The sequence below is a fragment of the Phyllobacterium sp. MT110 genome, from assembly GCF_058792715.1.
In genome coordinates, this window is the sequence record NZ_JBXAFE010000001.1 from 1,887,073 (window position 1) to 1,976,398 (window position 89,326).

Consider the following 89,326-nt stretch of genomic DNA (forward strand, 5'->3'; position numbering starts at 1 on the left):
GTGCGCCCGATGATCTTCGTCAGCGCGGCTTCCACCGCGCCATCCGGCACATGCAGCGAACGGATAGCGTCCCAGCTGGTGGCATTGGCACTGAAATAGGCGGCGGCCCGCTCGCGGCGCTGCAGCTTCACCGAGCCGAGCCGCTCGATATCGCGCTCCAGCAATGGATCGGACACATCAAGACGATCGAGCAGGATCCGGGCGATATCGCCAACCACCAGGGATTCAGCGAGGCGGAAATAGGCCCAGGAGCCCTCCTGATAACGGTTGATCAGATTGGCTTCGAACAGCAGCTTGAGATGGCGGGAGACGCGTGGCTGCGACTGCCCGAGGATGGAGGTCAGATCGGAAACCGTCAGATCCCCCCGGGACAACAGCGCCAGAATGCGCAGGCGGCTGGGTTCCGCCGCTGCCTTCAGCGTATCGACCATCAGGTCAAGATTGAGATCACGTTTGTCCATCAAGGTATCCTCAAAAGATATAAAGATATGTTTATGTGAGAAATACAGATTTGGCAAGTTTTGTTTTTCCGTTGACGGCAAATTTTGTCGCGTTTGAAATAGGCTGGTATATCGATCAGCGAATCGGCGGGAAGACAGTGCAATGAGTTCAGGAACCAACCGCCAAAGGGCCATCGGCAAGGCGCTGACACTGCTTTTGCCGGCCGTACCCTACTCGGATTCCGAGCCCATACGCGCCGCCGCCACGGCACCGCACATGAAAAGCCTGCCACCACCCATTGCGGTGTGGCTGGCCACAGTCGCCCATGTCCGCCATCAGCACACGGACTACGATGCGCTGCGCGACGAGGGCTATGACAAGGAGTCGGCCCGTTTCTTCGTGCTCGAGGCCATCAACCGGAAATTGACGGAATGGCGGGCGACGCGGCTGCTGGATCCGGACGAGGACGATCCGAGCTGAAATCAGCGCCTGTATCCCACTGATCTTCATAGATGAGCTGGTCCAGCGGCAACCGTTCGCGCCAGCCGCGCTTTTGCAGCTCCGGCTGATCGTAGAGCTGGTCGACATAGCCGATGCAGAGATAGGCGATGATCTCGACATGATCGGGGATGGCCAGAATGCGGCGCATGTCCCGGTCATGGTAGATGCTGACCCAGCCGACGCCGATGCCTTCCGCCCGCGCCGCCAGCCACAGGTTCTGCACGGCACAGACGGTGCTGTAGACATCCATCTGCCGGTTATGGGTGCGCCCCAGAACGACATCGCCGCCGCGTGTCCGGTCGCAGGTGATGCACAGATTGACCGGCGCCTTCACGATGCCCTCAAGCTTCAGCGAGGCGTAGAGCGCCTGGCGCTCGTCGGTGAACATGGCCTTTGCTTCTGCATTGGCGCGGGTAAAGGCCTGATGCACCTCGGCCTTGCGTGCCGCGTCGCGGATGAGAATGAAATTCCACGGCTGCATGAACCCCACCGACGGCGCGTGATGGGCGGCATCGAGCAGCCGCAGCAGCACTTCGTCGTCGACGGGCCTTGGCAGGAACTGGTCGCGCACATCGCGGCGGGTATGGATGGCTTTGTAGACGGCGGCGCGCTCGTCCGCGGAAAAATCGGCGGCGGCCACGGGACCACAGGCAGAGTCGTGCATCGTTTGCTCCCAACAATGCGAGGGTCAGATTGATCTGACCCCAGACACCTCCCCGCTGTCCGTGCGGTTTCGGCTATCCGGTCCGGCCGGTCTTCTGACTGAGGTTCACCTGAACCGCGCGCCTTCCGGGTTTCCCCGTGGCAATCTGCGCGGCCCATCCCCTATACAGCGTTGGGCACGTGCCGGATTTGCACCGGCTTCCCGATTCTCCTGCATGCAGGCACCGGACCTGCATTCCATTCGCCACAGATCGGCGAAGGACGCAAGCGTCAGCCCGGATAAATCCATTGCTCCGGCAGGCGCGCATCGATTTTTTCACCGGAATGGATGATTCCCGGCACTTCAACCCAGACGACGATGCCACGCAGCCGCTTCGACGCTTTGACGAAGTCGAGCGCCGTCGCGGTGTGATCGGGGGTTTGCGCCCGCTCGGCGATGGAGCGTCCGGCGACCTTGCACGGCGCGTTCTGCCCGTCGACCTTCAGCGTCACGCCGCCTTCGAAGAACAGCAGCGTGCGCGGCGGCAGCATGGAAAGCGAGGGAATGCCATCGACAACCATGTTGGCGCCGATCCATTCGGGTTTGACTTCCGCAAGGCCCATGGCGCCGGCAATCATTGCAAGCTCGTCGGCCGCCAGAACGGAAATATGCCGTTCGTTGCGCATCTCCGTTCCGCGCGGGTACCAGGGCTCGCGCCCGCCGGACCGGCGCGTCAGGCCGGCATGATAATCGCCGCGGATGCCTTCAAAGGTGAGATCGAGCGTGTCCGTGGCAGCGGTGACAAAACTGTCTTTCGGCGCCTGGAACAGGCCGCTCACCCGCCCGACAATCTTGCGGGCCGGAAGGATGTCCGTTCTGGTTGCGAAAAGATCTGTCATGACGGCACTCCGGTGAAATCAGCCGCATCTTAGGAAAATTGCTTGTTAAAACCAGCCAATATCACTGATGGAAACGTCAAAATTGGTGATGGGAGGGCGTTGCCGCCCTCCCGGTCGCATCAGCGTGTCAGAGGCTTGTAGCTCGGACGCTTCGGATTGACGCTGTCCGGTCCGAGACGACGGATCTTGTCGTTCTCATAGTCCTGGAAGTTGCCTTCGAACCATTCGACGTGGCTGTCGCCTTCGAAGGCCAGGATGTGCGTCGCCAGCCGGTCAAGGAACATGCGGTCGTGGCTGATGATAACGGCGCAGCCGGCGTATTTTTCCAGCGCGTCTTCCAGTGCCGCCAGCGTTTCGGTGTCAAGATCGTTGGTCGGTTCGTCGAGCAGCAGGACATTGCCGCCGGACTGCAGCATCTTGGCAAGATGCACGCGGTTGCGCTGACCGCCGGAGAGATTGCCGACCTTCTGCTGCTGGTCGCCGCCCTTGAAGTTGAACGCCGAGACATAGGCGCGCGAATTCATCTCGTTCTTGCCGATCTTGATGATTTCATTGCCGCCGGAGATTTCTTCCCAGACATTCTTCTCCGCCGCGAGATGATCGCGGCTCTGGTCGACATAACCGAGATGAACCGTTTCACCGACGCGGATCGAGCCGGAATCCGGCTTTTCCTGTCCGGTGATCATCTTGAACAGCGTGGTCTTACCCGCACCGTTCGGACCGATGATGCCGACAATGCCGCCGGGCGGCAGCTTGAAGGTCAGGTTTTCGATGAGAACGCGGTCGCCGAAGGATTTGGTGAGGTTTTCCGCCTCGATAACCACCTGGCCGAGACGCTCGCCTGCCGGAATGATGATCTGCGCATCGCCGGGACGCTGCTCATTGGCGGCATCGACCAGCGCGTCATAGGCCTTGATACGGGCTTTCGACTTGGCCTGACGTGCCTTGGGGCTGGCGGAAATCCACTCGCGCTCGCGCTCCAGAGCCTTCTGGCGCGAGTCGTCCTCGCGGCCTTCCTGCTGCATGCGCTTGGCCTTCGCACCGAGATAGGCGGAGTAATTGCCTTCGTAGGGGATGCCGCGGCCGCGGTCGAGCTCGAGAATCCAGCCGGTCACATTGTCGAGGAAGTAGCGATCGTGCGTGATCAGCAGGACGGAGCCGGCATATTCGCGCAGGTGCTTTTCCAGCCAGGCGGTGGTTTCGGCGTCAAGGTGGTTGGTCGGCTCGTCGAGGAGCAGAAGATCGGGCTGCGAGAGCAGCAGGCGGCACAGTGCCACACGGCGACGCTCACCGCCGGACAGCTTTTCCACGCCGGAATCACCGGGCGGGCAGCGCAGCGCTTCCATGGCCATTTCCACCTGGGATTCCAGATCCCAGAGGTTCTTGGCGTCGATGATGTCCTGCAGTTTGGCGCCTTCATCGGCGGTTTCGTCGGAATAGTTCATCATCAGTTCGTTGTAGCGGTCGAGAACGGCCTTCTTGTCCGCGACGCCGTCCATGACGTTGCCCATCACGTCCTTGGTGGGATCGAGATAGGGTTCCTGCGCGAGGTAGCCGACCGTGGCGCCGTCAGCCAGCCAGGCTTCGCCGGTATATTCCTTGTCCATGCCGGCCATGATCTTGAGGATCGTCGACTTACCCGCACCGTTCGGTCCGAGAATACCGATCTTGGCATCGGGGTAGAAGGAAAGATGGATGTTTTCGAGAACCTTCTTGGTTCCGTATGCCTTGTTCAGGCCGGCCATATGGTAAATGAATTGGCGTGCCATAACGCGCGTCACTCCGATGTTCGGGATTTTTGGGACATGAATTTGCGCCGTATGTAGGCGAAAGGGGCGCGGGTGGCAATGCACGCGCTGTTTATTTCGGGATGACCGGGCGTTTTGCAGGATGTTTGCATTCCTGTCGTGCGTGGTTCGACAAGCTCACCATGAGGGAGAGTGAGAATTGCAGGGAGCCATATCCTGCAATGTTTCCGATTAGCGTTGCAGCTACCACTTCCCTCATGGTGAGCTTGTCGAACCACGCACAACGGAAATGAAAACCGTCCTCCAGAACGAGCGAAACCGGGTGCGGATATTTCCGTCACCCGGTTTCCCCTCTGGTGCCGCATTTGGGGAGCGTCCTCTTCCCCCCGGAACGGCCATGTAACTGGCAAGCGCCTGGATATCCCGGTCCGGACAATCATCCCCCGACGCCGCAAATCAGCGTTCTGTCAGCCGCGAAAGCCGGGGACGATCGAGAGAAGACACAGGATCCAATCTCTTTCGGAAAGAAGTTTTGCGGCAAGTTTTTGTCGTTTGCAAGAGGTCTTGCAAAATAAAATTGCAGTGCACAATGCATGATTATTTATTGTGCAAAAACCCGTGGAGATACCCGAATTTACGCAGAATTTATTGTGGATTGACTAATCACGCGCCACCCTTTCAATTGATCGCGGGAGGCATGAATGGGTTTTGCAGACATCGAAACGGTCCGGTCGCCGACGGGTGCAGCGCTTGCCATGCGCTTTTCACCCGCCGCAGGCAGCGGCATAGCCATTGTCCAGATCAGCCACGGCCTTGCCGAACACTGCCTGCGCTATGGCCGTTTTGCCGAGCATCTCAACAGGCACGGTTTTCATGTCTACGCTCACGACCATCGCGGCCACGGCTATACCAAAGCCGATGGTGCGCCGCCCGGCCGTTTCGCCGAGCGGGACGGCATGCGCCTGGTGCTCGAAGACATGGACGCGCTCAACGCCGCGGCCCGCGCCCGCCATCCCGGTCTGCCGCTGCTTCTCTTCGGCCATTCCATGGGCGGCCTGATCGGCCTCAATTACGTGCTGGGCTATCAGCAGAAGGTCGATGCCGCCGCCATCTGGAACGCCAATTTCTCGGTCGGCCTCGCCGGACGGCTGGCGCAGGGCATCCTGCGGGCCGAACGCATGCTGCTTGGCTCCGATGTGCCGAGCATGCTTCTGCCGAAACTGACCTTTCAGACCTGGGCGCGCGGCATCAGGGATGCCCGCACCCCGTTTGACTGGCTGTCACGCGACCCTGACGAAGTGGACGCCTATATCGCCGATCCTCTGTGCGGCTGGGATGCCTCGGTCGGCATGTGGCGCGATGTCTTCGGCTTCACCTTTGCCGGAGCCGACAACAGCCGCCTTGCCAAGGTACGGCGCACCCTGCCCTTCAATCTCGCCGGCGGGGCGGAAGATCCCGCCACGGCCGGGGGCAGCGCCGTGACGCATCTCGGCAGGCGGATGCAACGGCTCGGCTTCCGCGATGTCACGACCAAAGTTTATGCCGATACCCGCCACGAAGGCTTGAACGAAATCAACCGCGACGTAATCATGCGAGACTTCACCGATTGGGCGGTTCGAGTCGTTCAGCAACAAGCCCCGAAACAAACACTGAATTTGGAGCCACTTTAACAACCATGACTGAAGCTCCCCTCAAAGGCGTGCGTGTCATCGAACTCGCCCGCGTCCTCGCCGGACCATGGGCCGGACAGATTCTGGCCGATCTTGGTGCCGATGTGATCAAGGTGGAGAATCCCGCCGGCGGCGACGAAACCCGTGGGTGGGGCCCGCCCTTCATCACCAGCAAGGAAGGAGAAAACCTCTCTGCCGCCTATTTTCATTCCTGCAACCGCGGCAAGCGCTCGATCACCGTCGATTTCACCTCGCCCGAAGGCCAGGAAACGGTGCGGGCACTCTGCCGCACGGCGGATGTCGTCCTGGAGAACTTCAAGGTCGGCGGCCTGAAGAAGTATGGTCTCGACTATGAAACATTGAGTGCCGACAATCCGCGCCTCGTCTACTGCTCCATCACCGGTTTCGGCCAGACCGGCCCCTATGCCAGCCAGGCCGGCTATGACTTCATCATTCAGGGCATGTCCGGGCTGATGTCGGTCACCGGCGAGCCGGACCGCGAGCCGCAGAAAGTCGGCCTTGCCGTCGCCGATGTGTTCACCGGGCTTTACTCGGTCATTGCCATTCAGGCGGCACTGGCCCACGCGGAGAAGACCGGCGAAGGCCAGCTGGTGGATATGGCATTGTTCGATGTGCAGTCCGCCGTCATGGCCAATCAGGCGATGAATTATCTCGCCACCGGCAACAGCCCGAACCGCATGGGCAACGCCCATCCCAACATTTCGCCCTACGAGGTCGTGCCCACCTCCGACGGCCATCTCATTCTTGCCGTCGGCAATGACGGGCAGTTCGCTCGCTTCTGCGCGATCATGGGGCTGGACGGTCTCAGCGCCGATCCGCGCTTTCTCACCAACCGGGCGCGGCTGGAAAACCGGACCGCGCTGAGCGCAATCATCCGGGCCGAAACGCAGAAACGCACACGCGCCGACCTGCTCGCCGCCTGCGCACAGAATGCCGTGCCTGCCGGGCCGATCAACCGCATCGGCGAGATGTTCGACGATCCGCAGATCGTCTCCCGGCAGTTGCGTCTCGACCTTGACGATGCCCATGGCAGCAGCATCCCCTCGGTGCGCACGCCGATCGTCATGTCGAAGACACCTCTGACCTACAACAGACCCTCGCCACGCCTCGGCGAACACAGTGCAGACATTCTCCAGGAATTGAAGGACGCATCCGATGAAAACCGGCGGTGAATTGATCGTAGAAGCCCTGAAAGCCAATGGCGCGGAACAGCTGTTCTGCGTTCCCGGCGAAAGCTATCTTGCCGTGCTGGACGCGCTGGTGGATGCCGATGTGGGCGTGACCGTCTGCCGGGCCGAAGGCGGCGCGGCGATGATGGCCGAAGCCTGGGGCAAACTGACCGGCAAGCCCGGCATCTGCTTCGTCACCCGCGGCCCCGGCGCAACCAACGCCTCGCCCGGCATCCACATCGCCATGCAGGATTCGACCCCGCTGATCCTGTTCATCGGCCAGGTCCAGCGCGACGCGCGCGAGCGCGAAGCCTTCCAGGAAGTGGAATACCGCCGCTTCTTTGCCGACACTGCCAAATGGGTAGCCGAAATCGACGATGCCCGCCGTATCCCGGAGTTCGTCACCCGCGCCTTCTCCGTCGCCACCTCGGGCCGCCCCGGTCCCGTCGTGCTCGCCTTGCCGGAAGACATGCTGACCGACAAGGTCGAGGCGGTGGCCGCACAGGGCTGGCAGCCGGTAGAGACAGGCCCGTCGCCCGCCAGCATCGAGAAACTCGCCGACCTTTTACAGGGCGCCAAAAAACCGTTCATGATCCTCGGCGGCTCGCGCTGGGACGAAGCGGCCGTGCGCTCCATCACCCGCTTTGCCGAGAAGTGGCACCTGCCGGTTGGCTGTTCCTTCCGCCGCCAGATGCTGTTCGATCACCTGCATCCGAATTATGCCGGCGACGTCGGCATCGGCATCAACCCGGCACTTGCCACACGCGTCAAGGAGGCTGACGTGCTGCTGCTCGTCGGCGGGCGTTTCGGCGAAATGCCGTCCTCGGGCTATACGCTGATGGACAGCCCCTACCCCAGGCAGACACTGATCCACGTGCATCCCGATGCCGATGAGCTTGGCCGCGTCTATCGCCCCGCCCTTGCCATCAACGCCGCACCGGATGCCTTCGCCGCGGCAGTCGACCATCTGGCGCCGCCGTCGCACATCAACTGGCCCGGCGAGGCGGAGGTTGCGCACGCCGCCTACCTCAAGTGGTCGACCCCGCCGCAGACCGGACCCGGCAATGTCGCCATGGGCCCGATCATGACCTATCTGGAAAGCGTGCTGCCGGAAGACGCCATCATGACCAATGGCGCGGGCAATTACGCCACCTGGCTGCACCGTTTCCATCGCTTTCGCCGGTTCGGCACACAGGCCGCGCCGACATCGGGCTCGATGGGTTACGGCCTTCCCGCCGCTGTCGCGGCGAAACGGCTTTATCCCGAGCGAACCGTGGTCTGCTTTGCCGGTGACGGCTGCTTCCTGATGAACGGTCAGGATTTTGCGACCGCGGTGAAATACGGGTTGCCGATCATCGTGCTCGTCATCAACAACAATATCTACGGTACCATCCGCATGCATCAGGAGCGGGAATATCCGGGCCGTGTGTCGGCAACGGACCTGACCAACCCTGATTTTGCCATGCTGGCCCGCGCCTATGGCGGACATGGAGAGACGGTCGAGAAGACGGCTGATTTCGAAGGTGCATGGCAACGCGCGGTGCAAAGCGGCAAACCGTCGATCATTGAAATCCGGCTCGACCCCGAAGCAATCACGCCGGCGAAAACCTTGACGGACATCCGCAATAAGCGTTGATCATTCCCTGTTGAATGATTTGAGGATGGAAAGGCGGCTCTTTCAGTGTTAAGGAGCGCGCCTGACCAGACAATATGAAAGCCTGCACATTGAGCAATCCGGCAATCACAATCGTAATTCCATGCCGAAACGAGGCCGCAAACCTGGCCTTCCTTCTCGATGAAGTGGATGCAGCCATGGAAGGCCGCAGCTACGAAGTGGTGGTGGTCGATGACGGTTCGACCGATGGAACGGGCGACGCCCTCGCCGAACGCATCCGCGCCGGCAAGCCGCTGCGCCATGTCCGGCATGATAAATCCGCCGGCCAGAGCGCTGCGGTCCGTTCCGGCGTTTTCGCCGCGAGGGGCAAAGTCGTCGTGACGATGGATGGCGATGGCCAGAACGATCCGGCCTATCTGCCCAAGCTCGCCGATGCGCTCATCCAGGCGGGCCCCGCCGTGGGCATTGCCGCCGGCCAGCGGCTGAAGCGCACCGACACCAAGCTGAAGCAGATCTCATCAAAACTCGCCAACAAGCTGCGCGGCGCCATCCTGAAGGACAACACGCGCGATTCCGGCTGCGGGTTGAAGGCGGTGCACACCCAGCTTTTCCGCGAACTGCCGTTCTTCGACGGCTGGCACCGCTACCTCCCCGCGCTGGTGATCCGCGAGGGTTACGGCGTCGTGCATGTGGATGTGGTGGACCGCGAACGCCGCCACGGCAAATCCAATTACGGTATTCTCGACCGCGGCCTGCGCGGTATTCTCGATCTTTACGGTGTGTGGTGGCTGAGAAAGCGCCGCAAGACCGTTCCAACCATCACGGAGATCAGCCATGGCTGACGCATTTAGCAATTGGCTGCACACGGTCTTTGTCGCCCAGTTTGACGCCTGGATCCTTCTCGGTTTCTTCGCGCAGGGCTGCTTCACCATGCGTTTCGTCGTGCAGTGGATCGCTTCGGAAAAGGCCAAGCGCAGCGTTGTCCCGGTAACGTTCTGGTTCTTCTCGCTGTTTGGCGGCGTTCTGCTCTTCATCTACGCGATCGTGCGCAAGGATCCGGTGTTCATCGCCGGCCAGGGTTTGGGCCTTGTCGTCTACATCCGCAATCTGTGGCTGATCGCCAATGAGAAAAAGGCAATGACGCAGGACAGCTGAGCCGAAGGCACCGCAAGGCACGATCATGACCCATTCTGACCCTGCGTCTGCGGGCACCGCAAAACTCCGCTTCAGCCACTACCTGCTGCTCATTTTCATCTGCCTTGTGTCGTTCGTGCCCGGAATCGTCGCGATTCCGCCGCTCGACCGGGATGAAGCGCGTTATATCCAGGCCACGCACCAGATGGCGGAAACCGGCGATTACGTCGACATCCGCTTTCAGGATGCCTCGCGCTACAAGAAACCCGTCGGCATCTACTGGCTCCAGAGCGCCGTGCTGAAGGTCACCGGCTATGACCAGACGGCACCGGTCTGGGTCTACCGGCTCGTCTCGGTCGGCGGCGCAACGCTGGCGGTGCTCGCCACGGCGGCGCTGGGTGCATTCCTGTTCGGCCAGAGCGCAGGACTGCTCGCAGGCATGGCGCTTGCGGCCATTGTCATGCTCGGCTTCGAAGCCCGCGTGGCAAAAACCGATGCCACCCTGCTCGCCACCGTGGTGTTTGCCCAGGGCGCGCTGGCATGGATATGGATGGCCAGCCGCAACAACACCCCGGCAAAATGGGCGCCCGCCCTTGTCTTCTGGATCGCAACGGCCGTAGGCGTCTTGATCAAAGGGCCGATCACGCCCTTCGTCAGCGTGCTCACCGCCGCCGCGCTCTGTCTCTTCTACCGTGAATGGCAATGGCTGAAGCGGCTGAAACCCCTGAGCGGTATCGCCATTCTGCTGGTCATTGTCTTGCCCTGGCTCGTCCTGATCACACTGAAGAGCGGCGGCGCCTTCTTCAACGAATCCGTCGGCAATGACCTGTTGTCCAAGGTGGGCGACGGGCAGGAAAGCCATGGTGCACCGCCCGGCTATTTCGCCCTGATTTTCGTGCTGTTCCTCTGGCCCTTCGGCGTCATGGCCATACGCGGCGGCCTGCAGGCACTCGGCCGTTTCCGCACCGATCCGCGTCTCGCCTTCCTGACCGCCTGGTACATTCCCTACTGGCTGGTGACGGAGATGATCCCGACCAAGCTGCCGCACTATATCCTGCCCGCCTATCCCGCGCTTCTGCTGATGATGGCCTGGGCTGTGGACAGCGGCATTGCCAGCCAGCCCTATCGGGGGCGCTGGCAGATATGGCTTGAACGGCTGACGCTGCTGGGTCTGGCCATAGCCACGCTGGCGCTGATGGGCGCAGGCACCGTCCTGCCCTGGGTCATGGCCCACACGCTTCCCGTTCCTGGGATCATCGCTTTCTTCACCGCAGCGGCGGCGGGCATCTTTGCCAGCGGCCTCGTGCTCAGGGATAATCTGACGCGTGCCATACAGGTGACCGCAACCCTTGCCATTGCCACGCTGGCTCTGCTCACATGGGGCGTGGCTCCGGCCATCACGCCGATCTGGATGAGCCCGGCCATCAACAATGCCTTCAACGCGGCAAAACCCTGCGCCAACAGCGTGCTGGCATCGGCGGGCTATGCCGAGCCAAGCCTGGTTTTTCTGGCGGGTACAAAGACCATCCTGACCAGTGGTGCGGGCGCGGCAAAATATCTGCTCGACAATCCCGCCTGCGCGATTTCCGCCGTCGACGAGGGCAGCCGGGCGGAATTTCTGCAAAACCTGCCGCAGGGCGAAAAATCCGTCGTCGTGGCCGGCAGTGTTTCAGGCATCAACTACAGCAAGGGCCGCAAGACAACCATAACGCTGTACAGGGCTGCGCAGTAATCCAACGATTGCATGTCCATTGTGCGTGGTTCGACAAGCTCACCATGAGGGAAGCTTGCGGGCTGCAATCAAACCACGGTCCTCATGGTGATAGACCACCGCCCTCATGGTGAGCTTGTCGAACCACGCACCACCACGATGCAAATGTTGTTTTAAACGCCCTGCCCCAGGCCCGGGCGGCCGATGGAGTGGTACTCCAGCCCCGTGCCGTCGATATCCTGCTCGCCGTAGACGTTGCGCAGATCGAACAGGAGATTGCCCTTCATCAGGCTGGCAACCTTCTTCAGATCGAGCGCGCGATAGGCGTTCCATTCGGTCAGGAGCACGGTGATTCCGGCACCTTCGACGGCCTCGTAGGCCGACTTGCACCAGACGACGCCCGGCAGCACCGGTTCGGCAGCCGAGCGCGCTTCCGGATCATGCGCGCGCACCGTCAGGCCGGCCTTCTGCAGGGCCGGGATGATATCGAGCGCCGGTGACTCGCGAATATCGTCGGTGTTCGGTTTGAAAGCGATGCCAAGCGCCGCAACGGTTTTTGCGCCGCTCCTGGCAGCCGCGGCGATGACCCGTGCGGCCATGGAGTGCTTGCGCTGCTCGTTGACCACGACGACCTGCTCGATCAGGGTCTGCGGTGCATTCATCTTGCGCCCGGTCGCCGCATAGGCGCGGGTATCCTTGGGGAAGCAGGAGCCGCCGAAACCGGGGCCCGCATGCAGGAATTTCGAGCCGATGCGGTTGTCCATGCCGATGGCGCGCGCCACGTCCTGCACATTGCCGCCGGTCTTTTCGCACAGGTCAGCCACCTCGTTGATGAAGGTGACCTTCATCGCCAGAAAGGCATTGGCGGCATATTTGATGATCTCGGCATTTTCCAATGTGGTCACGATCATCGGCGTTTCGCGCAGGTAAAGCGGCCGGTAGACGCGCTTCATGGCATTGGAACCGGGCTCGTCATGCACGCCGACCACAACGCGGTCGGGCCGCAGGAAATCCTCGACGGCCGAGCCCTCACGCAGGAATTCCGGATTGGATACCATCGAGAACGGCACATCCGGCCGCGCCTTAGCAATATGCGCGCGCACATCGGCATTGGTGCCGACCACGACCGTCGACTTGATCACGATCACCGCGCCCGGCTTCATGGCGGCGGCAATCTCATCCGCGGCGGCATAGATATATTGCAGGTCGGCTTCCCCGTCGCCGCGCCGTGACGGCGTGCCGACGGCGATGAAAATCACATCCGCATCGGCGACCGTCGATGCCAGCTCCGTCGTAAAGATCAGGCGCCCGTCACGGGCATTGCGGGTCAGGAGTTCGTCCAGACCGGGTTCGTAGATTGTCACTTCCCCAGCCTGCAGGCGCTCGATAATGGCCGGGTTCTTGTCGACGCAGGTGACCTGAAAACCGAATTCGGCAAAGCACACACCAGAAACCAGACCGACATAGCCAGTCCCGATCATTGCAATCTTCATCGCACTATCCCATTCGTGACGTCAATTTCGCGCAGACATGTCGCATATTCGCGCGGCGCTGCCAATTGCGGGTTGCATCCCATTCGAAAAACGCCAGCCACGGGATCGCAGCCGGCGTTTTCGATGTCTTTTATCTAAAGCGTTTCAACGCGGGTTCAAGCCGGTTTTGGCGGGGTACGCTCCGGTCCCCGGCGCTCGGCCGACGCTGCCCAGAGATTGATGTTCGCATCATTGGCATAAACGTCGATTTCGGCAAGCTCCGCATCGGTAAAATCGAGATTTTCCAGAGACTTGACGCAATCGATGACCTGCTGCGGCTTACTCGCGCCGATGAGCGCGGTGGTGATCCGGCCGCGCCGCAGCACCCAGGCAAGCGCCATCTGCGCCAGAGTCTGGCCGCGCTTTGCCGCAATCGCGTTCAATGCCCGGATATTGGCAAGGTTCTGTTCGCTGAGGAAGGCCGGATTGAGCGACTTGCCCTGCGCGGCGCGGCTTTCTTCCGGCACGCCCTTGAGATATTTGTCGGTCAGCATGCCCTGTGACAGCGGCGAGAACACGATGGAGCCGATGCCGAGCTCTTCCAGCGTGTCGACAAGACCGTCATCCTCGATCCAGCGGTTGATCATGGAATAGCTTGGCTGATGAATGAGGCACGGCGTGCCGAGTTCTTCCAGTATGGCCGCCGCTTCGCGGGTGCGATGCGAGTTGTAGGACGAGATGCCGACATATTGCGCGCGCCCGGAACGGACGATGTGGTCGAGCGCCATCATGGTCTCTTCCAGCGGTGTATCCGGATCGAAGCGGTGCGAATAGAAGATGTCGACATAGTCGAGACCGAGCCGCTTCAGGCTCTGGTCGCAGCTGGCGATGACGTATTTGCGGCTGCCCCACTCCCCGTAAGGGCCGGGCCACATGCCGTAACCCGCCTTGGAGGAAATGATCAGCTCATCACGATAGCCCTGGAAATCCGTGCGCAGGATTTCGCCGAATGCTTCTTCGGCGGAACCGGGCGGCGGGCCGTAATTGTTGGCGAGATCGAAATGGGTGATGCCGAGATCAAAGGCCTGGCGGCAGATGGCCTGCTTGGTCTGGTGCGGCGTGTCGTGTCCGAAATTGTGCCACAACCCCAGGGAAATCGCCGGCAGCTTGAGGCCGCTCTTGCCGCAGCGATTGTACTTCATCGTGTCGTAGCGTTTGGAGTCCGCAGTCCATTTCATGATCGATCTCTTCCCTGTCGTCTTGCCTCGGCGCCGAGCCGGACGATTCCCGTTTCAGCGCGCCGGACTATGAACGAAAGTCATGGGGATGTCATGACGGGAAATGCGTAAGTCGCTTTGGCAAAATACGTACTCTACGTAAAATACGTATTTTGCACTCCACCCGCATCACGCCTTGATGATCTGGTCCTTGTCGTCGAAACGGTAGGTTCGTCCGGCATCCGGCGTTGCATAGAGCACCTGATCGACCTCGTACTGGTGTTCGCCGAAGAGGCGGACCGTCAGCGGGCCGAAATCCGTCTGCAGATAGATGATCGTATCGGCTCCCAGATGCTCCACGTGGATGACCGATCCCTTCCAGGTGCCTGATGTATTGCTGACCTGGATGTGCTCCGGGCGAATCCCGACGGTCTTTGCCGCGGGGTCGCCGAGCTTTGCGCCCTCGACGAGGTTCATCTGCGGCGAGCCGATGAAGCCCGCGACGAACAGCGTCTGCGGTGAATTATAGAGTTCCATCGGCGAGCCGACCTGCTCGATCCTGCCCTTGTTCATGACGACGATCTTGTCGGCAAGCGTCATGGCTTCCACCTGATCGTGCGTCACGTAGATCATCGTCGCCTTCAGCTGCCGGTGCAGGCGGGCAATCTCCAGCCGCGTGTTGACACGCAGCGCCGCATCGAGGTTCGACAAGGGTTCGTCGAACAGGAAGAGCTGCGGCTCGCGCACGATCGCGCGGCCGATGGCGACGCGCTGGCGCTGGCCGCCGGACAGTTCGGCCGGGCGTCGCTCCAGATAATCATCGAGCGAGAGCATGGCCGAAGCGATCTTCGTGCGCTCCTTGATTTCCTCGGCGGGCTTGCCTGCCTGCTTCAGGCCAAGGCCCATATTGTCGCGCACCGACAGGTGCGGATAAAGCGCGTAGGTCTGGAACACCATGGCGATGCCGCGTTTTGCCGGCGGCGTATTGTTGACCTTTTTGCCGTCGATCAGGATCTCGCCCGAGGTCGCATCCTCCAGACCGGCGATCACGCGCAGCAAGGTCGACTTGCCGCAGCCGGACGGCCCGACAAAAATCACGAACTCGCCATCCCGCACCTCGAGATCGATGCCTTTCAGCACGTCCACCTGGCCGAAAGACTTGCGAATATTTTCTATCTTCAAAGAACCCAATGTCTTGTTCCCGTCTTCAAACTTTTAATTACAGGTCTACCGGCTTGCCGGTGCGCACGCTTTCATCCGCCGCAAGGCAGACACTGAGCGACCGCACGGCATCCTGCATGTGGCGGCCCAGGTCGAGATCCTCGCGGATGGCTTTGAGAACAAAGGCCTGCTCCAGGTCACAAAGCTCCTGATGGCCGGGTTCGCCCGCCATGCTGAGCAGCTCGTCCGGCTTGGCAAAACGCCCGTCCGCGCCTGTCCTGGCCGAATGCAGCCGGATGGTCGATGTCTTGGTGTGCGAGTCGATATCATCCGACTTGGCGTTCTGGTCCATGACGATGGACACACAGCCATTGGGCGAGATCACGTCCTTCACGAAGAAAGCCGTTTCCGAAATCATCGGACCCCAGCCCGCCTCGTACCAGCCGACAGAATTGTCGTCGAAGAGAACCTGCAGATGACCGTAATTGTACATCTTCGCATCGATCTCGTCGGAAAGCCGCACGCCCATGCCGCGCACCTGAACCGGCGTGGCGTCGGTGATCTGCAACATCACATCGAGATAATGCACGCCGCAATCGACGATAGGCGACGTGGTCTGCATCAGCGCCTTGTGGGTTTCCCATGTCGCGCCGCTCGACTGCTGATTGAGGTTCATGCGGAAGACATAGGGGCCGCCAAGCTTGCGGGCTTCCTCGATCAGCCGCACCCATGACGGATGGTGGCGCAGGATATAGCCGATCACCAGCTTGCGGCCATACTGTTTGGCCGCAGCGACCACACGCTGCGCATCGGCGACGGTGGTGGCCAGCGGCTTCTCGACAAAGACGTCGGCACCCGCCGCCATGGCGGCAACGGCATAGTCCGCATGGCTGTCGGAATAGGTGTTGATCGAAACCAGCTCCGGCTTGAGGTCGGCCAGCGCCTGTTCGAAAGAGGGATGGATCGTGTAGCCCTGCAATTCCCTAGCCAGCGGCACGACGGAGCGGTTGACCAGCCCGACAATCTCGAAGCCAGGATTGTTGTGATAGGCGAGCGCGTGGCTCCGGCCCATATTGCCAAGCCCGGCAACCAGAACCCGCACGGGCTTTTGCGTATTGGCGGTCATTTGACTGCTCCCGATGTAATACCGCGGATCAGTTGCCGCGAGAACAAGAAATAAAGGACGAGTACCGGCAGGATGGCGAGGGTCAGCGCCGCCAGAACGGCATTCCAGTTGGTGACGAACTGGCCGATGAACACCTGTGAGCCGAGCGTGACAGTTTTGGTGGCATCGCTCGGTGCAAGGATCAGCGGGAACCACAGATCGTTCCAGATCGGGATCATCGTGAACACGGCGACCGTCGCCATGGCAGGCTTGACCAGCGGCAGCACCAGCCGGAAAAAGATCGAATATTCCGTCAGACCGTCGATGCGGCCGGCATTCTTCAGGTCATCCGACACGGTGCGCATGAATTCGGTGAGAATGAACACGGCAAGCGGCAGACCTTGCGCGGTGTAGACGAGGATCAGCGCGGTCAAGGTGTTGACGAGCCCCGTCGCAACCATGCCCTGCAGAATCGCGACCGTTCCAAGGCGGATCGGGATCATGATGCCGAGGGCGAGGTAGAGCCCCATCAGCGAATTGCCGCGGAAGCGGTATTCCGACAGCGCGAAAGCGGCCATGGCGCCGAACAGCAGCACGAAGAAGATCGACACGGAGGTGACGATCAGGCTGTTCTGGAAATACAGGGTGAAATCACCCTGTGTCAGCACCGAGTTGTAACCGACCAGACTGAAGCTGGATGCATTCGGCAGGCCAAGCGGGTTGCGGAAGATCGACGCCCGGTCCTTGAACGAGTTGATGATGATCAGGAACACCGGAAACAGCGCGATCAGCGTGTAGATGATCAGGGCGACGTGAACGAAGCCGGAGCGGAGGGGTGATGTACGGGCTTTTGCCATGACGGGACCTTCCTAGAACTGGTACCGGCGCATGCGCCGCTGGATGGCAAAGAGATAGATGCACACACCCGTGAGGATGATCAGGAACATCACCGTGGCAATGGTCGCACCCATGGATTTGTCGCCGATCTGCAGCTGGAAACCGAAGAAGGTGCGGTACAGCAGCGTTCCCAGAATATCGGTCGACCCGTCGGGGCCGGCAAGCGCGCCCTGCACCGTATAGACAAGGTCGAAGGCGTTGAAATTGCCGACAAAGGTCAGGATGGAAATGATGCCGATGGAGGGCAGGATCAGCGGCAGCTTGATCTTCCAGAACTGGCTCCAGCCGGTAATGCCGTCGCATTCCGCCGCTTCGAGAACTTCTTCGGGAATGCTCAGCATCGATGCGTAGATCAGCATCGTCGGAATGCCGACATTCTGCCAGACCGAGATAAGCGATACGGTGATCAGCGCCGTGTCCGGCCGGCCGAGCCAGGGTGCGAACAGTGATTTCAGGCCGACGAGATCAAGCAGGTAGGGCGATACGCCCCAGATCGGCGACAGGATCAGCTTCCAGATGAAACCGACGATCACGAAGGACAACAGGGTCGGCAGGAACAGCGCCGTGCGGTAAAACGCGCCAAAGCGCAGCTTGGGCACCGACAACAGCGCAGCCAGGGCGACGCCGATCGGGTTCTGCACCAGCATGTGGATCAGGAAGAACACGAAATTGTTGCGCAGCGCGTTCCAGAAACTCGCCGACCAGCGTGGTTCGCCGAACAGGGTCTGGAAATTGCCGAAACCGACAAACACACTCTGCCCGTCAACCACATTGAACAGCGACAGGCGCAGGGTTTCGATCAAAGGCAGGATCATGATCGCCGTATAGACGATCACCGCCGGCAGCAGGAACACAAGGATGTGCCAGCGCCGTGCGCGTTTGTCCTGACCGCTGTCAGACTGGGAATAGTCGGCCGTGCTCATTAATTCGCAAACCCCTGCTTATTGATTTGTTGGTCATGGAAAACCGGTCCACGACTGCCGTTCGTCAAACGAATGCAGCGGCAATGATTGCCACTTCTGAGCACGTTTTGTTTGGGCCCAAATACATCGGCCTTGGTTTCGCATAAACAAAATTTGCTCGGAATAAGCGAAATGCCGGAGCGGCACGAACCGCCCCGGCATTCGATTGCTTACTTCGCAGGCTTGTACCAGCTGTCGAGACCGTCCTGCAGCTTCTTGGCTGCAACTTCGGGCGTATCGGTGCCGTTGATCACATTGGCCGATTCAACCCAGGTTTCGTTTTCCAGGTTCGGCTTGCCGCGCGACAGGATCTGATAGGTCGAACGGATCGTCGGCTTGCACTTTTCGCGCCAGGACACGAATTCCTGCGCCAGCGGGTCCTTCATCTTGACCGGTGTCGACGACAGGCTGAAGAAGCCCGGCAGCGCATTGGCATAGATGTCGGCGAATTCTGGCGAAGCAACCCAGCTCAGGAACTTCTTGGCCGCTTCCGGATTCTTGCTCTTGGCATTCATCGCTGCGCCAAGATCGGCATGGTCGGAGATGTAGCAGGTGTCGCCGGCCTTCTGCACCGGCGGCAGGAACGCGCCCATCTTGAACTGTGCCTGCGTGTTGAACAGCGAGATTTCCCACGAACCGGCGGGATAGATCGCCGCACGGCCGAGCGTGAACAGGTTCTGGCTGTCCGGATAGGTCTGGGCTTCGAAACCGTCGCCGAGATAATCCTTCCACTTGGCAAGCGTCTTGTAAGGCGCAACCCAATCGGCATCGGTAAGCTTCTGCGTACCCTTGATCAGCGCGGTACGGCCTTCTTCACCCTTCCAGTAGTTCGGTCCGATGTTCTGGTAGCCCATGGTTGCGGCTTCCCAGAGATCCTTCGTGCCCATGGCGAGCGGAATGTAGGTGCCGTCCTTCTTGATCTTGTCGAGAGCGGCGAAGAACTCGGCTTCGGTCGTTGGAACCGCAATGCCCAGCTTGTCGAAGGCATCCTTGTTGTAGATGAAGCCGTGAATGACCGATGCCATCGGCACGCAGAACGTGTCGGAACCGTCATCGGTGCTCCATGCCGCCTTGGCAACAGGCGTGAAGTTTTCCATGCCCGGAAGGCTCTTCAGGCTCGACAGGTTGCCGCGCTTGAACTGTTCCAGCGACTTGTCGAACGGACGGCAGGTGATGATGTCACCGGCGCTGCCGGCATCGAAGCGGGCGCCAAGAGCGGCATCATATTCGGTCGGCGGCGTCGGAGCGAACTTGACCTTGATCCCAGGATTCTTCGCTTCAAAGGCCGGAATGAGCTTTTCCTGCCAGATGGCAAGATCGTCCGTACGCCAGCTTTCGATTGTCAGCGTTGTATCGGCGGCATGAGCAAAGCCGGCCGAAGCCAGGATGCTCGTTGCCATGAGCAGTGATTTTAAAGTCGTGCTTCCCATTTTAGTCTCCTGTTGCACCCTTTGAGCAGTGCCGTTAACGAGAGCCGAGGCTCCCTTTCAGTGTCGAAAGCGACGGGCGTAGCCTCTGTTGATTGCTTTCGAGAATGTGTGATGCCTGTTTTGCGTCGGCTGCACCCGCTGCCAGCAGGATTGCGCGCTTTACTGAGCCATCGGTTGAAGCCAGATGCTGTTTCGCATCGGCGATGTCGCAGGCGGCGATGGCCGAAACGATGAGAGCGGCGCGTTCGCGCAGCTTTTCATTGTCGGCAACAAGATTGACCATGTAGCCGTCATGCACGTGCCCCAGATGCACGGCCATGAGCGTGGAGAGAAGATTGAGCGCAATTTTCTGCGCGGTCCCTGCCCCCATGCGTGTCGAACCGGCGACGATTTCCGGCGGTGTTTCCAGCGTGATCGCCACGTCGGCATGCCTGAACAGCGGCACAGCCGGATTGTTGGCAATTGCGATGATCTTCAGCCCGCGCCGCCTGGCTTCATCGATGGCCGCCACCGCATAGGGCGTCGTGCCGCTGGCCGAAATGGCAATCAGGCAATCGCCCTGCCCAAGGCCGGCGCCGGCGATATCGCGGGCGGCCTGCGCCACATCGTCCTCATAACCGCCGGCAAGGCGCACAAGACTTTCAACACCACCCGCCAGAAGGATCACCACGCGGTCCGGCGCGATGCCATAGGTGCCGGGCAGTTCGAGTGCATCGGCAAGTGCCATCAGGCCGGAACTGCCGGCGGCGGCATAGGCGATACGCCCGCCCGCGGCCAGGGTTTCGGCGGCGAGCAGCGCGGCCTCTGCAATGGAATCCGTCGCCCGCGCCACCGAAGCCGCTGCCTCGATCTGCGCCTCGTGCAGCAAACGCAAAACATCGGCTGGCGATCGCTCGTCCAATCCGGATGCCTTGTCGTTGCGTTGCTCGGTACGGGTTACCACCACTCGCCTCTCCTCGTTGCGATAATTAATGCCAAAAAAATACCACTTGTCCAGAGGTTCTTAAAAAAATCATGCACTGTTTTTCATACAAGTTAAATTATTCAATAAAATCAGCATGATGAATAAAAGTCGAAAAAACCTGGAATTAACGCTTGGCTATTGGTATTTTATTGGTATTCTATTTTCGGAGGGCAATGAGTGTGACATATCTCCTGGGAATTGATGGTGGTGGAACGGGCTGCAGGGCAGCCGTGGCCGATATGACAGGCCATGTTCTGGGCATCGGCAAAAGCGGTTCGGCCAACATCATGACCGACATGGAAAACGCGCGCCTGAATATTCTCGGCGCGACAAATGCAGCCTTTGCCGAAGCCGGGATCGATGCCGCAATGATTCCCGCGACCGCGGCGGTTCTTGGGCTCGCTGGCGCCATGGTCGGCGGCAATGGCGAGAAGCTGCGGACGACCCTGCCCTTTCAGTATTCCCTGGTAACATCCGATGGCACGATCGCCCTGCAGGGTGCGCTCGGCGACAATGACGGAACCGTGGTCATCATCGGCACAGGCACTCTGTTCGTCACGCGCGAAGGCGATGACATCCGGTTTGCCGGCGGCTGGGGCTTCAAGGTGGGTGATCTTGGCGGCGGCGCGCGAATCGGCCGCGATCTCCTGGAAGAGGCCCTGCTGGCCCATGACCGGTTTCACCCTTCGTCACCCCTGACAGAGGCCGTCCTCCAACGCTTTGAAAACAATCCTCACCGGATCGTCGAGTTTGCCCATGCGGCACGCCCCAGCGATTTCGGTACGCTTACGCCGCTGGTTTTTGAGTATGCTGCCCGCAACGATGCCGTGGCACTGGCGATTGTGAACAGGGCGGCGACACAGATCGAAGAGGGGCTCGATGCCATCATGCCATCCGCACAGGAACGCCTGTCATTGATCGGCGGACTGGGGCCGCTGTTCGAACAGCGTCTTTCGCCCCCGTATCGGGCAAAGCTGCAAAAGCCGCTGCATGACGCGCTGACGGGCGCGGTGCAACTGGCGGTGAAAAACTTCGCGCCGGCGCGCAAGGAGGCCGTGCATGGCTGACGGGTTGATCGATATCCTGCCTTCCCTGAACGACGGTTCTGCCAGCGGCGGCCCGCTCTACGTCAAACTGCAGCGGCTGATCGAAACGGCTGTCCGCGACGGCATGCTGCAGCCGGGCGATGCCTTGCCGCCCGAACGGGAACTTGCCACCATCGCCGATATTTCGCGTGTCACCGTGCGCAAGGCGGTTCAGGGGCTGGTCAACACCGGCCTGCTCGTGCAGCGGCATGGCTCCGGCACCTTTGTCGCGCCCCGTTCGGAACGGGTCGAGCAATCGCTGTCGCATCTGACCTCGTTCACCGAGGACATGGCGCGGCGCGGCATGATCGTGCGTTCCACATGGCTCGATCGCGGCATCTACCCGCCCTCGCCGGAAGAAATGGTCACACTCGGTCTTTCCTCGGGCGAGAAAGTTGCCCGCATCAGCCGCTTGCGCGTTGCCAATGACACGCCCATGGCGATTGAACGCGCCGCCCTGTCCATTCAGGTGCTGCCCAATCCGGAACTGGTCACGCTGTCGCTCTATGCGGTGCTGGCGGAGGGCGGCAATCGCCCGGCCCGCGCCATTCAGCGCATTTCGGCGGCAATCCTGAAGGAGGCCGATGCCAAATTGCTCGAGGTGCCCGCGGGTTCCGCCAGCCTCAACATCGAGCGCATATCCTATCTCGAATCGGGAAAAGTGATCGAATTTACCCGGTCGATCTATCGGGCGGATGCCTATGAATTTGTCGCGGAGCTGAAGCTCGGCGACTCCTCGGAAATTTCAGGAGCAGTACTTTGACCACCAACGGAACTCTCATGCGCGAAGAAATTCGCTCCATCCCCGATGTAACCGCGCGGTTTCTCGACGCTTCCCGCGATACGCTGGCCAATGCCGGAGCAAGACTGCGCGAGAAGAACCCGCCCTTCCTGGCCTCCATTGCCCGCGGTTCATCGGACCATGTGACAGCCTATCTGAAATACGCGACGGAACTGACCGCAGGCATTCCCGTCGCCTCGCTCGGACCGTCCGTCGCGTCGATCTATGGCATCACCCTGAAACTCGAGAGCGCCGCAACGCTCTCCATTTCCCAGTCCGGCAAGAGCCCCGACATTGTCAGCATGACCAAGGCGGCACGCGAAAGCGGCGCGCTGACGCTCGCCATCACCAATGAAATCAATTCCGATCTCGCCTATGCCAGCGATCTCGCCATCGATATCCTGGCGGGACAGGAACGCAGCGTCGCCGCCACCAAGACCTTTGTCAGCTCGGCGGTCGCCGGTCTCGCCATGATCGGCCACTGGACGCAGAACAAGGAACTGCTTGCCGCCATCGATGAACTGCCCAAGGCCCTTGCCGCGGCCATCCGCTGCGACTGGTCGCCGTTCGGCGCCGCCATGAAGGGCGAAAACTCGCTTTTCGTGCTCGGGCGCGGACCATCCCTTGCCATTGCCAACGAAGTGGCGCTGAAATTCAAGGAAACCAGCGCCATGCACGCGGAATCCTACAGCGCCGCCGAAGTCATGCACGGACCCAAGGCCATCGTCGGCAAGGATTTCCCCGTATTGGTGCTTGCAGCACGCGATGCGGCCGAGGATTCAATCGTGCAGGCTGCCGATCGCCTTGCCGAACAGGAAGCCGCCGTCTTCCTGACATCGGCGAAGCCGTCGAAAGCCACCGCATTGCCGTTCATCGCGACGTCGCACCCATTGACGGACCCGCTCACACTGCTGGTATCATTCTATGCTTTCGTGGAAGATTTCGCCCGCAGCCGCGGATTGAATCCGGACGAGCCACCGCATTTGAGAAAAGTGACTGAAACAATATGAGCACTGTCTATGCACTGACCGGCGCCGACATTTTTGACGGCGAAACCTGGCATGCCGGTTCGGCGATTCTTGTCGATGCGGGCGCCATCACCGGTATCGTTGCCCAGGCGGACATCCCTGCGGATGTTCGCCGGGTCGCGCTCAACGGCGGCAAGCTTGTGCCCGGTTTCATCGACGTGCAGGTGAATGGCGGCGGCGGCGTTCTTCTGAACGACGGCCCGAGCGTCGAGGCGATCAGGACCATCTGCCAGGCGCATTTCGCCTTCGGCACGACGGCCCTCCTGCCAACCCTGATCACCGACACCCCCGCCATCACCAATGCGGCGATTGCCGCCGGCAAGGCGGCCGCGCTGGAGAAAGTCACCGGATTTATCGGCCTGCATCTGGAAGGGCCGCACCTTTCCGTCTCGCACAAGGGCACGCACGATCCCGCGCTTATCCGCCCGATGGAGGACAGCGATCTCGTGGCGATCGTGGAAGCCGTGCAGGCACTGCCGGTACTGCTCACCACTGTCGCCCCGGAGACCGTCCCCGTCGACAAGATCAAGGCCATGGTCGATGCGGGCGTCATCGTCAGCATCGGCCATAGCGGCGCAACTTATGAAACGGCTGTCGCGGCCAAGGATGCCGGCGCGTCCATGGCAACCCATCTTTTCAATGCCATGAGCCAGCTCGGAAACCGCAGCCCGGGCGTTGTCGGCGCCATCCTTGAAACCGGCGAACTGTCGGCAGGGCTGATTGCCGACGGTTTCCACGTCAGCAAGGCCTCGATGGCGATTGCCCTGCGTGCCAAGCAGGGTCCGGCCAGGATTTTTCTCGTGACCGACGCCATGTCCACCATCGGCACGGATATCACCACCTTCACGCTGAACGGACGGACGATCCGGCGGCATGACGGCCGCCTGACGCTCGAAGACGGCACGCTGGCGGGAGCCGATCTCGACATGATTTCGGCAGTCCGCTTCGTCCATCGCGAGCTTGGGCTGGACCTGGAGGAAGCCCTGCGGATGGCCTCGCTCTATCCCGCCGAGAGCATCCGGATCGATCATCGCTACGGGCGCATCGGCACCGGATATGTTGCCAATATCGTGCATCTCGATGATGCGCTTGAGGTCGATCACGTCTGGATCGACGGCGATCTGCATTACGCCCGAAACCCGAGTTGACGACTTTCTCCGATTGTCCATACTGCCATCCCTAGTGGAACGAATTTGACATTCGGACCACCGGACAATCGGAGAAATGAAATGGCTGGGGATGCGCTTGTCGTCATCGATGTGCAGAACGATTTTTGCCCGGGCGGTACACTGGCCGTGGATGGCGGAAGTGAAATCGTCCCGATCATCAACAAACTGATCATCCGGTTCGATCACGTCATCCTGACGCAGGACTGGCACCCGGCCGGCCATTCGAGCTTCGCTTTCTCCCATCCCGGCAAGGCGCCCTTCGACACGGTGAAAATGCCCTACGGCGACCAGACGCTGTGGCCGGACCATTGCATTCAGGGCACGCCGGGCGCCGATTTCCATGCGGATCTGCAGTGGACCAAGGCCGAACTGATCATCCGCAAGGGCTTCCGTCCCCACATCGACAGCTACTCGGCGTTTTTCGAGAACGACCGCAAGACCCCGACCGGCCTTGCCGGCTACCTGCGCGAGCGCGGCATCACCAATGTGACCTTTGTCGGGCTGGCGACAGATTATTGCGTCGCCTACTCCGCGCTGGATGCGGTGGCGCACGGTTTTACCGCCGATGTGCTGCTGGATGCCTGCCGCGCCATCGACATGGGCGGATCACTGGCCGCCATGGTCGCGAATATGCGCAAGGCCGGCGTCACCCTCATCTGACCGGCATAAAAGTGAACAGCTGAGCATTTTTTCCACAGGCGTTAACCCAGACATTCGACCAAAGTCATAAAACTGTTGTTTCTCTGTCACATAATGAGGATAGTGCCCATAAGCGCATCCAATAAGCGTGTTCCTAACGACGCCTCATTATGGGAGACATACATGACATTTCGCGGCACTTCGCTCAGCCTTGCGCTTGGACTTATCCTAGCATCGTCCACTTCATCCTTTGCCGTCACCGAAATCAGCTGGTGGCACGCCATGACCGGTGCCAACAACGAGGTTGTTGAAACCCTGTCGAAGGAATTCAACGAAAGCCAGAGCGACTACAAGGTCGTTCCAGTGTTCAAGGGCACCTATCCGGAAACGTTGAACGCCGGCATTGCCGCGTTCCGTGCCAAGCAGGCCCCGCATATCATGCAGGTATTCGACGCCGGAACCGGCGTCATGATGGGCGCCGAGGGCGCCATCAAACCGGTGGCCGACATTCTCTCGATGGGCGGCGCAAAGTTCGACAAGAGCCTCTATCTGCCGGGCATTGTCGCCTATTATTCCAAGCCGGACGGCACGATGCTGTCCTTCCCCTACAACAGCTCCTCGCCAATCCTTTACTACAACAAGGATATCTTCAAGAAGGCGGGCCTCGATGAAAACAACCCGCCAAAAACCTGGCCGGAAGTCTGGGAAGCCGCCAAGAAGATCAAGACCAGCGGCGCGGCCAAATGCGGCTACACCTCGACATGGCTGACATGGATCCACACGGAAAACTTTGCCGCCTGGAACAATGTTTCCTACGGCACCAATGAAAACGGCATTGCCGGAACCGATGTCGAACTGAAGATCAACGCGCCGATCTATGTCAAACACTTCCAGGAACTGGCCGACCTCGCCAAGGACGGCACGTTCCGCTACGGCGGGCGCACATCCGAAGCCAAGCCGCTGTTCCTGTCGGGCGAATGCGGCATCTTCACCGAATCCTCCGGCGGACTGGGCGACGTGGTCAAGTCGGGCATGAACTACGGCACCGGCCAGCTTCCCTATGACCCCGATGCCAAGGGTGCACCGCAGAACACGACACCGGGCGGCGCCAGCCTCTGGGTGTTCGCCGGCAAGTCCGACGCGGAATACAAGGGCGTTGCCGCCTTCTTCACCTTCCTGTCGCGCACCGACATCCAGGCCCGCCTGCACCAGGTATCCGGCTATCTGCCGGTCACCCTTGCCGCCTATGAGGACACCAAGAAGTCCGGTTTCTACGACAAGAACCCCGCCCGCGAAATTCCGATCAAGCAGATGATGGGCAAGGCGCCGACGGAAAACTCCAAGGGCGTCCGCCTGCCGAACCTGCCGCAGGTGCGTGATATCGAGAACGAAGAGTTCGAGAACATGCTCTCCGGCAAGCAGACCGCCCAGCAGGCGCTCGACAATGCCGTCAAGCGCGGCAATGCAGCCATCAAACAGGCGAACGGCCAGTAAGAGCCGGTTCATGAACGCCCCGTCCGCATGTCTTGCGGACGGGGCTCTTTTCAAGAGGGGCAATCATGGCATCGTCAACGCGTGTCACTTTTCCGAACAAGGTCCTGCCATATCTGCTGCTGGCGCCGCAGCTTGCCATCACGATTGTCTTTTTCTACTGGCCCGCGTCCCAGGCCATCCGCCAGTCGGTGCTGCGCGAGGATCCGTTCGGCCTGTCGACCCAGTTCGTCGGCCTCGGCAATTTCAAGCGCATCCTGAGTGACCCGAACTACCTGAACTCGCTGCAGGTCACGGTTATCTTCTCCATCGCCACGGCAGTCATTGCCATGGGCTTCGCGCTGCTGTTCGCCGTCATGGCCGACAAGGTCATCCGCGGCAAAGGTGTCTACCGCACCCTGATGATCTGGCCCTACGCCGTGGCCCCGGCCATTGCCGGCATGCTCTGGCTGTTCCTGTTCAATCCCTCAATGGGCACATTCGCCTATATGATCCGCTCCGCCGGCTACAATTGGGACCCGCTGCTCAACAGCAACCAGGCCATGCTCCTGGTGGTTGCCGCCGCCGCATGGAAGCAGATCAGCTACAATTTCCTGTTCTTCGTTGCCGGGCTGCAGTCCATTCCCAAATCGCTGATCGAAGCCGCTGCCATTGATGGTGCCGGCGAAACCAAGCGCTTCTGGACCATCATTTTCCCGCTGCTTGCCCCGACGACGTTCTTCCTGCTGGTCGTCAACACCGTCTACGCCTTCTTCGACACGTTCGGCATCATTCATGCCGTCACCGGCGGCGGCCCGGGCAAGGCGACGGAAACATTGGTCTACAAGGTTTACAATGATGGCTTCGTCAACCTGATCCTTGGCGACTCCGCGGCACAATCGGTGATCCTCATGGTCATCGTCATCGGCCTGACGGCGATCCAGTTCCGTTATGTCGAGCGCAAAGTGCATTACGGCTGAGGAACGCAGAGATGATCCAGAACAATCCCATCGGCCGTCTCGTCGCCCACATCATCCTGATTGTCGGCATCCTGATCGTGGCCTTCCCGATCTACTACGCCTTCATCGCGTCAACCCAGTCGCTGCAGGATATCATGCGGCCGCCGCTGTCCCTGCTGCCGGGCGGGCATTTCTGGGAAAACTACACGACGGCGCTTTTCGGCGGCATCGGCCGCATCGGCGGCGTGAGTGTCGGCCGCCTGCTCATCAACAGCACGATCATGGCGCTGGCGATTGCCGTCGGCAAGATCATCATTTCGATCCTGTCGGCCTATGCCATCGTCTTCTTCCGCTTTCCCGGCCGCATGGTCTTCTTCTGGCTGATCTTCATCACCCTGATGCTGCCGGTCGAAGTCCGCATCCTGCCGACCTACAAGGTCATGGTCGATCTCGGCCTCATCGATACCTATACGGGCCTGACGGTTCCCCTCATGGCGTCGGCTACCGCAACCCTCCTGTTCCGGCAGTTCTTCATGACCATACCGGGCGAGCTGGTGGAAGCGGCACGCGTCGACGGTGCAGGCCCATGGCGCTTCTTCAAGGACATCCTGCTGCCCCTGTCCAAAACCAACATCGCAGCGCTGTTCGTCATCCTCTTTATCTACGGCTGGACCCAGTATCTCTGGCCGCTGCTGATGACAAACCGCAATGACATGACGACCATCGTCATCGGTCTGCGCAAAATGATTTCCTTCGCCGATGCCGACACCGAATGGCATCTGGTGATGGTGACCTGCATTCTGGCCATCCTCCCCCCGATCCTCGTCGTTGTGCTGATGCAACGCTGGTTCGTGCGCGGTCTGGTCGAAACGGAGAAATGATCCCATATGGCAAGTGTTGAACTCACCAATGTCCGCAAGGTCTATGCCGGCGGCGTCGAGGCGGTCAAAGGTGTCGATATCGACATCAAGGACGGCGCCTTATGCGTGCTTGTCGGCCCGTCGGGCTGCGGAAAATCGACCCTCCTGCGCATGATCGCGGGGCTGGAATCCATTACCGACGGCACGGTCAAGATCGACGACAAGGTTGTCAACGATCTCGGCCCCGCCGAACGCGACATCGCCATGGTCTTCCAGAATTATGCGCTCTATCCGCATATGAAGGTCTATGACAACATGGCCTACGGCCTGCGCAACCGCGGCATGCCGAAGGACCAGATCGACAAGCGCGTGCGCGAGGCAGCGGCAACGCTGGAGCTGGCACATCTGCTCGAACGCCGCCCGCGCGAGCTTTCAGGCGGCCAGCGGCAGCGCGTCGCCATGGGCCGCGCCATCGTGCGCAACCCGAAAGTGTTCCTCTTCGACGAGCCGCTGTCCAACCTTGACGCCAAGCTGCGCGGCCAGATGCGGGTAGAAATCAAGAACCTGCAGCGCCAGCTCGGCGTGACCAGCGTTTACGTCACCCACGACCAGCTGGAGGCCATGACGCTCGCCGATATTCTCGTGGTGATGAATGCCGGTGCGGTTGAACAAATCGGCGCACCGCTGGATATCTACGAAAAGCCCGCCAGCACATTCGTCGCCAGCTTCATCGGCGCACCGCCGATGAACCTCATTCCGATAACGGCGGATGAATCCGGCCTGATCCTGAAGGACGGCACGCGGATCGGGGCTCAAGGCATTACCGTATCCGACAAGGACGCGATCATCGGGTTCCGTCCGGAAGATCTGGAAGTTGCCACCGGGACAGAGAGCCACATCGGCGGCCTGCTGCTCGACCTCAAAGTGCTCGGTGTCGAGCCGGTCGGCGCGGAAAGTTATGTGTATGGCATCATTGGCGGCGAACGGGTGGTCGTGCGGGTTGCCGGCCGCTCCGTATCACAGCCTGACGATCATCTCAGGGTGATCATCCCCAAGGAAAAGCTGCATCTTTTCGGCGGCAACGGCAAACGCATCTGAAGATATGGAAGCAAACCACTCCCCTCCACCCATCGGCGAAGGGGAGTGAAACCGTCGATTACCAGGCTGGAACAGCCGCACCCTTGTACTTGTCGAGGATGAACTGCTTGACCGGATCGGAATGGTAGGATTCGATCAGCGCCTTGACCCAGGGCTTGTCCTTGTCGGCCTTGCGCACGGCGATCAGGTTGACGTAAGGCGCCTTTTCGCCTTCCTTCAGAATCGGGTCCTTCATCGGATCAAGGCCGGCCTCAAGCGCGTAATTGGTGTTGATGGCAGCGGCATCCACATCGTCGATGGAACGCGGCAGTTGGGCAGCATCCAGTTCGACGAACTTGAAGTTCTTCTTGTTCTCGGTGATATCGGCGAGCGTCACCTTGAGGCCTGAACCTTCCTTCAGCTTGATCACGCCCTTGTCGGCAAGGATCAGCAGCGCGCGGCCGCCATTGGTCGGATCGTTCGGAATGGCAACCGTCGCGCCATCGGCCAGTGCATCGAAGCTCTTCACCTTCTTCGAATAGACGCCCATGGGGAAATTTACGGTGTTGGCGACATCAACGAGATCGAACTTGCGGTCGGCAATCTGGTTGTCGAGATAAGGCTTGTGCTGGAACGAGTTGGCATCAAGCTCACCGTCGTTCAGCGCCTGGTTCGGCACGACATAGTCGGAAAATTCGAAGATCTCGATGTCGAGGCCCTTTGGCTTGGCGATTTCCTTGACCTTCTCCATGATCTGCGCGTGTTCGCCCGGCGTCACGCCGATCTTGATCGTTTCGGCCAGAGCGCCCGTCGCGCTGAGCATTGCCGCCACCGCAGCGGTGACGAGGATTTTCTTCAACATTGTACTCTCCTGTTTTAACGTAAACGTGTTTTCAGCGGGGGCGGATGCGCTTGTCGAACCGCCGTGCCAGCCGGTCACCGGCGCTCTGCACAAGCTGAACCAGCACGATCAGCACCAGAACCACGATGGCCATCACATCCGGCATGAAGCGCTGATAGCCGTAGCGAATGCCGAGATCGCCGAGCCCGCCGCCGCCGACGGCACCAACCATGGCGGAATAGCCGATCAGGCTGACGATGGTGAGTGTCAGGGCCGATGTGATGCCGGGACGCGCTTCGGCCAGCAGAACATTGAACACGATCTGGGCGGGACTTGCACCCATCGCACGGGCAGCCTCGGTCAGCCCCGGATCGACCTCGCGGATTGCCGATTCAACCAGCCGCGCGATGAAGGGAATGGTTGCAATGGTCAGCGGCACGATCGCGGCGGTGGTTCCGATGGAGGTTCCGGCAATCATGCGGGTGAAGGGAATGATGGCGACGACCAGAATGATGAAGGGCGTCGAGCGGGCCGCATTGACGACAAGCCCGAGCACTTTGTTGACCGAAGGCGCAGCAAAAAGCTCGCCGCGGCCGCTGGTCGCCAGAAAAACACCGAGCGGAATGCCGAACAAGGAGCCGATCAGGCCCGCCACGGCGACCATGTACAGCGTCTGGCCGGTGGATTTCACCAGCAGTGCAAAAATATCAGCGGACATAGCCGACAACCTCCGATGACAGACCGTGATCGGCAAGAAAGCTTCGGGCTTGGACTATCTTTGCCTCATCGGCGAGCAGCGAAACAACCAGCATGCCGAAGGGGCGCCCGGCAATCTCGTCGACCGCACCGGCCATGATATTGACCTCGATACCGAGATCGCTGCCGAGCCGCGCCAGCATGGGCTCCGTCGCATTCTCGCCCTTGAAGATGATGCGCAGGATCGTCCGCAAGCCCGGCTCCGGCTTCTCGACCATCTGCCGCGTCAAAAACTCCGGCAGATGCAGCCCTGCCAATCCACCCAGCAGTGACCGGGTTGTCGCATGGGTATGACCGGTGAACACATCGAAAGTCGGGCCCTGTTCGACGATGCGCCCGCCATCGATAACCGCCACATGATCGGCAATGGTCTTGATCACTTCCATCTCGTGGGTGATCAAGAGAACAGTGAGGCCAAGCTCCTTGTTGATGGTCTTGAGCAGGACAAGAATCGACCGGGTTGTTTCAGGATCAAGTGCCGATGTCGCTTCGTCCGAGAGGAGCAGTTTTGGTTCCGTTGCCAGAGCCCGTGCGATGCCGATGCGCTGCTTCTGCCCGCCGGACAGTTCGGAGGGATAGCGATTACGCTTGTCCGACAGCCCCACCAGATCGAGCAGCGGTGTCACCCGCTTTTCGATGGTCTGTCTGTCGACACCGGCGATTTCAAGCGGCAGGGCGATATTGTCGAAAGCCGTGCGCGACGAGAGCAGATTGAAATGCTGGAAGATCATGCCGATGGAGCGGCGCACGTCGCGCAGCCTCTTTTCGTCAAGCTCGGCAATATTCACTCCGTCGACAACGACGCGGCCGCTTGTCGGCTTTTCCAGCCCGTTGACCAGGCGGATCAGGGTGGACTTGCCGGCGCCGGAACGGCCGATAATACCGGTGACGGAACCGCGCGGGACAATCAGATCGACACCGTCGAGCGCGGCCACTTCCGCACTGGTGCGTCCTGCTGCAAAGCGCTTGGAAACGCCTTCAAACGCCACCATCGGATCAGCCGCCGCGGTCAATCCATCACCCGCAGCCGTTCCCGCCGCTTCTCCCGTCTTCCGTGTCACAACCGTCATCATCATTTGCGCTGCCTGTGCAGCCGCCCTGTTGTCTGTTTGCGACCGTCTATACCGATCCGGTCGACTTTTCGATAGGGCTTACGGGCAAGCATGAACTTTTTCGATACTGGAAATCGTGGATTCATCGGCCCGCGGCCGGAACTATGCGCCAAGATCACGCCAGGCGCATTCGGCTATAGTTGAAAATTCCTATTCAAAACAACCGCTTACCTCAAATGATTCAACTCTGCATTTCTAGCGAGGCTTTGTGAAAACGGGCAATGGATTGACAGGCGTTTTACACGCGATCCATTTGAGGGCGAAGCAGCAAGCACCGATCCAGCCGGTGTATCGGGGAGATGGGCCTCCCCGACCACGGCAATGGCCTTGCTCTCAAAACTGGAGGTGATCTATGCGGAAATTGCCGTTTGGTATCACACTAGTCGTGAAATGAACCCGGACCGGCTGGACGCTGATAGTCCGGATTCAATTCTCGAACTAGACCATGAGAGGTGGGTGAAAGCCCGCCTCTCACTCCAGAACTTACAACATTTGATCGATGTTTCCAACCAACCAGAGGTTTCAAGCGGCGAGTGCAAGTTTCGATGCGTTCAGGCTGCGCTCCAGATCATCGGGAAATTCTGCTTTCATAGGCCAATGGCCAGAACCATTCTTCGGAGAGAACGCGAGGATCATTCAACAATAGTTCTAAATATCCATCAAAAACAACCGCTTACCTCAAATGATTCAACTGTGAATTTCTAGCGATGCTCTGTGAAAACGGGCAATGGATTGAACAGGCGTTTTACACGCGATCCATTTGAGGGCGAAGCAGACACACCGAGCCAGCCGGTGCATCGGGAAGACGGGCCTCCCGACCACAGCAATGGCCTTGCTCTCAAAACTGGAGGTGATCTATGCGGAAATTACCGTTTAGCGTCACGCTAGAGGTGAAAAGAACCCGGACCGGCTGGATGCTGATAGTCCGGGTTCGATTTACACTCTAGAAGGGAGGGGTGGGTGAAAGCCCATCCCTCACTCCAGAACATTACAATATCCTGTCCGTAATTCCAACCAACCCTGGGTTTCAAGCGGCGAGTGCAAGTTTCGATGCGTTCAGGCCGCGTTCCAAATCGCCAAGAATATCATCGATATGCTCAATGCCGACCGAGAGCCGGATGTAGCCTTCGGAAACGCCGCTCGCGCGCTGCTCTTCCGGTGAAAGCTGAGAGTGCGTTGTCGTTGCCGGATGGATGGCGAGGCTGCGGACATCGCCGATGTTGGCCACGTGATAGAAGAGTTCGAGCGCTTCGATGAATTTGCGCCCTGCCTGCAGGCCACCCTTGAGCTCGAAGCCGACCAGCCCCCCGAAACTGCCAGAGAGATATTTCTCCGCCCGCTCGCGATCGAGACCGCTCTGCTGCGATGGATGGATGACCTTGGCGATCTCCTGCCGCTTGGCCAGGAACTCGGCGACCTTCTGCGCATTCTCGACGTGGCGCTCGAGACGCAGCGACAGCGTCTCGATGCCCTGGATGGTCTGGAACGCATTGAAGGGAGATAGCGCCGCGCCAAGATCGCGCAAAAGCGTGACCCGCGCCTTGATGATATACGCGACGGGTCCGATGGGTTTGACCGCCTCCGTCCAGACCGCGCCGTGATAGCTTGGATCGGGTGTGTTCAGCGCTGGCTGCCGCTCCGGGAATTTCTCCCAGTCGAACTGGCCGCCATCGACAATGATGCCGCCGATGGAGGTACCGTGCCCGCCAAGATATTTGGTGGTCGAGTAGACGACAATGGCGGCGCCGTGCTGCAGGGGCCGCGCGATCAGCGGCGCCGCCGTATTGTCGACGATCAGCGGAATGCCATATTCGCGCCCGATGGCGGCGACTTCGGCAATCGGAAATACGGTGAGTTTCGGATTGGGCAGTGTTTCTGCGTAATAGGCACGGGTTCGCTCATCCGTAGCCCGGCGAAACGCTTCGGGGTCCCGGGGATCGACAAAGCGCACCTCGATGCCCTGATCCTTCAGCGTATTGGCAAACAGGTTCCAGGTGCCGCCATAGAGATCGGTGGAACTGACGATATTATCACCGGCCCGCGCAAGGTTCTGCACGGCCAGGGCTGACGCCGCCTGCCCCGAAGAAACCGCGAGCGCAGCAATACCGCCGTCAAGTGCGGCAACGCGCTTCTCCAGGACATCGGTGGTCGGGTTGCCGATACGCGTATAGATATTGCCGAGTTCCTTCAACGCGAAGAGATTGGCCGCGTGCTCCGTGTCACGGAACTGGTACGAGGTCGTCTGATAGATCGGCACGGCCACGGCGCCGGTAGCGGGATCAGCCCGCCAGCCGGCATGCAGGGCGATGGTCTCGGGATGCAAATGGACTGCCATGGTTTTCGTCCTCGTGTTGGTGCGGAATGATCACCCGAAACACTAGGAGAAGTTGCAATGGGGGAATACGCAGGCCGTTGCTTATTTCAGCGCGTTCGGGAAATCCCATACTAAAAGCGGGGCGCAACGCCCCACTTTATGCCAATCGCGCATCCGCGAAACCGGGTATGGAGAATTCCATTCCCGGCTCCATGCTATCTACCCGTAGGGCTCAAGCAGCCCGATAACGTTCCAGCCAATGGGCGTAGGGTGAAGGCAGAACCCAGGCCGCCTTCTCGACGCCCAGTTCCTTGGCGGCGCGGAACGGCCAGTGCGGATCAGTCAGCAGCGGACGCGCCAACATGACAAGATCGACCTTTTCATCACGGATAAGACCGTCGGCTTCCTGCGGCGTGCTGATGTACCAGGATGTCGAGGCTGGCAGACCGGTTTCGCGGCGGACACGCTCCGCAACGGACCCAAGGAATGCCGGGCCCCACGGAATATTGGTCTTGCCCAGCGAGAAGCCCATGCTGACATCGATGAAGTCGAGGCCATTGGCCTTCAGCTGTTTGACAAGTTCTATGGCTTCGCTGAGGGTTTTTTCGTCCTGCCCGTCATACTCGATGACACCGAGACGCGCTGTCAGCGGCAGGTTGTCCGGCCAGACGGCCCGCACGGCCTGCACCGTTTCGATGAGGAAGCGGCTGCGGTTCTCAAAACTGCCGCCATAGTCGTCGGTGCGCGTGTTGGAATGCTCGGACAGAAAACTCTGCGCGAGATAGCCATGGGCGAAATGCAGTTCGAGCCATTCGAAGCCGGCGGAAAGTGCCCGTTTGGCGCTGTCGACGAATGCCTGCTTCACCCGCTCGATATCGGCCTTGGTCATTGCGCGCGGAACCTTCGACAGCCCGCCGCCATAGGCAATGGCCGAAGGGGCAATCGTTTCCCAGCCGCGCGGATCGTCGTCCGCAATATGATCATCGCCTTCCCACGGCCGGTTCGCGCTGGCCTTGCGCCCCGCATGGCCAATCTGGATGCCGGGAACAGCGCCCGCATCCTTGATGGTCTGAACCGCCGGTGCGAATGCCTTCGCCTGTTCATCATTCCACAACCCAGCGCAACCCGGCGTGATCCGGCCTTCCGGCGACACAGCGGTTGCCTCGACAATCACCAGTCCGGAACCGCCACGCGCCAATCCGCCGAGATGAACGTGATGCCAGTCATTGATCACGCCGTCATTTGCCGAATACTGACACATGGGGGAAACGGCGATTCGGTTGCGCAATGTCACATCCTTCAAGGTGAAGGGGTCGAAAAGAGAAGCCATATGTTTACTCCAAGGTGGGGTGCTGCAGACATTCGGGTCCGCTTATATTTCCATAGTTCGATATTATTCGAACAATAGCAATACACAAAATTTTGTGCTAGGATATGTGCATGAGAGAATATCGCCATCCCCAGATCACCGAAGTGCAGCTCGAATCCGTGCTTTACGCGCTGAGCGACCCCATCCGCCTGTCGATTGTCCGGCAGTTGGCCCGTGAAGGTGAGGCAACCTGCGCCGCGCTTGAGAACGGACGCCCGAAATCCAGTGTGTCACATCATTTCCGCGTGCTGCGGGAGGCCGGGATCATCAAGACCCGCAACGACGGCACCTCGCGGATCAACGAATTGCGCGACAATGAACTGGCCGAGATTTTTCCGGGCCTGCTGCCGGCAATTCTCGCTGTCCGGGGCTAGGGTCCGGACCCTAGAACAACGTGGCAAGGCGGACCGCTTGAATGATCCGCCGCGCAGGCGGTGAACGCGCCCGCCTTATACATGGACGCGACTTTGATTTTTACATGAATTTAATACTACAAGACATCGATATTCTCTTTTATATTTGAATATTCATATTCAATTCGCATTGCCAGCGGAGAAATTATAAAACTTCTTGCAAATAACCTCATATTACTCAGGCATAAACCATACAACCATAAAGACATTGGTAACTATTATAAAAAATGGTAAGCAAATTAACCAATGCCGAACGTAATAAAAATAGCATAGGGAAATATGAACTCGCCTTTCTGAGGTCCGTGAGTGCAACTGTCGAATTTCCATACGCCTGACGCTATCCGTTCCATGTTCGGCATGCGGGGAACGATAAATCCTGCCGTCAAGCGGCGGGTCTACGCTGAACAGATGGATGTGGCGCTGCGACTGGCGCCCTTTACCGTCATCGTGGCCATGAGCGTCGTGTTCGTGGTGGCGTTTGTCTTCTGGGATCAGGGACATAGCCTGTATCTGGGCAGCTTGGCGACCATCGTCACCGTCATGACCGCCGCATCGCTGTTTGCCTGCTGGCAATGGTACAAGGTGCCAAAGGTCAAGGAACTTGGCTTCGCCGGCATCAAATACCTGATCATCATATCCGCATGTTACGGCCTGTGCCTGGCCAGCATTCCGCTCATGCTTTTTCTGGAAGCTGACGCCTACCACAGGCTGCTGATCGCCTGCACGGCGGCCGGTCTCATGGCGACCGGCATCGGCGTGGCCGTGGTTCCGCTTGCAGCCATTGCCTTTTCAGGCGCGATCATCACCGGCTCGTTCTTTGCCCTCGCCTCAACCGGCGAGGACTTCTTTCTTTTCATTGCGATCTTGCTGGCCATCTATGCGCTGTTCATCCTGTTCACCATCGTGCACATGAGCAACCTGATCGTCATGCGCACGCTCGACCAGATCAAGGTCGAGCAGCAGAAGGAGGTTATCAGCCTGCTTCTCTATGATTTCGAAGAGAATGCCAGCGACTGGATCTGGGAAACCGACGCCGACCTGAAGCTCCAGCACACCTCGCCGCGCCTGGCACAGATCGCCGAGAAAACCACCAAGCAATTGCAGGGCATGCCCTTCGCGCAACTGTTCAAGGTCGACCAGTCACACGCTGAAGAGGCGGTGAAAGTGGGGTCGATCTGGCAGGCCATTGAAAACCGCACGACCTTCCGCAACCATATATTGCCGATCAACATAAAGGGCGAAACCCGCTGGTGGTCACTGACCGGCAAGGCCATCTTTGACAATGCCGGGCAGTTCTGCGGTTATCGCGGGGTTGGATCCGACGTGACAGCGGCAAAGCAGTCGGAAGACAAGCTGTCCTATCTCGCCCGCTACGACGTGCTCACCGATCTGCCGAACAGAACCCTGTTCACCGATCAGCTCGCCGAAGCAACCAAGGAACTGGAAACCGGCCTTGCCGGCTTTGCCGTGTTCTGCATCGATCTCGACGAATTCAAGACGGTCAATGACAGCTTCGGCCACGGCATCGGCGACCAGTTGCTGAAGCAGGTCGCCGAACGTTTGCGCGGCACATCCCCTGCCCGCTACATCGTGGCGCGTCTGTCCGGCGACGAATTTGCGATCCTGGCCCCCGGCGCCGGCCAGCCCGAAGCGACGGCACTGGCGGAAGATCTCGTGCGGCGCATCTCACAGCCATTCTGGATCGATGGCATCCAGATCAACATCCATATCAGCATCGGCATCGCGCTTGCCCCCATGGACAGCGTCAGCGACATCATGCGCTGCGCCGATCTTGCGCTGTACCGCACCAAGAACGAGGGCCGGAACAGCTATCGCTTCTACGAAGTCGAAATGGATGCGCGGATCGAGGCCAAGCGCGCCCTGGCCATGGATTTGCGCGGCGCTCTGGCGCGGCAGGAGTTCATCCTGCATTTCCAGCCGATCGTGTCGGCCATCACGCTCAAGACCGTCGGGTTTGAAACCCTCCTGCGCTGGAAGCATCCGGTGCACGGGTATATTTCTCCGGCCATCTTCATTCCGATTGCGGAAGAGACCGGCAATATCATCCCCCTCGGCGAATGGATCATCCAGGAGGCTTGCAAGACGGCGGTGTCCTGGCCCGACGACATCCATGTGGCGATCAATATTTCCGCGATCCAGTTCCGTCATTCGGATCTCGCCTCCATCGTTCGCGATGCGCTGACAACCAACAAGCTGAAGCCCAACCGCCTGGAACTCGAAATCACCGAATCGGTGTTCCTCGAAGCCAATGTCGCGGCGATTTCCCTGCTGCGGCAGTTCCGGGCAATGGGTGTAAGCATTGCGCTTGACGATTTCGGCACCGGCTATTCCAGCCTGAGCTATCTGCGCAAGATGCCATTCGACAAGATCAAGATCGATCAGTCCTTTGTGCGCGACCTCCCGCACAACAGGGGAAGCCTTGCCATTATCCGTGCGGTGATGGGCCTTGGTGCGAGCATGGGCATGAAGATCACCGCGGAAGGCGTTGAAACCCGAGAACAGCTGGCCTGCCTGCAAAAGGAAGGCTGTGATCAGGTGCAGGGCTTCCTGTTCAGCCCGGCGGAGCCGTTTGACAAGACAGCCGACCTCATGTCCTTCGACCGCGACCGCTACGAAGTCGCCAGCTGAGGCGCGTTCTCAACCCCGATGAAGAGAGAGGAAGCAGCCCGGCGGCTCACGCCTGCCGCTTCGTCTTGTCCTGAACAGTTGGACGATAGCTGGGTGACAGCCGCGAATCCTTTGGCCAGTAGGCCAGGAAGCCCTTGATGACTTCGCCGGGAATATCGAGCGGATTGTACTGATCCCTGTCCACGAACATCAAGGACTGTTCGCCGTGGCCGAGCAGACCTTGCGCCGCGCTGTGGATTTCGTGCTGCAGCGTGACGAATTTGCGGTTGTGCCGGGCGATCTTGATACGAACGCTGATCTGCTCGAACTCTTTCGATTCCCGCCGGTAATCATGGGTGAAGGAACGTGTAAGGATGTAGAACCGCGTCGTCGCCAGATCGAAATCCGGCATGCAGACATTGAAAAACAATTCGCGCGCCTTGCCCACCCAGCGCACATAATTGGCGAAGTAGACGTTCCCGACCGAATTGGTATCGTCGTAGGTCGGGGTGAGATGCATGACGAACCACTCGCCATCGAAACCATGCGATTGCGATATTTCCTCGCCGCCCGACGTGTTTGTCAGCGGGGCAGTGCTCATCATCCGAATGGGCTGGTCGACGATTTCAACCGGGATCGCCTTCGAGCGGGGTCCCACCAGTTCGATGATGACCGGCAAAGCGCCGATCAAGCCGATGAACGGCGACAGGAACAGGAAGCCGGGTACCGGCTGGATATAGCCGAGAACGAAGATCAGCGACGATCCGCAGCCGATCAGGAAGCTCAGCACGGGATCGAATTTCGGTTTCGCGCCCAATGCCTCGCAAACCAGATTGGCGGACGCACTGACGAACAGCGTGGCGAAAGGCATCATGAAATACATGAGCGAAAAGTTTGCCGGCACGGCGGCATAGGCAACCCAGGTCGCGCCGATCAGCAGCCACAGCGGCGACGAGGCGATGCCATCGGGAATAAGCGCCAGCAGCGGACTGTTGCTGCGCATATTCTTGCCGCGCAGATACCAGTTCGTCGCGCAATAAAAACTGTCGACCGTCGATGTGAGCGCCGCAATCGTCCAGATCGCAAAGGCAATCGCCAGGTAGGGTGCACCATTTTCCGCGGCCAGGACAACCGCTGCGGAAACCGACCCTTGCGCGCTCGGCAGGCCGTCAATGGAAATGATGCTGCCGATGGGGCCGACCGTCGACGCGATGGAAGCATTGAGCAGGAGAAAACCGAAGAACAGCAAGGCACCGGCGCCATAGGCGATCCCGACCGACCCGCCCTCGCGCTTGATATAGACCGCCCGCTGCCAATGCTGGATATCGAGCCACGGGCCGAGCAGGAAGCCGATCACCGTCGGCATGACAAGGCCGTAAAACCGTGCATCGAACTGCTGGAGCGGGACACCGGGATAATCCGACGTCTGCCGCAGGCCGGAAAGCAGCACGAGCCCTGCGGCAACGCCGATCACCGTATAGAGGATATGCAGCTTCTTGATCTGCTCCAGTGAAAGCGCATGGCCGATGGCACAGGAAGCCAGAAGCAGGAAAGCAACGCCTATTGTTGCGCCCTCGCCCACAATCGGCTGCCACAAATAGGCAACGAAGCCGAAAACCGTCACCACGAGCGCCGCCATCTGGAACAGCAGAAAGACGCCGACATAGCGGTTTTCGATGTCCTTCATGATCTGGTCCGGCGTCCGCTTGCTGCGGCCGAGAATGAAGCCGAACAACCAGAGACCGCCAACGTTCGAGATCGCGAAACCGAAGAAACCAAGCCAGCCATAGGTCAGCGTGACGTGGATGGAATAGAAAAAACCCAGACCCCACAGCCAGGATAGGCCAATTGTAGGCGCCCACATAAGATTTCGCACGAACGTCATGTCTATCCAGCTTTACGAGAGTCGGTGATCGACAACACCAACTTTAATCCACGTTATTCGCTGTAATAAGTCAATGATCTGCTCTTAGCAGTTGCGGAAAGTTTCAAGATTTTTGCTTTCTTTCCCGTTGCGAATGCAAGCAGCCTTTATCGGGATTTTTACCCAGCGAAGCATACGAAATACTGCGGGAACGAGGTCGTACACTCATAAAATCTGGTTGAAATGGTATCAAGGCCGCCAGCGCAGATGCGCCGGCGGCGCGCAGGCGGGATCAGAGGCCCGCGATCTTTCTCAGGTCGTCCACTGCACCCGTACCGGCGGCAAGAACCGGTGCGCCCCGGGTCAACGCCTCGCCCTTTGCCGGGAATGGATGGTGCCAGCCGCCTGCTTCCTTGACGAGGCAGTAACCGGCCATGCAGTCCCACGCATGCATATAGGGCTCGTAATAACCGACAAGACGGCCAGCCGCGACATAGGCCAGCATAAGCGCGCCCGATCCGTTGCGGATGAAATTGCCGCCGGCTTCCAGCAGCTTTTCCACCAGTGATGCGACCACTGCCGGGGTGACATGGTGATTGGCGCCGATACCCGTCACCGCATTGCGAATGGTCTTGCTCGGATCGATGGAGAGTGCCTTGCCGTTCAGGGTCGCGCCCATTCCGAGCGCCGACGCATAAAGCTCCTCATTGCACGGGACGTAGATAACCCCCACGACGATCTCCTCGCCGCGCAGTGCCGCAATGGAGATGCACCAGGTCGGCATGCCATTGACGAACGGGCTGGTGCCGTCGATCGGATCGATCACCCAGGTGAACTCGGAGGTTCCCGCGCTGACACCATATTCTTCGCCAAGCACCGCATCGCCGGGAAAGGCCGCCGCGATGCGGGCGCGGATCAGTTCTTCCACTTCCCGGTCGGCAATCGAGACTACATCCTGCGGATCGGCTTTGGTCTCGATGACCAGCCGCTCGCGCGCATTGAAATGCGCCAGCGCCACGGCGCCGGCTTCGACAGCCATTTTCTGGGCAAGAGCGAAACGGCCCTGCAACTCGGCTTCGGCATGCGATGTCATGATAGTCCTTTGAAAATGCAGTTTCAGTTGTTGATGATGGCGATGCCGCGATGGTGGAAACCGATGCTGACACTGGTTGCGGGAGGTAGATTGCGGTCTACGGCCGGATCGACCACGAAGAGCGTTCCGGACGCGGTTTCCACTTCATATTCGACGTGATCGCCGAGATAGGCGGCGTGCCGGATGCTACCGGCGAAGGCGCCATTGCCGCCCGCTTCCAGCGTGATCGCATTGGGCCGCACGGCGAGCTTCGCCGGTCCCGGCCGGGCGTTGCGGCCCGGCACGGCGTGTTCCAGCGTGCCGACACGGATGATGGCGTTGCCGCCGTCGCTGCGCAGCACTTCACACGGCACCACATTGGCCTCACCGATGAAATCCGCGATGAAGGATGAAGCCGGTGCTTCGTAAAGCTCGCGCGGCGAGCCCTGCTGGGCGATGACCCCGTCCTGCATGACGATGATCTGATCGGATACCGCAAGCGCCTCTTCCTGATCATGCGTGACATAAACCGCTGTGAATCCCAGCCGCTGCTGCAGCTCGCGGATTTCGGTGCGCACGCGGCGGCGCAGCCGTGCATCGAGATTGGACAGAGGTTCGTCCAGCAGCAGCACCTGCGGCTCCAGAACCAGCGCCCGCGCGACGGCAACACGCTGCTGCTGGCCGCCGGACAATTCCGCCGGAAGGCGCTGGCCATAGCCGGAAAGGCCAACCTGCTTGAGCCCTTCTTCCGCCTTTTCCCGCGCATCGGATTTCCTCATGCCCGAGGATTCAAGGCCATAGGCGACATTTTCCGCCACCGACATATGCGGAAACAGCGCATAGGACTGGAAGACCATCGAGACATCGCGCTCATTGGCGGGCAGCATGGTGACATCCTTGCCGCCGATCAGGATACGGCCGGCGGAGGGATGCTCCAACCCCGCCAGCATGCGCAGGGTCGTGGTCTTGCCGCAGCCGGACGGGCCGAGCAGCGTGACCAGCGTGCCGGGCTCGATCGTGAGCGAGAGATCGTGAATGGCCGTGAAATTGCCGAACTGCTTTTTGACATTGGAGAAGACGACGGAGCCGGTGCGATGGGTGGTCATGATGCGGCCTTTTCTTGTGGAGCGGCGGAGGGAACGAAAGCTGTCGCAACGCGGTTTTCGCGGCGCAGTTTTCGTTCGCCCACCAGAAGCTGGAAACAGGTGATGATGACGATCATGACGACGATCAGCATCGAGGAGTAGGCCACCGCCACGCCGTACTCGCCGTTTTCGACGAGCCCGACAATATAGGAAGTCGCCATATTATATTCGGCACTTACAAGGAATATGACAGCGCTGATCGAGGTGATGGCGCGCACGAAGGAATAGACCAGCGCGGCCACGATGGCCGGGCGCAGCAGCGGCAGGATCACCTTGCGGATGGTGCGGAAACTCGTCGCCCGCAGCGTCAGCGAGGCTTCGTCGAGACTCTTGTCGAGCTGGCTCATCGCCGCCACGCCGCCGCGCACGCCAACCGGCATGTTGCGGAAGACGAAACAGGCGATGAGAATGAGTGCGGTCCCGGTCATTTCAAGCGGCGGCAGGTTGAAGGCCATGATGTAGCTGATGCCGATGACCGTGCCGGGAATGGCAAAACTCATCATCAGGGCAAACTCGAAGACATTGCGGCCGACAAAGCGCTGGCGCACGATCAGATAGGCCGTGAGCAGGCCGACGGCTGCGGTCAGCGGCGCTGAAATCAGCGCGATCTTGATTGTCGTCCAGAACGAGTTCCAGGCAACGCCGGTCCAGGCAATGGCGCCATTGCTGAAGCTGAAGGAGAATGCCCGCTGGTAATGTTCCAGCGTTAGGGTGTTGTCGAGACCCCAGGTGCGCACGAAGCCACCGAACAGGATCATGCCGTAGATGACGAGCGTGAACAGGATCCACGGAATGACGATCGCATGGACGCCGATCGACAGGGAGCGCGGCAGGGCGATATGCGCGCCGGAATCGCCCTTGCCGGTGACTGTGGCAAAGCTTTTGCCTGCCAGCCAGACGCGCTGGGCCAGAAATGCGGACAATGTGAAGAACAGGAGGATGATCGCAAGCACCGCTGCCCGCGACGGATCGTTCTGCGAACCGACGACGGCGAAGAAGATTTCCGTCGACAAAACGCCGTGGCTGCCGCCGAGCACCAGCGGGTTGCCGAAATCCGCCATGCTTTCGATGAAGCCGATGAGAAACGCGTTGGCGAGACCGGGTTTCATCAAAGGCAGGGAAACCCGCCAGAAGGTGCGCCAGCGGTCGGCGCGCAAAGTCTGCGATGCCTCTTCCATCGACGGGCTGACGCCCTCGACGACGCCAATCAGGACGAGGAACGATATCGGCGTGAATGACAGGACCTGCGCGATCCATATGCCGGTCAGGCCGTAGAGCCAGCGGCCGGGCTCAATGCCGAAAAGCTCGGACAATTGCTGCGTCACCACGCCGGCGCGGCCGAACAAAAGGATCAGCGCCAGACCGATGACGAAGGGCGGCGTGATGATCGGCAGGATCGTCAGAAGACGCAGGCCCTTCTTGAACGGGAACCGGGTGCGGGTGGCGACCAGCGCAAAGCACAGGCCAAGGAGGGTGGAACCCGACGCGGCGAGAATGGCGAGGAACAGCGTGCGCCAGGCAATGCCGCAGCGGTTGCCGCCGACCACGCAATCGAGACTCCAGATCGACGGGTCCTGGATATTGCGCACGAACCCGGAAGGGTCGAACGAACCGTCAACGCCCTGGACCGAGCCGATGAGCATGCTGCCGACGGGATAGAACACGAAGATGGCAACGAGGAAGATGAGGAGCGCAATTGACGCGACGACAAAGGCGTCGCCGCGCAGCACGCCGCGTTCGGCCAGCCCGAAGGAAAACATCAGGACGAAGGACAGCGCAACCAGCCCGGCGCCCGCCCCCATGGACGGCTGCCCGTCGGCGAGCGGCCCGAACAGGCTTTCGCTGATCGCCCAGCTCCAGCCGGTGAAACCGATGGCAAGCCCCTGCAGAACCAGAAAGACAATGCCGGCAGCCCCTGCCCCGATGAGCAGGTTGGCCCGCAGCGGCGACACCTTGAACGCCCGTGCAGCCAGTCCCAGCGCGAACAACAGGGCGATGATGGCCAGCGACCAGCGGCCATGGCTGGCGATCTGCACAAGGCCGGGCGCTTCCGCCGCACCGGACGGGAATTTGCCCAGCCAGCCAAGGCCGTAGAATCCGCTTTCGATCCTGTACCACGGCACAAGGGCAAACCCGGCAAGGCCTATGCCGAGAGCAATGTTCAATCTCCGGTCGCTACGTTCCATTGTGCTACCCAATACTGTCTTCAATGATGGAAATGGCTGGCGTGCCCGCATGGAAATAGCGGGCACGCGAAACTGCGAAACTCAGATCAATTGGCGCTTGCGCCGATTTCCTTGTCCCAGCGGTCAAGCAGTTCCTTGCGCTTGGCCGGATCGCCATAGGTCTTGAAGTCATAATCGATGAGCTTGATGTCTTCGAACTTCGGCGCTTCCGGCGGAACGACCGCCGCCTTGTTCGATGGCAGCTGGAAGGATTTCGCTTCCTTCATGTGCGACTGCACCTCGGCAGACAGCGCCCAGTCATACCATTTCTTCGCCGCATCGAGATTGCGCGCGCCCTTGACGATCGACATGGAGCCGATCTCGTAGCCCGTGCCTTCGCATGGCGCGACGGTTTTCACCGGGAAGCCTTCGACGGTCTGGGCCACCGAGTCATGCATGAAGACGATACCGAGCGCCGTTTCACCGCGCGCCGCGGCCTTCACCGGAGCGGAACCGGATTTCGTATATTGCGAGACATTGGCATTGAGCTTCTTCAGATAGTCATAGGCCTTGTCCTCGCCCATGATCTGCACCAGCGATGCGAGCGCCGTATAGGCTGTTCCCGACGAGTTCGGGTTGGCCATCTGGATCTCGCCCTTGAAGGACGGATCGAGCAGATCGGCCCAGCACTTGGCTTCCTTCATGCCCTTTTTCTTGACGATATCGGTATTGTAGCCCCATCCCAGCGCCCCGGCATAGACGCCGACGGTCTTGTAGCCGGAACTTTCCGCCTGCTTCCTGGCCCAATCCTGCAATTGGTCGAGCAGCGGCGATTTGTATTCCTGTGTCAGGCCCTCGGATGCCGCCTGCAGATGCGGATCGCCCGTGCCCGCCCACCAGATATCGGTCTTGGGGTTGCGCGCCTCAGCGCGGATTTTTGCATAGGTTTCGCCCGACGACAGGCGCACCATGTTGACCTGAATGCCCGTATCCTTCTCAAACATGCCCTTCATCAGCTCGCAGATGACGACATCGGCCGAGCAGATCAGATTGAGATTGTCCGCCGCACGCGCCTCCATCGGCATCATCTGGATACCGGCGGCAAAAGCAGCAGCAATGGCAAAGACTGAACGCATGAATTTCTCCTCCCTGAAAAAACGGCACCTCCATGCCGCTGCTTGTTTTGCAAGCGTGTGCAAAAGTTTCACATGCGAACAGTTCATGTCAAGCCGGCTTATTGATTTTGTCCGATTAAATTTGAATATGCTTGCCTTGCGGACAAGAGCAATCGTGTGCAATCTATGGAAAACCGAATGTTGCCCGGGTGGAAATCTCGTTGAACAAGTCATTCATCAGCGCCGAAGACGTTGCAAAAAGAGCCGGTGTGTCGCGCTCGGCGGTTTCACGCACATTCACCCCCGGCGCCAGCGTGTCCGACGAGACGCGCCGGCGCGTCATCGAAGCGGCGGACGCTCTCGGCTATCACGTCAACCAGCTTGCCCGCGGCCTGATGCGCAGCGAAAGCGGCATCGTCTGTCTCGTTGCTTCGGAAATGGACACGCCCTATCGCGCCCGGCTGGTGCGGGAACTGTCCCATGCGCTGCAGAAGGCCGGCAAGGTGTGCATGATCATCAACACCGACCGTTCGGACGGCAGCGTCGATGCCGCCCTGCGGCAGACGCTCAATTACCGGGCGGACGCGTCGATCCTGCTCTCCGGCCTCCCCGACAAGGCGATCACCAAACTCTGCCTCGACAGCGGGCAGCGCATTGTCCTGATCAACCGGGATGACGAGATCGAAGGGCCGTTCCGCATCAATCTCGATGACAGCCGCGCCGCGCGGGCGGCCGTCAATGCCTTCCTGCGTGCCGGCTGCCGCCGTCTGGCCTTTGCCAATTCGGCCGTCGGCACGCCAAGCCTGATGGCGCGCGAACATGGTTTCATTGCCGCCGCCGCCGAATTCGGGCTGGAGGTGACGGTGATCCGCCATGGCAACACGGTCTATGAGAGCGGGCAGCACATTGCCCGGATGCTGTTCACCCAGCCGACCCGGCCCGATGCGGTGTTCTGCGTCAACGATCTCATGGCGTTCGGGCTGATGGACAGCGCACGCCACGATTTCGGCCTGCGCATTCCGGACGAGCTTTGCATCACCGGTTTCGACGACATTCCCCAGGCCGACTGGTCGTCCTACGCGCTGACAACATTTGCCCAGCCGGTCGAGGACATCGTCAGAACCAGCGTGGAGTGGCTGACCAATGACGCCGACGAGTCCGGATTGGACAACCGCTCCGTCAGCCTGCACGCATCGATGGTCTGGCGCAAAACCATCCGCACACCGGGCCGATAGAACCGGCCTAGTCCGTGGAAAAACTGCCCCAGACACGCACCCTGCCGCGTCCGGCGCGCTTTGCTTCGTAGAGAGCCCGGTCTGCCAGGTTCACCAATGCATCCGCGCCGTCCTGCGTGGCGGCGGGCAACTGTGCCAGCGCGCTGATGCCGATACTGACCGATGTCCGGCCAGCCGGAACATCCTCTTGATCCAGATGCAGGCCGGCGACGGCCTCCAGCAAGGTCGTGGCAATGTCCGCCGCCTCATCGATGCTGGCGCCCGGCAGCAGCGCCGCAAACTCTTCCCCGCCGAAACGCGCGACAACACCGGTGCCCTTCCCGATCACCTTGCTGAGGACACGGCCCACCTGCACGAGGCACCGGTCCCCGGCCAGATGGCCATACACATCGTTATAGGCCTTGAAGTAGTCGATATCGATCATCAGCAAGGCCAGCGGCTGCCCGTGATCACTCGCCCGCTCATATTCCCGCTTGAGCAGGCGGCTGAATTTGCGCCGGTTCGGCAGGCTGGTCAGATGATCGCTTTCCGACAGCTTTTTCAGTTTCCGGTTGGCTTCGAGCAGCTTCTGCTCCAGCTCCATCCGCAACCGCACGGTTGAGGACAGCTCTTCTTCAATCTGTTTCTGGCTGCTGATGTCGACGCTGGTTGCCAGCAGCCGCAGCGGCGATCCGTCGGGACCATATTCGACGATCTTGCCGCGGCTGAGTATCCACGCTTCACCGCCATTGCCGCGCGGCACCCGGTAGACCGCTTCGAAATGCGGTTTCCGGCCGCTGACAACATCTTCGAATGCCTGGATCGTGCGGGCCTTGTCATCGGGATGCACGATGTCCCAGGCCACGTTCTCCGCCGCCGGGCTGGCCGGGTCCAGCCCGAGCAGGGTCCGGTATTGCGGCGAACGCCAGACCCGGTTCGTCGCAATATTCATATCCCATATCCATTGCCCGGCACTCTCGAGCGCATAGGTCGTGCGCTGCTCGATTTCGGCCAATCGCTCGGAAATCTTGGTCATGGTGGTGATATTGGTGTAGGCCACCGAAATTCCCGCCACTTCCCCAAGATCATTGGTCACCGGAGCGGCGGAAATCATCAGTGTTTCAGCCCCCCGCTGCATCGTGTGATCGGGAATGGGCTTTTCCTTCAGGGCAGCGACCAGGCTGGCGCGCAGCAAGGCGGCGTGGTCGGGCACCACATCCTCCACCGACCGGCCAACCGCATGATCGCTGCTGACATCAAGCATCCGGGAAAGCTGATCGTTGACCGTGACAAAGATGCCGTCGCGATTGAGATAGCAAAGCCCGACCGGGACCTTGTCATAGACGGCTTCAATCTGGAGCAAGCGGTCGCCACCACGCTCATTCTGGGTGTCGAACGGTGAGTTTCGCGACTTACTCGATGGCATTACGCAATCTTCGCTCCTCTGCAGTCACCCACCGCAGTATGTCTACTTTGGCGACGGGAGAGCCGGAGCGTCAAGTTAAATACTGCAATCTAAGGTTAATTATCATTCACCTGTTCAACCCAGTGATAGGCCGGGAAAGCAGTAGGCTAAGCGATCTGGATGCGCTGCTGCTTCTCGAAGCGCTTGATCAACCGGTCGCGCTTGAGCCTCGACAGCCGGTACAGCCAGAAAATGCCGTCGAGCTGATCGATCTCGTGCTGCAGGCAAACCGCAAGCAGCCCGTCCGCTTCCTGCGTCTGCGCCGTGCCGGATATATCCTGATAGCGGATGCGGATTGCCGCCGGACGTTCAACCTCGTCATTCATGCCGGGCATGGACACGCTGCCCTCCATGTTCCTGACCAGCACATCCGATGACCATTCGATCACCGGATTGATGTAGGACCGCACGCCCTGACCATCTGCAAGCTCGATGACAACGACACGTTTGAGAACACCGATATGCGGCGCGGTTATACCGATGCCCGGCGCGTCGCGCATCGTGTCGAGAAGATCGGCAACGAGGTGCTGCAAACCGTCATCGAATAGGGTGACAATGTCTGCCCTCGCCCGCAGATCGGGATGGGGGAATTTCAGAATCCTGCGGATCGTCATATCGATACTCCAGCCGGGCCGCGTGGCAGATCAGCAACGCACCGGCTTCCTGTTGCCTCAAACCGGTGCCTGAATGCAAGCTTGCTTTACAAGCGGCACCCCGCCCGATAATCCACAGGGGAATACTGCGGTCTTCGTTATCCGACGGACTGACCCAACGAGGCTGATGCATGTCCTCCAGCGAAACCGAGATCAAGCAACAGGTTCTGCCCAAGGGCGCGCTGTATATGACGCTGCTGGCTTTGGCCACGACGATTGCCTCGTTCATCGTCATGATGGGCATCACCAGCATCTCGCCGACGAAAGAGATAACCCAGCTCATCATCGCGGCCAACACCGTTTCGATCCTGCTGCTGGTCTATCTGTCCTATGCGACAGTGCGCAAACTCTTCCTGTTCAAGAACAAGGAAAAGCACAATGACCTGCACACCAACATCGCCTTCATCTTTGCACTCATCGCATCGATTCCGTCGATCATCGTGGCCTGTTTTTCCCTGATCATCCTCGACAACCGGCTGAACTCATGGATCAACGTCGACAACAACAAGATCATCGACATGTCCATCAAGGCCGCGCAGTCCTATACCGAGGACAATGCGCAGAACCTTTTGACCACGACCCTGTCCATGGTCATCGAGCTCGACCAGCGGCGCATGCTTTTCAGCCTGGATCGCGGCGCCTTTTCCGACTGGCTGACCTATGATGCCGGCCGCAACAACCTTTTGGGCGCATCCCTGGTCGATTCGAGCGGCACGCCCGTCGTCAGCGCCAGCCTCATCAACGACCATACCTTGCCGCCGGTGCCCCTGTCGGCCCTGCGCGGCGCCGCCGGCGACCGGCCGGTGCTGATCCCGCCGGGCGCCACCAATCTCGTCGGTGCGGTGATCAAGACGCAGGCCCTGCCCGATCTCTATCTCTACACCGTGCGCACGATCGATCCCTCGGCCCTCAACAACATGCGGATCATGACCGACAACAACAGCGAGTACCAGTCGCTGGCCAGCAACCGCAAGAACACGCAGATCGCCTATGCGCTGCTTTACATCGAACTGACGCTCCTGCTGCTGCTCACCGCCGTCTGGACGGGCATCGCGGTAGCCAACCGCGTGGTCCAGCCGATCCGCCTGCTGATCGGCGCGGCGGAAGAAGTGGCAACCGGCGATTTCGACGTCTCGGTTCCCGTGCGCGGCTCCGATGGCGACATCGGCTCGCTCTCCCTCACCTTCAACAATATGGTGCAGCAGCTGAAGACCCAGCACACCGACCTGATTTCCGCCAAGGAGCAGATCGACGAGCGCCGGCGTTTTACCGAAGCCGTGCTTTCGGGGGTGACCGCCGGGGTGATCAGCGTCAACACGGAAGGTGACATTGCTGTCATCAACCGGCCGGCGGAAACCATGCTGCTGGGTGATCACGTCTCCACCATCGGCAGCAACCTGACGGAACTCCTGCCGGAATTCGGCGAAGTGTTCACCACGGCGCGTGACAGCGGCCGCTCCTCGAGCCGCAAGCAGATCGCCATGACCCGCAACGGCGTCGCCCGCTCCTTCAACGTCCAGATCACCCGGGAAGATGCGGACACGCACAACACGTCCTACGTGGTGACCGTCGACGACATCACCGATCTGGTGGCCGCGCACCGCTCCTCCGCCTGGGCTGACGTGGCCCGGCGCATTGCCCATGAGATCAAGAATCCGCTGACGCCCATTCAGCTTTCCGCCGAACGGCTGCGCCGCCGCTATGGCAAGGTGATCACCGAGGACCGCGAGGTTTTCGACCAGTGCACCGAGACCATCATCCGGCAGGTCGGGGATATCGGCCGCATGGTGGACGAGTTTTCCGAATTCGCCCGCATGCCCAAGCCGCAACTGGCGGCGACCGACATCCGCGATGTGCTGCGCGATGCATCGTTCCTTGTCGAAATCAGCAACAGCCAGATCAAGTTTGCCCACGAATTCGCCGACGAACCGCTGATCGGCAATTTCGACAGCCGCCTTTTGGGGCAGGCATTCGGCAACATCATCAAGAACGCGTCGGAATCCATCGATGCGGTGCTGCAGTCGGGCGTCATCAGCGAAGGCCATATATTGGTGCGGGCCATGGCAGCCGGTCCTTCCATCGTTGCCGAGGTGCTGGACAACGGCAAGGGCCTGCCGGCTGAGAACCGTCACCAGCTGCTGGAGCCCTACGTGACCACCCGCGAAAAGGGAACGGGACTTGGCCTGGCCATCGTCAAGAAGATTGTCGAGGATCACGGCGGGCAACTGGAAATGCACGACGCACCGGCCAGTTTCCATGCGGGGCGCGGTGCCCTTGTCCGAATGGTCTTTCCAAGAGTGGTCGTTTAACGAAAAGTTAACGCAATTTCACGGCTCCGATATCAAATGTGATGATTCTGTGGCGGACAACAAATTGAGCGGCACATCCAAAAGTGCTATTGTCGGCTTGCTGTTATCCGGATGGCTGAACACCCGTTCCGCACGCTCCGGCAGCAGGACATGAATCACTCCGAGCAAAAACGATCGTTGGCCATCAGAGTCAGCGGCGGGTGTTCGTGATCCTTGAGAACGCGCCGGATTATCCGGCTACGCTCAACAGGAGGCAGGCGATGCGACACGTTAAGGAAAATGGCGATTTATCCAATTGGATGACGTGCTCGGTCATTTTGTTCGGCGCACTGATGGTGACTGCGGTTATCCTTGCAATCTGATCATCCGATAAACATCGCAGATCAATCTCCGGCGATACGCGAGCGAGCGTATCGCCTTTGCTTGCTGTTTTGCCGGCGCACCCTTCCACCCCGTGACATCGCACCTGCGGCCGGTGCGATCACCTTCCCGTTACTACCTCTGGTAAGCACCGCTTTTCTGTGCCAACAATCGCCTATGCTGCGTTGACTTTGACACCTGTCCCACGGGATGCGGATAACCGAGGAGCGGCCGAATGATAGCCCTGAATATAAACGGCGAAGAGCGCAATGTGGACGTGCCGGAGGATATGCCTCTGCTCTGGGTGCTGCGTGACGTGATCGGCCTGACCGGCACCAAGTTCGGCTGCGGCATTGCCCAGTGCGGCGCCTGCACCGTGCAGCTGGACGGGCGGCCCGTGCGCTCCTGCGTCCTGCCTGTCGCCTCCGTCGGCGCCCGCAAGGTCACGACGATCGAGGCCATCGGCGCCACGCCCGCCGGCAAGAAGATTCAGGACGCCTGGCTTGATCTGGAGGTCATCCAGTGCGGCTACTGCCAGTCCGGGCAGATCATGTCTGCCTCGGCCCTGCTCGATCGCAATCCTGACCCCAGCGACCGGGATATCGATGCGGCCATGTCCGGCAATATCTGCCGGTGCGGCACCTATACCCGGATACGAGCGGCGATAAAACAGGCCGCGAAGGCCTGAGGAAATGGAGATAGCCAGCATGAGCAAGCCATCCTCCTCCCCCTCCCCGAAAACAGCCACCTCGCGCCGCGCCTTCCTGCAGGGCGGCGGACTGCTGCTGGGATTTGCATTGTTCGGCGCAGGCATCAAACCGGTGCTTGCGGCGAGCACCGCACAGCCGGTTGACGGCGATGTCACCGCCGCCTTTGCGCCCGATGCCTTCATCCGCATCGGCACGGACGGGCTGATCACCCTCGTCCTTCCCAATATCGAAATGGGCCAGGGCACCCATACCGGCGAAGCGACGCTGATTGCCGAGGAACTGGAAGTCAGCCTCGATCAGGTGAAGGCCGTCGATGCGCCGCCGAACGACAAGCTCTACGCGACGGCAGCCTTGGGCGGGCAGGCGACCGGCGGCTCCACCTCCATGCGTGCCACGTGGGAACCCCTGCGCAAGGCCGGCGCAACCGCACGGATGATGCTGGTTGCCGCAGCCGCCGCGGAATGGTCAGTGCCCGTGAGCGAATGCGTGGCCAGGCTTGGCGTGGTGACCCACCAGCCAACCGGACGCCAGCTTGCCTATGGCGCGCTTGCCGACGCGGCAGCCAGGCAGCCGGTGCCGGCCGAGGTAAAACTGAAGGACCAGAAGGATTTCCAGCTGATCGGCAAGTCGAGCCGCAGGCTGGACACGCCGGGCAAGGTCAACGGCGCCGTGAAATACGGGATCGATATCCGCGTGCCTGACATGAAGGTGGCAACCGTCGCCGCCTGCCCTGTCCTCGGCGGCAAGCTCGGCGATGTCGACGACAAGGCCGCGCGCGCCATTCCCGGCGTGCGCGATGTCGTCCGGCTGGACAACGCCGTCGCCGTGATCGGCGATCATTTCTGGGCGGCGAAAAAGGGCCTGGAAGCCCTCGACATCACCTGGGTCGAAGGGGCGAATGCCAACCTTGCCAGTGCCAACATCATGGCGGCGCTGAAAGCCGCATCCGAGCGCAAGAAGCCGATCATGGCGCGCCAGGAAGGCGATGTGGACGGCAGGATGAAAGCCGCCGCCACGAAGGTCGAGGCGACCTACGAACTGCCATTCCTTGCCCATGCCCCGATGGAGCCGATCAACTGTGTCGTGCATGTGCGGCCCGACGAGTGCGAAATCTGGGTCGGCACGCAGGTCCCGGCTATCGCACAAGGGCTCGCTGCGAAAGTAACCGGCTTTCCCCTGGAGAAAGTCATCCTGCACAATCAGCTCATCGGCGGCGGCTTTGGCCGGCGTCTCGTGGCGGAATCCGTGGCGCAGGCTGTCGCCATCGCCAGGCAGGTGAGCTATCCCGTCAAAATCATCTGGACCCGGGAAGAGGATATCCAGCACGACCTCTACCGCCCTGCCTATTACGACCGCATAGCCGCCGGGCTGGGTGCCGACGGATTGCCGACCGTCTGGGTCGACCATGTGGCCGGCGGTTCGGTGCTCGGAAACTACATCCCGGGCGGCTGGCCCGAGGACAAGCTTGACGATGACGCGGTCGAAGGCGCGGCCAAGCCGCCCTACGACCTGCCGGTCATCCAGGTCGACTGGGTGCGCGAGGACCCACCCGTTCCCATCACCTGGTGGCGCGGGGTCGGCCCCACGCACAATGTCTTCGTGGTTGAAAGCTTCATGGATGAACTCGCCCATGCGGCGGGCAAGGACCCGGTGGAATACCGCCGCGCCCTGACCAGGAACCAGCCGCGTGCGGCGGGCGTTCTTGAACTTGTCGCCGAGAAATCCGGCTGGGGAACGCCGCTTGCCGCCGGCATGGGCCGGGGCATCTCCCTGCACGATGCCTTTGGCAGCTACATGGCCGCGGTGCTGGAAATCTCGGTTTCTCCGGCGGGCGAAATCACGCTGCACCGCGCCGTTGTGGCCGTCGATTGCGGCATCACCATCAACCCCAACACGGTGGAAGCCCAGATCGAAGGCGGGCTGATCTTCGGTCTTTCCGCCGCGCTCTACAGCGGCATCACCTTCACCGATGGCCGCGTCGACCAGAGCAATTTCCACGACTACCGCATCCTGCGCAACAATGAAGCGCCGAAGATCGAAATCCACCACGTCAAGAGCAGCGAATCCCCGGGCGGTATCGGCGAGACCGCAACGGTTTCGGCAGCGCCCGCCCTTGCCAATGCCATCTTCGCGGCCACCGGCAAGCGCCTGCGCACGCTTCCCTTCAACCGCGACGCGTTGAAAACCGACGGCACCGACAAGAAAAGCGTGTCGATGATTCCTCCGCTTGCGGCCCCTCTGGCGGCAGCATTGGCGAGCGCAAAACCGGCCGATACCGAACTCGAAAAGCTGTGAGACCCTGAATCATGAAAAGACTCGGCCTCCTCCTGCTCGCCGCCGTGGTTGTCATTGCGGCAGGCGTCGCGATCTTCCTGTTCAAGCCGGCCTCCTTGCCGGATGTTTCCGCGGCACAAGCGAAGCTGCCGACAGGACAGGCGCTGATCGATCGCGGCGAATATCTCACCCGCGCCGCCGATTGCGTTGCCTGCCACACCACCGCCGGCGGCAAGCCCTATGCCGGAGGGCTCGCCTTCAAACTGCCGTTCGGCACGATCTATTCGCCCAACATCACGGCGGACAAGGATACCGGCATCGGCAATTGGAGCGATGCGGAATTCGTGCGCGCCCTGCATCAGGGCATCGACAAGGACGGGCAGAATCTCTACCCCGCCTTTTCCTATGCCGCCTATGCCCAGATGACGACGGAAGATGCACTGGCGATCAAAGCCTATCTCTTCAGCCTGCCGCCGATCAAGGCCGACGCGCCGAAGAACGAACTGGGTTTCCCCTTCAACCAGCGCTATGTCATGCGCTTCTGGAACCTGCTTTTCGTGCCGAGCGGCCCGCTGCAGCCTGACCCGGTACAGACAGCTGAATGGAATCGCGGCGCCTATCTGGTCGAAGCCATGGCCCATTGCGGCGAGTGCCACACCCCGCGCAACGTGTTTTACGCCGTCGATAATGGCAGAAAATTCGCCGGGGCCGAACTGCAGGGCTGGAAAGCCTACAATATCAGCTCGGACAAGCGCACCGGCATCGGCGGCTGGAGCGACCAGCAGCTTTTCGACTACCTCTCGAAAGGCCATGCGGAGGGGCGCGGCGCCGCCACCGGCAGCATGGGGGAAGCCGTCGACTTCAGCCTGCGCCATCTGACGCCGGAAGACATCAAGGCCATCGTCACCTATGTGAAATCGGTACCGCCGCAGACGTCCACCGACAAGGCTGTGGTCGAAGCGGAACCCGCTGCTCTCACCGCATCCACCGCCTATGCCCCCGCTGCGGACGCGCAGGATGGGCTTGGGCTCAAGCTTTTCCAGGGCGCCTGCGCCAGCTGTCATGGTTGGAACGGCGAGGGTCTGCAAACACCCTATGCCGCGCTGAAAGGCAGCCGGACCGTCAACGATCCCGACGGTACCAACCTGATCCAGGTTATCCTCAAGGGCGCACATATGACCACGCCGCAAGGCAGGCAGTCCATGCCGGCCTTCGCCAATGCCTATTCGGATGTCGAGATCGCCGCGCTCAGCAACTACGTGCTGGGTCATTTCGGTGGCAAGCAATCGGCCATTACCCCCGCGGATGTGGCCAAGGCGCGCACGCAATAGACGGTAGGGCAGCATGGTCGAGATATTACTTGATTTAGGGAATGATCTTTCCCTATATTGGGGCATGACCGAAACCACAGCATCAGACACCATGCGCGGCCGTGGCCGCCCCCGCGAATTCGATATGAACGAAGCGCTCGACAAGGCTTTGCGCGTCTTCAGCGAACGCGGCTACCACGCCACCTCGATCGGCAATCTGACCGACGCCATGCAATTGGCTTCAGGCAGCGTCTACAAGGCGTTCAAGGACAAGCGCGGCGTGTTTCTGGCCGCCTTTGACCGGTACCGGACCGTGCGCAGCGGCAAGCTGCGCGCCGTCGTCGATACGGACAAGACGGGCTATGAACGCATCCGCGACGCCTTGACCCTCTATGCCGATGTCTCGCATGGCCAGACGGGGAAATTGGGCTGCCTTGTCGTCAGTTGCGCCAGCGAGTTGGCAACCTTCGATCCGGAGGTCGCGAAAAAAGTCGCGGCTGCCATGGATAGCAATGAAGCCGTGCTGCGGGACCTGATCGAGCTGGGCCGGAATGACGGCTCGGTGCCCGCGCATGTCGATGGCAAGGCGACGGCGCGGCTGCTGCTCTGTCTGGTCCAGGGCATGCGCGTTGTCGGAAAAACCGGCCGTACACGCGAAGAAATGATGGCCGCCGTGACCGTGGCCATGAAGACCCTGACCTGATCGCATCCATCAATAAACGCTCAATTCCCTCCCAAGGAGTTACCCATGTCCTCCCCCCATTCAGACACCCCGTCTGATCATCCGGCCATTTCCCCGTGGCTGACCCTGCTGCTGGCGACCGCCTGCGGGCTGATTGCCGCCAATCTCTATTACGGCCAGCCGCTGGCCGGGCCCATCAGCGCGGAACTTGGCATGTCGCCGGCAGCCGCCGGCCTCATCGTCACGCTGACGCAGATCGGCTACGGCCTTGGCCTGCTGCTGATCGTGCCGCTGGGCGATCTCTTCGAAAACCGCGGCCTGATCCTGACCGTCATTTTCGCCGGTGCCGCCGCGCTGCTCGCTGCCGGACTGGTCACCCATCCCCTGCCGTTCCTCGCCGCCGCCCTGTTTATCGGGCTCGGCTCGGTCGCCGTACAGATCCTCGTCCCCTATGCCGCCCACATGGCTCCGGAAGCCGCACGCGGCAAGGTTGTCGGCAATGTCGTCAGCGGCCTGATGTTGGGCATCATGCTGGCGCGCCCCGCCTCCAGCTTCATCGCGCAGTTTTCCTCGTGGCACGTGGTGTTCTACCTTTCCTCCGCCGCGATGATCGTCCTGATGATCGTGCTGGCATTGGCCCTGCCGAAGCGGGTTCCCGCCTCGAAACTCGCCTACCGCCACCTGCTGTCGTCCATGGGCCGTCTGGCGGTGACAACGCCGATCCTGCAACGCCGCGCGCTGTATCAGGCCTGCATGTTCGGAGCCTTCAGCGTGTTCTGGACCACGACACCGCTGCTGCTGGCCGGACCGGAGTTCGGCCTGTCGCAGGGTGGCATTGCCCTGTTTGCGCTCGCCGGGGTTGCCGGCGCCATTGCGGCCCCCATTGCCGGACGCTGGGCCGATCGCGGCCTGACGCGCCCGGCAACGATCTTTGCCTTGCTGCTGGTATCGGCATCGTTTCTGATGACGCATCTGGCGCCGCATGGCTCGACACTGGCGCTCGGCCTGCTCACGGCAGCCGCCATCCTGCTCGACTTTGGCGTCACCACCAATCTCGTGCTGGGACAGCGGGCGATCTTCTCGCTCGGACCGGAATACCGCAACCGCCTGAACGGGCTTTACATGGCGACGTTCTTTGCCGGCGGCGCCATCGGTTCGGCCGTCGGCGGCTGGGCCTTTGCCCATGGCGGCTGGTGGCTGACCTCCTGGATCGGCTTTGCCCTTCCGGTGCTGGCGCTTCTCTATTTCACCACGGAAAAGCGCGCCGTGCTGGTGCCCGCCACATGAAAATCAATGCGGGGCCGCCAAAGCCCCGCAGCCCGGCACGTCCTCCAGCCGGTAATAGACCGGGATACCCCGCTCATTGGCAAGGCGGACATCATTGTCCGCCCCCTTTGAATCGCCGGGCAGGCGCAGGATCGCATCGCACAGCGCGATCAGCCGCCCGGCAGCCGGATGGAATATCTGGTCGTAGAGCGCATCGCCGATCGTCTTGCCGCCCGCCGCATGCCATACGGGCAAGGCCACCCATTCGCCGATCATCGGCAGATGTCCGGCCTGAAACAGCGGCCAGGACACCTCCTCCAGCCGCTTGAGATTGTCAGCCATCTTGCCGGCATCGTCATTGGTTCCGGACCGGTATGGCCCGGCGATCAGAATAAGCATGTTCTTCTCCGTGTGTTTTGTGAGGATCAAGCGAAAATGTGCAGGGCGGCGTGCTGCAGCAGCATGATTGTCTTGCCGTCCTGAATGGCGCCGCTGCCGATCATGGCCAGCGCCTGGGCAAAGGGCAGTTCGAGGACATCGATATCCTCGCCCTCGGCTGCTTCGCCGCCGCCATCCGAAACCTGGTCCGACGAAGCGTATTCCCCGATAAAGAAATAGAGCTTTTCGGTCACCGATCCCGGACTCATGAAGGCTTCGAAGACTTTGCGCACATGCTGCACGCGATAGCCGGTCTCCTCCTCCGCTTCCTTGCGGATGCGCTCCTCCGGCGAGATATTGTCGAGCAGCCCGGCGGGTGCCTCGATCAACAGCTCGCTGCAGCCATTGACGAAGGCGGGGTAGCGGAACTGGCGCGTCAGGATGACCGTGCGCCGCGCCCTGTCATAGAGCAGGATCACCGCGCCATTGCCGCGATCATAGGTTTCCCGGTTCTGCGTCTGCCAGGTGCCGTCGCGGCGCAGATAATCGAATGTCGTCTTTTTCAGCACGAACCAGTCATCGGCAAGAATTTTCACGGTCCGGACACGGACACGGTCGGCAAGCTTGGTCATTGGGCACCACCATGGGATAGGATTAACTTGATAAAACGTGCAACTTCGTGCAGAGTCAAGAAATATCGTGCAATATTTTGAGGACCACATGCTGACGCAACAGCGCAAGGCGCATATTCTCGCGGTTCTGAAGGATACAGGACAGGTCGTCGCCAAGACCCTGAGCGAGCAACTCAACCTGTCGGAAGATACGATCCGCCGGGATTTGCGCGAGCTGGCGGCGGAGGGACTGCTGCAGAGGGTGCATGGCGGCGCTCTGCCCGCCTCGCCTGCCCTTGCCGACTTTTCGGGACGCCAGGCCATTGCCACCGATGGAAAGAAAGCCATCGGCCGCGCCGCGGCAGCCATGATCCGGCCCGGACAGGTGGTGTTTGTCGACGGCGGCACGACGGCCGTGCAGCTCGTCCGCCATTTGCCGCCGGGGCTCGAGGCAACCATCGTCACCCATAGCCCCAGCATCGCCGTCGAGCTCGTTGCGCATCCCGGCATGACGGTGGAGATGATCGGCGGGCGGCTGTTCAAGCATTCTGTCGTCGCCGTGGGTGCATCGGCCATCGAATCCATCGCCCGATTCCGTGCGGACATCTATTTCATGGGCGTCACCGGCATTCACCCGGAAATCGGCCTGACGACAGGCGATTCCGAAGAAGCTGTCATCAAGCGGGCACTATCCCGCCATGCGGCGGAAACCATCGTTCTCGCCTCCTCCGAAAAACTGGGAGCCGCATCGCCTTACGTGGTGGTGCCGCTGAACGGCGTTCAGGGATTGATCATCGAACGCGGCACACGGGACGAAACCATGGCGGCCTATCGTTCGGCCGGGGTGAGCGTGACGGTGGCCTAGAACGGCCAACCGGACGCTATTCCTCGTTCAAGGCAATGACGTTCATCACCTGGTCAAACGGCTCGCGTGAGCGCAGCATCCGCGCCAGTATCCAGGCACCTTCCAGCGACACCAGAATTTTCATGGCGAATGCCCGCGCGTCCTTGTCAGGGTGAAACCGCGCGATCTGTTCGGCGAAACTGCTGATCCAGCCTTCCATCACCTCCTTGATCGCCAGCGACAACCGCTCGGATTTTGGCGTGGTATCCAGAAGCACGCTTGTGATGGGACAGCCAAGGGTCCAGCCGGAGGCCTCGAATGAATCGTAGAGACGCGCGATCATCAGTTCCGCCCCGGCCCGGAACGTCGGCGCATCGCGAAAACTCTTGTTCAGGACGTGAATGATGTAACCGCCGGCACTGCGCACCGCGTGCTCGGCCAGTTCTTCCTTGCCGCCGGGAAAGTGGAAATAGAAGGATCCCTTCGGCGCCTTTGCCTTGGCGATGATCTCGGTCAATCCCACACCGTGATAGCCGTGCGCCTGGAACAGGACGACGGCAGTATCGATAAAGCGGGTCTTTGCATCTGATGGACGTGGCATGGGCCGTATTATGCATGTTGTATGGCGATCGGTCTAGTGCTACGTTCTATGGCGATTGCCATAGAACGTATGGCACAATCCGGGAGAATGCCGATGCCTGACCAGCGCGAACTCAAATTGACCGGGAGTGAAGCGGCCTTCACACCTTCTGCTGCTCCCCGGTTGTGGCAACGATTGCTTGATCTCAGCGGTTATTCCGCCCTGCGCAGCCTTGGCGGGCGCAAGCCGGAGACGAGGATGCCGCAAGGCTGGGACGGCCTGGAACCATTCGATCTCTTGCGGGGATGGCAGTGCGGCGAGGACTGAGTAGCAAGAAGAAACCAGAATTGTCCGGAAAGGCCACAAGCCAAACCGCAAAGCCTCACTCCTCAAGCATTTCCGGAATTTATACCGGGTAAAATACCATGACAAAGTATATTCTTAGTTTTATACGCCATTATAAGTTGTAATATGAAACCGAATATATCGTGATTCGGTCAGATATATCGGTGATAAGCGATGGTTTTGACGGAATCGCCAAATACAACCAATTATTTCCATTTATTTTACAATGGTTTAATGTTGCAACCTATGAATTGACGTCAAATTTGTGACATAATTGCAACGACGCGAGTCCAACCGTTATACAACTTGGAGTTGGCAGTTGCTGTCCTCGGTAAAACTGCACTAAGCAGTATAGGTCAATCAAGACCTTTTGGGGGACCAATATGACTATCAGAAGTATTCTACTGGGCTCAGCTGCAGCTCTCGTTGCAGTATCCGGCGCCCGCGCTGCTGACGCAGTTGTTGTCGCCGAGCCGGAAGCTGTCGAATATGTTCGCGTTTGCGATGCATACGGCAAAGGCTTCTTCTACATTCCAGGCACCGAGACCTGCCTGAAGATCGGCGGCTATGTCCGTTACGACGCCAAGGGCGGCGATAACGTGTACTCCGGCGGTCACGTCAATCAGGGCAGCGATCTTAACGGCGACGGCACCTATTTCAAGCGCGCACGCGCTGTCGTCCGCTTCGATGCCCGTTCGGAAACTGAATTGGGCACCCTGCGTTCGTACATTGAAACACAGTTCAATTACGATAACGGCGTGAACAAAGGCGCGTCCATTCCGCACGCCTATATCGAACTTGGCGGTTTCCGCATCGGTACCACGGATGAGATCTTTGGTTCATTCGTCGGCTATGCTGGTAACGTCATGAACGACGACGTGATCAACTACAACTCCGATCAGACCAATCAGGTGAGCTATACCTATAAGGCTGGCAATGGCTTCTCCGCTATTATTGCTGCTGAACAGGGCGACGGCACATACGTCATCGACGATTACATGCCGCACGTTTTGGCCGGTGCAAAATATGAACAGGCTTGGGGTGCGATTTCCGGTATTGCCGGCTACGATTCCAAGGTTGAAGAATGGGGCATCAAAGGTCGTTTGGACGTCAAGTTCACCGACACTGTTTCTGCCTTCGTCATGGCTGCTTACCAGTCTGACTACAATGGCAAGCTCGATAACTACTTCGGCACCTGGTATGGCGATTACGCCATCTGGGGTGGTTTGTCCGCCAAAGTCACGGACAAGGCAACTGTCAACGCACAGCTCGCCTATGAAGGCGACGGCACGATTGCTGGTGCTTTGAACGTCGCTTACGAACTCGTTCCAGGCTTCACGATCACACCAGAAATCAACTACACGAAGTTTGATGGCGATCGTAAGCTTGCAAACGGCAACGTCAAAGACGATGCATTCGGCGGCATGATCCGCTTCCAGCGCAACTTCTAATCCGCTGGGATTTGGAGAGATCCCCGGGGGCTCGCCCCCGGGTTATACGGCCACGGCCCAAAAAGCATTTATCAATTGTACCTGGCCATGTAGAAGGACTGCATGTCCGGGTCTCGATGATGAGATCTCCAGTCACGTCATTACCTTGGAACGGTGGGCCGCAAGCCCGCCGTTTTTTGGCGTTTGGCGGAGATTACCGTCATCTCTTGCGCGCTACGATATAGGGCCGGTTGTCGTTGCCTCCCGTTGCGTGGTTTTCGGCGGCGAGAATGTCGAAGCCCGCGGCAGATATGAGCTCACCCAGCTCCGCCGCGCGGAACACGCCCGCATAGGGTGCCAGCCGCAACGCACGCATTGCGGGCAACAAGGCAAGCCGGATGAGCGGATTCATCTCACCGACGCAGGGTGTCTTGGAAATGAACAGGCCCTCCGCTGCAAGCAGGGCATGGATGCGGCGCAGCGTACCGGGCAGATCGCGGACCAGATGCAGATAGTTGAATCCGAGGATCGCGTCGAATTCCTCCACGCCGGGCACCAAATCCTCGGCGGTCGCCGTGCGGAAGGCAAGCGCCGGGATGGCAGGGCCGGCGGTCTGTTTCTCGCCGGCAATGGCGATCATGCCCGCGGAGATATCCACGGCAAGATAGCTTTGCACATCGCCCGCCAGCCGGAGCGCCGTTGTTCCCGTTCCGCAGCCGAGTTCGAGCACCCGGTCGTGCGGTGCCAACAGCGCGCGGGTCTGCTCCAGCGTGCGCGCATAGCCGGCCGGGTCAGCAATCGCACCCCTGGCATATTTGCGCGACGTCCGGTCCCAGAAACGGGCATCCCTGGCTGTGCTCATGGCGGATTCTTCTGCCTTTCACATGCGGGAACGGGTCGATAGCAGGTTCAATTCAGTCCATTCCGGGTTTGATCCGAACGCAATAGCCGGCGTTTCTCCTGACGTCTTCAGTTCTAACGCACATTTGCCGTTGTTCAAGGCACGCGTCATTGATTGAACGCGGCGGGAATGGCACAAAAAGTTTGCAACAGTGTCGGAACGTGGCCATGCCATTCGTCCTGTGGCTATATCCATGACAGGCGAACAGGGAGATCACGTGATGACTGGAGACAACACGGTAAAAGGGCCCGCGTCCTACGTTCCATCCATCGAAAAGATCTATGGCAAACCCATCGACCACTGGTTGACGGTTTTGGCAGGCGTGCCGGATCAGAAACATATGGCAATGGTCGCCGTCCTGAAAACCCAGCACAATATGGGGCACGGGCACGCCAACGCCCTGGTTGCGCATTTTCGGGCCCAGACCGGAAGCTGATTGCGCCATTGCCCGGCCGGCCTATCGAAGCGCCTCCACCCGAAGGGCAGAGAGGCGCTTGCGATCCGGGCGGCGATTGCTGCGCTCTATTTATCCGGGCCTTTGCGCGGCCAGCGCCTATCGTCGCGTTCCAGTTTCTTCACCGTCAAGACCAGACCCGTCGTCAGAACGGCGGCCAGAATGACAATAATCAGAATCCAGCTTTCTTCCAATATTTGCACCATTCCGCCAGCGCCTCCTCGTTGCCGTCAAAGCCCGGCCCGGGCCATGATAGCAGCGATGCCGGCCAAAATCATGACTGCAACAAAGAGTGATGGCCAACCGCCAGGCCAATCGAAGCGCGCGGCAGCATCAACATATTGATTTTGTTGCATGATTTGGAAGAATGGTGGGCCCGGAGGGAGCGTCCACCACGCTAGTCAAAGCCCAGCCCCAAGCTTGATTTGACTGGATGGTGGAACATCATGCCCCACCTGAATGTCGGTTAAGTAAACTAGGGATCGCTAAAACACAATCCACCGGTTCCCTACCGTCGCGGTCCGTCCTCTGACCTTTGTATCGTTAAGCCCATACGTTTACCGATGTGATCAATATCCAAAACTGTAACCTTCACACTGTTACCGACATTGAACTCAGGCAGTTTGAGATGGTTCCCTTCAATATTTGATGAATGGATCAAGCCCGTTACACCCTGCTCTAGATCAACGAATATGCCGTAGTTGGTTCGATTTACAATGCGGCCTTCGTGCGATGAACCAGCAGGGTATCTGTGGTCTGCACCTGCCCATGGCCCAGACACGAGAGATCGTTCAAATGCATTCAGTGACGACGTCGCTTTCGCAAGATCGGTTAAATGTTCAAACCTATTATCATCAAACACGGCTCGGTAAGCACTAGCGTCCTTTTCTCTTACCTTAGACAACTCACCTAGGCAGGCACGTGCATTGAGCAGCACTGTTCGTGGAAGATAATGCTGCGAACCGTCTTTGATCCGCTCCGATATCGCCACTGCCAAAGCTTGGTCCTGAAACCAAGTGTCCTCCGATACAGCGGCCAAGTAGTAAGTATCAGCACTTATTTGAAGGTGTACACGGCCAGCAGGGGCAAGTGATACGAGGTCGTCGTCTGTCAACTCTGTGGTTCTGAAGTCTTCAGACAAGACGCAGAAGCCGCGAGCAAGGCTCTCAAGCTCACGGAAAAAAACTTCCTGCTCGACCCCATAGCGGGATAGCTCTGCACGCATCTGTCGTACGTGAACATAGCCCTTCAATCGTTGCGGTCCGAATGTGTTGGACTTCTCATCGAGCCATTTCAAAATCAGAAGCCTCGTGAAATATGAAGGCCTTTCATCAAGCTCGCTCGCGGCATAAAGGTTTTTCAGATATGCGCGGTCACTATCGTAGAAGCGAAGGTTTGTGCGGAGGAGCACAGTCGTCACTAGGCTAAGAGGCAGTACGTATTGCCCTTTGCTTTGAACCATTTTCAGTATGTGGTCTTCGCCGATATGCCCACTGTTGCAAAACTCTAAGAAAATTTCCATCGCTCGTCGCATGTTGCGCCCCGCAAGACCAACGATAAGTCTTCGGACGTGCATGTCGTGCTCAAAAACAGATCGAAGAATAGAGGATAAGTAGTACCCCTGATCAGATGCAGGATAGTCCACATGCATTCCATTGGGCAGTTCATAGCGTAGGGTCTTCTTTCCCTCTGACCCTGCTGCTTTGATTGCTAACTGCACTCGGCTCTGTAGTATTTTCTGAAACAATGGAGGCTCAATGCGAAACACAAGGTCTTTCAAAGCTGTATCAAGCGGAGGCTCGCTGTGATGATTATCGTAAGTTTCCTCCCGTAGAGGCAGGACAACAAGCCCTTTAAACTCTCTTTGTATCCATTGCGCAGCTTCAAACATCAGTAGTTGCTCGTCACGAAGTCGCTTGTCGCAATTGTCTAAGACAATTATAAGCAACTTACCTCTGTTTGATGAGCAGTAATTTGCATGGTTTTGCGCTACGATATGCTTGTCTTTGAGCGTCGTCTCAAGGTGCTCTCCAAGTTTTGTATTCCATACATCTTTGTTACTCTCATACAACCTTCCAGTTCCTTTTCTGTACTGCAGTATCTGTACAGCGTGGACAACCTTCAGCGTGTCGAGTTCATCGAAGTCTGTGCTTGGTTCGGATTGTTTGCACTTTTCAATAATTTGCCCCCGCAGCCAGTCATATATTTCTGCCCGCGATATCGGTGCGGGGTTCATATCGATATGCAGCCACAGGGTTTTCTTCTTGATATCAGAAGGAAGTGCCGTTTCGCGCAGATGATCAATAAAGCTTGTTTTACCCGCCCCTGCGCTACCAACAATAAGCATCACCTGATGTTCGAGTTGCCTAGGGCCACGCAGCACTTTTACGATCTCAGATGGTGACGCTGTATCTTCTAGCGTTTTCGATCTCGTTTCTGATACAGGCGTAGAGGCGCGAATAACTCTGTCGATTGGCTCAACATATCGCTCCCGCCGCTTAGAGGAGATATAGCCATTCTTCGCGATAAAATTGCGATCTTCGAGGGTGAGCGGGTTAAATATATTTGAAAAATCAGCCGAAATCGTTGCTCCAAAAGAGTTCATTCCGACTTCTTCTCGTTGAAATGCAACTCCTCCGACGAGCTTACGCGGCTTCCAGAAACGCTTAGGGCGGATGCGCGGCATTAGAATTGAGAATGTTGCATCCGCAGCAGAAGCATTAAACTCAGCGGAGAAGCTCGAGAACTCACCGTTGTATACGTCTATTGAAGAGTGTGGAATGATGAATTTTGGTTGAGCGTGATCTGCAGAGCCTGCGTACAAAAAACGGCCATCTGTAGCGATTACTTTGTTCACCGGCTGAAGGCCCGTTGCGAATTGAGCGTTGAGTTCAGCGGCGTAAAGACGCGCTTCCCGAAACGCTTCGTTAAGGTCGGCTCCTGGTGTTTTCGCTTCCACAACAACTATAGGCAACCCACCTCGCGAAATGATGTAGTCGGGAAAGTAGCTTTTCTGATCTGACCCTTTACCGACAACAAATTTTCGAAGATTTGTTTTCGTATGAATATCAGCCGGATCGTACCCAAGCCCTGCCGGAGTGTCCGCTATTAGCAAAGGGTACAGCAACTTCTGCTCAACATCACTTTCATTGAGCAAGGCTGTTACGTCTGGCTTATTGAATATCATTGCAGATACGATCCTTGACTATTGTACGGAAACCACGCGCCGCGACGAATAGATTACATGTTCATGCCATCAAGAAAACCCTCCGACCTCCAACGGTCGAACTGGATACGTATACAGCCCAAAACTTTCACCGATCTTGCTTTTTGAGCGAGCGGCACGGGCCCTGTGAGCTCATTACAAACCTCCTACGTAATGTCGCTACGTATGATGGGAGAGTTTCTGTTGCCAGTCGCGACGGTTGAAGATGTGATTAAAGTGTTGCGGTCAGCCCCAATTGGCTTAGCTCGCTCAAGGCTATGACGAGTAGCACTCCCACCACCATGAAAATTACTCGCTTGGTGAAGGCTAAAGGAGGGGCTACGACCACCACAATCAAGCCGCAGGTAACCGCAAATGCACTGGCGACCACCACTGATGCTGTCTCCGATACATCGGCTAGCTCTGGCGAGCGCACCGAATATCCAAATATGTAGCTGAATACTACCATGCATATTGCTACGACAAGGGAACACCACAACGGCCATCCTCGTAGACCAACCACAATGGCCCCGCAGTACATTGCAAAACCGAGAAGGATAAACGCGTATGGAAAACGTATGGCTATGCTAGCTATCATTGGCGTAGAGAAGGCAAGAACTACCAGAATTACTTCTGAGACATAAAGGACAAATGCCAAAAGCACCCGCTTGTTAATGATATTGCTCCAGCGAATTGGCCATTCCTCGTAAACATTTTGTCTGAACTCGTTTTCTATCCTCGCGCCGATGGCGATCGCGCTTACAAATATCGCCATTGCTATCATCGCTGTTGCTGACGACGTAACTCGGATACCGAAAAGCCCTATCAATTCCGATACGACCGGTGTTGCAAACTCGCTCCACTTCACGGTGAGCCAATTGGCCCACTTAGCTAGATCTAAAATTCCCTGAAGATTTGACAGTAGCGTCAAAGCGCCACCGAAAACTCCCAACCACGTCAAGACAGAATGTCTAAGAGCTTGAAACACTCATCCCCCCAATTATCATCGCCCGACTTGTTTAGCCTTGGTCATTATTGCTATTGCATGCCACGGCCCAGCCGTGAAGCTCGGCGATTGAGCGTTGAGTGGACATTCAAGCGTAAGAATTGGAAAATTTTTGTGCGAGGGTATTTAAGCGCAACAGGACACAGCTTCCCCCCATACCATGGCGCCGTTGCCGTGTGCTGTGTTCGGCATAGGGTTTAAAACGAATGCGGCATGCCGGACTTCTTAGCTCGCAATCGCAAAGGTAATAGGGGCCGGGGTACGGTCTCCGTACACAAAGGTATACCTTTTTAGCACACGCCTCTTGACTGTACACTACGCGTACACTAACTGTGAGTACATATATCCTATAAATAAAAGAGTACATACAATGGGCGCAGTGGTTGGTTACGCTAGAGTTTCAACAGGTCAGCAGGACTATTCTGGACAGGTGGACCGACTAACTGAGGCAGGCGCAACAAAGATATTTACCGAGAAGCGATCCGGCCTTGATGGGGACAGACCAGCGCTAGGTGAATGCCTGCGCTACGTCAGAGATGGAGACACACTGCTTGTTACCAAGCTTGATCGCCTAGCCCGCTCGACAGCCGATCTCTACAAGATTGTTACTGAGCTTACAGCCAAAGGGGTTGCCTTCAAGGTATTGGATGACAGTGCCATTGATACCAGCAGTCGAACAGGTAAGCTCGTTATGGGGATACTTGCCCTCATTGCCGAGTTTGAAACCGATATCCGACGGGAACGGCAGATGGAAGGAATAGCTCGGGCCAAAGCAGAAGGCAGGACCGGAGGACGGCCAAAGCTCGTTACGGACGAAGTTTACCAACGCGCGCTACAACTGCGCGATGACGGCCAAAGCATCAGACGTATAGCCGAAAACATTGGCTTCTCTAAAGCTACCGTTCAAAAGCTTCTTGACCGAAAGGCCGGTCGCCCACCCGAATAGCTACCGATATGTTTCAATAGCTAACCGGTTGCTATTCCTTGCGGCGTTCCTTTGAGCCGATAATTGGGCCTTTCGGACCCTACTAGGAAATATGAAACCCTGCCGTATCTGTTATAAGATAATAATCAAGATACCGTAATGCTATCGATACAAAATTACCTTAAGATTACTAAATACCAATAATACATACGTATATTACACACAGATATATAATATATACGTAAAAATACATAATTATAATATCATTATTATATAAGAAACATACACATAAAGACAATGTCATCATCAGCTATATTATGATACTGAACATGACATAAGCTATCTCATGCCAGATAACATCCGGTAGTTCTATAGATAGCTATATGGCTCTTGCATCAGACCATCGGTTACGGATTGCTACATTTCAACACAAACTACGGATGTAGAATACGGATATAGTTACAAGATCAATAAGCAATCATTAAATTCCCGGTATGCCTGCATCTATTGTGTTTTTCATACACCATACAACAACACAGAAGATTTGTGCAGAAATAGCGTACAGGAATGACACATTACAACTGACAAACGGACTACTTCATCAGCCTAGCTAAAGCACTATCGGTCAATATTAGTGCACCTCATCTCCGAGTTTAGAAAATACTCGCGGGCTTACTTGCACTACACCCCGCATTCAGCCACAGAAGACCGCTGGCGAGCAAACTGGGTATGGGGTGGCAAAACGTACCTAGGCAGCCAAATCCTCGTCAGCGGTCAAATATAGGAATTTTAGCCTTCACTTAGAATTTGATAACACATTGATATAATTGATATTCTGTACGCTTAGTTTGTAATAGGGCCCGTGCGGGAGGTTAGTAAGATGGTGTGCACCCCCTTGCCAGCCTGAACCTTGGGCTTGCCATCAAGTTCGCAAGCTTCGGCACAGAACAGTTCAGTCACCTAATGTCCGGCCAGATGTTCGTATAGAACTTCCATGCGACAAACAGTAAGAATATTACGGTATACCATTCCATTAGAACCGAACCTCTCTGGCTTCTGCCTTGAATGCGTCACCTTTTCACCTTGTAGTGCGCGTTGTGTAGAGGGCCTAGCCCTGCAATGTTCCTTGGTTCAGTAGTTCGCGATAGACATAAGCCCGGACTGCCTCGGTTCCCATTCTGATCGCAACATAACGGAATGCCTTGTAGCCAGCGAACATCAGCCCCCCCAATAGTAACAGTTCCACGCTTCCCATCCTCGTATTGCGACATACCCGAAACATCCGATTTTTGGATAATCTGATTTTTGGATTACCGCACTGTTGAGGAAACAGTCAACTAGGCATGTCGAAAACTCTGCACTCAAAACGTCATCAACTTCTGGTAGCGGCAATTGCTCAGCAACGCCGTGCCAAAGGTCTGTCTCAGGCGCAAGTAGCCAAAACTCTCGGAAGGCATCAGCCTTTTATTGCCAATATCGAAAGCGGCCAACGGCGTGTTGATGTGCTTGAGCTGCTGACGATAGCCCGTATCATTGATCTAGACGTCCACGCCATTATTGAGCGGCTGCAACAAGTTCAGGACTGAAGTCCAGCTTTTGCAATGCGTCGTTCAACTGCGTGATCGTATAACCCTTGAAATAGTGCTGCTGAGTAACACCTTGCTGTTGGTGACCGACAAGCGCCTTCACGATCGGCTCCTCAACATATGCATGCATCAACCGTGTTACGACTGTGTGCCGGAGGCTGTGAAAAACCAGTTCCTTGCTTTTGATGCCAAGTTCTGGAAGCAGTTTTTCGTTGAACCAACGACCAAGATTGCGGCCCCATCCGTTCTGTTTCGAATACGTAAAATCTGGAAATAGTTTCTGTTGTCCGCGTCTGCGCATCACTTCTACGTGGTCAATTAAGCCCATTTGGATGAGCCGCGCATGTATGGGTACCAAGCGTGTAGCCGCTGCTGTCTTCAGATGCTTGCCCTCATCGTCCTCATTAAGATCAAAACACCAGATGCCGTCCTCTTGGCGAATATCCGCCAAATGTATCTGTGCGATCTCATTAAGCCTTGCACCGGTGTAGATACCAATAAGAGGCCCCCATTTCTGGTAGTCCTTTTTGATAAGACCCTTTTCGTTCCCGACAACCGTATTTAGAATGATATTGATTTGCTCGTCAGAAAAGTCGGTGCGCTCGTTCTGCCCGCGTTTCTTGTTCTGGCGGATCGTAAGACCAGAGAACAAGTTTGCATCTATATGGCTGTTCCGCTTCGCCCACTCGAACATGTCGCTGTAGGTTTGCAAGTACTTGTTAATGGTGGGAACCTGTATCGTTTCCACGCCCGGCAACACTAGAACTTCGGCAAGTGGTTTGGTTCTCGTCAAAGGGTTCTTCGATCTGTTCTTAGGATATGCAAGCAGCGTGTCCTTCACCCGCTTTGCTTCCCTAGCAGTGAGACTGCGTACGTCTGTATCGAAACCCAGTACCTCTTTCAGGAGTTCGATGTGCTCTGACTTCTCCATTTCGGTTTTGGGAACCCAGTTCTTGCCGATCTGCTTTTCCCTACTGTAGCTGCCTGCAAGGTCGGCAATGCTCATGCCCTTTGACCTGTCAGTTTTATCGAGTGTTGTGATCGTTTGTTTCGAACCCGACTGAAAGTTGTACCGGTCAAGGGATTTGTCGTAGTCCAAAACCGCTTTGATAAAATCACGGTAGGATGGTTTGATTTCCTGCTTTAGCCATCCGTATTCATCACTGCCTTTCTGTATTGGCAGCCGGTACTTATCGATAAACCGTTCCAGCAAGTCGTCGTCCGATTTCACGAGAGAGAGCGGCGTATCTGTTTTCAGGCCATGCTTTGCGACCATGATGCTGCTCTTGAGAACCTGCCGATCCACCTCCGTGAGGCGACCCTTCGCATCGATCTCGTTTTGGCTCTGCTCCAATAGCTCGCGGAAGTGATCCGTAAGCAAAGTCCGTATTTCGCCGTACCGCATTCCGTGTACAATTCCATGATCGTTCAGCTGGTCGCCTATCTGGCTTAGAGAACGGGACAAGCGCAATGCTTTTCGTGGATCGCGGGTACGTAGGGACAGCTTGAGAGTGGATTGTTTGTTCTGTGGATGCAGTTGAGTGGGTATAGGCCATCGCACGTAGAAAATGCCGTTACGCGACTTCACAAGATAGGCTGGATTTAACAACTAATGTCTCCCTTGGATGTCCCACCAGCGCAATCCAAGGGTTAAGTCTTTGACTTTAAAGAGAATGGTGGGCCCGGAGGGACTCGAACCCCCAACCAAGCGGTTATGAGCCGCCGGCTCTAACCAATTGAGCTACAGGCCCCACCTGAAAGCGGCAAACCCTAAGGCTGCCGCCCGTCTTCCCCGCGATCAATAGCGGGAAAAATCACGAATGCAATGCCCGATTTGATCTCATCGCCCGATAGGGCAATTTCGGGCTGAAAATCCACAACTCCTGTGGATTTTCATGCGCTTGCGCGGACGGGTCAGCGCTGCTCCTGCCCGGCCAGCACCAGCAGCTGGCGCGCGCTTTCCTCGTCGGTGATGAAAACCGTCGGGCGGATCAGTTTCATCGCGCCAAGCAGGGCGTTGATCTTTTCCTTGCCGCCGGATGTCAAAACGCGCACCGGAACCTTCTGCAGGGTCTCGATGCCCACCGACATGACGAGATCATGAATCGGGTGATCGACGAGGCGCCCCTGCTGGTCGTAGAAGTGGAACAGGATATCGCCGACCGCGCCGCGTTCGGCCAGGGATGACTGGTGTTCCTCATTGAGGAAGCCGATGCGGTAGGGCGTGCTGGATGCCGTTTCGATGGCGCCGACGCTGAGCAGCACGAGGTCGAGATCCTCGGCCATCTCGAACACGCTCTTCAGGCCGCAGCGCTCGATCAGCGCCGTTCGGGTCTCGACGCTGTCCACCAGCGCCGGGGCCGGAATGAGATAGCCGTTGCCCTGAAACAGCTGGGCGAACTGCCAGGCGAATTCCGCCGGGTTGAAGCGGCGCGGCTGGCTGATGCCGCCAAGCAGCGAAATCACGGTAAAATCGTCAAGCGCGCGCGCTTCCAGATAGGACAGCGTGCTGAGCAGGGTACGCCCCCAGCCGACGCCGATGCGCATGCCGTTGGCCACCACGCCCGACAGATAATCGCCGGTGGCGGCACTGATGGCCGGTATCGGATCGTTGTCGGCCTGCGACAACGGGGCGATGATCACCTTCTCCAGCCCGAACTGCTGTTCGACCTGCCGCTCCAGCGCAATCAGGTCCGACAGATAGCCCTGGATGCCGATCTTGACCTCGTTGCGGGCGCGCGCCTCGGCCAGCATGCGCACGATGGTCACGCGGCCGACGCCGAGCACTTCGGCAATCTCGTTCTGGGTCATCTGCTCGATGTAATACATCCAGGCGGCGCGCATGCGCATGCGGCTGATTTTCGTATCGGGCTGCCCGATATCCAGGGGTGCCTTTTTCGGAGTGTTCGGCGCGCTAGTCGCCCGCTTGCGTCGATCGGTCACTTTACACCCCCTATTGCTCGTATCCGTTTCCTGCCGGTGCCAGATTTGTGTGCTGACAAAACAACGCCGTGCACAGTACACTCCGGCAGAATATTGTTTAGCAAGTCACCAAAAGCAGATACAAAGCATTATCCACTTTGCAAGTCGAGGTCTGCCACATGATCAGGGATATTTCAAACGAGATCGTCGTCGGCCTCAAGGACCGGTTGCGCGATGTCCGGCACATGATCCGGGCCAGCCGCAGCGACAAGATCAGGACGGCCGCCCCTGAAGGTCCGGAAGCTTTGCTGGGTCATGCCGCCCGCGTCGTCGACAAGGCGCTGACCGTGGCCGAAAAAATCTCGATTTCGCTGGTGTCGCAGGACCCGAAGGCCCATTCGGCCACCATCGAGGCGCGCAGCCTGCATGCCTATTTTCCCGCCGACAGCGCCAAGGGCGAAGCCTTGTTCCGCCGCGATGTCTATTATCTGGCGAAACGTATTTTTACCGTTCTCGGCAGCGAAAACCCGGTGGTTCACGAGGCGACCTTTGCCTCCGTCCATGCGATCATGATTCGCCGGCATGCCGACCGCATCAAGGCGGCAACCCGCACGAACGGCTTGACCGAGATATCGGACGCCTGCGCGGTCCTGACCTTTGAACTGCAGTCCAGCCACCAGGCCCAGCCGCTGCCGCCGCATATGCCTGGTGACAACGGCCCGGACATGGCGACCCGGTTCCTGTGCTTCTCCGCCATTGCGCTTGCCATCGGCCTTGCCAGCTACAGCGACAATGAAGAGCCGGGCGACGAAAAGCTGGTGGAGAGTGCGCTGCTGGCACTGAAAGCCCGCCACACCAGCCTCATCGAGGCCACGCAGGGCAAAAACCGGACGGATGCGCTGTCCGGTCTTTTCGCCTTCCTGATTCCGGTCCTGCCTTAAGCGTTTTTAGAGCCGTCCAGAACGCATTTCTTGGCGCGCTGGATCGATGACGGGCTCATGCTCAGCTCGGTCAGGCCCATGGCGATGAAAGCCGGGATCAGGTCCGGGCGTCCGGCGGCTTCACCGCACATCCCGACCATGATGCCCGCATCGACCCCGGCTTTTGCCGTCAGTTCAATGGCGGCCATGACAGCGGGGTGGGTCACGTCGTTCAGCTTGGCCACCGTCGGGTTGAGCCGGTCGGCGGCCATGATGTACTGCGTCAGGTCGTTGGTGCCGATGGAAAAGAACGCCACTTCCCTGGCGAGTGCCGGGGCAGTCAGCACGGCGGCCGGTGTCTCGATCATCACACCGAGATCGAAATGCGCAAATGGCGTGCCTGCGGCGGCCAGTTCCCCGGCGCACTCCTCGATCAGCGCCTTCGTTGCCTGCACCTCGCCGACACCCGAAATCATCGGCAGCATCACCTTGATGTTGCCGTGGACAGCCGCGCGCAGCAGCGCCCGCAGCTGCGGCTTGAAGATATCCGGCCGGTCCAGGCACATGCGGATGCCGCGCCAGCCGAGGAACGGGTTTTCCTCATCGGGAAAGTCGACCCCGGCGATCGGCTTGTCGCCGCCGATGTCGAGCGTCCGCACGATCACCGTGTGCGGCGCAAAGGCCTTGGCGAGGCTGGAATAGGTTTCCGCCTGCAGATCTTCCGACGGCAGGTGGATATGCCGCATGAACAGGAGTTCGGTGCGGAACAGGCCGACGCCCATGGCGCCCGCTTCCTTCGCCGCATCGATTTCCTCGAGCGAACCGATATTGGCGGCAATGTCGATGACCGTGCCGTCGGCGCGCCGGGGCGTAACGTCCTTATAGGCGGTCAGCGCGCGCTTTTCCGCTTCAGCCTTGGCAATGGCCGCCTGAAAACGATCGGCAACGGCCGTATCCGGATCGGCGAAAACCGCGCCGCTGTCGCCGTCGAGCGCAACGGTCCTGGCATCCTTCAAATCGAGCACGGCGCGGCCAAGGCCAAGCACGGCGGGAATGCCATGGGCACGGGCGATGATGGCGACATGCGAGGTGGCGCCGCCATGGCCGCAGATCACCCCGGCGATGCGCTTCAACGGCGCGCGGGCGAGATCCCAGGCGCCGATATCCTCGGCAACCAGGATCGAACCCTCGGCGATGGTGTCAAGGTTGACGTCTTCCTGCCCCAGCAGGGCCAGGCATATCTGCCGCCCGACCGCATTCACATCGTCGGCGCGGGCGTTGAGATAGGGATCGTCCATGGTGGCGAAATCGGAGGCGATCTTCGATGTCGCCCCGATCACTGCCGAAACCGCATCGATCCCGCCTTCGACGATGGCAATCGCCCCGCCGGTCAGTTCGTCGTCATTGGCGATATCCTTCAGCGCCGCGACAATACCGCGGTCACTGTCCGCCAATCCGGCTTCCGACAGCGAGGCGTCCATGCGCTTCTGCACGGTGGCGATGGCCTGCTTCAGGCGCAAAACCTCGTCGGCGATGGCATTGGCCGCCAGCGGGCGGTTCTCATGCTTGATCTCTGCGGGAAAAAACCCGTAGACGGGGCCGACGGCCACGCCTTCGCTTGCAGCGACACCGCGCAGGGCACCATCGGCGGCAGGACCATGCGCAGGCCTGTTCGCGGCGGGCTTCCCGGCATCCGGCTTCGGCGGCTGGACCGCGCCGTCATCTTCGATCCCCGCATGCGGGTTTTCGAGGTAGCCGATCAGCGCCTCGATGGCTTCGATGGCATCGGCACCGGTTGCGCGGACGGTGATTTCCTCGTTTTCCTTAACGCCCAGCAGCATGAGTTTGACCGAACTCTTGGCGCTGACCGACCTGTCATCCTTGACCAGCTCGATATCCGATTCGAAACTCTTGGCGAGTTTGACAAACCGGGTGGCTGGCCGCGCATGCAATCCGTCATGCACCCGCACAATCGTCGAGCGTTCCATGCTTTACTCTCTTTGGTATTTCGTTCTGTTTCGGCCTGTCAGTCCTGAACCCTATCCGATGGTGATGGTCGCACCCACCTTGAGGGTTGAAACCAGTTCGCCGGTATCCACTTCCGATGCACAGATTTCACCGGGACGGTCAACATGATCGGACCCGTTGAATGTGATGACAACATGGCCGATGTCCCGGACTTTCTGCCAGGCATAGTCGCCGATGCCGGTTATCTTGGCCGAGAGATCGCCGATGCGGATCACCGAACCGACCGGCGGCGTTGCTTCCGACGGCGTGCCGTCGACCAGATGCAGGATCGAAACCTCGGCAAGTTCCGGCGGCGCGCCATCGGCAAACAGGATGACAACGCCTCCCTCTGCGAGGTCCGCCACCTCGGGACCCACGGCTGTTACCCGTGTTTTCAAAAGAACTGACATGATGGCGAACCTCTTCTTGTTAATCGGATTTAGAATACGATCAGGCTGACAACCCAGGCGATCAGCACCGAGACGGGACCCATGATCTGGCGGCTGATCAGAACCGCCGGGACACCGATCTCGATCGTCTTGGGCTTGGCTTCACCCAGCGCCAGTCCGACCGGCACGAAATCACAACCAACCTGCGTGTTGTAGGCAAACAGCGCAGGCAGGGCCATTGCGGGCGAAATCGTGCCATTGGCGATCTGCGGGCCGATGATGGCCACGCCGATGACCTGCGCAATCACCGCGCCCGGTCCCAGGATGGGGGACAGGAACGGCAGGCCGCAAATGGCCGAGATGATCAGAAGGCCGACGATGTTGTTGGCAAGCGGACCCATCGGCTGGGCCAGCACATCGCCGATCCCCGTGTAGAGGATGAAGCCGATGAGCATGGTCACGAAGGCCATGAACGGCAGGACGTTGCGGATGACCTGATCGATCGTGCGGCGGCCGGCATTGAAGAAAATGCCGACGACGCGGCCCATGACCCGGCCAACCGAACTGATCAGCCCGATCAGGCCGCCTTCGCCGTTGTCCGATGCCGTATCCGTGCGGCTGGACATGGCAGCGGCCATTTCGGCCGGTGTCGGCGTGGCAGCGGCCCCCGCCACCGTGGCTTCCTGCGATCCGTCGGCAAGCTCGATATTGGCTTCCTTGACGCCGGAGACATAGATGTCCTCGGTGATGAACTGGGCCAGCGGGCCGGACTGGCCGACAGGCGTCAGATTGACGGTTGGAATGCGCTTGCGCGGATAGACGCCGCAGCGTGCGGTACCACCGCAATCGACGACGACAACGCCCATTTCGCCTTCGACCGGCGGCGACTTGAAGCCATCGACGGCTTCACCGCCGGTGAGTTCGGCGATCCGGCGCGCCACGGGATGAATCCCGCCGCCCGTGACGGACACAACCTTGTTGCGCTGCGGTGTCAGCTGGATGGTCAGCGGGCCGCCCCAACCGTTGGAGCCCTTGGATATTTTGACTGGTTTATAGGTCTTCGACATTGTTTTTCTCCCCACCCCTGACTTAAAGCTCGATGCCCTGGCGCCGCGCCATGATGGCGGTGATGCGCTCGGTCAGCATGCCTTTGAGGAGGATGACCACGAGACCGACAATGGCGTACCAGATCGCCACCCGGATGTGATAACCGGCGGGAACAAGACCCTTCTTTTCCAGTTCGAGCAGGGCCACCAGAATGCCGCCCCAGACGAAATACTCGCCGGGATTGATATGCGGGAACAGGCCGAGCGGCGGATGCACATAGGACACGGCAGCGTCATAGAACGCCGGCTTGTGCTTTTCCTCGAGGAACGAGCCGAACGTATAGGCCATCGGATTGGTCAGGAAGAACACGGAGAGCAATGGCAGCACCGTGTAACGGGTCAGGGCGATACGGCCCGCGCCGCGCGCGATGCCATGGACACGCTCTTCGCCGACCAGTTCGGTCAGCGCGTAGAAGGCGGTCATCAGCACGACGAGCGTCGGGATGATACCGGTGACGAAACCGGCAAAGACTTCGCCGCCCTTCTGGAAAATACCGATAAAATATTTACCGGCGCTGGTGAGCCAGCCGAGCTGCTCTTCCTTCTGCACGTTCTGCAGCTTGTTCTTGAATTCCTCGACGGAAATATCGCCGCTGGATTGCGCCAGAACCACGAGGTCATTGCCCGCGTGGTGGATAGCCTGTTTGCCGTGCAGCGCAGCATCCGAGACCATCGACCCTGCCACCGACAGATGGTGCATGGTGACGTCGGCGTGCTGTGCCAACATTGTTAGAATTGACATGTTCCCTCCTCCTTATCGGCCATTTGCTTGGGTACGGCCACCCCCGGGCTTGCCCCTATGCGTTGACTGTCTTGATTCCTGCCAGGCCCGGCCGCTTCGGCTCGGCGCGCGCACGATCGATCTGCTCGATGGCGCGCTCCGCCGCCTTGGCCAGGGCCGGGTCTTCCACGCCGGATAGGAGCGGATCGGCGCGCAGGGCGTTCAGCGTGATTCCCTCGAATTCGGTCCGCCGCGCAAACTTCGCGAAAACCGAACGGCCGCGCATCACCAGGAAGCGCTGCACCACGAGATCCGGCGTCACCACCACGAGAGCGATGACGCCTTTGCCGAAACGTCCGCGCACATTGCCTGCACCGACATATCCGTCATTGTATTTCGACGTAATTCCCTTCATCACATCGCCATAATGGCGCATCTGGTACCAGACGCCCAGCGACTGCAAAGCCCAGAGAACTCCAAGGGCAAGCAATCCCCATTGCCACATCGCCATGTCTTCAACCTCCCATTGTCCAGTCATAAACATATGCTATGCCGGAACGGAAAAATATAGAACATTTGTTTTTTGCAATGTCAATATGTATGATTTCCTGTATCATTGAAAACTTGGCTTCCTGTGCATTGAAGCGTAAGACATTGATGGAACTGATCAGAGAGATACGGCATGGATTTTCTGTTTCGCGATGAGCTGGTGAATACGCCCGACCTGCGCCACCGCCTGCGGCGGCTGCGTTGGTTCCGCATGGCCTTTCGCAAGAATGTCGCGCTGATTGCCGAGCATTATGGCTATCGCTTTGTCATTGACGAAACGAAGCTGACCGCCGCTTTCCTCAACTGGATCGAAACCGTCGAGCAGCAGAAATCCTTCGCCCGCATCGACCGCAAGGACTTCATCATCTTCGCCGCCGGTCTGGTGCTGAAGGAACTCATCACCGAGGCGCCCGCCAAGGTCCAGGGGCATACGCCGCAGACCAATGCCGATGCCACCGAAATGGCCGATATCATCGCCTTCTGGCCGGAAGGGTTTCTCTACACCAACTTCTGCGTCGGCACGATTGCCGCCATCTACGAACAGGAATTCGGCACGGCGCCGCAAATCGCCAGCTGCGCCAACGACCTGCGGACCTGGTGGTCCTACAAGGAAAATGTCACGGAAATGCCGGGCTACGCCGTGGCCTTTCTCGACAAGTTCCTCGGTGCGGAGCCAAACTGGGTCATGCCCAACCTGGCATCCGCCCGCAGCGCCATCCAGCGCGCCCTCGTCGCGTCGAAGGGCGGCAGCCGCCTGACCGCGACTACCCCGCCGACCGGCTGATTTCCCGCAGGATCCGCACGACCTTTTCCCGTTGCTCCAGCTGCGGCATGTGCCCCGTCCCGGCAAAGACATGGACAGCGATCTCGCCGGGCAGGCCTGCGGCATGGGCCGCCGGAATGATCCGGTCCGCCGCCCCGACGATCACCCGGACCGGCATGGCCAACCCGGCAAGGTTTCTGCGGATATCGAAGACCTGCGTGCCATCGGCAAAGAAGCGGTCGGCCACCAGCGTTTGCGCCGCGCGCAACCCCTCGTCCTGCGACTGGGCAAGCGTTGCCTTGACGAAGGACTTGGTGAGGAGGCTCTCGTCCTGCACCAGCAGTTTCATCCAGGCGACGAGACTGGCTTCGGCCCTTGCGCGGACGAACCCCTGCAGGAACGCCCCGTTGATTTCAGGACCGAGTCCGGCTGGCGCGATCAGCGTCAGGGCGCGGATATCGAGGTTGCCGCGCGCCGCGACCTTCGCCGCAATCGCCGCGCCGAAGGAATGCGCCGCCACCACGACCGGCCCCGCATGATGGGCGGCAATCGTCCGCTCCACCAGCGCGGCAATGGAATCAATGTCCGCCGGAATGTCGCGCGGTGATTCGCCATGCCCCGGCAGATCAATGGCCAGGATCGGGCTATCCAGCGTTGTCCCGGCCAGCATCGGCCGCCAGCTGTTGAGATCGGAACCGAAGCCGTGGATCAGCACCAGCGGCGCGAGCGCCGCATCGTTGCCCTGCCGCAACCAGACCGCATGCAGCGGCGCGTCACCGGTCCTGGCCTGCACGGGAACAGCAACAGCCGGTTGAGCCGCCGCCGGCCGCGCCTGCGGAACATTGGCTTCGACATCCCTGCGCTGAATCCGGCCCTTGGGACCGGAGCCCGCAACGGACGTAAGGTCGATCCCGCTTTCCCTTGCGATCCGCCGCGCCAATGGCGTCGCGCGGACACCATCCGCTACGGCAGCCGCTGCGACAGGCAGGGTTTCCGCAACCGCGGCAACCGGCGAGGCAATGGCGGCATCCAGCGGCGCGCTGGAGATGGCGGTCTCCACGACATCCGGCTGGCTTGCCGGTGCGGCATAGGTTTCGCCTTCCGCATAAATCCACGCGACGCACTGGCCAACGGGCACGACGGCGCCTTCCGCGGCCTTGACGTCACGCAGGATGCCGGAGGCCGGCGCATCCACTTCCATGGCGGCCTTGTCGGTCTCGATTTCGAACAGCAGCTGGCCCTTGGAAATGCTGTCGCCTTCCTTGGCGTACCAGCGCGAGATCTGACCGGTCTCCATATCCATGTCGACCTTGGGCAGGATGACTTCGGTAGGCATGAGCTATCGCACCCCCTTCACGAGATCGCGGGCGCTGGCGAGAATGCCCGGCACCTGCGGCACGGTGGCCTTTTCCAGCTCCGGATTATACGGGATCGGTGTTTCCGCCCCGCCCAGCCGCACAATCGGCGCGTCGAGATAATCGAAGGCCTCGCTTTCGGCGATCATGGCGCTGACTTCCGCGCCGACACCGAGGGTTTTCACGCCCTCATAGACGCACATCAGCTTCGACGTCTTCTTGACGCTGGCAATGATCGTGTCCTTGTCCATCGGCCGGACGGTTCTCAGGTCGACGACTTCGACGTTGATCCCTTCCTTTTCCAGCTCCCTGGCCGCTTCCAGCGCCTTGTGCACCATGATGGCCGAAGCAACGATGGTCAGGTCCGTGCCCTCGCGCACAACAGCCGCCTTGCCGATCGGCACGGTGTAATAGCCTTCGGGCACCGGGCCCTTCATCTTGTAGAGCAGCTTGTGCTCGAAGATCATCACCGGGTCCGGATCTTCGATGGCCGCCAGCAGCATGCCCTTGGCATCGTAGGGCGTGGATGGCTGGATGACCTTCAGGCCGGGAACGTGGCCGAGCCAGGCTTCGAGGCTCTGGCTGTGCTGTGCCGCCGCGCCCGTGCCGGAACCGGCGGGAAAGCGCATGACCAGCGGCACCGAAACGGCACCGCCCAGCATGTAGCGGATTTTGGCCGCCTGGTTGACGATCTGCTCCATGGCCAGCGCCGCAAAGTCGGAGAACTGGAATTCGAAGATCGGCCGCATGCCGGTCAGCGCCGCGCCGACGGCAACGCCCGCACCGCCAAGCTCGGAAATCGGCGTGTCCATCACCCGGTCCTCGCCGAAGCGATGCACGAGATCGCCCGTGACCTGGAAGGCGCCGCCATAGACGCCGATATCCTCGCCCATCAGGAACACCCGGTCATCGGCCTCCATGGCAAGCGCCATGGCTTCCTGGATAGCCTGCGAATAGCTCAGCTCGCGGATTGTCTCATTCATCTGGAAAGTCTTTCAGTCCGTGTACACGTCGCGCGTGAGATTGTTCAGATCGGGAGATGGGCTGTTCCTGGCAAATTCGATCGCCTCGGCGATCTCCTTCTCCACATCCGCGCGGATGGCTTCGATATCCCCATCGGTGACGAAGCCGAATTCCTTCAGCTGGGTCTCGAACAGGTCGATGGGATCACGGTTGGCAATCCAGTCCTCGATCTCTTCCTTGGTGCGGTAGCGGTTGCGGTCGCTCTTGGAATGGCCGCGATGGCGATAGGTCTTGCACTCGATCAGCGTCGGGCCCTCGCCGCGCCGCGCCCGCTCGACAGCCTCGTTGGAAGCCTCGGCGACATCCGACAGGTTGTTGCCGTCGACGATCACGCCCGGCATGTTGTAGCCGGCGGCGCGATCCGCCACGTTCGGCACCGCCGTCGACCGCTTGGTCGAGGTGGACATGCCGTAGCCATTGTTCTCGCAGACGAAAACCACCGGCAGTTTCCAGATCGCGGCAATATTCAGCGCCTCGTGAAAGGCGCCTTCATTGTTGGCGCCGTCACCGAAATAGGAAATGACGACCTTGCCGTTCTTCTGCTTCTTGGCGGAAAGCGCGGCACCCACGGCAATCGGTATGCCGCCGCCGACAATGCCGTTCGCGCCGAGATTGCCCTTGGACACATCGGCGATGTGCATGGAGCCGCCGCGGCCCTTGCAATAGCCGGTTTCCTTGCCGAAGAACTCGGCAAACATTTTTGACACTTCCGCGCCCTTGGCAATGCAATGGCCGTGACCGCGATGCGTCGAGGTGATCATGTCATTGTCGTGCAGCGGCATGGATATGCCGACGGCGCTGGCTTCCTGCCCGATGGACAGGTGCATCGTGCCGTGGATGAGCCCGCGCGTGTAGGATTCTTCCGCGCCCTCTTCGAAGCGGCGGATGAGATACATCTTGCGCAGGGCTTCCTTCAGCTGCTCCGGAGAATAGTGCCGGAACGCGAAAGGAAGATTGCTGCCATCGTCCTTGAATTTGGCGTTTGTGGCGGGAGCCATGCTTGGCACTCCTTAGCTGTTTGCCCTGAATTCTGGTTGCCGGACGTCACGCGCCATAGACGAGCTTGTCCTGCCGCTGTCTGAGCTCGACGATCTTCGAGCCGGGGATGGGGGCGGCATTGGCGCTGGTGATGAGTGCGCCCTTGGCGATGGGCGCCGTCACCGTGCCGCCCTGCAGCAGGCCGCAGGGAATGGCTCCGGCGGCGCGCGCCTCCGGCGCCGTCATGATCCAGGCGCGGTAGCAGTATTCGCCGATCGCATCGAGCGTGTCGCCGACCTTCAGGTCCTTTTTCGCCACCGCGCAGACTTCCGCCACCGGTTTCGCCAGCGGCACCATGTCCGCCTTGCCGTAGAGCACGACGCGCGCGCAGGTCAGCGGCACTTCCAGCGAGGTCAGGTGATAGGGCCGGTGGAAGGTGAAATACGGGCCCTTGCCCATCTTCAGATCCTCCATCCGCTCCGAAATGCGCGGATGCGACATGTCGGCGACCACGAATACGCCCGGCGCCACGCCCTTGCCGATGGAATAGTCGACCACACCGACGCGCGACAACAGCCCGCCATCCCTCTGCGGGATCAGCGTCTTGTTGAGCTGGTCCAGCGTGGCGGCGGGGCCATGCATGCCCGCCTTGTCGGGCACCAGCCCCGTGGCATTGGCGATCGCCGCCATTTCCACCATGGTCTTCGAGCCGTCGACGAATTCCACCAGCATGCGCACATTCATGTGGCGCCGCGCCGCCTCTTCCGCGTAATCGTCGGGAATGGCGTCGATGTTGAGCGGGTTGTTCTTGCCCTTGCCGGCGGCAACGATCGGATGGCCCATGGCCGAGACGAATTCGATCAGCTCCATGCAGGAGGACGGCTCGTCGCCGGCGCCCAGCGAATAGGTGACGCCAAGGCGGTCCGCCTCGCTTTTCAGATACGCCCCGATGGTCACATCCGCCTCGACATTCATCATGACGAGGTGCTTGCCGTGCTCCATGGCTCTGAGGCCGATCTCGGCCCCGACCGCCGGAACGCCGGTCGCATCGATCACCACGTCGATCAGGTCATTTTCGAGGATGAGGTCGGCATTGTCGGTGACGGCGATCCGGCCGCCTTCCATCGCCGCGGTCAGGGCCGAGCCGGTGGTCACTTCCTGCGCATGCCCGGGTTCGCGGTAGGCGATATCGACGGCTTTGAGCGCATTGGGCAGGTTCAGTTCGGAAATCGCGCCGATCTCGACGCCGGGCATATGCGCCACCCGCGTGACGATGTCCGTGCCCATCTCGCCCGAGCCGATCAGCCCGATGCGGATCGGACGCCCCGCATCCGCCCGCGCCTGCATGTCCCGCGCCAATCCCGTCAATGCCACATTGCTCGCCATACCAAAACGCTCCTCAAAAGACTTCCGATGCGATGCCGGAAACCGCTCTCATCCTGCCAATCGAATATTGAACATTTGTATTTTAGTCAAGACCTATGTGCATTATAAGGATGATAACGATGATCCCGTAACTACTGCGTCGACCCATGGAACGCAGGCTTTGAAGAGAGATGGAAATGCCGCAAAACAGGTTCGATCTGATAGTTTTTGATTGCGATGGCGTGCTCGTGGACAGCGAGCCGCTGGCGGAACTGGCCTATCACAACGTCTATGCCAGCCATGGAATGGACCTGCCCGCAGGCACCATTGCCCAGTGCGTCGGCATGAAGCAGGCCGATATCATCCGGCGAATCGGCGAGCTGACCGGCTTTCACCTGTCCGACGCGGGCGAAGCCGGGCTGTGGCCGGAGACGAAACAGGTCTTCAGCCAGTTCCTGCAGCCGACGGCCGGCATTGCCGCCCTGCTCGCGGACTTGGAAACGCCCTGCTGCGTTGCCTCGTCATCGTCGCTGGAGCGCATTCACTTCAGTCTGAAAACCACGGACCTTGCCGGATATTTCGGCGAAGCGATCTACAGCTCGTCCATGGTCAAGCGCGGCAAGCCCGCCCCGGACCTGTTCCTGCATGCAGCCAAGGAGATGGGCCACGAACCATCGGCCTGCGTTGTCATCGAGGATTCGCCCTATGGTGTCGAAGGCGCCGTGGCGGCAGGCATGACGGCTATCGGCTATACCGGCGGCGGCCACACCTACACGGCCCACGCCCAGACCCTGCTCGACAAGGGCGCCAGCGCCGTCTTCGCCGACTGGAAGGATATTTCCTACTGGATGCGCGCCGCCAACGACTGACCGGCAGCCTACATGCACAAACAAAAAAGGGTGCCTTGCGGCACCCTTTTCGCTTGGTCTTAGACCAATTCTAGTTCTTCAGCTCGAACGTCACATTGACCGTGACATTGTAGCTGTTCTCGCCGGCAGCCACCGGGACCGAATCGGATGCTTCGGCCGCCATCATCTTGGCGCGCGGTGCACCGCCATAGGGGCGCGGCTGGAACGTCTGTTCGCTGATCTCGATGACCTTGCCGACTTCAACGCCGGCCGCCGCCGTCAGGGTTTTCGCCTTGGCAATGGCATTGGCCACGGCCTTCTTGCGCGCTTCCTCGACGATTGTCTCCGGCTTGTCATTGGTGAATGTCAGGTTGCCGCCCTGGTTGACGCCCAATGTGACGGACTGATCGAGAATCTCGCCGACCTTCTTCAGGTCACGCACCCGCACGGACAGCGAATTGGAGACGGCATAGCCGACAATCTTCGGTGCCTGCGGCGGCTGGCCCTGCTTGTTGTCCGGATAGACATAGCGCGGATCGATGTTGAAACCCGATGTCTGCAGGTCGCGTTCGGCGATTCCGGCCTTCTTCATTGCGTCGAGAACCTTGGCCATGGTCTCGTTGTTGGCGGTCAAAGCTTCCCGTGCGGTCGGCTTTTCCTGCAGCACGACGAGTGAAACGATAGCCATGTCAGGCGCGGCAGTGGCTTCGCCTTCTCCGGTCACCGTAATGCGCGGGCGCGGAGCTTCCTCTGCCATGGCAGCGAACGGAACGGCCATCATTGCGGTTGCGGCAAAAGCCACGGCTAGAAATTTTGGTGTCATGGATGATCTCCCCAAGATGAAGTGACACAGCTGCGTCGCAGCCGATTATGGGCGCAATAGGGCGAAAGATACAACTTTCGCCCTAAGCGTGCATTACGTGTACGGATGAAATCAGCGGATGATCGGGCAGCCCGGTGCGCGGGCAAAGACAACCGCCGAGCGATGGCCATAGCGCCAGCCGGTGACGCGAACCGCATTGCGGTTCACAACCGCGCGCGGGTTGCGGATACCCATGCGGCTTGCCTTGTTCAGGGCCTGGTTGACGCTGCAGGCGCGGACGGGACGATAGCCGCCATGATAGCGGTGACCGTAGCGATGATCGACCTTGACGACATTGGACACCGGACCGGCGGCATCAGCCATGGACGATGCCACCGGCGCTGCCGAGGCGGCACTCACGCCGAACACCGAACCGAGCCCGAGAGCGGCGGTCACAGCGAGCATCTTGATGGACATGCGGGACATGGGCGTTTCTCCTTTGTTGGTTGTTGCTCCGGACGGGAAAGTCCGGAAGGTGATCGTTTGTTCCACTATTCACCTGAACAAAGCTTCAACGCGCTGTTCATCTCCCGTTCAGTAGGATTAATTTTCCGAAGAAGACGATTGCGCCATCATCATATGGTCGAAATAATCTTCGTCCGTTTTCAGGTCATGATCATAGGCGGTGATCTTGCCGCGCACCGAAATGCCCGCCTCGTGCACGGTGTTCGCGCTGCCCGAAACCAGCGGATGCCACCAGTACAGGTCTTTTCCCTCGTCGATCAGACGATAGCCGCAGGTATCGGGCAGCCAGTCCACCTCGCGCACGATCTCCGGGGTCAGGAAGACGCAATCGGGAACTTTCTTCTTGCGGTGCACATAGTCCGAGCACTGGCAGGTCCCCGCATCGAGCAGGGTGCAGGCCACCGTGGTGAAATAGATTTCTTCCGTGTCTTCGTCTTCGAGCTTGTGCAGGCAGCAGCGGCCGCAGCCGTCACACAGGCTCTCCCACTCCGAGCGGTTCAGCTCGTCGAGCGTCTTGGTTTTCCAGAATGGTTCTTTGGGCATGCGCTGCAATACATCGGCCGCGACGCCGCGTCCAGAGTTTTGCATGAACGCAAGATGAACGGTGCCTTCACATCGGATACAGGCGCGCCCGTGCAATCTTGCTGTAATCGGATTCAGGCAGGATCACACATGTACCGGTGTGAGGCTCAAGGAATCTGGTGAGAAGACCGCGATGGACAATCGGCTGCCACAAAGCTGGCACAACCTCCGGTCACAAACATTTGACGTGTTTCCAAGGAAGGAAACGCAAGACAGGGATGACAATGAAACGTACAGCGCTCTTTTTTGCTTCGACAGCAATCCTGTTCTCCTCGCCCTCGGCGATGGCGGAACAGTCGCCTCTCCCTCGCCCCTACATCTCCTCCAACACCAATGAAGCACCGCTGCTGATGGCCCAGGCCGCAGCCGATCCGGCTGCAGAACTGGCGAAGAAGCAGCAGGAAGAAGCGCAAAAGGCAGCGGAGCACGAAGCCGCCGCCCGCGCCGAAGAGGCAAAGCAACGCGCTGAAAAAGAGGCTGCCGCCGCCGCCCACGCCCAGCAGCAGGCGGAGGAACAGGCCAAGAAGCGCGCCGACGAGGCAGCGCACGCCGCCGAAGCGCAGGCAGCCGAACGCGCCCAGGAGGCCAAGCGTGCCGCCCAGGAAGAAGCGCAGAAGGCGGCCGAGCAGCAGAAGGCCGTAGAAGCCCAGGCCAAGCAGAAAGCGGCGGAGGAGGCACAGGCTGCCAAGGCCGCGGAAAAGGCCGCCGCCCAGGAAGCCGAACAGGCCAAGCGCGCCACCCAGGCCGAGGCACAGAAAGCCGCCGAACAGCAGAAAGCCGTGGAAGCGGAGGCCAAGCAAAAGGCCGCTGCGGACGCGCAGGCCGCCAAGGCTGCTGCTGCGCAAGAGGCTGAACAGGCCAAGAAGGCTGCAGAAGACGAGACGCGCAAGAAGGCCGACGCCGCCCAGAAGGCAGCCGACAAGGCCGCCAAGGAAGCCCCGGCCGCCGAACAGCCTGCCACGGCAAAACCCGTCGAAGCCCAGAAGCCGGCTGCCGAACAGCCCGCCACGGCAAAACCCGCCGCTGAAAAGCCGGCGCCGGTCACCGAACCCGCAGCGGCCGAAAAGCCAGCCAAACCCGTTGAAGCCCAGAAACCGGCTGCCGAACAGCCTGCCACGGCAAAACCCGCCGCTGAAAAACCCGCGCCGGTCACCGAACCCGCAGCGGGCGAAAAGCCGGCCAAACCCGTCGAAGCCCAGAAACCGGCTGCCGAACAGCCTGCCACGGCAAAACCCGCCGCTGAAAAACCTGCGCCGGTCACTGAACCCGCAGCGGGCGAAAAGCCGGCCAAACCCGTCGAAGCCCAGAAACCGGCTGCCGAACAGCCTGCCACGGCAAAAC

79 protein-coding genes, 1 tRNA gene, 1 pseudogene and 1 riboswitch (1 of these 82 cut by a window edge) are annotated in these 89,326 nt (G+C 59.4%); of the genes and pseudogenes, 35 read left to right on the plus strand and 46 right to left on the minus strand.

The window, feature by feature from the left end; genetic code table 11:
• Nucleotides 1-461: the start of an ArsR/SmtB family transcription factor gene (locus tag AC1Q5O_RS09635; RefSeq protein WP_223612709.1), read on the minus strand. It extends 547 nt beyond the left edge of the window; 461 of the gene's 1,008 nt are visible here — the first part of the coding sequence; it begins with the start codon at nucleotides 459-461; its stop codon lies off the left edge, out of view.
• Nucleotides 462-603: 142 nt separating this feature from the next.
• Here AC1Q5O_RS09635 and AC1Q5O_RS09640 point away from each other — a divergent pair, with 142 nt between their 5' ends.
• On the plus strand, nucleotides 604-921 hold the full coding sequence (locus AC1Q5O_RS09640) for a DUF2293 domain-containing protein (protein ID WP_105732169.1): 318 nt from the start codon (nucleotides 604-606) through the stop codon (nucleotides 919-921).
• On the opposite strand, the gene bluB is transcribed toward AC1Q5O_RS09640, so the two are convergent.
• The 3 genes from bluB to ettA form a co-directional block, all read right to left on the minus strand.
• On the minus strand, nucleotides 854-1,606 hold the full coding sequence (gene bluB, locus AC1Q5O_RS09645; protein ID WP_492562607.1) for a 5,6-dimethylbenzimidazole synthase: 753 nt from the start codon (nucleotides 1,604-1,606) through the stop codon (nucleotides 854-856). The genes AC1Q5O_RS09640 and bluB overlap by 68 nt on opposite strands.
• A 67-nt stretch (nucleotides 1,607-1,673) precedes the next feature.
• A riboswitch (cobalamin riboswitch) is annotated at nucleotides 1,674-1,849 on the minus strand.
• A 26-nt stretch (nucleotides 1,850-1,875) separates the two neighbouring features.
• Nucleotides 1,876-2,484 (minus strand): MOSC domain-containing protein, encoded by a 609-nt coding sequence (locus AC1Q5O_RS09650; protein ID WP_492562608.1) that lies wholly within the window; start codon nucleotides 2,482-2,484, stop codon nucleotides 1,876-1,878.
• 119 nt (nucleotides 2,485-2,603) lie between these two features.
• Nucleotides 2,604-4,253 (minus strand): energy-dependent translational throttle protein EttA, encoded by a 1,650-nt coding sequence (gene ettA / locus AC1Q5O_RS09655; protein ID WP_346306675.1) that lies wholly within the window; start codon nucleotides 4,251-4,253, stop codon nucleotides 2,604-2,606.
• 680 nt (nucleotides 4,254-4,933) lie between these two features.
• On the opposite strand from ettA, the gene AC1Q5O_RS09660 reads away from it, so the two are divergent.
• The 6 genes from AC1Q5O_RS09660 to AC1Q5O_RS09685 all read left to right on the plus strand — a co-directional run bounded on the left by AC1Q5O_RS09660 (nucleotide 4,934) and on the right by AC1Q5O_RS09685 (nucleotide 11,573).
• Entirely contained in the window at nucleotides 4,934-5,902 is a 969-nt protein-coding gene (locus AC1Q5O_RS09660; protein WP_492562611.1) for an alpha/beta fold hydrolase, read from the plus strand.
• Between the two features lie 5 nt (nucleotides 5,903-5,907).
• Complete coding sequence (locus AC1Q5O_RS09665) at nucleotides 5,908-7,095, plus strand: CaiB/BaiF CoA transferase family protein (RefSeq protein ID WP_492562613.1); 1,188 nt, start codon at nucleotides 5,908-5,910, stop codon at nucleotides 7,093-7,095.
• Entirely contained in the window at nucleotides 7,079-8,728 is a 1,650-nt protein-coding gene (locus AC1Q5O_RS09670) for a thiamine pyrophosphate-binding protein (RefSeq protein WP_464661253.1), read from the plus strand. The genes AC1Q5O_RS09665 and AC1Q5O_RS09670 overlap by 17 nt, the downstream gene beginning before the upstream one ends.
• 74 nt (nucleotides 8,729-8,802) lie before the next feature.
• Complete coding sequence (locus AC1Q5O_RS09675) at nucleotides 8,803-9,549, plus strand: glycosyltransferase family 2 protein (RefSeq protein ID WP_374042744.1); 747 nt, start codon at nucleotides 8,803-8,805, stop codon at nucleotides 9,547-9,549.
• On the plus strand, nucleotides 9,542-9,862 hold the full coding sequence (locus AC1Q5O_RS09680) for a lipid-A-disaccharide synthase N-terminal domain-containing protein (RefSeq protein ID WP_492562614.1): 321 nt from the start codon (nucleotides 9,542-9,544) through the stop codon (nucleotides 9,860-9,862). Before AC1Q5O_RS09675 ends, AC1Q5O_RS09680 begins: the two co-directional genes overlap by 8 nt.
• Before the next feature lie 25 nt (nucleotides 9,863-9,887).
• Nucleotides 9,888-11,573 carry an ArnT family glycosyltransferase gene (locus tag AC1Q5O_RS09685; protein ID WP_492562617.1) on the plus strand — a complete coding sequence of 562 codons (1,686 nt, stop codon included), beginning with the start codon at nucleotides 9,888-9,890 and terminating at the stop codon, nucleotides 11,571-11,573.
• A 152-nt stretch (nucleotides 11,574-11,725) separates the two neighbouring features.
• Here AC1Q5O_RS09685 and AC1Q5O_RS09690 read toward each other — a convergent pair whose 3' ends face one another.
• The 8 genes from AC1Q5O_RS09690 to AC1Q5O_RS09725 form a co-directional block, all read right to left on the minus strand.
• Nucleotides 11,726-13,045, minus strand: coding sequence for a UDP-glucose dehydrogenase family protein (locus AC1Q5O_RS09690; RefSeq protein WP_492562619.1), 1,320 nt, complete (start codon nucleotides 13,043-13,045; stop codon nucleotides 11,726-11,728).
• Between the two features lie 155 nt (nucleotides 13,046-13,200).
• Nucleotides 13,201-14,262, minus strand: coding sequence for an L-glyceraldehyde 3-phosphate reductase (gene mgrA / locus AC1Q5O_RS09695; protein WP_492562620.1), 1,062 nt, complete (start codon nucleotides 14,260-14,262; stop codon nucleotides 13,201-13,203).
• A 168-nt stretch (nucleotides 14,263-14,430) separates the two neighbouring features.
• Nucleotides 14,431-15,432, minus strand: coding sequence for an ABC transporter ATP-binding protein (locus AC1Q5O_RS09700; protein ID WP_492562622.1), 1,002 nt, complete (start codon nucleotides 15,430-15,432; stop codon nucleotides 14,431-14,433).
• Between the two features lie 28 nt (nucleotides 15,433-15,460).
• Nucleotides 15,461-16,528: a Gfo/Idh/MocA family protein gene (locus tag AC1Q5O_RS09705; RefSeq protein ID WP_492562624.1), complete on the minus strand. Its 1,068-nt coding sequence runs from the start codon at nucleotides 16,526-16,528 to the stop codon at nucleotides 15,461-15,463.
• Nucleotides 16,525-17,364, minus strand: coding sequence for a carbohydrate ABC transporter permease (locus tag AC1Q5O_RS09710; RefSeq protein WP_223612694.1), 840 nt, complete (start codon nucleotides 17,362-17,364; stop codon nucleotides 16,525-16,527). Before AC1Q5O_RS09710 ends, AC1Q5O_RS09705 begins: the two co-directional genes overlap by 4 nt.
• A 12-nt stretch (nucleotides 17,365-17,376) precedes the next feature.
• The gene (locus tag AC1Q5O_RS09715; RefSeq protein ID WP_223612693.1) at nucleotides 17,377-18,327 is read right to left on the minus strand and encodes a carbohydrate ABC transporter permease; all 951 of its coding nucleotides are present in this window, start codon (nucleotides 18,325-18,327) and stop codon (nucleotides 17,377-17,379) included.
• Between the two features lie 209 nt (nucleotides 18,328-18,536).
• Complete coding sequence (locus AC1Q5O_RS09720) at nucleotides 18,537-19,796, minus strand: ABC transporter substrate-binding protein (RefSeq protein WP_223612692.1); 1,260 nt, start codon at nucleotides 19,794-19,796, stop codon at nucleotides 18,537-18,539.
• A gap of 34 nt (nucleotides 19,797-19,830) precedes the next feature.
• Complete coding sequence (locus tag AC1Q5O_RS09725) at nucleotides 19,831-20,742, minus strand: N-acetylmuramic acid 6-phosphate etherase (protein ID WP_492562628.1); 912 nt, start codon at nucleotides 20,740-20,742, stop codon at nucleotides 19,831-19,833.
• A 191-nt stretch (nucleotides 20,743-20,933) separates the two neighbouring features.
• Here AC1Q5O_RS09725 and AC1Q5O_RS09730 point away from each other — a divergent pair, with 191 nt between their 5' ends.
• The 9 genes from AC1Q5O_RS09730 (at nucleotide 20,934) to AC1Q5O_RS09770 (ending at nucleotide 29,849) form a co-directional block, all read left to right on the plus strand.
• Complete coding sequence (locus AC1Q5O_RS09730; protein WP_492562629.1) at nucleotides 20,934-21,827, plus strand: glucosamine kinase nucleotide-binding domain-containing protein; 894 nt, start codon at nucleotides 20,934-20,936, stop codon at nucleotides 21,825-21,827.
• Complete coding sequence (locus AC1Q5O_RS09735; protein WP_223612690.1) at nucleotides 21,820-22,608, plus strand: GntR family transcriptional regulator; 789 nt, start codon at nucleotides 21,820-21,822, stop codon at nucleotides 22,606-22,608. Before AC1Q5O_RS09730 ends, AC1Q5O_RS09735 begins: the two co-directional genes overlap by 8 nt.
• Before the next feature lie 17 nt (nucleotides 22,609-22,625).
• Nucleotides 22,626-23,636, plus strand: a complete 1,011-nt coding sequence (locus AC1Q5O_RS09740; RefSeq protein WP_223612689.1) for an SIS domain-containing protein — start codon at nucleotides 22,626-22,628, stop codon at nucleotides 23,634-23,636.
• Nucleotides 23,633-24,802: an N-acetylglucosamine-6-phosphate deacetylase gene (gene nagA / locus AC1Q5O_RS09745; RefSeq protein ID WP_492562631.1), complete on the plus strand. Its 1,170-nt coding sequence runs from the start codon at nucleotides 23,633-23,635 to the stop codon at nucleotides 24,800-24,802. The genes AC1Q5O_RS09740 and nagA overlap by 4 nt, the downstream gene beginning before the upstream one ends.
• Before the next feature lie 81 nt (nucleotides 24,803-24,883).
• Entirely contained in the window at nucleotides 24,884-25,483 is a 600-nt protein-coding gene (pncA, locus tag AC1Q5O_RS09750) for a bifunctional nicotinamidase/pyrazinamidase (protein WP_223612687.1), read from the plus strand.
• Nucleotides 25,484-25,645: 162 nt separating this feature from the next.
• Nucleotides 25,646-26,956, plus strand: coding sequence for a sn-glycerol-3-phosphate ABC transporter substrate-binding protein UgpB (gene ugpB, locus AC1Q5O_RS09755; protein ID WP_223612686.1), 1,311 nt, complete (start codon nucleotides 25,646-25,648; stop codon nucleotides 26,954-26,956).
• Between the two features lie 65 nt (nucleotides 26,957-27,021).
• Nucleotides 27,022-27,912, plus strand: coding sequence for a sn-glycerol-3-phosphate ABC transporter permease UgpA (ugpA, locus tag AC1Q5O_RS09760; RefSeq protein ID WP_223612685.1), 891 nt, complete (start codon nucleotides 27,022-27,024; stop codon nucleotides 27,910-27,912).
• Between the two features lie 11 nt (nucleotides 27,913-27,923).
• Entirely contained in the window at nucleotides 27,924-28,772 is an 849-nt protein-coding gene (ugpE, locus tag AC1Q5O_RS09765) for a sn-glycerol-3-phosphate ABC transporter permease UgpE (RefSeq protein WP_346305246.1), read from the plus strand.
• Between the two features lie 6 nt (nucleotides 28,773-28,778).
• Nucleotides 28,779-29,849, plus strand: a complete 1,071-nt coding sequence (locus tag AC1Q5O_RS09770) for a sn-glycerol-3-phosphate import ATP-binding protein UgpC (protein ID WP_492562634.1) — start codon at nucleotides 28,779-28,781, stop codon at nucleotides 29,847-29,849.
• Between the two features lie 58 nt (nucleotides 29,850-29,907).
• On the opposite strand, the gene AC1Q5O_RS09775 is transcribed toward AC1Q5O_RS09770, so the two are convergent.
• From AC1Q5O_RS09775 to AC1Q5O_RS09795, 5 genes are all read right to left on the minus strand, one after another.
• Nucleotides 29,908-30,690, minus strand: a complete 783-nt coding sequence (locus AC1Q5O_RS09775) for a MetQ/NlpA family ABC transporter substrate-binding protein (protein ID WP_492562636.1) — start codon at nucleotides 30,688-30,690, stop codon at nucleotides 29,908-29,910.
• Between the two features lie 31 nt (nucleotides 30,691-30,721).
• Entirely contained in the window at nucleotides 30,722-31,387 is a 666-nt protein-coding gene (locus tag AC1Q5O_RS09780; RefSeq protein WP_492562638.1) for a methionine ABC transporter permease, read from the minus strand.
• Nucleotides 31,377-32,417 carry a methionine ABC transporter ATP-binding protein gene (locus AC1Q5O_RS09785; RefSeq protein WP_492563143.1) on the minus strand — a complete coding sequence of 347 codons (1,041 nt, stop codon included), beginning with the start codon at nucleotides 32,415-32,417 and terminating at the stop codon, nucleotides 31,377-31,379. Before AC1Q5O_RS09785 ends, AC1Q5O_RS09780 begins: the two co-directional genes overlap by 11 nt.
• A 1,147-nt stretch (nucleotides 32,418-33,564) precedes the next feature.
• Entirely contained in the window at nucleotides 33,565-34,872 is a 1,308-nt protein-coding gene (locus AC1Q5O_RS09790; RefSeq protein WP_492562640.1) for an O-acetylhomoserine aminocarboxypropyltransferase/cysteine synthase family protein, read from the minus strand.
• A gap of 211 nt (nucleotides 34,873-35,083) precedes the next feature.
• The gene (locus tag AC1Q5O_RS09795; RefSeq protein WP_492562641.1) at nucleotides 35,084-36,181 is read right to left on the minus strand and encodes an NADH:flavin oxidoreductase/NADH oxidase; all 1,098 of its coding nucleotides are present in this window, start codon (nucleotides 36,179-36,181) and stop codon (nucleotides 35,084-35,086) included.
• Between the two features lie 110 nt (nucleotides 36,182-36,291).
• Here AC1Q5O_RS09795 and AC1Q5O_RS09800 point away from each other — a divergent pair, with 110 nt between their 5' ends.
• A complete protein-coding gene (locus AC1Q5O_RS09800; protein ID WP_223612679.1) occupies nucleotides 36,292-36,594 on the plus strand; it encodes an ArsR/SmtB family transcription factor in 303 nt (100 codons plus the stop codon).
• 345 nt (nucleotides 36,595-36,939) lie between these two features.
• Nucleotides 36,940-39,282 carry a putative bifunctional diguanylate cyclase/phosphodiesterase gene (locus AC1Q5O_RS09805; protein ID WP_426136929.1) on the plus strand — a complete coding sequence of 781 codons (2,343 nt, stop codon included), beginning with the start codon at nucleotides 36,940-36,942 and terminating at the stop codon, nucleotides 39,280-39,282.
• A 46-nt stretch (nucleotides 39,283-39,328) separates the two neighbouring features.
• On the opposite strand, the gene AC1Q5O_RS09810 is transcribed toward AC1Q5O_RS09805, so the two are convergent.
• The 5 genes from AC1Q5O_RS09810 to AC1Q5O_RS09830 form a co-directional block, all read right to left on the minus strand.
• On the minus strand, nucleotides 39,329-41,125 hold the full coding sequence (locus AC1Q5O_RS09810) for an acyl-CoA thioesterase (protein WP_403177145.1): 1,797 nt from the start codon (nucleotides 41,123-41,125) through the stop codon (nucleotides 39,329-39,331).
• Between the two features lie 292 nt (nucleotides 41,126-41,417).
• Entirely contained in the window at nucleotides 41,418-42,218 is an 801-nt protein-coding gene (locus tag AC1Q5O_RS09815) for an inositol monophosphatase family protein (RefSeq protein WP_289015085.1), read from the minus strand.
• 23 nt (nucleotides 42,219-42,241) lie between these two features.
• On the minus strand, nucleotides 42,242-43,303 hold the full coding sequence (locus AC1Q5O_RS09820) for an ABC transporter ATP-binding protein (RefSeq protein WP_492562645.1): 1,062 nt from the start codon (nucleotides 43,301-43,303) through the stop codon (nucleotides 42,242-42,244).
• Complete coding sequence (locus tag AC1Q5O_RS09825) at nucleotides 43,300-45,528, minus strand: ABC transporter permease (RefSeq protein ID WP_492562646.1); 2,229 nt, start codon at nucleotides 45,526-45,528, stop codon at nucleotides 43,300-43,302. The genes AC1Q5O_RS09820 and AC1Q5O_RS09825 overlap by 4 nt, the downstream gene beginning before the upstream one ends.
• Before the next feature lie 86 nt (nucleotides 45,529-45,614).
• Nucleotides 45,615-46,643 (minus strand): ABC transporter substrate-binding protein, encoded by a 1,029-nt coding sequence (locus AC1Q5O_RS09830; protein WP_492562648.1) that lies wholly within the window; start codon nucleotides 46,641-46,643, stop codon nucleotides 45,615-45,617.
• A gap of 200 nt (nucleotides 46,644-46,843) precedes the next feature.
• On the opposite strand from AC1Q5O_RS09830, the gene AC1Q5O_RS09835 reads away from it, so the two are divergent.
• Nucleotides 46,844-47,857, plus strand: a complete 1,014-nt coding sequence (locus AC1Q5O_RS09835; RefSeq protein WP_492562650.1) for a LacI family DNA-binding transcriptional regulator — start codon at nucleotides 46,844-46,846, stop codon at nucleotides 47,855-47,857.
• A 7-nt stretch (nucleotides 47,858-47,864) separates the two neighbouring features.
• Here the strand turns inward: AC1Q5O_RS09835 and AC1Q5O_RS09840 are convergent, their stop codons facing one another.
• Together AC1Q5O_RS09840 and AC1Q5O_RS09845 are read right to left on the minus strand one after the other, a co-directional pair.
• Nucleotides 47,865-49,262 carry a sensor domain-containing diguanylate cyclase gene (locus tag AC1Q5O_RS09840; RefSeq protein WP_492562651.1) on the minus strand — a complete coding sequence of 466 codons (1,398 nt, stop codon included), beginning with the start codon at nucleotides 49,260-49,262 and terminating at the stop codon, nucleotides 47,865-47,867.
• Between the two features lie 146 nt (nucleotides 49,263-49,408).
• Nucleotides 49,409-49,915 carry a peptide deformylase gene (locus tag AC1Q5O_RS09845; RefSeq protein ID WP_492562653.1) on the minus strand — a complete coding sequence of 169 codons (507 nt, stop codon included), beginning with the start codon at nucleotides 49,913-49,915 and terminating at the stop codon, nucleotides 49,409-49,411.
• 170 nt (nucleotides 49,916-50,085) lie between these two features.
• Here AC1Q5O_RS09845 and AC1Q5O_RS09850 point away from each other — a divergent pair, with 170 nt between their 5' ends.
• The 6 genes from AC1Q5O_RS09850 (at nucleotide 50,086) to AC1Q5O_RS09875 (ending at nucleotide 58,886) form a co-directional block, all read left to right on the plus strand.
• Nucleotides 50,086-52,263 carry a sensor histidine kinase gene (locus tag AC1Q5O_RS09850; protein ID WP_464661272.1) on the plus strand — a complete coding sequence of 726 codons (2,178 nt, stop codon included), beginning with the start codon at nucleotides 50,086-50,088 and terminating at the stop codon, nucleotides 52,261-52,263.
• A 595-nt stretch (nucleotides 52,264-52,858) separates the two neighbouring features.
• The gene (locus AC1Q5O_RS09855) at nucleotides 52,859-53,311 is read left to right on the plus strand and encodes a (2Fe-2S)-binding protein (RefSeq protein WP_223612668.1); all 453 of its coding nucleotides are present in this window, start codon (nucleotides 52,859-52,861) and stop codon (nucleotides 53,309-53,311) included.
• 19 nt (nucleotides 53,312-53,330) lie between these two features.
• Complete coding sequence (locus tag AC1Q5O_RS09860) at nucleotides 53,331-55,628, plus strand: xanthine dehydrogenase family protein molybdopterin-binding subunit (protein ID WP_492562655.1); 2,298 nt, start codon at nucleotides 53,331-53,333, stop codon at nucleotides 55,626-55,628.
• Nucleotides 55,629-55,639: 11 nt separating this feature from the next.
• The gene (locus tag AC1Q5O_RS09865) at nucleotides 55,640-56,938 is read left to right on the plus strand and encodes a c-type cytochrome (RefSeq protein ID WP_492562656.1); all 1,299 of its coding nucleotides are present in this window, start codon (nucleotides 55,640-55,642) and stop codon (nucleotides 56,936-56,938) included.
• Nucleotides 56,939-57,002: 64 nt separating this feature from the next.
• The gene (locus AC1Q5O_RS09870; RefSeq protein WP_492562658.1) at nucleotides 57,003-57,620 is read left to right on the plus strand and encodes a TetR/AcrR family transcriptional regulator; all 618 of its coding nucleotides are present in this window, start codon (nucleotides 57,003-57,005) and stop codon (nucleotides 57,618-57,620) included.
• A gap of 45 nt (nucleotides 57,621-57,665) precedes the next feature.
• Nucleotides 57,666-58,886 (plus strand): MFS transporter, encoded by a 1,221-nt coding sequence (locus AC1Q5O_RS09875; RefSeq protein WP_492562660.1) that lies wholly within the window; start codon nucleotides 57,666-57,668, stop codon nucleotides 58,884-58,886.
• 3 nt (nucleotides 58,887-58,889) lie between these two features.
• On the opposite strand, the gene AC1Q5O_RS09880 is transcribed toward AC1Q5O_RS09875, so the two are convergent.
• Both AC1Q5O_RS09880 and AC1Q5O_RS09885 read right to left on the minus strand, forming a co-directional pair.
• Nucleotides 58,890-59,264 carry a DUF4406 domain-containing protein gene (locus tag AC1Q5O_RS09880; protein ID WP_223612663.1) on the minus strand — a complete coding sequence of 125 codons (375 nt, stop codon included), beginning with the start codon at nucleotides 59,262-59,264 and terminating at the stop codon, nucleotides 58,890-58,892.
• 26 nt (nucleotides 59,265-59,290) lie between these two features.
• Nucleotides 59,291-59,875, minus strand: a complete 585-nt coding sequence (locus tag AC1Q5O_RS09885; protein WP_492562663.1) for an NUDIX domain-containing protein — start codon at nucleotides 59,873-59,875, stop codon at nucleotides 59,291-59,293.
• Nucleotides 59,876-59,963: 88 nt separating this feature from the next.
• Between AC1Q5O_RS09885 and AC1Q5O_RS09890 the strand changes: the two genes are divergently transcribed.
• Nucleotides 59,964-60,719: a DeoR/GlpR family DNA-binding transcription regulator gene (locus AC1Q5O_RS09890; RefSeq protein WP_492562665.1), complete on the plus strand. Its 756-nt coding sequence runs from the start codon at nucleotides 59,964-59,966 to the stop codon at nucleotides 60,717-60,719.
• A 16-nt stretch (nucleotides 60,720-60,735) separates the two neighbouring features.
• Here the strand turns inward: AC1Q5O_RS09890 and AC1Q5O_RS09895 are convergent, their stop codons facing one another.
• The gene (locus AC1Q5O_RS09895) at nucleotides 60,736-61,299 is read right to left on the minus strand and encodes a TetR/AcrR family transcriptional regulator (protein ID WP_492562667.1); all 564 of its coding nucleotides are present in this window, start codon (nucleotides 61,297-61,299) and stop codon (nucleotides 60,736-60,738) included.
• Between the two features lie 93 nt (nucleotides 61,300-61,392).
• Between AC1Q5O_RS09895 and AC1Q5O_RS09900 the strand changes: the two genes are divergently transcribed.
• Entirely contained in the window at nucleotides 61,393-61,605 is a 213-nt protein-coding gene (locus tag AC1Q5O_RS09900) for a hypothetical protein (protein ID WP_492562669.1), read from the plus strand.
• A 401-nt stretch (nucleotides 61,606-62,006) separates the two neighbouring features.
• Nucleotides 62,007-63,074 (plus strand): porin, encoded by a 1,068-nt coding sequence (locus tag AC1Q5O_RS09905; RefSeq protein WP_492562671.1) that lies wholly within the window; start codon nucleotides 62,007-62,009, stop codon nucleotides 63,072-63,074.
• A 199-nt stretch (nucleotides 63,075-63,273) separates the two neighbouring features.
• On the opposite strand, the gene AC1Q5O_RS09910 is transcribed toward AC1Q5O_RS09905, so the two are convergent.
• Nucleotides 63,274-63,915, minus strand: coding sequence for a class I SAM-dependent methyltransferase (locus AC1Q5O_RS09910; RefSeq protein ID WP_492562672.1), 642 nt, complete (start codon nucleotides 63,913-63,915; stop codon nucleotides 63,274-63,276).
• Nucleotides 63,916-64,174: 259 nt separating this feature from the next.
• Here AC1Q5O_RS09910 and AC1Q5O_RS09915 point away from each other — a divergent pair, with 259 nt between their 5' ends.
• Nucleotides 64,175-64,390, plus strand: coding sequence for a DUF4287 domain-containing protein (locus AC1Q5O_RS09915; RefSeq protein ID WP_492562674.1), 216 nt, complete (start codon nucleotides 64,175-64,177; stop codon nucleotides 64,388-64,390).
• Between the two features lie 86 nt (nucleotides 64,391-64,476).
• Here the strand turns inward: AC1Q5O_RS09915 and AC1Q5O_RS09920 are convergent, their stop codons facing one another.
• The 3 genes from AC1Q5O_RS09920 to AC1Q5O_RS09930 form a co-directional block, all read right to left on the minus strand.
• The gene (locus tag AC1Q5O_RS09920) at nucleotides 64,477-64,614 is read right to left on the minus strand and encodes a hypothetical protein (protein ID WP_492562676.1); all 138 of its coding nucleotides are present in this window, start codon (nucleotides 64,612-64,614) and stop codon (nucleotides 64,477-64,479) included.
• A 302-nt stretch (nucleotides 64,615-64,916) separates the two neighbouring features.
• Nucleotides 64,917-67,595 carry a S1 RNA-binding domain-containing protein gene (locus AC1Q5O_RS09925; protein WP_492562677.1) on the minus strand — a complete coding sequence of 893 codons (2,679 nt, stop codon included), beginning with the start codon at nucleotides 67,593-67,595 and terminating at the stop codon, nucleotides 64,917-64,919.
• A gap of 250 nt (nucleotides 67,596-67,845) precedes the next feature.
• Nucleotides 67,846-68,544: a hypothetical protein gene (locus tag AC1Q5O_RS09930; RefSeq protein WP_492562679.1), complete on the minus strand. Its 699-nt coding sequence runs from the start codon at nucleotides 68,542-68,544 to the stop codon at nucleotides 67,846-67,848.
• A gap of 445 nt (nucleotides 68,545-68,989) precedes the next feature.
• Between AC1Q5O_RS09930 and AC1Q5O_RS09935 the strand changes: the two genes are divergently transcribed.
• A complete protein-coding gene (locus tag AC1Q5O_RS09935) occupies nucleotides 68,990-69,565 on the plus strand; it encodes a recombinase family protein (RefSeq protein WP_492562680.1) in 576 nt (191 codons plus the stop codon).
• A gap of 1,322 nt (nucleotides 69,566-70,887) precedes the next feature.
• Nucleotides 70,888-71,130, plus strand: coding sequence for a helix-turn-helix domain-containing protein (locus tag AC1Q5O_RS09940; protein ID WP_492562682.1), 243 nt, complete (start codon nucleotides 70,888-70,890; stop codon nucleotides 71,128-71,130).
• Here the strand turns inward: AC1Q5O_RS09940 and AC1Q5O_RS09945 are convergent.
• From AC1Q5O_RS09945 to AC1Q5O_RS09955, 3 genes are all read right to left on the minus strand, one after another.
• The gene (locus AC1Q5O_RS09945; protein WP_492562684.1) at nucleotides 71,099-72,739 is read right to left on the minus strand and encodes a tyrosine-type recombinase/integrase; all 1,641 of its coding nucleotides are present in this window, start codon (nucleotides 72,737-72,739) and stop codon (nucleotides 71,099-71,101) included. The two genes, AC1Q5O_RS09940 and AC1Q5O_RS09945, sit on opposite strands and share 32 nt — an antisense overlap.
• Nucleotides 72,740-72,804: 65 nt before the next feature.
• Nucleotides 72,805-72,881 (minus strand) — tRNA-Ile (locus tag AC1Q5O_RS09950).
• Between the two features lie 163 nt (nucleotides 72,882-73,044).
• A complete protein-coding gene (locus AC1Q5O_RS09955; protein ID WP_463012064.1) occupies nucleotides 73,045-74,073 on the minus strand; it encodes a sugar-binding transcriptional regulator in 1,029 nt (342 codons plus the stop codon).
• Nucleotides 74,074-74,231: 158 nt separating this feature from the next.
• Here AC1Q5O_RS09955 and AC1Q5O_RS09960 point away from each other — a divergent pair, with 158 nt between their 5' ends.
• A complete protein-coding gene (locus AC1Q5O_RS09960) occupies nucleotides 74,232-74,993 on the plus strand; it encodes a hypothetical protein (protein ID WP_472460698.1) in 762 nt (253 codons plus the stop codon).
• Here the strand turns inward: AC1Q5O_RS09960 and ptsP are convergent.
• The 5 genes from ptsP to AC1Q5O_RS09985 are packed head-to-tail and all read right to left on the minus strand — an operon-like array spanning nucleotide 74,990 to nucleotide 79,706.
• Complete coding sequence (gene ptsP, locus AC1Q5O_RS09965) at nucleotides 74,990-76,960, minus strand: phosphoenolpyruvate--protein phosphotransferase (RefSeq protein ID WP_492562687.1); 1,971 nt, start codon at nucleotides 76,958-76,960, stop codon at nucleotides 74,990-74,992. The genes AC1Q5O_RS09960 and ptsP overlap by 4 nt on opposite strands.
• Before the next feature lie 51 nt (nucleotides 76,961-77,011).
• Nucleotides 77,012-77,389 carry a PTS glucitol/sorbitol transporter subunit IIA gene (locus AC1Q5O_RS09970; protein WP_464661293.1) on the minus strand — a complete coding sequence of 126 codons (378 nt, stop codon included), beginning with the start codon at nucleotides 77,387-77,389 and terminating at the stop codon, nucleotides 77,012-77,014.
• A 29-nt stretch (nucleotides 77,390-77,418) separates the two neighbouring features.
• Nucleotides 77,419-78,435 (minus strand): PTS glucitol/sorbitol transporter subunit IIB, encoded by a 1,017-nt coding sequence (srlE, locus tag AC1Q5O_RS09975; protein ID WP_223612651.1) that lies wholly within the window; start codon nucleotides 78,433-78,435, stop codon nucleotides 77,419-77,421.
• Between the two features lie 22 nt (nucleotides 78,436-78,457).
• Nucleotides 78,458-79,216 carry a PTS glucitol/sorbitol transporter subunit IIC gene (gene srlA / locus AC1Q5O_RS09980; protein WP_223612650.1) on the minus strand — a complete coding sequence of 253 codons (759 nt, stop codon included), beginning with the start codon at nucleotides 79,214-79,216 and terminating at the stop codon, nucleotides 78,458-78,460.
• A 55-nt stretch (nucleotides 79,217-79,271) separates the two neighbouring features.
• Complete coding sequence (locus AC1Q5O_RS09985) at nucleotides 79,272-79,706, minus strand: transcriptional regulator GutM (RefSeq protein WP_223612649.1); 435 nt, start codon at nucleotides 79,704-79,706, stop codon at nucleotides 79,272-79,274.
• 171 nt (nucleotides 79,707-79,877) lie between these two features.
• On the opposite strand from AC1Q5O_RS09985, the gene AC1Q5O_RS09990 reads away from it, so the two are divergent.
• On the plus strand, nucleotides 79,878-80,528 hold the full coding sequence (locus tag AC1Q5O_RS09990) for a hypothetical protein (protein WP_288194650.1): 651 nt from the start codon (nucleotides 79,878-79,880) through the stop codon (nucleotides 80,526-80,528).
• Here the strand turns inward: AC1Q5O_RS09990 and AC1Q5O_RS09995 are convergent.
• From AC1Q5O_RS09995 to AC1Q5O_RS10010, 4 genes are read right to left on the minus strand one after another with little or no spacing between them, the layout of a single operon-like run.
• A complete protein-coding gene (locus tag AC1Q5O_RS09995; protein WP_492562690.1) occupies nucleotides 80,509-81,843 on the minus strand; it encodes an acetoin dehydrogenase dihydrolipoyllysine-residue acetyltransferase subunit in 1,335 nt (444 codons plus the stop codon). The genes AC1Q5O_RS09990 and AC1Q5O_RS09995 overlap by 20 nt on opposite strands.
• 3 nt (nucleotides 81,844-81,846) lie before the next feature.
• Entirely contained in the window at nucleotides 81,847-82,845 is a 999-nt protein-coding gene (locus AC1Q5O_RS10000; RefSeq protein ID WP_463012060.1) for an alpha-ketoacid dehydrogenase subunit beta, read from the minus strand.
• 12 nt (nucleotides 82,846-82,857) lie between these two features.
• The gene (pdhA, locus tag AC1Q5O_RS10005; RefSeq protein WP_223612645.1) at nucleotides 82,858-83,883 is read right to left on the minus strand and encodes a pyruvate dehydrogenase (acetyl-transferring) E1 component subunit alpha; all 1,026 of its coding nucleotides are present in this window, start codon (nucleotides 83,881-83,883) and stop codon (nucleotides 82,858-82,860) included.
• 46 nt (nucleotides 83,884-83,929) lie between these two features.
• Nucleotides 83,930-85,249: an NAD(P)H-dependent oxidoreductase gene (locus tag AC1Q5O_RS10010; RefSeq protein WP_492562692.1), complete on the minus strand. Its 1,320-nt coding sequence runs from the start codon at nucleotides 85,247-85,249 to the stop codon at nucleotides 83,930-83,932.
• Nucleotides 85,250-85,425: 176 nt separating this feature from the next.
• Between AC1Q5O_RS10010 and AC1Q5O_RS10015 the strand changes: the two genes are divergently transcribed.
• A complete protein-coding gene (locus tag AC1Q5O_RS10015; protein WP_492562694.1) occupies nucleotides 85,426-86,097 on the plus strand; it encodes an HAD family hydrolase in 672 nt (223 codons plus the stop codon).
• A gap of 70 nt (nucleotides 86,098-86,167) precedes the next feature.
• Here the strand turns inward: AC1Q5O_RS10015 and AC1Q5O_RS10020 are convergent, their stop codons facing one another.
• The 3 genes from AC1Q5O_RS10020 to AC1Q5O_RS10030 all read right to left on the minus strand — a co-directional run bounded on the left by AC1Q5O_RS10020 (nucleotide 86,168) and on the right by AC1Q5O_RS10030 (nucleotide 87,946).
• Complete coding sequence (locus tag AC1Q5O_RS10020) at nucleotides 86,168-86,899, minus strand: SIMPL domain-containing protein (protein ID WP_492562696.1); 732 nt, start codon at nucleotides 86,897-86,899, stop codon at nucleotides 86,168-86,170.
• Between the two features lie 111 nt (nucleotides 86,900-87,010).
• Entirely contained in the window at nucleotides 87,011-87,364 is a 354-nt protein-coding gene (locus tag AC1Q5O_RS10025; protein WP_346306722.1) for an antifreeze protein, read from the minus strand.
• A 117-nt stretch (nucleotides 87,365-87,481) separates the two neighbouring features.
• A complete protein-coding gene (locus tag AC1Q5O_RS10030; protein ID WP_492562698.1) occupies nucleotides 87,482-87,946 on the minus strand; it encodes a YcgN family cysteine cluster protein in 465 nt (154 codons plus the stop codon).
• 263 nt (nucleotides 87,947-88,209) lie between these two features.
• On the opposite strand from AC1Q5O_RS10030, the pseudogene AC1Q5O_RS10035 reads away from it, so the two are divergent.
• Nucleotides 88,210-89,326 (plus strand): annotated as a pseudogene (locus AC1Q5O_RS10035) (hypothetical protein); the annotation flags it as partial.

What these genes read in the sequence shown, in the direction of transcription:
- AC1Q5O_RS09935 (WP_492562680.1), top strand. Translation starts at nt 68,990, where the DNA reads ATGGGCGCAGTGGTTGGTTACGCTAGAGTTTCAACAGGTCAGCAGGAC.
- AC1Q5O_RS09795 (WP_492562641.1), bottom strand. Translation starts at nt 36,181, where the DNA reads ATGGCTTCTCTTTTCGACCCCTTCACCTTGAAGGATGTGACATTGCGC.
- AC1Q5O_RS09970 (WP_464661293.1), bottom strand. Translation starts at nt 77,389, where the DNA reads ATGTCAGTTCTTTTGAAAACACGGGTAACAGCCGTGGGTCCCGAGGTG.
- AC1Q5O_RS09925 (WP_492562677.1), bottom strand. Translation starts at nt 67,595, where the DNA reads ATGATATTCAATAAGCCAGACGTAACAGCCTTGCTCAATGAAAGTGAT.
- AC1Q5O_RS09730 (WP_492562629.1), top strand. Translation starts at nt 20,934, where the DNA reads ATGAGTGTGACATATCTCCTGGGAATTGATGGTGGTGGAACGGGCTGC.
- AC1Q5O_RS09905 (WP_492562671.1), top strand. Translation starts at nt 62,007, where the DNA reads ATGACTATCAGAAGTATTCTACTGGGCTCAGCTGCAGCTCTCGTTGCA.
- ugpE (WP_346305246.1), top strand. Translation starts at nt 27,924, where the DNA reads ATGATCCAGAACAATCCCATCGGCCGTCTCGTCGCCCACATCATCCTG.
- ptsP (WP_492562687.1), bottom strand. Translation starts at nt 76,960, where the DNA reads ATGGAACGCTCGACGATTGTGCGGGTGCATGACGGATTGCATGCGCGG.
- pdhA (WP_223612645.1), bottom strand. Translation starts at nt 83,883, where the DNA reads ATGGCTCCCGCCACAAACGCCAAATTCAAGGACGATGGCAGCAATCTT.
- bluB (WP_492562607.1), bottom strand. Translation starts at nt 1,606, where the DNA reads ATGCACGACTCTGCCTGTGGTCCCGTGGCCGCCGCCGATTTTTCCGCG.
- AC1Q5O_RS09940 (WP_492562682.1), top strand. Translation starts at nt 70,888, where the DNA reads ATGTCGAAAACTCTGCACTCAAAACGTCATCAACTTCTGGTAGCGGCA.
- AC1Q5O_RS09785 (WP_492563143.1), bottom strand. Translation starts at nt 32,417, where the DNA reads ATGGTGGCGTTTGAAGGCGTTTCCAAGCGCTTTGCAGCAGGACGCACC.
- AC1Q5O_RS09705 (WP_492562624.1), bottom strand. Translation starts at nt 16,528, where the DNA reads ATGACCGCCAATACGCAAAAGCCCGTGCGGGTTCTGGTTGCCGGGCTT.
- AC1Q5O_RS09820 (WP_492562645.1), bottom strand. Translation starts at nt 43,303, where the DNA reads ATGACCACCCATCGCACCGGCTCCGTCGTCTTCTCCAATGTCAAAAAG.
- AC1Q5O_RS09995 (WP_492562690.1), bottom strand. Translation starts at nt 81,843, where the DNA reads ATGCCTACCGAAGTCATCCTGCCCAAGGTCGACATGGATATGGAGACC.
- AC1Q5O_RS09885 (WP_492562663.1), bottom strand. Translation starts at nt 59,875, where the DNA reads ATGACCAAGCTTGCCGACCGTGTCCGTGTCCGGACCGTGAAAATTCTT.
- AC1Q5O_RS09660 (WP_492562611.1), top strand. Translation starts at nt 4,934, where the DNA reads ATGGGTTTTGCAGACATCGAAACGGTCCGGTCGCCGACGGGTGCAGCG.
- AC1Q5O_RS10000 (WP_463012060.1), bottom strand. Translation starts at nt 82,845, where the DNA reads ATGAATGAGACAATCCGCGAGCTGAGCTATTCGCAGGCTATCCAGGAA.
- AC1Q5O_RS09775 (WP_492562636.1), bottom strand. Translation starts at nt 30,690, where the DNA reads ATGTTGAAGAAAATCCTCGTCACCGCTGCGGTGGCGGCAATGCTCAGC.
- AC1Q5O_RS09900 (WP_492562669.1), top strand. Translation starts at nt 61,393, where the DNA reads ATGCCTGACCAGCGCGAACTCAAATTGACCGGGAGTGAAGCGGCCTTC.
- AC1Q5O_RS09810 (WP_403177145.1), bottom strand. Translation starts at nt 41,125, where the DNA reads ATGTGGGCGCCTACAATTGGCCTATCCTGGCTGTGGGGTCTGGGTTTT.
- AC1Q5O_RS09800 (WP_223612679.1), top strand. Translation starts at nt 36,292, where the DNA reads ATGAGAGAATATCGCCATCCCCAGATCACCGAAGTGCAGCTCGAATCC.
- srlE (WP_223612651.1), bottom strand. Translation starts at nt 78,435, where the DNA reads ATGTCGAAGACCTATAAACCAGTCAAAATATCCAAGGGCTCCAACGGT.
- AC1Q5O_RS09710 (WP_223612694.1), bottom strand. Translation starts at nt 17,364, where the DNA reads ATGGCAAAAGCCCGTACATCACCCCTCCGCTCCGGCTTCGTTCACGTC.
- ugpA (WP_223612685.1), top strand. Translation starts at nt 27,022, where the DNA reads ATGGCATCGTCAACGCGTGTCACTTTTCCGAACAAGGTCCTGCCATAT.
- AC1Q5O_RS09855 (WP_223612668.1), top strand. Translation starts at nt 52,859, where the DNA reads ATGATAGCCCTGAATATAAACGGCGAAGAGCGCAATGTGGACGTGCCG.
- AC1Q5O_RS09825 (WP_492562646.1), bottom strand. Translation starts at nt 45,528, where the DNA reads ATGGAACGTAGCGACCGGAGATTGAACATTGCTCTCGGCATAGGCCTT.
- AC1Q5O_RS09650 (WP_492562608.1), bottom strand. Translation starts at nt 2,484, where the DNA reads ATGACAGATCTTTTCGCAACCAGAACGGACATCCTTCCGGCCCGCAAG.
- AC1Q5O_RS09840 (WP_492562651.1), bottom strand. Translation starts at nt 49,262, where the DNA reads ATGCCATCGAGTAAGTCGCGAAACTCACCGTTCGACACCCAGAATGAG.
- mgrA (WP_492562620.1), bottom strand. Translation starts at nt 14,262, where the DNA reads ATGAAATGGACTGCGGACTCCAAACGCTACGACACGATGAAGTACAAT.
- AC1Q5O_RS09895 (WP_492562667.1), bottom strand. Translation starts at nt 61,299, where the DNA reads ATGCCACGTCCATCAGATGCAAAGACCCGCTTTATCGATACTGCCGTC.
- AC1Q5O_RS09670 (WP_464661253.1), top strand. Translation starts at nt 7,079, where the DNA reads ATGAAAACCGGCGGTGAATTGATCGTAGAAGCCCTGAAAGCCAATGGC.
- AC1Q5O_RS09865 (WP_492562656.1), top strand. Translation starts at nt 55,640, where the DNA reads ATGAAAAGACTCGGCCTCCTCCTGCTCGCCGCCGTGGTTGTCATTGCG.
- AC1Q5O_RS09790 (WP_492562640.1), bottom strand. Translation starts at nt 34,872, where the DNA reads ATGGCAGTCCATTTGCATCCCGAGACCATCGCCCTGCATGCCGGCTGG.
- AC1Q5O_RS09960 (WP_472460698.1), top strand. Translation starts at nt 74,232, where the DNA reads ATGATCAGGGATATTTCAAACGAGATCGTCGTCGGCCTCAAGGACCGG.
- AC1Q5O_RS09690 (WP_492562619.1), bottom strand. Translation starts at nt 13,045, where the DNA reads ATGAAGATTGCAATGATCGGGACTGGCTATGTCGGTCTGGTTTCTGGT.
- AC1Q5O_RS10025 (WP_346306722.1), bottom strand. Translation starts at nt 87,364, where the DNA reads ATGTCCCGCATGTCCATCAAGATGCTCGCTGTGACCGCCGCTCTCGGG.
- AC1Q5O_RS09720 (WP_223612692.1), bottom strand. Translation starts at nt 19,796, where the DNA reads ATGGGAAGCACGACTTTAAAATCACTGCTCATGGCAACGAGCATCCTG.
- AC1Q5O_RS09675 (WP_374042744.1), top strand. Translation starts at nt 8,803, where the DNA reads ATGAAAGCCTGCACATTGAGCAATCCGGCAATCACAATCGTAATTCCA.
- AC1Q5O_RS09915 (WP_492562674.1), top strand. Translation starts at nt 64,175, where the DNA reads ATGACTGGAGACAACACGGTAAAAGGGCCCGCGTCCTACGTTCCATCC.
- ettA (WP_346306675.1), bottom strand. Translation starts at nt 4,253, where the DNA reads ATGGCACGCCAATTCATTTACCATATGGCCGGCCTGAACAAGGCATAC.
- AC1Q5O_RS09780 (WP_492562638.1), bottom strand. Translation starts at nt 31,387, where the DNA reads ATGTCCGCTGATATTTTTGCACTGCTGGTGAAATCCACCGGCCAGACG.
- AC1Q5O_RS09920 (WP_492562676.1), bottom strand. Translation starts at nt 64,614, where the DNA reads ATGGTGCAAATATTGGAAGAAAGCTGGATTCTGATTATTGTCATTCTG.
- srlA (WP_223612650.1), bottom strand. Translation starts at nt 79,216, where the DNA reads ATGTCAATTCTAACAATGTTGGCACAGCACGCCGACGTCACCATGCAC.
- AC1Q5O_RS09850 (WP_464661272.1), top strand. Translation starts at nt 50,086, where the DNA reads ATGTCCTCCAGCGAAACCGAGATCAAGCAACAGGTTCTGCCCAAGGGC.
- AC1Q5O_RS09740 (WP_223612689.1), top strand. Translation starts at nt 22,626, where the DNA reads ATGCGCGAAGAAATTCGCTCCATCCCCGATGTAACCGCGCGGTTTCTC.
- AC1Q5O_RS09715 (WP_223612693.1), bottom strand. Translation starts at nt 18,327, where the DNA reads ATGAGCACGGCCGACTATTCCCAGTCTGACAGCGGTCAGGACAAACGC.
- AC1Q5O_RS09685 (WP_492562617.1), top strand. Translation starts at nt 9,888, where the DNA reads ATGACCCATTCTGACCCTGCGTCTGCGGGCACCGCAAAACTCCGCTTC.
- AC1Q5O_RS09985 (WP_223612649.1), bottom strand. Translation starts at nt 79,706, where the DNA reads ATGGCGATGTGGCAATGGGGATTGCTTGCCCTTGGAGTTCTCTGGGCT.
- AC1Q5O_RS09640 (WP_105732169.1), top strand. Translation starts at nt 604, where the DNA reads ATGAGTTCAGGAACCAACCGCCAAAGGGCCATCGGCAAGGCGCTGACA.
- AC1Q5O_RS09770 (WP_492562634.1), top strand. Translation starts at nt 28,779, where the DNA reads ATGGCAAGTGTTGAACTCACCAATGTCCGCAAGGTCTATGCCGGCGGC.
- AC1Q5O_RS09880 (WP_223612663.1), bottom strand. Translation starts at nt 59,264, where the DNA reads ATGCTTATTCTGATCGCCGGGCCATACCGGTCCGGAACCAATGACGAT.
- AC1Q5O_RS09910 (WP_492562672.1), bottom strand. Translation starts at nt 63,915, where the DNA reads ATGAGCACAGCCAGGGATGCCCGTTTCTGGGACCGGACGTCGCGCAAA.
- AC1Q5O_RS10030 (WP_492562698.1), bottom strand. Translation starts at nt 87,946, where the DNA reads ATGCCCAAAGAACCATTCTGGAAAACCAAGACGCTCGACGAGCTGAAC.
- AC1Q5O_RS09845 (WP_492562653.1), bottom strand. Translation starts at nt 49,915, where the DNA reads ATGACGATCCGCAGGATTCTGAAATTCCCCCATCCCGATCTGCGGGCG.
- AC1Q5O_RS09890 (WP_492562665.1), top strand. Translation starts at nt 59,964, where the DNA reads ATGCTGACGCAACAGCGCAAGGCGCATATTCTCGCGGTTCTGAAGGAT.
- AC1Q5O_RS10015 (WP_492562694.1), top strand. Translation starts at nt 85,426, where the DNA reads ATGCCGCAAAACAGGTTCGATCTGATAGTTTTTGATTGCGATGGCGTG.
- AC1Q5O_RS10020 (WP_492562696.1), bottom strand. Translation starts at nt 86,899, where the DNA reads ATGACACCAAAATTTCTAGCCGTGGCTTTTGCCGCAACCGCAATGATG.
- AC1Q5O_RS09860 (WP_492562655.1), top strand. Translation starts at nt 53,331, where the DNA reads ATGAGCAAGCCATCCTCCTCCCCCTCCCCGAAAACAGCCACCTCGCGC.
- ugpB (WP_223612686.1), top strand. Translation starts at nt 25,646, where the DNA reads ATGACATTTCGCGGCACTTCGCTCAGCCTTGCGCTTGGACTTATCCTA.
- AC1Q5O_RS09990 (WP_288194650.1), top strand. Translation starts at nt 79,878, where the DNA reads ATGGATTTTCTGTTTCGCGATGAGCTGGTGAATACGCCCGACCTGCGC.
- nagA (WP_492562631.1), top strand. Translation starts at nt 23,633, where the DNA reads ATGAGCACTGTCTATGCACTGACCGGCGCCGACATTTTTGACGGCGAA.
- AC1Q5O_RS09830 (WP_492562648.1), bottom strand. Translation starts at nt 46,643, where the DNA reads ATGCGTTCAGTCTTTGCCATTGCTGCTGCTTTTGCCGCCGGTATCCAG.
- AC1Q5O_RS09870 (WP_492562658.1), top strand. Translation starts at nt 57,003, where the DNA reads ATGACCGAAACCACAGCATCAGACACCATGCGCGGCCGTGGCCGCCCC.
- AC1Q5O_RS09680 (WP_492562614.1), top strand. Translation starts at nt 9,542, where the DNA reads ATGGCTGACGCATTTAGCAATTGGCTGCACACGGTCTTTGTCGCCCAG.
- AC1Q5O_RS09665 (WP_492562613.1), top strand. Translation starts at nt 5,908, where the DNA reads ATGACTGAAGCTCCCCTCAAAGGCGTGCGTGTCATCGAACTCGCCCGC.
- AC1Q5O_RS09875 (WP_492562660.1), top strand. Translation starts at nt 57,666, where the DNA reads ATGTCCTCCCCCCATTCAGACACCCCGTCTGATCATCCGGCCATTTCC.
- AC1Q5O_RS09735 (WP_223612690.1), top strand. Translation starts at nt 21,820, where the DNA reads ATGGCTGACGGGTTGATCGATATCCTGCCTTCCCTGAACGACGGTTCT.
- pncA (WP_223612687.1), top strand. Translation starts at nt 24,884, where the DNA reads ATGGCTGGGGATGCGCTTGTCGTCATCGATGTGCAGAACGATTTTTGC.
- AC1Q5O_RS09815 (WP_289015085.1), bottom strand. Translation starts at nt 42,218, where the DNA reads ATGACATCGCATGCCGAAGCCGAGTTGCAGGGCCGTTTCGCTCTTGCC.
- AC1Q5O_RS10010 (WP_492562692.1), bottom strand. Translation starts at nt 85,249, where the DNA reads ATGGCGAGCAATGTGGCATTGACGGGATTGGCGCGGGACATGCAGGCG.